This is a genomic window from Bradyrhizobium sp. CCGE-LA001, from assembly GCF_000296215.2.
Classification (GTDB): domain Bacteria; phylum Pseudomonadota; class Alphaproteobacteria; order Rhizobiales; family Xanthobacteraceae; genus Bradyrhizobium.
Genome location: NZ_CP013949.1, coordinates 2,216,369 through 2,331,711, shown reverse-complemented (window position 1 = coordinate 2,331,711; position 115,343 = coordinate 2,216,369). Strand labels below are relative to the sequence as shown.

The 115,343-nt window shown below is 63.0% G+C and carries 90 protein-coding genes, 1 tRNA gene and 2 pseudogenes (2 of these 93 running past the window's edge); 36 read left to right on the top strand and 57 right to left on the bottom strand.

The features are described from left to right. On the bottom strand, positions 1 to 23 hold the start of the coding sequence (gene rfbB / locus BCCGELA001_RS11000; RefSeq protein WP_060735292.1) for a dTDP-glucose 4,6-dehydratase. Its footprint begins 1,036 nt before the window's first position; the window shows 23 of its 1,059 coding nt (coding positions 1-23); it begins with the start codon at positions 21 to 23; the stop codon falls past the left edge of the window. 14 nt (positions 24 to 37) lie between these two features. Then, positions 38 to 595 carry a dTDP-4-dehydrorhamnose 3,5-epimerase gene (rfbC, locus tag BCCGELA001_RS10995; RefSeq protein WP_060735291.1) on the bottom strand — a complete coding sequence of 186 codons (558 nt, stop codon included), beginning with the start codon at positions 593 to 595 and terminating at the stop codon, positions 38 to 40. A gap of 344 nt (positions 596 to 939) precedes the next feature. Here rfbC and BCCGELA001_RS10990 point away from each other — a divergent pair, with 344 nt between their 5' ends. The 3 genes from BCCGELA001_RS10990 to BCCGELA001_RS10980 all read left to right on the top strand — a co-directional run bounded on the left by BCCGELA001_RS10990 (position 940) and on the right by BCCGELA001_RS10980 (position 6,909). Then, positions 940 to 3,276, top strand: coding sequence for an AAA family ATPase (locus BCCGELA001_RS10990; protein WP_060735290.1), 2,337 nt, complete (start codon positions 940 to 942; stop codon positions 3,274 to 3,276). A 72-nt stretch (positions 3,277 to 3,348) separates the two neighbouring features. Continuing rightward, positions 3,349 to 5,289, top strand: a complete 1,941-nt coding sequence (locus tag BCCGELA001_RS10985; protein ID WP_008557331.1) for a hypothetical protein — start codon at positions 3,349 to 3,351, stop codon at positions 5,287 to 5,289. 150 nt (positions 5,290 to 5,439) lie between these two features. Further along, positions 5,440 to 6,909 carry an exopolysaccharide biosynthesis polyprenyl glycosylphosphotransferase gene (locus BCCGELA001_RS10980; protein WP_060735289.1) on the top strand — a complete coding sequence of 490 codons (1,470 nt, stop codon included), beginning with the start codon at positions 5,440 to 5,442 and terminating at the stop codon, positions 6,907 to 6,909. A 72-nt stretch (positions 6,910 to 6,981) separates the two neighbouring features. Here BCCGELA001_RS10980 and BCCGELA001_RS10975 read toward each other — a convergent pair whose 3' ends face one another. Then, the gene (locus BCCGELA001_RS10975; RefSeq protein ID WP_060735288.1) at positions 6,982 to 7,350 is read right to left on the bottom strand and encodes an H-NS histone family protein; all 369 of its coding nucleotides are present in this window, start codon (positions 7,348 to 7,350) and stop codon (positions 6,982 to 6,984) included. Positions 7,351 to 8,038: 688 nt separating this feature from the next. On the opposite strand from BCCGELA001_RS10975, the gene BCCGELA001_RS10965 reads away from it, so the two are divergent. Further along, positions 8,039 to 8,416, top strand: a complete 378-nt coding sequence (locus BCCGELA001_RS10965; protein WP_060737597.1) for an H-NS histone family protein — start codon at positions 8,039 to 8,041, stop codon at positions 8,414 to 8,416. Positions 8,417 to 8,492: 76 nt separating this feature from the next. Here the strand turns inward: BCCGELA001_RS10965 and BCCGELA001_RS10960 are convergent, their stop codons facing one another. From BCCGELA001_RS10960 to BCCGELA001_RS39260, 6 genes are all read right to left on the bottom strand, one after another. Next, the gene (locus BCCGELA001_RS10960; RefSeq protein ID WP_236840853.1) at positions 8,493 to 9,485 is read right to left on the bottom strand and encodes a nucleotidyltransferase family protein; all 993 of its coding nucleotides are present in this window, start codon (positions 9,483 to 9,485) and stop codon (positions 8,493 to 8,495) included. Between the two features lie 61 nt (positions 9,486 to 9,546). Further along, the gene (locus BCCGELA001_RS10955) at positions 9,547 to 10,665 is read right to left on the bottom strand and encodes a PqqD family peptide modification chaperone (RefSeq protein ID WP_060737596.1); all 1,119 of its coding nucleotides are present in this window, start codon (positions 10,663 to 10,665) and stop codon (positions 9,547 to 9,549) included. Between the two features lie 198 nt (positions 10,666 to 10,863). After that, positions 10,864 to 11,106 (bottom strand): hypothetical protein, encoded by a 243-nt coding sequence (locus BCCGELA001_RS35875; protein WP_083543326.1) that lies wholly within the window; start codon positions 11,104 to 11,106, stop codon positions 10,864 to 10,866. A 1,723-nt stretch (positions 11,107 to 12,829) separates the two neighbouring features. Next, complete coding sequence (locus BCCGELA001_RS10945; protein WP_236840852.1) at positions 12,830 to 18,280, bottom strand: DUF4082 domain-containing protein; 5,451 nt, start codon at positions 18,278 to 18,280, stop codon at positions 12,830 to 12,832. A 585-nt stretch (positions 18,281 to 18,865) separates the two neighbouring features. Beyond that, a complete protein-coding gene (locus BCCGELA001_RS10940) occupies positions 18,866 to 20,095 on the bottom strand; it encodes a GTP-binding protein (protein ID WP_060735284.1) in 1,230 nt (409 codons plus the stop codon). 232 nt (positions 20,096 to 20,327) lie between these two features. Further along, the gene (locus BCCGELA001_RS39260) at positions 20,328 to 20,453 is read right to left on the bottom strand and encodes a hypothetical protein (protein ID WP_257721955.1); all 126 of its coding nucleotides are present in this window, start codon (positions 20,451 to 20,453) and stop codon (positions 20,328 to 20,330) included. A gap of 2,268 nt (positions 20,454 to 22,721) precedes the next feature. On the opposite strand from BCCGELA001_RS39260, the gene BCCGELA001_RS10935 reads away from it, so the two are divergent. Next, complete coding sequence (locus tag BCCGELA001_RS10935; protein WP_060735283.1) at positions 22,722 to 23,459, top strand: class I SAM-dependent methyltransferase; 738 nt, start codon at positions 22,722 to 22,724, stop codon at positions 23,457 to 23,459. A 397-nt stretch (positions 23,460 to 23,856) separates the two neighbouring features. Here BCCGELA001_RS10935 and BCCGELA001_RS35855 read toward each other — a convergent pair whose 3' ends face one another. The 4 genes from BCCGELA001_RS35855 to BCCGELA001_RS10915 all read right to left on the bottom strand — a co-directional run bounded on the left by BCCGELA001_RS35855 (position 23,857) and on the right by BCCGELA001_RS10915 (position 26,863). Continuing rightward, on the bottom strand, positions 23,857 to 23,931 hold the full coding sequence (locus BCCGELA001_RS35855; protein ID WP_442855177.1) for a hypothetical protein: 75 nt from the start codon (positions 23,929 to 23,931) through the stop codon (positions 23,857 to 23,859). Positions 23,932 to 24,118: 187 nt separating this feature from the next. Then, on the bottom strand, positions 24,119 to 24,928 hold the full coding sequence (locus tag BCCGELA001_RS10925) for an N-acyl homoserine lactonase family protein (protein WP_008557258.1): 810 nt from the start codon (positions 24,926 to 24,928) through the stop codon (positions 24,119 to 24,121). 11 nt (positions 24,929 to 24,939) lie between these two features. Beyond that, a complete protein-coding gene (locus BCCGELA001_RS10920) occupies positions 24,940 to 25,329 on the bottom strand; it encodes a carboxymuconolactone decarboxylase family protein (RefSeq protein WP_008557256.1) in 390 nt (129 codons plus the stop codon). A 49-nt stretch (positions 25,330 to 25,378) separates the two neighbouring features. Beyond that, positions 25,379 to 26,863 carry an MmgE/PrpD family protein gene (locus BCCGELA001_RS10915; RefSeq protein ID WP_236840851.1) on the bottom strand — a complete coding sequence of 495 codons (1,485 nt, stop codon included), beginning with the start codon at positions 26,861 to 26,863 and terminating at the stop codon, positions 25,379 to 25,381. An 89-nt stretch (positions 26,864 to 26,952) separates the two neighbouring features. Between BCCGELA001_RS10915 and BCCGELA001_RS10910 the strand changes: the two genes are divergently transcribed. The 12 genes from BCCGELA001_RS10910 (at position 26,953) to BCCGELA001_RS10855 (ending at position 38,997) form a co-directional block, all read left to right on the top strand. Beyond that, positions 26,953 to 27,846: an NAD(P)-dependent oxidoreductase gene (locus BCCGELA001_RS10910; protein WP_060735281.1), complete on the top strand. Its 894-nt coding sequence runs from the start codon at positions 26,953 to 26,955 to the stop codon at positions 27,844 to 27,846. A 24-nt stretch (positions 27,847 to 27,870) separates the two neighbouring features. Further along, positions 27,871 to 29,265, top strand: coding sequence for an MmgE/PrpD family protein (locus tag BCCGELA001_RS10905; RefSeq protein WP_008557245.1), 1,395 nt, complete (start codon positions 27,871 to 27,873; stop codon positions 29,263 to 29,265). 79 nt (positions 29,266 to 29,344) lie between these two features. Then, positions 29,345 to 30,280 carry a branched-chain amino acid ABC transporter permease gene (locus BCCGELA001_RS10900; protein ID WP_008557243.1) on the top strand — a complete coding sequence of 312 codons (936 nt, stop codon included), beginning with the start codon at positions 29,345 to 29,347 and terminating at the stop codon, positions 30,278 to 30,280. A 1-nt stretch (position 30,281) separates the two neighbouring features. After that, positions 30,282 to 32,054, top strand: coding sequence for a branched-chain amino acid ABC transporter ATP-binding protein/permease (locus tag BCCGELA001_RS10895; protein ID WP_060735280.1), 1,773 nt, complete (start codon positions 30,282 to 30,284; stop codon positions 32,052 to 32,054). Next, the gene (locus BCCGELA001_RS10890; protein ID WP_024341826.1) at positions 32,041 to 32,748 is read left to right on the top strand and encodes an ABC transporter ATP-binding protein; all 708 of its coding nucleotides are present in this window, start codon (positions 32,041 to 32,043) and stop codon (positions 32,746 to 32,748) included. The genes BCCGELA001_RS10895 and BCCGELA001_RS10890 overlap by 14 nt, the downstream gene beginning before the upstream one ends. 32 nt (positions 32,749 to 32,780) lie before the next feature. Beyond that, positions 32,781 to 34,013, top strand: a complete 1,233-nt coding sequence (locus BCCGELA001_RS10885) for an ABC transporter substrate-binding protein (RefSeq protein ID WP_008557231.1) — start codon at positions 32,781 to 32,783, stop codon at positions 34,011 to 34,013. A 33-nt stretch (positions 34,014 to 34,046) separates the two neighbouring features. Continuing rightward, positions 34,047 to 35,273, top strand: a complete 1,227-nt coding sequence (locus tag BCCGELA001_RS10880; protein WP_060735279.1) for an ABC transporter substrate-binding protein — start codon at positions 34,047 to 34,049, stop codon at positions 35,271 to 35,273. A gap of 52 nt (positions 35,274 to 35,325) precedes the next feature. Then, a complete protein-coding gene (locus BCCGELA001_RS10875; protein WP_008557226.1) occupies positions 35,326 to 35,706 on the top strand; it encodes a carboxymuconolactone decarboxylase family protein in 381 nt (126 codons plus the stop codon). A gap of 15 nt (positions 35,707 to 35,721) precedes the next feature. After that, the gene (locus BCCGELA001_RS10870; RefSeq protein ID WP_060735278.1) at positions 35,722 to 36,492 is read left to right on the top strand and encodes an SDR family oxidoreductase; all 771 of its coding nucleotides are present in this window, start codon (positions 35,722 to 35,724) and stop codon (positions 36,490 to 36,492) included. A gap of 24 nt (positions 36,493 to 36,516) precedes the next feature. Next, the gene (locus tag BCCGELA001_RS10865; RefSeq protein ID WP_008557213.1) at positions 36,517 to 37,257 is read left to right on the top strand and encodes an SDR family oxidoreductase; all 741 of its coding nucleotides are present in this window, start codon (positions 36,517 to 36,519) and stop codon (positions 37,255 to 37,257) included. 24 nt (positions 37,258 to 37,281) lie between these two features. Next, the gene (locus BCCGELA001_RS10860) at positions 37,282 to 37,998 is read left to right on the top strand and encodes a GntR family transcriptional regulator (RefSeq protein WP_060735277.1); all 717 of its coding nucleotides are present in this window, start codon (positions 37,282 to 37,284) and stop codon (positions 37,996 to 37,998) included. 24 nt (positions 37,999 to 38,022) lie between these two features. Beyond that, the gene (locus tag BCCGELA001_RS10855; protein WP_060735276.1) at positions 38,023 to 38,997 is read left to right on the top strand and encodes a tripartite tricarboxylate transporter substrate-binding protein; all 975 of its coding nucleotides are present in this window, start codon (positions 38,023 to 38,025) and stop codon (positions 38,995 to 38,997) included. 263 nt (positions 38,998 to 39,260) lie between these two features. Here BCCGELA001_RS10855 and BCCGELA001_RS10850 read toward each other — a convergent pair whose 3' ends face one another. The 6 genes from BCCGELA001_RS10850 to BCCGELA001_RS10825 form a co-directional block, all read right to left on the bottom strand. Beyond that, the gene (locus BCCGELA001_RS10850; protein ID WP_008557208.1) at positions 39,261 to 39,896 is read right to left on the bottom strand and encodes a pyridoxamine 5'-phosphate oxidase family protein; all 636 of its coding nucleotides are present in this window, start codon (positions 39,894 to 39,896) and stop codon (positions 39,261 to 39,263) included. Between the two features lie 91 nt (positions 39,897 to 39,987). Then, positions 39,988 to 41,280 carry an ArgE/DapE family deacylase gene (locus BCCGELA001_RS10845; RefSeq protein ID WP_008557206.1) on the bottom strand — a complete coding sequence of 431 codons (1,293 nt, stop codon included), beginning with the start codon at positions 41,278 to 41,280 and terminating at the stop codon, positions 39,988 to 39,990. After that, positions 41,277 to 42,965, bottom strand: a complete 1,689-nt coding sequence (locus BCCGELA001_RS10840; protein WP_008557205.1) for a dipeptide ABC transporter ATP-binding protein — start codon at positions 42,963 to 42,965, stop codon at positions 41,277 to 41,279. The genes BCCGELA001_RS10845 and BCCGELA001_RS10840 overlap by 4 nt, the downstream gene beginning before the upstream one ends. Beyond that, positions 42,962 to 43,795, bottom strand: a complete 834-nt coding sequence (locus tag BCCGELA001_RS10835) for an ABC transporter permease (RefSeq protein WP_060735275.1) — start codon at positions 43,793 to 43,795, stop codon at positions 42,962 to 42,964. The genes BCCGELA001_RS10840 and BCCGELA001_RS10835 overlap by 4 nt, the downstream gene beginning before the upstream one ends. Then, a complete protein-coding gene (locus BCCGELA001_RS10830) occupies positions 43,795 to 44,760 on the bottom strand; it encodes an ABC transporter permease (protein WP_063921098.1) in 966 nt (321 codons plus the stop codon). The genes BCCGELA001_RS10835 and BCCGELA001_RS10830 overlap by 1 nt, the downstream gene beginning before the upstream one ends. 32 nt (positions 44,761 to 44,792) lie before the next feature. Beyond that, positions 44,793 to 46,370 (bottom strand): ABC transporter substrate-binding protein, encoded by a 1,578-nt coding sequence (locus BCCGELA001_RS10825; protein WP_008557193.1) that lies wholly within the window; start codon positions 46,368 to 46,370, stop codon positions 44,793 to 44,795. A 197-nt stretch (positions 46,371 to 46,567) separates the two neighbouring features. On the opposite strand from BCCGELA001_RS10825, the gene BCCGELA001_RS10820 reads away from it, so the two are divergent. Continuing rightward, on the top strand, positions 46,568 to 47,428 hold the full coding sequence (locus BCCGELA001_RS10820) for an AraC family transcriptional regulator (RefSeq protein WP_060735273.1): 861 nt from the start codon (positions 46,568 to 46,570) through the stop codon (positions 47,426 to 47,428). A 120-nt stretch (positions 47,429 to 47,548) separates the two neighbouring features. On the opposite strand, the gene BCCGELA001_RS10815 is transcribed toward BCCGELA001_RS10820, so the two are convergent. The 4 genes from BCCGELA001_RS10815 to BCCGELA001_RS10800 all read right to left on the bottom strand — a co-directional run bounded on the left by BCCGELA001_RS10815 (position 47,549) and on the right by BCCGELA001_RS10800 (position 52,279). Further along, the gene (locus BCCGELA001_RS10815; RefSeq protein WP_008557179.1) at positions 47,549 to 48,781 is read right to left on the bottom strand and encodes an ABC transporter substrate-binding protein; all 1,233 of its coding nucleotides are present in this window, start codon (positions 48,779 to 48,781) and stop codon (positions 47,549 to 47,551) included. Positions 48,782 to 48,840: 59 nt separating this feature from the next. Beyond that, on the bottom strand, positions 48,841 to 49,515 hold the full coding sequence (locus BCCGELA001_RS10810) for an enoyl-CoA hydratase/isomerase family protein (RefSeq protein WP_236840848.1): 675 nt from the start codon (positions 49,513 to 49,515) through the stop codon (positions 48,841 to 48,843). 83 nt (positions 49,516 to 49,598) lie between these two features. Continuing rightward, positions 49,599 to 50,828 (bottom strand): CaiB/BaiF CoA transferase family protein, encoded by a 1,230-nt coding sequence (locus BCCGELA001_RS10805; protein WP_236840847.1) that lies wholly within the window; start codon positions 50,826 to 50,828, stop codon positions 49,599 to 49,601. 137 nt (positions 50,829 to 50,965) lie between these two features. Next, positions 50,966 to 52,279: a hydroxymethylglutaryl-CoA reductase, degradative gene (locus BCCGELA001_RS10800; protein ID WP_060737594.1), complete on the bottom strand. Its 1,314-nt coding sequence runs from the start codon at positions 52,277 to 52,279 to the stop codon at positions 50,966 to 50,968. Between the two features lie 131 nt (positions 52,280 to 52,410). On the opposite strand from BCCGELA001_RS10800, the gene BCCGELA001_RS10795 reads away from it, so the two are divergent. From BCCGELA001_RS10795 to BCCGELA001_RS10790, 3 genes are all read left to right on the top strand, one after another. Continuing rightward, positions 52,411 to 53,928 (top strand): aminotransferase-like domain-containing protein, encoded by a 1,518-nt coding sequence (locus BCCGELA001_RS10795; RefSeq protein ID WP_236840846.1) that lies wholly within the window; start codon positions 52,411 to 52,413, stop codon positions 53,926 to 53,928. Between the two features lie 187 nt (positions 53,929 to 54,115). Next, positions 54,116 to 54,397, top strand: a complete 282-nt coding sequence (locus tag BCCGELA001_RS36955) for a hypothetical protein (protein ID WP_144441249.1) — start codon at positions 54,116 to 54,118, stop codon at positions 54,395 to 54,397. A gap of 53 nt (positions 54,398 to 54,450) precedes the next feature. Continuing rightward, a complete protein-coding gene (locus BCCGELA001_RS10790; RefSeq protein WP_202815406.1) occupies positions 54,451 to 55,605 on the top strand; it encodes an ABC transporter substrate-binding protein in 1,155 nt (384 codons plus the stop codon). Between the two features lie 33 nt (positions 55,606 to 55,638). Here BCCGELA001_RS10790 and BCCGELA001_RS10785 read toward each other — a convergent pair whose 3' ends face one another. Together BCCGELA001_RS10785 and BCCGELA001_RS10780 are read right to left on the bottom strand one after the other, a co-directional pair. Beyond that, complete coding sequence (locus BCCGELA001_RS10785) at positions 55,639 to 57,372, bottom strand: AMP-binding protein (RefSeq protein ID WP_060735270.1); 1,734 nt, start codon at positions 57,370 to 57,372, stop codon at positions 55,639 to 55,641. Positions 57,373 to 57,397: 25 nt separating this feature from the next. After that, positions 57,398 to 60,730 carry an acetyl-CoA carboxylase family protein gene (locus tag BCCGELA001_RS10780; protein ID WP_236840845.1) on the bottom strand — a complete coding sequence of 1,111 codons (3,333 nt, stop codon included), beginning with the start codon at positions 60,728 to 60,730 and terminating at the stop codon, positions 57,398 to 57,400. Here BCCGELA001_RS10780 and BCCGELA001_RS10775 point away from each other — a divergent pair. The 3 genes from BCCGELA001_RS10775 to BCCGELA001_RS10765 all read left to right on the top strand — a co-directional run bounded on the left by BCCGELA001_RS10775 (position 60,620) and on the right by BCCGELA001_RS10765 (position 64,398). Beyond that, positions 60,620 to 61,339, top strand: coding sequence for a MarR family winged helix-turn-helix transcriptional regulator (locus tag BCCGELA001_RS10775; protein ID WP_236840844.1), 720 nt, complete (start codon positions 60,620 to 60,622; stop codon positions 61,337 to 61,339). The two genes, BCCGELA001_RS10780 and BCCGELA001_RS10775, sit on opposite strands and share 111 nt — an antisense overlap. A gap of 65 nt (positions 61,340 to 61,404) precedes the next feature. Next, positions 61,405 to 63,033, top strand: a complete 1,629-nt coding sequence (locus BCCGELA001_RS10770) for an AMP-binding protein (protein ID WP_008557138.1) — start codon at positions 61,405 to 61,407, stop codon at positions 63,031 to 63,033. Between the two features lie 204 nt (positions 63,034 to 63,237). Continuing rightward, positions 63,238 to 64,398: an acyl-CoA dehydrogenase family protein gene (locus BCCGELA001_RS10765; RefSeq protein ID WP_060735268.1), complete on the top strand. Its 1,161-nt coding sequence runs from the start codon at positions 63,238 to 63,240 to the stop codon at positions 64,396 to 64,398. A gap of 551 nt (positions 64,399 to 64,949) precedes the next feature. Here BCCGELA001_RS10765 and BCCGELA001_RS10760 read toward each other — a convergent pair. The 5 genes from BCCGELA001_RS10760 to BCCGELA001_RS10740 form a co-directional block, all read right to left on the bottom strand. Next, positions 64,950 to 65,025: transfer RNA gene (locus BCCGELA001_RS10760), tRNA-Lys, on the bottom strand. Positions 65,026 to 65,204: 179 nt separating this feature from the next. Then, complete coding sequence (locus BCCGELA001_RS10755; protein WP_060735267.1) at positions 65,205 to 65,813, bottom strand: Spy/CpxP family protein refolding chaperone; 609 nt, start codon at positions 65,811 to 65,813, stop codon at positions 65,205 to 65,207. 224 nt (positions 65,814 to 66,037) lie between these two features. Next, entirely contained in the window at positions 66,038 to 67,054 is a 1,017-nt protein-coding gene (locus BCCGELA001_RS10750) for a TRAP transporter substrate-binding protein (protein ID WP_008557122.1), read from the bottom strand. Between the two features lie 266 nt (positions 67,055 to 67,320). Then, on the bottom strand, positions 67,321 to 68,883 hold the full coding sequence (locus BCCGELA001_RS10745; protein ID WP_060735266.1) for a 2-isopropylmalate synthase: 1,563 nt from the start codon (positions 68,881 to 68,883) through the stop codon (positions 67,321 to 67,323). A 375-nt stretch (positions 68,884 to 69,258) separates the two neighbouring features. After that, positions 69,259 to 69,528 (bottom strand): hypothetical protein, encoded by a 270-nt coding sequence (locus tag BCCGELA001_RS10740; RefSeq protein WP_060735265.1) that lies wholly within the window; start codon positions 69,526 to 69,528, stop codon positions 69,259 to 69,261. 180 nt (positions 69,529 to 69,708) lie between these two features. Between BCCGELA001_RS10740 and BCCGELA001_RS10735 the strand changes: the two genes are divergently transcribed. The 4 genes from BCCGELA001_RS10735 to BCCGELA001_RS10720 all read left to right on the top strand — a co-directional run bounded on the left by BCCGELA001_RS10735 (position 69,709) and on the right by BCCGELA001_RS10720 (position 76,187). After that, a complete protein-coding gene (locus BCCGELA001_RS10735; RefSeq protein ID WP_008557105.1) occupies positions 69,709 to 70,944 on the top strand; it encodes an SMP-30/gluconolactonase/LRE family protein in 1,236 nt (411 codons plus the stop codon). 99 nt (positions 70,945 to 71,043) lie between these two features. Then, the gene (locus tag BCCGELA001_RS10730) at positions 71,044 to 72,144 is read left to right on the top strand and encodes an NAD(P)/FAD-dependent oxidoreductase (RefSeq protein WP_060735264.1); all 1,101 of its coding nucleotides are present in this window, start codon (positions 71,044 to 71,046) and stop codon (positions 72,142 to 72,144) included. A gap of 77 nt (positions 72,145 to 72,221) precedes the next feature. Next, the gene (gene uvrA / locus BCCGELA001_RS10725; protein ID WP_060735263.1) at positions 72,222 to 74,732 is read left to right on the top strand and encodes an excinuclease ABC subunit UvrA; all 2,511 of its coding nucleotides are present in this window, start codon (positions 72,222 to 72,224) and stop codon (positions 74,730 to 74,732) included. A gap of 144 nt (positions 74,733 to 74,876) precedes the next feature. After that, a complete protein-coding gene (locus BCCGELA001_RS10720) occupies positions 74,877 to 76,187 on the top strand; it encodes an ABC transporter substrate-binding protein (RefSeq protein WP_008557092.1) in 1,311 nt (436 codons plus the stop codon). Between the two features lie 65 nt (positions 76,188 to 76,252). On the opposite strand, the gene BCCGELA001_RS10715 is transcribed toward BCCGELA001_RS10720, so the two are convergent. The 8 genes from BCCGELA001_RS10715 to BCCGELA001_RS10680 form a co-directional block, all read right to left on the bottom strand. After that, a complete protein-coding gene (locus tag BCCGELA001_RS10715; RefSeq protein WP_060735262.1) occupies positions 76,253 to 77,422 on the bottom strand; it encodes a Gfo/Idh/MocA family oxidoreductase in 1,170 nt (389 codons plus the stop codon). A 106-nt stretch (positions 77,423 to 77,528) separates the two neighbouring features. Then, positions 77,529 to 78,374, bottom strand: a complete 846-nt coding sequence (locus BCCGELA001_RS10710; RefSeq protein ID WP_060735261.1) for a CmcJ/NvfI family oxidoreductase — start codon at positions 78,372 to 78,374, stop codon at positions 77,529 to 77,531. Positions 78,375 to 78,702: 328 nt separating this feature from the next. Continuing rightward, complete coding sequence (locus BCCGELA001_RS10705) at positions 78,703 to 79,641, bottom strand: ABC transporter substrate-binding protein (protein ID WP_060735260.1); 939 nt, start codon at positions 79,639 to 79,641, stop codon at positions 78,703 to 78,705. Further along, positions 79,638 to 80,738, bottom strand: a complete 1,101-nt coding sequence (locus tag BCCGELA001_RS10700) for an LLM class flavin-dependent oxidoreductase (protein ID WP_060735259.1) — start codon at positions 80,736 to 80,738, stop codon at positions 79,638 to 79,640. Before BCCGELA001_RS10700 ends, BCCGELA001_RS10705 begins: the two co-directional genes overlap by 4 nt. A gap of 30 nt (positions 80,739 to 80,768) precedes the next feature. Continuing rightward, positions 80,769 to 81,941: an acyl-CoA dehydrogenase family protein gene (locus tag BCCGELA001_RS10695; RefSeq protein ID WP_060735258.1), complete on the bottom strand. Its 1,173-nt coding sequence runs from the start codon at positions 81,939 to 81,941 to the stop codon at positions 80,769 to 80,771. After that, positions 81,935 to 82,726, bottom strand: coding sequence for an ABC transporter ATP-binding protein (locus tag BCCGELA001_RS10690; RefSeq protein WP_060735257.1), 792 nt, complete (start codon positions 82,724 to 82,726; stop codon positions 81,935 to 81,937). Before BCCGELA001_RS10690 ends, BCCGELA001_RS10695 begins: the two co-directional genes overlap by 7 nt. Then, positions 82,720 to 83,742 carry an ABC transporter permease gene (locus BCCGELA001_RS10685; protein ID WP_008557051.1) on the bottom strand — a complete coding sequence of 341 codons (1,023 nt, stop codon included), beginning with the start codon at positions 83,740 to 83,742 and terminating at the stop codon, positions 82,720 to 82,722. The genes BCCGELA001_RS10690 and BCCGELA001_RS10685 overlap by 7 nt, the downstream gene beginning before the upstream one ends. Then, positions 83,720 to 84,823 (bottom strand): ABC transporter substrate-binding protein, encoded by a 1,104-nt coding sequence (locus BCCGELA001_RS10680; protein ID WP_060737593.1) that lies wholly within the window; start codon positions 84,821 to 84,823, stop codon positions 83,720 to 83,722. Before BCCGELA001_RS10680 ends, BCCGELA001_RS10685 begins: the two co-directional genes overlap by 23 nt. Positions 84,824 to 85,238: 415 nt before the next feature. On the opposite strand from BCCGELA001_RS10680, the pseudogene BCCGELA001_RS10675 reads away from it, so the two are divergent. Further along, positions 85,239 to 86,276 (top strand): annotated as a pseudogene (locus tag BCCGELA001_RS10675) (ABC transporter substrate-binding protein). Between the two features lie 126 nt (positions 86,277 to 86,402). On the opposite strand, the gene BCCGELA001_RS10670 reads toward BCCGELA001_RS10675, so the two are convergent. After that, a complete protein-coding gene (locus tag BCCGELA001_RS10670) occupies positions 86,403 to 86,855 on the bottom strand; it encodes a hypothetical protein (protein ID WP_008557032.1) in 453 nt (150 codons plus the stop codon). 282 nt (positions 86,856 to 87,137) lie between these two features. On the opposite strand from BCCGELA001_RS10670, the gene glgC reads away from it, so the two are divergent. From glgC to BCCGELA001_RS10655, 3 genes are read left to right on the top strand one after another with little or no spacing between them, the layout of a single operon-like run. Beyond that, a complete protein-coding gene (gene glgC / locus BCCGELA001_RS10665) occupies positions 87,138 to 88,400 on the top strand; it encodes a glucose-1-phosphate adenylyltransferase (RefSeq protein WP_060737592.1) in 1,263 nt (420 codons plus the stop codon). Then, on the top strand, positions 88,397 to 89,851 hold the full coding sequence (gene glgA, locus BCCGELA001_RS10660) for a glycogen synthase GlgA (protein ID WP_060735256.1): 1,455 nt from the start codon (positions 88,397 to 88,399) through the stop codon (positions 89,849 to 89,851). Before glgC ends, glgA begins: the two co-directional genes overlap by 4 nt. A gap of 51 nt (positions 89,852 to 89,902) precedes the next feature. Beyond that, positions 89,903 to 90,163, top strand: a complete 261-nt coding sequence (locus BCCGELA001_RS10655) for a SemiSWEET transporter (RefSeq protein ID WP_008557016.1) — start codon at positions 89,903 to 89,905, stop codon at positions 90,161 to 90,163. A 212-nt stretch (positions 90,164 to 90,375) separates the two neighbouring features. Here BCCGELA001_RS10655 and BCCGELA001_RS10650 read toward each other — a convergent pair whose 3' ends face one another. Beyond that, a complete protein-coding gene (locus BCCGELA001_RS10650) occupies positions 90,376 to 91,170 on the bottom strand; it encodes a DODA-type extradiol aromatic ring-opening family dioxygenase (protein WP_060735255.1) in 795 nt (264 codons plus the stop codon). Positions 91,171 to 91,324: 154 nt separating this feature from the next. On the opposite strand from BCCGELA001_RS10650, the gene BCCGELA001_RS10645 reads away from it, so the two are divergent. Further along, complete coding sequence (locus tag BCCGELA001_RS10645) at positions 91,325 to 91,504, top strand: hypothetical protein (protein ID WP_060737591.1); 180 nt, start codon at positions 91,325 to 91,327, stop codon at positions 91,502 to 91,504. 7 nt (positions 91,505 to 91,511) lie between these two features. On the opposite strand, the gene BCCGELA001_RS10640 is transcribed toward BCCGELA001_RS10645, so the two are convergent. Beyond that, positions 91,512 to 92,966, bottom strand: a complete 1,455-nt coding sequence (locus BCCGELA001_RS10640) for a carboxylesterase/lipase family protein (protein WP_008557002.1) — start codon at positions 92,964 to 92,966, stop codon at positions 91,512 to 91,514. 68 nt (positions 92,967 to 93,034) lie between these two features. Continuing rightward, the gene (locus BCCGELA001_RS10635) at positions 93,035 to 93,283 is read right to left on the bottom strand and encodes a hypothetical protein (RefSeq protein ID WP_060735254.1); all 249 of its coding nucleotides are present in this window, start codon (positions 93,281 to 93,283) and stop codon (positions 93,035 to 93,037) included. 191 nt (positions 93,284 to 93,474) lie between these two features. On the opposite strand from BCCGELA001_RS10635, the gene BCCGELA001_RS10630 reads away from it, so the two are divergent. The 3 genes from BCCGELA001_RS10630 to BCCGELA001_RS38130 all read left to right on the top strand — a co-directional run bounded on the left by BCCGELA001_RS10630 (position 93,475) and on the right by BCCGELA001_RS38130 (position 96,948). Continuing rightward, on the top strand, positions 93,475 to 96,162 hold the full coding sequence (locus BCCGELA001_RS10630) for a flavin-containing monooxygenase (RefSeq protein WP_060735253.1): 2,688 nt from the start codon (positions 93,475 to 93,477) through the stop codon (positions 96,160 to 96,162). A gap of 124 nt (positions 96,163 to 96,286) precedes the next feature. Continuing rightward, complete coding sequence (locus tag BCCGELA001_RS10625; protein ID WP_008556977.1) at positions 96,287 to 96,559, top strand: hypothetical protein; 273 nt, start codon at positions 96,287 to 96,289, stop codon at positions 96,557 to 96,559. Positions 96,560 to 96,642: 83 nt separating this feature from the next. Then, positions 96,643 to 96,948: a hypothetical protein gene (locus BCCGELA001_RS38130; protein WP_008556975.1), complete on the top strand. Its 306-nt coding sequence runs from the start codon at positions 96,643 to 96,645 to the stop codon at positions 96,946 to 96,948. A 256-nt stretch (positions 96,949 to 97,204) separates the two neighbouring features. Here BCCGELA001_RS38130 and BCCGELA001_RS38285 read toward each other — a convergent pair whose 3' ends face one another. The 15 genes and pseudogenes from BCCGELA001_RS38285 to BCCGELA001_RS10550 all read right to left on the bottom strand — a co-directional run. Further along, positions 97,205 to 97,360 carry a hypothetical protein gene (locus BCCGELA001_RS38285; protein ID WP_008556973.1) on the bottom strand — a complete coding sequence of 52 codons (156 nt, stop codon included), beginning with the start codon at positions 97,358 to 97,360 and terminating at the stop codon, positions 97,205 to 97,207. 103 nt (positions 97,361 to 97,463) lie between these two features. Continuing rightward, complete coding sequence (locus BCCGELA001_RS10615; RefSeq protein ID WP_008556971.1) at positions 97,464 to 97,982, bottom strand: septal ring lytic transglycosylase RlpA family protein; 519 nt, start codon at positions 97,980 to 97,982, stop codon at positions 97,464 to 97,466. Between the two features lie 303 nt (positions 97,983 to 98,285). After that, positions 98,286 to 99,536 (bottom strand): DUF1501 domain-containing protein, encoded by a 1,251-nt coding sequence (locus BCCGELA001_RS10610; protein WP_060735252.1) that lies wholly within the window; start codon positions 99,534 to 99,536, stop codon positions 98,286 to 98,288. A 2-nt stretch (positions 99,537 to 99,538) separates the two neighbouring features. Continuing rightward, positions 99,539 to 101,005 (bottom strand): DUF1800 domain-containing protein, encoded by a 1,467-nt coding sequence (locus BCCGELA001_RS10605; RefSeq protein ID WP_060737590.1) that lies wholly within the window; start codon positions 101,003 to 101,005, stop codon positions 99,539 to 99,541. A 163-nt stretch (positions 101,006 to 101,168) separates the two neighbouring features. Continuing rightward, complete coding sequence (locus BCCGELA001_RS10600; protein WP_008556957.1) at positions 101,169 to 103,688, bottom strand: M56 family metallopeptidase; 2,520 nt, start codon at positions 103,686 to 103,688, stop codon at positions 101,169 to 101,171. Next, positions 103,685 to 104,077 carry a BlaI/MecI/CopY family transcriptional regulator gene (locus BCCGELA001_RS10595; protein ID WP_008556955.1) on the bottom strand — a complete coding sequence of 131 codons (393 nt, stop codon included), beginning with the start codon at positions 104,075 to 104,077 and terminating at the stop codon, positions 103,685 to 103,687. Before BCCGELA001_RS10595 ends, BCCGELA001_RS10600 begins: the two co-directional genes overlap by 4 nt. Positions 104,078 to 104,608: 531 nt before the next feature. Beyond that, the gene (locus tag BCCGELA001_RS10590) at positions 104,609 to 106,204 is read right to left on the bottom strand and encodes an NAD-dependent malic enzyme (protein WP_060735251.1); all 1,596 of its coding nucleotides are present in this window, start codon (positions 106,202 to 106,204) and stop codon (positions 104,609 to 104,611) included. 267 nt (positions 106,205 to 106,471) lie between these two features. Then, a complete protein-coding gene (locus tag BCCGELA001_RS10585; protein ID WP_060735250.1) occupies positions 106,472 to 108,805 on the bottom strand; it encodes a mechanosensitive ion channel domain-containing protein in 2,334 nt (777 codons plus the stop codon). Between the two features lie 732 nt (positions 108,806 to 109,537). Further along, positions 109,538 to 110,575 (bottom strand): patatin-like phospholipase family protein, encoded by a 1,038-nt coding sequence (locus BCCGELA001_RS10580; protein WP_008556930.1) that lies wholly within the window; start codon positions 110,573 to 110,575, stop codon positions 109,538 to 109,540. Continuing rightward, positions 110,572 to 111,498, bottom strand: a complete 927-nt coding sequence (locus BCCGELA001_RS10575; RefSeq protein WP_008556927.1) for a polyphosphate kinase 2 family protein — start codon at positions 111,496 to 111,498, stop codon at positions 110,572 to 110,574. The genes BCCGELA001_RS10580 and BCCGELA001_RS10575 overlap by 4 nt, the downstream gene beginning before the upstream one ends. Further along, positions 111,461 to 112,478 (bottom strand): annotated as a pseudogene (locus BCCGELA001_RS10570) (branched-chain amino acid ABC transporter permease); the annotation flags it as partial. The pseudogene BCCGELA001_RS10570 and the gene BCCGELA001_RS10575, both read right to left, overlap by 38 nt. Continuing rightward, the gene (locus tag BCCGELA001_RS10565) at positions 112,475 to 113,356 is read right to left on the bottom strand and encodes a branched-chain amino acid ABC transporter permease (protein ID WP_060735248.1); all 882 of its coding nucleotides are present in this window, start codon (positions 113,354 to 113,356) and stop codon (positions 112,475 to 112,477) included. The pseudogene BCCGELA001_RS10570 and the gene BCCGELA001_RS10565, both read right to left, overlap by 4 nt. A 6-nt stretch (positions 113,357 to 113,362) precedes the next feature. Next, the gene (locus BCCGELA001_RS10560; protein ID WP_008556914.1) at positions 113,363 to 114,067 is read right to left on the bottom strand and encodes an ABC transporter ATP-binding protein; all 705 of its coding nucleotides are present in this window, start codon (positions 114,065 to 114,067) and stop codon (positions 113,363 to 113,365) included. 3 nt (positions 114,068 to 114,070) lie between these two features. Further along, on the bottom strand, positions 114,071 to 114,838 hold the full coding sequence (locus BCCGELA001_RS10555) for an ABC transporter ATP-binding protein (protein WP_060735247.1): 768 nt from the start codon (positions 114,836 to 114,838) through the stop codon (positions 114,071 to 114,073). A gap of 15 nt (positions 114,839 to 114,853) precedes the next feature. After that, positions 114,854 to 115,343: the end of an ABC transporter substrate-binding protein gene (locus tag BCCGELA001_RS10550; protein ID WP_008556902.1), read on the bottom strand. The gene runs 815 nt beyond the window's last position; the window shows 490 of its 1,305 coding nt (coding positions 816-1,305); the start codon falls outside the window, past its right edge — the gene reads right to left on this strand; the stop codon is at positions 114,854 to 114,856.

The following is a 115,343-nucleotide window of genomic DNA, read 5'->3' as shown; positions in this document are numbered from 1 at the left end:
CCGCCCGTCACCAAGATACGCATTTACTCGCCCTCCATCAGTCGAACACGCAACCGAGCTGGCTCAGCGCAGGAAGGATCTGGTCCTTCGGCGACAACTGAGCCTCTGAGGTTGTCACGGGCCACTCAATCTCTAGCGCTGGATCGGCCCAATAGACGCCACCGTCATGGCTCGGGGCGTAGACCTGGTCGACCTTGTAGAGGACGACGGTATTGGACTGCAGCGTGCAAAAGCCATGCGCAAATCCCTTCGGAATGAAAACCTGCTCGCCGCTTTCACCATCCAATTGAATGGCGATGTGCTTGCCGAAACTCGGCGATGAACGCCGGAGATCCACCGCGACGTCGAGAATGGCGCCGCTCAACACCCGTATCAGCTTGGCCTGCGCGAAAGGCGGACGCTGAAAATGCAGGCCGCGTACCGTCCCGATGCGCTTCGAGCAGGACTGATTATCCTGAACAAAGTCATGGAGGATTCCCTTCTGCGCAAAGGTCGATCGCTGGAAAGTCTCAGAGAAGTAACCGCGGGCGTCGGAAAACCGATCCGGGCGAATTACTTTGACATCAGGGATCGCCAAGGATCGTGATTCCAGCATCGAGTACTCTCCTGCCCGTCCAAACACGAATTGGCTTCGATGCGGAGGCCATAATGCACGGAATTAATATTCCGCGCCTCCGGCTCACGCCCAGACGCTCTATTTAATTTGGGTTGTAACGGCCAATTATATTGTAAGTATCGGCAATATATCAACTTTAGCGACCCAAATTCACACGGATTGACCGCAACAAGATTTTTTTCTTGAGACTACTAATATATCATTTATTTAATTTGGCAATATGATTTTTATCAGATATATAATCGCCCGCCGGCTGCAGATCTCCTCGAATGAGCCCTGCGAGCGGACGGCCGCAACGACCCACCCGTCGAGACAGGTACGTGATGCTTCAGAACAACCTCAAAGACACGGACAGGCTACGATTGCCGGTGAACTTGACCCCATCCGGCCAGACCGACGGCGGGGGGATCACCGAGATCATCAATCTCGGTATCGGACTGTTGCGGCGTCAGTATCTGGTAATCCTTGTTACCGCTGCACTGGTCATTGCGATTAGCCTGCTTTATCTCCGACTGGCATCTCCGACCTACACGGCGCAGGTCCAGATCCTGTTAGCCAATCAGCGGGCCCAGTTTGTCCAGCAGCAGTCACTTCTCGCCGAGCCGCCTTTTGATCTCAATCAAATCGAGACGCAGATCCAGCTCGTGAGATCGAAGGCCACCGCTGCTGCGGTAATCGACCAGTTGAAGCTAACCAACGATCCTGACTTCAACGCGTCGGCGCCATCCCTACACTCGCTCTGGCAGCGAGTGCGATCATGGACCCGGACCGAATCGACGAAGGACGCGCCATCCGGTAGGCATGGCGAGCCATCGGACGACGTTATCGATGCATTCCTTAGTCGGCTTTCCGCGTCACGTGTCGGATACAGCAACGTCCTTGAAATCAGCTTCAATTCGAGTTCTTCAGGTCGAGCCGCCGAGATCGTCAATGCGATAGCCAACACCTACGTTGCCGATCAGCTCAATGCAAAGTTCGACGCCAATCGCCGGGCAACAAGCTGGCTGCAAGATAGGCTGCGGGATCTCGGAGACCAAGCCCTCGCCGCACAACGTGCTGTCGACGTCTACAAGAGTCAAAACAACATTGTCTCTCTGGACGGACGCCTCATCGACGAGCACCAGATCACGGAAATCAACAGTCGATTGGCCGTTGCGCGTGCCCAGACATCCGAAGCTACGGCTAAGCTGTCTCGTTACGAAACCCTCCTTGCTTCCTTCGATCCGAAGAAGCCGTCCTCGATGCTCGATCTGGACGCTATCGGAAGCGACGGGCTAAACAGCGCCATCATCACGGCGCTGCGCCAGCAATATCTCGAACTCACCCGACGTGAGGCAGAATTGACGGCAAGAGTTGGCCGCGATCACTTGGCGGTCGTCAATGTCCGGAACCGCGCGCGAGAGTTTCGCGTTTCCATTTTCGATGAAGTCAGGAGACTTGCTGAAGTCAGTCGAAGTGAATTCGAGCTTGCGAAGCAGCGCCAGGAAGAAATCGAAAAGCAGCTCGCGAAGGCCGTTGCTCAATCCCGTTCGGTCAACTCTGCCGAGCTGACGATCAAGGATCTTGAGAGCCGGGCAAAAGGCTTACGCAGCCTGTATGAGACCTTCCTGCAGCGTTACATGAGCTCCGCGCAGCAGGAGACATTTCCCATCTCGGAAACGCGGGTGCTTTTCCCCGCTTCGCCGCCATCTAGCAAGAGCAAGCCGAAATCACGATTGGTGCTGGCGCTCGGCATTTTTGGTGGTCTCGCACTCGGTATTGGCTTGGCGCTCCTCAGAGACCTCATGGACCGCGTCTTTCGTACCTCTTCACAAGTGGAGACCGTGCTGGAATTGCCTTGTCTTTCTATGGTCCCGTTCTTGCCGAGCCGCAAATCTCAGAAACCGGCAGTTCGACTCCAGAAAACCGAAGATGATGTTCAGCAACGCATAGTTTCAGCCCCCACCGCCATCCATCGGACCGTGGTTGGGATGCCACTTTCTCGATATACCGAGGCAATTCGTTCTATCAAGCTTGCCATCGACCACAATCCGGAGAAGATCTCCTCGCAGGTGATCGGTATTACCTCGGCCCTACCCAATGAGGGAAAGACCACAATTGCAGCCTCGCTCGCGCAATTGATCGGCCACGCCGGCAAGAAAGCCATCATCGTCGATTGCGACCTCAGGAATCCCTCATTGTCTTCCATCTTTGCGCCCAAGGCAGCCTGCGGAATTATCGAGGTCGCAAACGGGAGCCGATCGCTCGCCGATGCAATCTGGCGGGATCCGACGACCAATCTTGCATTTCTGCCCGCCGTGCGGCGAGGACCTCTGCTTCACACCAGCGAAATCCTCTGCGCCGAGGCGATAAGCAAGCTGTTCGACCGTTTGCGAACCCAATATGACTATATCATCGTCGACCTTCCTCCCCTAACTCCGTTAGTTGATGTCCGGGCCACCTCATCTCTCATAGATTGCTACATCCTTGTCGTTGAATGGGGTCGGACCAAAATCGATGTTGTGCAGCACGCACTGCACACGGCTCCCAACATCCAAGATTCACTGATCGGAGTTGTCCTCAGCAAAACAGATACTAAAGCAATGGCCCGATACGATGGTCATCGGAGCTACTACTATCATGATAGCCACTACATCCGTTATGGTCTTTCCGGCTCTTGAATCTGTCTCCAGCGGCCTGCACGTTCTCCGGCCAGCGGACAGCGGAGTGGCCGCACCACACGATGGTGTTTGATGATCATCCGGCTTGTCATGTTGGCCGAATTGGTGGCGATTGCCGCGGCGCTCGCAATGCCGGAAGACTTGCGAAGTTGGGTGATGGTAGCCTTCGTACTTGCGACGGCGTCGCTGATCGTGGCGATTTTTCTACCGGCCTCCTCGCTCGGGCTCGCCAAGCTGCTCCGGCCGGGCCTGGTCATTATTCTTGCGACTCCGGCGTTCTTGATGGCCCTGCAGGCAGTGCCCTTGCCAATCGGCACACTGGGAAATCCCATCTGGGCAACTGCATCGACGGCCTTGAACGAGCCCCTCGCCGAAATAATCACGGTCGATACTGGGGCGACCATGTTCTCGCTCGTGCAGTATTGCGCCGTCCTCGCCGCAGCCCTCGTCACTGCGGTCGTCGCGCTTGACCGGATTCGCGCAGCCCAAGTCCTATATCTTTTACTGTCGCTAACTACGATTGCTACGGCTCTGTGGTTCAGCAAGGAAACTAATGGCGCCGCTGGCCCCGATGGTGCGACCCTTGTGGTACTCGGCGTCTTGGTGTCTACCGCCTCGGCGATACGCGCGGTCGATCAGTTGCGGAGGCTCCGTCGACCAGAAACAATAGCGTCGGCCCCCTACCCCGCTCTGTTAGCCGCGATCATCACGATGACCGTCTGCATGGCCGCGCTGCTCATTCGAGGCAACTTGGCCTCCATCGTTGCCGCCCTCCTCGGATCGGGACTGTTGCTCTCGGTGTTCGCTATTCGCAGGTGGTTCTTGGGCGTGTGGGGCACCGCTGGCGTCATGGCCGCCGCCATGATCATCTTCATTTCCACTCTTACCCTCCTTCCGCTCAGAACGAACACTGATCCGACGATTGCGTTATCGACGAGCAGCCAGACTGCAACCGAGCGCATGCTGCAGGATGTCGGGCCGGCGGGATCCGGTGCAGGCGCTTCGACGGTCCTGCTGCCGATTTATCGGGACGCTGGGGCCAGCGCCTCGCGAGAGCGGCCAACCGCCGCCGCCACCGTCGTTATAGACATGGGGTGGGTTTTTCTTTGTACCGTCCTGATTGTTGTAATTCTAGGCGCAGGTGTTCTGATCTGGCGTTCTCTGTCGCGAGTTCATGATTACTCATATCCAGCCTTGGGGGCCGCAGCTGCAATTGCGCTGATGATCCTCGCCTTTGCCGACCATGGAGTTCTGGGTTTGGGTGCGTCGCTTTCGGCCGCCGTGCTTTTCGGACTTGCATTCGGTCAAAGCATTCCCGGCGCAGGGCGAGATTCCCTATCTTTGGAATCGAAGGGGGCGCCCGACCGAGTTGCAGATCCAGTTCCAGCTTCTTACCCCAAGTTCGCGTCAGCGCTTTTCGCCGCTTGGCCCCGGGTCACTCTGGTGGTGCTAGGGATCACGCTGATGATGCAGGCACTGTGGCTGGTCGTGCCTGAGTGGTATCTTGGTGGTCGACCCTCCTTATCGAAGATTGTGTCGACTGCAGCATGGCCGAACGGGATATCGAAACCGACTTCGATTGCGGGCGAGCAAGAGACGGCTCTTCCAGAACTTTCGAATACGCTTGCTCGCGCATTGCGCTCGTCGCCGCTCCGCGGAGACATTTGGCTCATGCTGGCGGCGTCCAAGCACAGTTCGCCCCAGCCTGGCACGGCAGCACTGCTCAAGATGTCATACTACACTGCACCGAACGATTTGGATCTGCTGCCGTTGCGCCTATCCGTCGCGCTCGCTACAGATGCTGTGGTACGGGAGCCGGAATTTCGCGACTTGATCAAGCGCGACGTGAATCTGGTCGTCACGCAGCGGCCAGCCCTCAGACCGGCGCTCGTGAGCGCGTACCGGTCAGCCTCGGCCGACGGCAAGACCTATCTTGAGAGCCTGATTTCCGAGCAGGATCCGTCATACCTCGACCAAGTGCGTGCGCGCCACTTCCGACAGGGCTCTCGGTAAAATCCAAGCGCCGGCGCCCCCTGGTTCGACGGACGATGGTGGACGGCGGCAAGACAGGCGGCCAAAATTAATTTGCCGAATCGCTATTTTTATCTTGATAATCTCAGTTAATTAATAATAAATTAAATATTAAATTGCAGGGCGCGCGCGATGAATTTCGTGAATCGACATTTCCCTGATCGTGAGATTGCCGATCGTGTCAGTCCAGGACTGCCAGCATCCCACCAGCACAAATGGCCCCTTCGTTATGACGCGGTCGAACACGTGGCCGTCTGTGTGGACATTGCGGCGATCCTGTTTGCTGGCGTCGTTTCTACATTTCTATTCCAAGCTCAGAATGGGCGAGCCGCCGCCGAGCTGAGTGACATGATTGGCCTGGCGCTGGCCAGCGCAGCTTGCCTCGTTTGCCTGCTGAAAACCCAAGGCCTTTATCGGCCAGTTGAGCTCCTCCTCCTCCGAAACCAGATACGCGCTGTCTGCATGGCCTGGGCGTCATTGCTGGTCTTCTTTTGGATCCTGCATGGCTTAGAGGTTCGCCCGGGGACCTCTCAGCAAGCGGCCCTGCTTTTCGGCGTCGTCGCCTTGGGCCTGCTTACAGCCGAACGGTGGGCGGTCAAGGTGCTGCTCGGAAAGGGCTTGAGCGGCAGAAAGTTCGCCAATACGAATATCGTCCTGATCACCGACCAACCACCGTCGAAGAACGTCGGGCTGTCAGAAACCCTCTCAATGCACGGGTATTGCATCAAGGGACGGTTCAGCTTGCCTCCGCTTGGCTTCGGTCCTGCCTCTCGAAAGCGGCTGAGAGCCCGTGTGATTGACTACATTCGCAATTGCCAGCTCGACCAGGTGGTGGTCGAAGCTGACCCGGAGCGATGGCCCGAACTGCGAGCCTTCGTTGCCGAGCTGCGAGTATTGCCATTCCCGATCATGTTCGTGCCCGTCGGCACGACATCCGAGTTGCTTCGGCATCCTACCCGGACGCTCGGAAGCGCCGTTTGCGTAGAACTCCAGCGTGGCCCCCTTACGCCGCTGGAATGCGGGACAAAGCGGATGATCGATCTTATTGGCGCGGGCCTCGCCTTAGCGATATTTGCCCCGTTGCTGGCGCTGGCGGCGGTCGCGATCAAACTGGATTCTCCCGGCCCGGTATTCTTCCGGCAGCAACGCTGCGGCTTCAACGGCCGGGTCTTCCTGATCCGTAAATTCCGGACCATGGATGTGCTCGAGGACGGGCCCGTGATCCTTCAGGCCAACCGCACGGATCGGCGCGTCACCCGCGTCGGCAAATGGTTGCGCCGGACAAGCTTCGATGAGCTGCCACAACTGCTGAATGTTCTCGACGGAAGCATGTCGTTGATCGGGCCGCGTCCTCACGCCTTGGCTCACGACGGAAAATTCGACAAGCTCGTACGGAACTACGCCCTTCGCCGCAGGGTCAGGCCGGGATTGACTGGATGGGCCCAGGTCCATGGCTGCCGCGGCCCGACGCCCACCGCGGCCATGGTCGAAATGCGGGTGCAATACGATCTCTGGTACATTGATAACTGGAGCCTGCGGCTCGATCTCGCGATCCTACTGCGAACCCCGGTAGAGGTGCTGAGGGCGCGCAATGCCTACTAGCGGCTCAGTTCTATTGGGCTGTGCCGCCGAGCTTATCCGAACCCATCCGCTCGAAGAGAGACCGCAATCCGGTCAGGCCCTCTGACGGAGCTTCGACCCCGCCTCCCCAATACGAAACTCCTCAATCCGCTTGCCGGACTTCATCGCAGCAACCAACCAACGCGGCCGCTTGCCACGCCCTGACCAGGTCTCGGAAGTCTGGGGGTTGCGATACTTCGGCAGCACGCGCGGATATTTGCGCCTTGGTTTGCCGGTCTGAGATAGGCCTGACGCACTTGAGTCTGCCAAAGAAGCTGCGCCGCCCCCGAGAGCGGCCAGGCGTTTCTCTAACTCATGCTTTTCTGCCTTGATCCGGTCGGACAAGATCCCACTGATCTCTTCATGCAGCGACCAAAGATCGTCAAGCGACATGGATTCTAATTCGAGTTTCTTTGCCGACATGATTCCACCGTATAGTTGTGCCCAACTGATAATGTTCCCGCCAACAATAATCAAGCCGGAGAGCTCAAAGGTTTACAAAAAAATACATGGAACCGTGCGGAAACCCGCGCCACATAACCGCGCCGCGCCGACTAATCAAGCCAGAAAATGAACGATTCGCACAATTAACTGCGAGACGGGGTTATATTGCACGCCTGAGGTGCAGCCAACCGTTCACGCGATCGCCCACGTTGACGGGTGACATTAGCCAGGTCTCGTGAATGGCCTTCCCCGCCGTCCCCTTGATACGCTGCGTGGCGAGCTGCGTTTCGCCCGTCGAGACACCCTTGTTATCGGTCGGCCGTCCCATATTTGCAAACGAGAGCGAATAACTTCGATATCCCGGAGCGCACGACGTCGGAGCTCAATTTGGGATCTCAAGACCTGGACATCCAAACATGCAGCCGAGGGAACGACAAACCGGCTGATCGAATCCTGAAGACGTTCGAGAGGATACTCAATCAAAACAATTCCTCCGCTACGCGCGCCTTGAGGCGCCTCGCCTTTTTTAAGGCATATAATAAAATAATCATCGTAATAACTATTAAATACAATATAATGATTTTTATTGCCGCGTCAATTTCGACACTGACGTAATTTGGAGGATGGTGGATGAATGACCAGTCCGTCGAGCGGTGACGAGAATGCCATGCGGAGGCAGGATCTCGAAGCCATGGGTTTTGAGGAACTTTGGCTCCTCCACGAGGAGCTCACGAAGATTCTCGCCGAAAAAATTACAGCCGAAAAGCGGGAACTCGAAAAACGCCTTGCGCAGCTGAACCAGCCGGACCAGTTCGGTGACTCTGAAAGCGCGGCGACCGAAACGGGGGCAGGCCAGCCCCAGCCGCGCCGCAAATATCCGAAGGTCTTGCCGAAATACTGTAACCCACTGCAGCCGACCGAGACCTGGTCCGGACGCGGTAAACAGCCTCGCTGGCTAGTTGCCGCCCTTCAATCCGGCCACACGCTGGATGAATTCAAAATCCGCGAGAACGGCGACTCGCCTGACCGGAATGCTGGTGGGTAAGAGCATTCCTAGCTCTGCGGCCACGGGGAAGACTCTCCTTCATCTCCAAGGTCGATGTCGCCGTCGTCGCCTATCCCTAGACCTTCCCCGCACGAACTGCGGCGGCCGCCTTCAGCAAAAAGTGCAAGGTGCCCGCTTTTGGGATGGACCACAGCCCGCGGCGCGCGCTCCGCGCGGAGCCAAGGGACGCGTCTCGCCGGTAGTTTCTGAGATCCAGAACGGACATCGCGAGGAGGGGCACGCGTGAGCTCGGAAAGCGCGCCTGCGTCAATTGGCGAACGAACTGCAGACGCGGAATCAGTCGGGAGCGCAGCGCATGCGGGATCTCGACCCCAAGCAGCTGCGCGAGGGCAACCAGCTGGGTTTCAACCGCATTCTTCATCAGTTCGCCCGAACTATAGGAGTTAAGCTCTTCCCAATCGAGACCTCCAACGGAACTGTTCAGATCGCGTAGTTCGACCAGATGCCGAAGGTCCAGGTCGCCGAGCCAATAGCCGTAGTCTTGAAACTGATCATGGATGATCAACATGAGCGCCCGGTACATGGGCGTCGGAATTCGCACACCCCCCCGCCCCAGCGCCGCAGGGACGCAATGGCTCAGCGCAGGGTCGCGGTAGAAGTGGGCAGGGCCTGGCGCCGCCTGCTGCAGATCGATGGTGCCAACATCCGTCGATCGGATCAGTTCGACGAACCATCTCCGGCTCTCTCGAGACGCCTGAACATGAATGCCGTAGCCAATTTCACGAAGAGCAGCGATCGCTGTTTCAGCTTCATCCGGCATGACCATGATATCCAGATCGGACATCAGCCGAACTCCTCGCCGCTCGTTAGGCGTGGCAGCCAGCGTCGCCGCCCCTTTAAGCAACACGGGCGTGACTCCGCGCCCATTCATCGCAACAACGGCTTCCTCCAATTGAACCGCCAACCGCTCGTTGCGATGAACATTTCGACGATAGATCTGACGGACATACTCGCAGAGGTCCTCAGGTAGCACCGATTCATATCGATCGACGAAGTCAATAAGCGCGGGCGTCGTCAGCGTCTGGTTCGCGAGCCCGATGACGGACATCCAGTCCACGTCGACAGGCGGTGCACCTCGCAGGCAATCACAAAGGCTTATCAGCGCCCTACTATGCTTTACCATCGCACAAATCCACCAACAGCTCCCGGGCCTCTACCGCTTCGCAATAGGTAAGCAGAAATGATCGCGCACCAGAAACAATCTCCTTCAACGCGAAAAAGCCGTTCGTCGACAGCCTTCCATCGGCGGCAAATGCACCCTCGATGAGCCGCTTCATCGAATCGAGTTGATCCAAGGCTGTCAGCTTCGGCGAACCGCTCGCGACCCTGTTCAAGAAAATGATCCAGCTAACGGAAAGACTCCCGCTGTACGCATTTGAAACCTGCAAATACCGCACCTGAACGCCATCGGCTCGGCGATGCGTGAGGCCGTCCCAATTGCTGCGCAATGCCGACAGCCGCTCCCACGATCCTTCCTTGAGGGTGAGAGCAAATGGGATTCCACAGGCAGTGCCGTCACCCTCGATCAGCACAATATCATCGCCGGAATACTGAAATTCCGCGTCCACCAACTGGAGTGTAAGTGTCGACTTGCCGGCTCCCGGTTCCCCGCATAACAGCAAGCCAGCCCCATTCTTCGCAAGAGACGCAGCATGGAGAGCGAAGACCGACCGATCACTTCGGATAAGCCGGTCGGTCAGGTGAGCTTTGATTGTAGGCGCAAGTGCCTCGCCTCCGCACCTTTGGAGGCCAGCGTCAGTTCCGCTGAAGAGCACATGATCATCCAGCATCATCGCCTCGACCGCAATATCGGCTTGGCGGCCCACGTTGTTGTCCGAAGCACAAAACGGCGAAACCATCCGCTGCAAGAGACCCCGGCTTTCAGCCCTCACACTGATACGATGCCGCCCTAACACTGCCGAGAAGGCGCAATTCGTCGATATTTGCCGATCAACGTCCAGCAACCCTCGATCGATCCAAGCGCTTATGGCCTGCCGCACGAACTGGCGAGCTACGGGCTCATCAATGTCCAGCGTGCCCAGTTCGTGACACACGGCTGCCAGAGACGCTCCTTGTGCCAATCTGCACCAGATAAAGCCGCCTACCTGGTCCAGCTGAAAGATCTTCTGCCCTGTCGCGCTGAACAGCACCGGCTGACCATCGAACAGCGCAAAGACTGCATCGATCGCCGGCTTAAGCACCACTTCCGCGGAGGATTTTTCCAGCACAAGTTCTACCAAATGAGCAATCGACCTCGCCCCTGCATCGAGTCAGCGGCGAGCAGATCTCGCCATACAATGCGCAGCATCGATCGAAAGAACAGCCAACTCAGCTTCGAAGTGTTTGGAAGGCGATCTAGGCTCAACGGTGAACGCCGGCACACATCGTTGCCGGCGCCCTCGTTCGAACGCAGATGCCGCACCCGATCAGATGGCCAGCCGATTGCTTTCACCCTTTTCAATTGGTGGGATATTCAACATATCTTCATCAGCATTTGGCCACGCAGCCACACGATGAGCATCGAGTAGATATCGATAGACTTCCCGAGTCGCACTCCGCTCTCTTAGAACGCGCTCTTTCTCGCCGATAATCGCAAGCTTCTCGCGCATTTTCGCCAATTGCTGCGCGGTGGACCTGGAGTTGCGCATCTTGTAAATTAATTGAGACATCGTTCCCTCCCAACCGAACGAACCCAGAAAAAATAGTTTACGTCATCCGCCAAAATTAACAACGAAAACCGATGATATAAAATGACAAAATTTTGCTCTTTTGACTGAACCAGCAGCATTCCATTCGATACAAAGAGGTGCTCGACGCTCGCTGTCGCAGCCGAAATTAATCCAACGGCCTCACAAAAATCGCCGATCTCAAAATAGAACAAGGCTTTATATACTTAATTCGCAAATTGAATTCTGATACGTGCAACGCGTCAGGCAAACCCGCACTCGTGACGCAGTTCATCTAGCAGTGAGCTATGTCCAGGAACGGTCATATGGGCATATTATGATCAAACTGCCCCAGACCGATCGCGTCATTCTCACCGGAAATGCGTGTGATCGTGAGACGTTTCTGCGAAGCGCGGTATTCTTCGGCAATACACGATGCCCGGTCTGTCGCGTCGATCACAACTGGTTCGCTCGCGAGGCCTGCATCGAGGATGCAGTTGCTCCGCCCTGCGAAGATGTTCAACGCGGCGCGGACTCGCTGACCACAGAAACATGTCGTGCACAGTTGGGAACCGATTGTCGGCAGCCTGCGAGCCCAAGCGGTCGGCTATAGATTGGGTGCCGCGCTCGTGAGTTTCTACCTCGGTCTCTCGCCCTGCCTCCCCAGCACGCCAGCTCACTTCCCCTGTGTGGGTCATCGGCGGCGCGAATGCGGATTGAAGGCCGGTGAGCCGAGACCCACCAGCCTTCGTCTACGAAGAACCAATGCGCAGCTAGGCCGAATGAGGATTGACGATGGTGTAGCCTTTGAGGGAGCGCGCATGGATTCTCGTTGCGCGCCCACCCGAGTTAGCGTCGTACGCCATCCAAATGTCACCGGCGACGTGGCGCTCCAGGACGAAGACGTGTCCACGCCGCGCGGCAACCATTCCCGGTGCCGGCGCGGAGCGGGGAAAGCGCAGCCAATTGGCCGCGAGATTCAGCTCGGGCACGATGCGACCGAACACTCGTATGGCCGCACCACACCCGCAGAATGATCGGGGGCATCCCGCCGGGCGACCACCGACGATTTTGGTTCCAGACGAGTCTAAGCCGCCGAGGGACATTCGAAAGCTGCGTGCGCCATGTCGCTCTGGATTCCGGGCTAGTGCGATGGCTCTCTGGGTATGCATCATCGAGTATGAAAAATCGCAAGGCATGCTCACGTTGCATTCAGGCGGGGGAGTGGCCCGTAGAGGGCGCGCCTCCGAGGAAATAGAGGCTGCCAACACGACAGCTGACGCAATTACTATTCGGCCGAACATGCAGGACTCCAAGTTTTGATGGGCCCTGCCCCGACGCAGAAAGCACGCTGCATTCTGTCGGAATTAAGTCATAAATCCCTCAAAACAAATATATCCGCGAAGTTGATTAAATCACTCTAGTCGTCTCTACCGGGCTTTTGATCATTGTCGCTATTGAAAATTGCGGCATCTTTCAATCTTCCACTATTGACGCATGCCGCCATTTTCTCGACTGGAAAGATCGACTTTGTCGTTTGGTCCAGCGCAGAAGAGGCCTAGCTGGCGGAGCGCGCGGGCGCGTTCTAGCCTTCTCCATCACTGGCGTCAGCGCAAATCATGCGCAGTTCGTCCCGCGCGCATCGCGAAGAATAGCGTTTGAGGCATCACGCGGAGTATAGCTTCTTCGAAGTTGCCGATATGAGTCTTCTCTCAGCCGCTGCCCGCTACGCAGTCAGTTGCGGACGGAACAAAACATCCACGCCGTAACTCGTTGAGTTGTAGGTATTGGTCGGGAAAAGGCTGTTTGATCCATATGCATACACCCCATTGCCCCCACTCGAGGCCGAGGATGGCGCAGTCAGCGGTCCGTTCGTGACCGCCGAGCTAAACAGGTTGGGATCGGCGGAGTAATTTCCTGACGTGTGATAGGATGCAACATACGTCGTCCCTGGCGTGAGGGTTACGGCCGTGGGGAAGTTGACTTGCTGCCAGCCGCTCGCCGTCTCATTGGTGAAGGTGGTTGTGGCCAGCAGGGTGCCGGTGCTGCTCCACAGATTGGCGGTATGAGTGCCGGTGTTCGACGGCCCCTTGTAGAAGCGAAGCCCAGTGACATCGCCGGCGCTCGACGCGCGGAATTTGACCCCTAGCTCCACCGAGTTCGAATCATTGACCGACACCACGCTCGGCGTCGGATTGTTGCTGAACAGACTTACTATGCTCGCAGATGGCGCGTTGACGTTCAATGAGGCGGACGCGCTTGCCGTCCCACCTCGACCGTCAGAGATTGCATAAGTGAACGACGCCGGTCCTGTGTATCCAGAGTTCGGCGTGAAAGTGACGCTGCTGGTCTGCGCGTTGTAGCTCGCGGTGCCGCCGGCGCTGTTGCTCACGCCCGTGATGGTCAGGGCATCGCCGTCGGGATCGGTGTCGTTGGCCAACAAGGCCGAAGCTGGGATCGAGATCGGAGAGTTCTGAGTAGTGCTGAACCCGGAGTCATTCGCCGCGACCGGCTGCCGGTTGACACCGCTCGCGGGACTATAAATCACGTCCACCCAGTAGTTGGTAGCTCCGAAGGTGCTGGTTGGGAACAGATTGCCGGTGCCGTAGGTGTAGACGCCATTGTTGCCGGCGGGGGCTGTGAGCTGACCATTGACGCGCGGGTTAGTAAAGTAGTTGCCCGTCGAGGTGTAGTGCCCATTGCTGTGGTAGCTTGCCACATAAGTCGTGCCGGCGGCGATCGAAACCGGATTATTGAAGATGACCGTCTGCCACCCACTGCTGGTTTCGTTCGTGAATGTCGCGGTCGCCAGCAACGTGCCTGTGCTGCTCCACAATGACCCCGTATGGGTGCCGGTGTCGCCCGCACCCTTGTAGTACTTGATGCCGTTGATGGTGCCGGCCGCGGATGACGTGAAACGCACCCCGAGATTGACCTGAGCCGCGTCAGGATCCGAGAGAATGGCCGGCGTGTCGGAACTTGAAAACAGGCTCACAGTTGGCGTGGTGACTGTCAAACTTGCCGTTGCAGTTGCGGTGCCGCCGCGACCATCCGAAATGGCATAGCTGAAGGATGCGGCGCCGGTATAGCCGGTGGTCGGCGTGAAGGTGACACGGTTGGTCTGGGCATTGAAGCTGACGGTGCCGTTGACACCAGCGCTCACACCCGTGATCGTCAGCTGGTCGCCATTCGGATCGGTGTCGTTCGCAAGCAGGGCAGACGCGGCAATAGTGAGAGCCGTGTCCCGCGTAGTGCTGTAGCCGCTATCGTTGTTAGCTACCGGCGGCTGGTTAGTTGCCGTATTTACAGTCAGGCTGACCGTTGCAGTTGCGGTTCCGCCCTGTCCGTCGGCGATGGCATAGCTGAAGGAAGCCGCACCGGTATAGCCGCTGCTCGGCGTGAAGGTGACCGTATTGGTCTGGCTGTTAAAGCTGGCCGAGCCGTTGACGGCGCCGCTCACGCCCGTGATCGTCAGCGTCCCGCCGTTCGGATCGGTGTCGTTGGCGAGCAGCGCCGCCCCTGCAATCGCAAGTGCCGTGTTCTGGGTGGTGGTGTAGCCGCTGTCGTTGTTGGCAACCGGCGGCTGGTTGCTGCCGCTGGACGGCGCGAACACAACATCGACCCAGTAGTTCGAAGCGTTATAGGTGTTTGTCGGAAAGATGCCGGACGTGCTGGTGCCGCCATAGGAATATACGCCGTTGCCACCGGCCGTCGTGGTCGAAAGCGCGGTCAAGGGACCGTTGGTGACAGCCGTAGTGAAGTAGTTGCCGGTTGCCACATAGGCGCCGGTGGTGTGATAGGAAGCAACATAGGTCGTGTTGGCAGCGATAGAAACTGGGGACGGCAGAGTAACGGTCTGCCAGCCGCTGGCCGACGTATTGGTGAAGGTGGCCGTAGCAAGGCGGGTGCCCGTTGACGTCCAAAGATCAAGAACGTCAGCGCCAGTGTCGCTGGCGCTGCGGTAGAATTTGAGAGCTGTAATCTGGCCGGCGACCGAGGACGTGAACTTCATCCCGACTTCAAGTTGCGATCCGTCGTTGAGGTTGGTCTGCGCTGGTGTATTTGACGCGCTGAAGAGGCTGAAGGGGCCCGCTCCGAGTGGTGCCACCGTGAGGCTGACATTGGCCGTAGCCGTGCCGCCACGCCCGTCTGAGATCGTGTAGCTGAAGCTGGCCGGTCCGGTATAGCCGGCGTTGGGCGTGAACGTGATGGTGTTGTTCTGCGGATTTGGCTGGGCATTGAGGGCGACCGTGCCGTTCGTCGCTGCGCTCACGCCGGTTACGGTCAGCAGATCTCCATCGGGATCACTGTCGTTAGCGATCAGCGACGCGGCCGTGATCGTCGCGGGCGCATTCTGTGTCACGGTTGCGGTATCGTTCGCAGCTACCGGCCCCGTATTGGTGGTGGAAGGGTTGAACATGACGTCAACCCAGAAATTGGTCGATTGGAACGTGCTGGTCGGGAATGCCCTGGTGCTGCTGTAGGTATAGACGCCATTACCATTGGCGAGGGCGGTCAGCGGACCACTTGTCACATTGCTCGTGAAGTAGTTCACGCTGGAGGAGTAGTGGCCCACATTCGTATGATAGGACGCGACATAGGTGGCGCCTACCGTTAGCGGAACCGGATTGGAGAAGGTCACACTTTGCCAACCGCCGACCGTTTCATTGGTGAAGGTGGCGGTTGCCAGCAAGGTGCCGGTGCTGGTCCAGAGCTCACCGGTGTGGACGCCTGTATCCTGGCTGCTCTTGTAGAAGCGAATTCCGCTTACGGTGCCGGGGGTCGACGTTTGGAACCTTACGCCGAGCTCGACGGCGCTTGCATCGGTGGTGTTGACTGTGGCGGGAGTTGCCGAGCCCGGAAAGAGCGAGACGTAGGACGGCCCGGTGACAGTCACCGTACGACCTGCCGAAGGCGCTTCCAGATTGATGCTGTCGTCTACCGCGCGTGATTTGATGGTGTAAGTCCCGGCAGCCTGCGGCGACCAGGTATAAGTCCACGTCTCGTCACCGATCGCGTTCTGCCAACTCAGTCCGCCATCGGTCGAAACTTCTACGCCGGCGATCACGCCGCCGCCGACATCCGCTGCCGTGCCTGAAATCGTGACTGTAGTCCCGACGCTGAAATTTGCCAGCGCGTTGATGGCGGACGTCGGGGCGGTCGAATCCGTCGAGGCGGTACCCGCGATCATCCCCGGCTGTAGCGTTCCTGGTTGAATCCCCATCTCGGCGAGCAGGTTGATCATCGCCTGTTGCACGCGCGGGTCGGTTGGCGTCGGCGCCAGATCGTGATTGTCACTCAGGCCCCACGACCAATAGACCGTTCCGGCGCCGAAGACCAATGCGCCGCTCGGAGCGCGGTAAAGCGTCAGGTTATGGGTCGAGACGCCGGGTCCGGTCGTGTTGCCGTAGTCAAGCAGATAGGTATTGACTGGAACGGTTGTCGAGGAGAGCCGGACCAGGCCGGCTGGATCGAATCCGTTGTCGGGCGCCTCGTCCCATTCATAGCCGAGATAATTCTTAGTCAGCGTGGCTGTTTGCCCGGGCTGAAGATTGGCAACGCTGGTGTTGCGCCAGAATCGCAGGTTGGCGTCATCATAGGGAATTGTGATCGACTCGAGGCCGCCGCCTTGGCCAACATCATCGACCTGGAACATCTGCCCGATCAGGGCATTTTCCGGGATTCCCCCGCCGACCGCCGGCGGGCTGAGGCGCGGATCACGGAACGTCCCGGTCCACTGATCGCTCGGATCAATCGAGGCTCCTGGTGACCAGGTCTCCTTATAGGAGATCAATGTGCGGTAGGCCGTGGCGTCGCTGCTGATGCTGTTGCCCCAGCGCGTCCGCCAATACATCTCATTGCCGCTCCAGAATGCGAGATTGACGCCGGCATCGCGGGCCGCCTGGACATTGGCGCGTTGCTGTCCTGACCAATATTCGTCGTGACCGACATCAAGGTAGAGCTGATGGTTGAGGAGGAGACTGCCGTAACGGTCTACATCAACTCCCGACATGTAGGAGACGTCGTAGCCATTCTGCTCCAGCCAATAGATCGCTGAATATTCGGCGCCGAACAAATAGTCCTGTGGACCGGCATAGGTCCCCACGTTACCGCGGGTGGCGATCGGCCGGTTGTAGCTCACAGCATAGGCGCGTCCCGCGCCTTGACCAGTCGCGGGACCGTTGCCGCCATAGAAATTGGCGCCGCCCCAGCCATTATAGGCTTGCCAGGTCGTGTCCGCCGTCTGGAAGACCACATCGCTGGTGCTGCTGTCGTCCCGAACGATGAAGGGGATATGATTGGCGCCGGCAGTTCCATCCTGGCGCACAAGCTTTGCGATATAAACGCCCGACACGGCATCGGCCGGAATATCCCAGGAGGCTGAGACGGACCAATTGCCGGCATCGACCAGACCGGTTGCCGCGTCGCGTAGCGGCGTAGGCTGATTTTGCACGCCCATGTGCTGGATGGTGGCGACCTTTCGCGCTCCCATGCCGCCATAGTAACCGAGGCGGTAGATGTCGATTCGGTAGTTTGACGAATTCGTGTTGATCTTGAAGTCGACCCGGTTGCCCCTATTGATGCTGATGTCGGTGGCAAAGCCCTCGATGTTCGAACTGCCCGCGCCAACGATATCCCATTCGCTTTGCGGGTTTCCCGCCTTCTGGTTCTCGAGAACAATTGGATTTGTAGAAGTCGCTGCGGCGGCGAGTAAGTTGGTCGACTCTGTCGCGGCGGCCTGCCGGCCGACTGGGGGCGCAACTGCGGTCGTCACCGAGCCGGACAGAATTCCGATTTGACCCAATGGTGTCCCGGTTCCGATCTCCCCTCCGCCTGGCAAGACGTTCCAGTTGGTAAGCGGCGCAACGTGCTGCAATGACATGTCGGCACTGCTGGAGGCTCCAATGATCCCAGCCTGCCCGGTCAGCACGAAATCCGCTCCGCCGGACACCTGAGTACCCTGCAACTGCCCGCTGTGGGCTGCACTTTGATCGAGCAATCGTGTCGGGGCGATGAAGTAGCCGCAACCACAAACCTGCGCGGCCGCCGGAATTGTCGACGATCCGACGATACTCGGCGCCAAGGCTGCCGAGGGGATCCGGCCAAGGATGACGACGGGGTTCGAAGTCGTTTGGTCGGCTGCCGCAGAGGTTGGCGTTCGCAATCCTGCGGTCACGCCTGCACATTCTGCATTCGAAGCCATGCTGGAGGAAGACAGCGCAGCGGTATCCGAGGCGCGTAGGACCGTTTCCAGCGGATTTCGCGCGGGGTGCGAGGACAGTCTCTCGTCCTCGACTCCTGGATCAGACGCCCAGATAGTTCTCCGGTGCGGAATCCGTGGCCAAGTCCGCAATCCGAGGGCTAACTGACTCAAGCCGGGCTTTTCGTACAAGGACCTCATGACATCCTCGCGGAAGATGGGGGAAATATGAACGCCGGATTCTGACGCCGGTCACCTAGCCGACTGCGTGCATGCGGAAGCGACATCTCCAATGCTCGCGAACGAGCAAATTTTTGACTGACAGGCGAGGCTCTGAACCAGGAGGCGAGCGCGAAGCCGCACTGCTCGATCTGCCTTTCGGCGGCCGTTGCACCATTGCTCGTAGCGGCTGCTATGGCCATGATTGCCAAACAATCCAATCGGGTGGAATTAAAAGAATATCTTAACCTATTAAATATTTAATATCAAGATTTTTCGTAATCACATGATCGCCATCGCGGAGCATCGATGCCATTTAAATGCAGGACGCCTGCTCGCCGCTCAGCTTACGTGATCAGGATACTGCCAAGGCGGAAAGGGATCGCTGAGATTGCGCCAGCTCTGGGGATCGAACCCATTCTCCGAATCGGCAAGGCAGGCATCCAGCGAGGCTCGAATGTACGCTTCGTCCATGCCTGAACCGATGAACACAAGCTCCTGGCGGCGATCACCCCATGTGCTGTCCCATTGGTCATCGAGCTGTTGTTGGACCTCGGGATGGCTTGGCCACGTCGACTTCGGGACCGTTGCCCACCAATATCCCATGGGCTCGCATCGGCGTTGCATCCCCGCGACGGAGAGGACACCCACCCAATCCGGACGGGTCGCAAGCCAGAAATGTCCTTTGGCGCGTATCACGCCCGGCCAAGGCTTATTGAGAAAGGACAACAGTCCGAGGGGATCGAACGGACGTCTTTCCGAGTAGACGAAACTTGATATGCCGTACTCCTCGGTTTCCGGAACATGGGAAGCGGGATTGTGCAACTCCTTGTTCCAGAGAGGATGAGTCGCAGCCTTCGCTTCATCGAAGAGGCCGGTGTTGAGGATTGTGCACAGAGGAACGTCACCGAAGTCGGCCTCGATTTGGCGCGCCCGTGGATTGAGCGCGGCAACGACCTTGCGAACCTCCGCACGCGTCGTCTCCGTGGCTTCTGACACCTTGTTGATCACCACCACGTCAGCAAATTCAATCTGCTCGACCAGAAGATCAACGAGCGTACGTCCATCGGAGGCATCGCGTAACTCGCCGTGGTCTCGTAGCAGATCGCGGCTGTTGTAGTTGGCGAGCAGGTTCAAGGCGTCCACGACGGTAACCATTGTGTCGAGCTTCGCAAGATCGGAGAGCGAGACACCGGCTTCGTCGCGAAAGGAGAAAGTTGCCGCGACAGGAAGAGGTTCAGCAATCCCGGTACCTTCGATCAGAAGGTAGTCGAAGCGTCGCTCTTCGGCCAATCGCCTGACCTCCAGCAGGAGATCGCCGCGCAGCGTGCAGCATATGCAACCATTGCTAAGTTGCACGAGCGCTTCGGTCGTATGCGACAGATTCGCGCCACCGTTACGAACCAGATCCGCGTCTATATTCAACTGACTCATGTCATTGACGATGACGGCAACTCGGAGACCTTCGCGATTCCTCAGCACGTGGTTGAGCAATGTCGTCTTCCCCGCACCCAAAAAACCACTGAGCACGGTGACTGGTAGCTGATTGGCGGCGCGTGCGGCCTCTTTCATGAGCCTCCCGGCTGGCTATGACTTGCGGACTGAACGACGTTGATGAAGGCAGGTACTGGTGCAGAAGCTCACATCGCAACTTTTGGACGTCTTTGGCTACGCCCACCCTGACCTGCCCCTCCCTCGCGAATATACAGCTGCGTTGCGCCCCATGTGCATGCGACGACGCCCCGCTCAATAGGGCGTGAACCAGCCGCATGGGGCAAAAACACACCGCCTCAACGATCTTCACTCACGGTCCTCTGCCCCACATCAGCGAGACGTAGAGGTGAACCGCGAACAAGAAAATAGCCGCGTACCCCACAAAGAACAGCATTTGAGGCACCGCGCGGAGAATAGCTTCTTTGATATTGCCCATAAGAGCCTCCAGGGACTACCGGTTTCCTGCCATCAGCTTGGAGGTCATACACTCTTGCCTTCGAGGCCGCTTTGCAGATCGCTATGCTCCTTAAGGAGTTCGCGAAGACGTTCTGCATTGCCAAGTTGTGTTTCCTGCCACTCAATTCGATCCTCTGCAGTCCACAAATAGGACTCGCGATCGAACCGAGCTTTCTCCTCTCTCTCGATTCTTAAGTATACTTCGATTTCACGTTCAACACTGTTCAATCGCGCCTGTAGATCGCCTCCCCGGCTCAGTGAGCACGCCTCGTTATTATCGGAAGCCCGTTTAAATCTGCTCGCCGAAGAAAGAGCTCGGGTGCATTCATTCTCCCGCCTTGTAAATGGCAAGGTCGGGGTGTGTTCGAAATACAGCCTGTTGAGTGTGGCAATGTGTTTGCCCCTCAATGAGTGCACCATCATGAAACGCACCTTCTCAACGAAGCGAAATAATCCAAAGTTTAAGCCATTCGAAAATATGGAATATATATCTTAAGCTATAGCCACCGGCTCGTTGCCGCGCCTCGGGCGCAGCACCGCAGCACGCTGGTGCCTCGGAGGTGGATTCCCTTGGACCCAGATTGCCAACCTATCAGCCAACGACCGTTCACGGCGAAGCCCACCAACCCTCCGGAAAGATCTCTAGCGGCTCCTGAGTTGCATTCTCCTGCGCTGGCGCATCAAGGGGCGATTCGGATTGTATTTCGAAACCTTGGACTTTGAAGACAAGTCCACCTGATGGCCGCCAGGTGACCGGCCCTTTTTGCAGAACGCACACAGCATGATGTCGATCTTTGCTCATGTTGCCCTATGGGTAATCGTTACTCTGTTGAGCAAAACATGGTCTTTCCTGGCACGTGACGGGGTATGCCACCGGCTGCCTTGAACCACTTCAACGGCAACCCGAGGAGATAGCCTCGCCTCTTCAACTCATCTTCGGTTCTATTCAATGCCTGGGCGATGGAACTCGACGATGCTCGAGAATTTACCAACCTTCGAAAAAGCTCATCTTCCCGGCTCGTCCAGCGATTAGCGGTCGTATTCATCTCGGGTCCTCATCACCTCCGGCACTCGGGATGCCTCCCCCGGCAGCGACACGATTATAACTATATTTCTGGAGATTTAAAATATTTAATTTCTTATAATTAACTTGCTAGAGGCATTGATCGATCGCCCGCAAACGCCGCTGTGCGTTAGATGATCATTTGCGAGCTCCTGCTCGGCATGCGCCGGTCGAGAACAGTCCCCTCGATGAGGCTAGCGGAGCGGCCCGGCCTTCTCTCCGTCTAGCCTTCAGCCGGGGCCGTCTCTAACGGGTGAGCACGTCGGGAGCATGTTGGCAGACTGAGCCGCGGCGGGGCTCCGCCGCGGGGCGCCCCCCTGCTTCATGTGCCTTAGTTGACCCGCAACTATCACAGATTGACCTGCATCTTCGCTACAACTCGGATCATTTCGCGTCATTGATGGGCTAGGCAATCGAACTACGCACGGAAGCCAACTGCGAGATTCTGCCCTCCCTTGCTGCCCTGGTCCAACCAGAAATACTTAGATTACATTGATTACGCAGCACACTAGATCGTTTGCAGCGTCCGCATGTATTGTCCCCTTGGCCAGAGATTCCGAACGGGCGCGGAGGTGGTATTGATGGCGAATGGCTATTTGCCACACCGATGCTCGGCGAAGCAGCCGAGCATGGACGTCCGAAGCCTCCCCCTTCGGATCTCACAATCGGCAAGCCGCCGATCACGCCCAATGCGGCAGACTTGCGCTTTGCATTCGTAAGCCGACGTTTATGAGTGCACGCTCTAGTTTGTAAGGCTCACAATCGTCCGAGACGGACTTCGGATCATGGCGCTGAGCTGAGCACAACGAGCGTCATTGTTATGTCTGCTGCCTGAGGGAAGACGGACGTCGCCCGACTGAAGGCTGCCCCCCGCTTTTGACCCCGAAGCGGACGCCAGCGGAATAGCAGGTATCTCCCTCCGTCCAGAGACAGCTAGGGCTAATGCTGATGTCCGACTTTAAGTCGCCCGGATACCGACTTCACGCGCTGTGCGTTGACCACCATTCGCGCGATGGTCCAAACTCTCAGAGAACGCTCGCTACTTGACGGTGTGGCATCGGTTCAAGGCTTGATCTACCTCAACAAGTCGTGGTCTCGCGCGCGGACAGCATCAGGCCGACTTTGACTGACGCGATTTTGTTCGAGTAGCAAGAGCGTGACTGTATCCATGTTGGAGATGTGGGAATGCTTGCAACTCTCAAGTACCAATTATGGCGACGCTTGCGCTCCGCATACTACGCTTTCGATCTATCCCGGATGCCTCTGGGCGACGCGCTTGGGCGCGCGGTCAGCGAGTGGGAGACTGCGCATGGGTTCGGCGACAGCCCGAAGGCGAAGTCCGTATGGGACGCGGAGTATCGCGGCGAGCGCTGGGCCTACATGGGTCAGGCGTCCGAACGCGCTCGGTACTGGACACTCATCGGTTACATGGACGCCTTTAGGCGCGGCGGTGAGTATCTAGACGTCGGCTGCGGCGACGGAGTGCTATTTGAGCTATTCAAGCCGCTTGATTATCAGCGTTATGTCGGAATTGACATATCCGATGTAGCGATCGAGAAGCTTTTCCACTACAACAACGATCGCACGAATTTCTTTCGGGCTGACGCGGACGTGCATGAGCCCGCCGACCGGTTCGATGTCATCGTCTTCAATGAATCTCTTTACTATTTGCGCGACCCTGTGCGCTCGCTTCATCGTTACGCCCGATCGCTCAAGCCGGGCGGCTGCATCATCGTATCGACCTACACGGCATCGCGGCGATCGTTAGCATTATTGCGAGAGGCGAAGCGAGCTTTCAAGGTGGTCGATGAGACCAGGACGGTTCAAAGGCGTCCGACTGGGGCGCGGGTTCTCCCTGGTTGGCAGCGATCTCAGGACCCTTCCTGGCTTTGTACAGTATTGAAGCAATCAGACGCGGCGTAAACTCTCGCAAGCTTCGCGCGGCCGCACGATCCGTCGGCCGCTGCCTCCCCCGAGCCTGCCCGGTGCACTTACTGACTGAACGCCGCAAAGCGGAGAGTGGCACAGTCAGAGTACTTGTTCTTGACTAACGAATGCCGCCTTTTGGCCCTGAGCTGAACAACTCGAGAGCCATTGCCATGTCTGCTGTCGGAGGAGGCCGGACGTAGTCCGACTGATGCGTTGACGACTGCTTTGGACCCATAGCTGAACAATGCCACGGTCATTATAATGTCGGCTATCAGCGAAAATGCGGAACATCCCTTGCGCGCTCGCGGCGTGTAACGGACGACACTTCGGCGCCATGATAGACGAAGCATCGGCCAGATCGGTGCCCGGCTTCGGCGCGAGGCAGAAGAAGCTACATTCCGCCCGAGACCACGATCGTCTCCCCAGTGATCCAGCGAGCCTCGTCCGAGGTCAGAAACAACGCCACTGGAGCGATCTCGTCCGGACGACCATGCTCTTTGAAGCCGGTGCGAACGTCGCCTTTCTCTTCGCCGAAATCCTTGACGACGAGACGTCCGTCGCGTCCTCGCGGTCAACGAAACGATGGTTTCCCGGAGCAGCGCTGGTGAAAATCGAAAATCGCTTCCTTAAATCTGACTTTACGGCGCGGCGCCCTACGTAGGAGCAGCACCAGACGGTGCGACATCGAGGCGAACAGCGACGCCCTTCAGCTCCGGTCCCGCGGCGGGATAAAGCTTCATGACCAGAGGATCATGACCTGGGACGATGTGGTCCGCATCCGGTGCCGCAGCGCGCAGCTTGTCGAACCCCACCAGCATGTCGCCGACATGAAACGCCGTCGTAAAGGGACGCTCGCTGGTCAGGTTTTCGTAGAAATGACTGACGTCGGAAGCGAGCACGACCGGACCGCGGCGCGTGTTGACCCGGACGAATTGAAGCCCGGCCGAATGTCCGCCGGCCGCATGGACCGTCAGCCCGGGAGCGATCGCGGCATCGCCATCGTAGAACAGCACCCGGCGCGCATAGTTCAGCCGCACGATGCCGCAGACGTCCTCCACCTCGAACGAATGCGACAGACGCGGATATTGCATGTACCGCCCGGTGGCATAGGCGAGTTCGCGCTCCTGGAGATGAAACCGCGCGTTCGGAAACCGGTCGAAATTGCCGGCATGGTCGTAGTGCAGATGCGTGAGAATCACATCCCCGACGTCGGCAGGGCCGATGTCGAACGCGGCCAGCGTCTCCACCGGACAGCGCAGGAATGTCCGCCTGCGCTGCTCCGCAATTTCGGCGTTGAACCCGGTATCGATGACGAAGGTGCGCCCACCTCCCCGCGCCAGCCACATGAAATAGTCCATCGGCATCGGCCCGTCATGCGGATCGCCGCCGATGAAGTGCTCGCTCCGCTGCGCGTCCCGCGTTGCGTAGCGGATGGCGAAGAGCTCGTACTCCGGGTCAGCCATGGCACTCTCGCTCAGGAGCCGGCAGCGTCGACCTCGTTAAAGGCCTCACGCGCATTGCGGAAGGCATCGATGCCGGCGGGCACGCCGCAATAGACGGCGACCTGGAGCAGGATCTCCTTGATCTCCTCCTTGGTCAGGCCATTTTTCAGCGCACCCTTGACGTGAAGCTTCAGCTCGTGCGGCCGGTTCAGCGCACCGAGCATCGCCAGATTGACGATCGAGCGCGTGCGCCGGTCGACGCCGGGCCGGGTCCACAGCGCGCCCCAGCAGAACTCCGTGGACCACTCCGCCATCGTGCGCGTGAACTCGTCCGCACCGGCGATCGACTTGTTGACGTAGTCCTCACCGAGCACCTCTTTGCGCACCTTGAGGCCTTTTTCGAACAGTTCGGTCTTGCTCATGATCGTCCCTTTCAGGTCTTGAGAGATTCGAGTTGGCGATTGTCCAGCGCTATCGCGGCGGTCGCAGCGATTCCAGGAGCTCGGCGATGTCATCCACCGTGTCGAGCCGCCGGACCGCGTTGATGACGCGGTCCGCACTCCAGTCGCTTTGTCCGGTCCGCACGCCCTCGCGCAGCTTGGCTTCCAGATCGCGGTCTGCGAGCGGGGCGGCCAGGCTGCCGCGCGGCGAGACGACAGTCTCGGTGATGACTTCACCGGACGACAGCCGCACGGCGACCCGCGCGGCGCCATCGGGCATCTGGTCATCGCGCTCCGCCCTAACCTTCTGCCGCAGCTGCGCGATATCGGGCCGGACCACCGTCTCGCTGGCAAATTCAGCGACCCCGGCCCTGCCGAGCAGCAAGCCAGATGCCACACAATGATGGATACTGACGCGCGCATCGCGCGCGTTGTTGACCGGACGATCGCCGCGGGCAAGCAGCAGCGCCGAGCCTTCGACGGTCACGGCGTCAATCTGGTCGAGCCTCCGGCCGATCTGCTCCCGCAGTTTCAGACAGGCATCGATGACCGAATGGAAGACGATGCCGGCAGGATAAGGCTTGTACGTATTCTTGGCGATCTCCCAGATCTTGCCGAGGCCATCCAGCAGGCGAGCAACATCCGGCTCATCACCCATGGTACGGGCCCAGCCGAGCGGACCTTCAATGGCGCGCGGGGCCGCCTCATAACCCTGCTTCGCCAGCAATGCAGCGAACAATCCGTTGCGCGCTGCGTTGCCCACGCTGACATTCTTGGCGGCGCTCGGCAGGTTCTCGACATTGCCCGCAGACTGGCTTGCGGCGAGGCCGATGGCGTTGGCAATCCCCTCCGCGGGCAGGCCAAGTAGTTTTGCACAAGCCGCCGCGGCACCAAAAATGCCGCAGGTCGAGGTGATGTGCCAGCCGCGCGCATAGTGGCGCGGCGAGACGGCATTGCCGATCCGGCACTCGATGTCCACTCCGAGGATGAACGCTGTCAGCACCTCGCGGCCCGACAGCCTGCGCGTCTCCGCAAGCGCCAGCACGGGCGCTGCGACCGGTGCCGCCGGATGGATGATCGTCTCGGGATGCGTATCGTCGAAATCGAGCAGATTGGCCGAGACGGCGTTCAGGAACGATGCGCACATCGCGTCCATTTGCTGTGAATGACCGATGACCGTTGCAGTCGCCGCGCCGCTGAACGGCGACAAGGTTCGCATCGCAGCCATCACTACCGGATCGCGCGCCGAGCCGAGGGCCGTTGCGAAGAAGTTGAGGATCGAGCGCCGCGCCTCAAGGCTCTGCGCTTCCACGTCCCTCCATGACGCGGACGCGACGAAATCGGCGAGGATCTTGCTCACGCTTGGAATTTGGTGTTGCGGCACGCGGGTCGCTTCCTCGTTTTCTCGGACCTTATGCCGATCCGCGGCAAACTGTCGACCCCAAATGTTATGCTTGACAGCTTGTCTGACAATCATAACAATCCGGCCGCTGGCGCGGGATCCCCGGCGCCGCAACGACGGCGGTCGTCCAGGCCGTCCGGCCAAGGCAACGACAAGATCAAGACGGCGCGCCCATCAGGGGACCGCGCGACAGGGAGTGAACGATGGCGGGAGAAACGCTCGGCGTGATCGGAACGGGCCGCATGGGCGGCCCCATGGCGGGGCGATTGATGGACGCGGGCTATTCGCTCGTCATCTACGACACGCAAAGCGACGCAACTCAGCCGCTGGTCAAGCGCGGCGCTCTCCTCGGCCAGTCGCCGGCGGACGTCGCCTCCCGCGCCGACATCGTGCTCGCAAGCCTGCCGACGCCTGATATCGTCAAGGCGGTGACGCTCGGCCAGGATGGCATCAGCAGCGGCAACCGCGCGAAGATCGTGGTCGACCTCTCGACCTCGGGTCCTGGCGCGGCCAAGTTCGTCGCGGAAGGTTTGAAAGCCAAAGGCATGACGCTGGTCGATGCGCCCGTCAGCGGCGGCATCAAGGGCGCAGTCAACGGCACCCTTGCCGTGATGGTGTCATGCCCGCAGCCGACCTACGAGACCGTGCAGCCGATCCTAAAGAACTTCGGCAAGCTGTTCTATACCGGCGACAAGCCCGGTGTGGCGCAGACGGCCAAGCTCGCCAACAACCTGATGGCGGCGGCGGCGCTGGTGATCACGTCGGAAGCCGTCGCCATGGGCGTCAAGGGCGGCGTCAACGCCAAGGTGTTGATCGACATCATCAATGCCAGCAGCGGCCGCAACAGCGCTTCCGAAGACAAATTTCCCCGCTCGGTGCTGCCCGGCACGTTCGATTTCGGCTTCACCACCGGCCTTTCCTACAAGGACGTCCGTCTCTGCGTAGACGAGGCCGAGGCTATGGGCGTGCCAATGGTCTGCGGCGCTGTCGTGCGGCAGATGCTGGCGATCACCAACGCCAAATACGGCGCGTCATCCGATTTCACCTCGATCGCCAAGGTGCTCGAGGAGTGGGCCGGGGTCGAGATGCGCGGCTGAGCGCTAGAGGGAGAACAACTTGCGATGACGAACGGCTTGACCGGATCCGGCAAGGTATCGCTCGCGCGCCTGATGGCGCGTAGCGCACTTGCTGTTGACCTCGGTGATTTCGAGCCCCAAGTCGTTGCTAAGGCCAAGCTCTGTCTGCTGGACTTCCTCTCCTGCGCCTTCGAGGCAGGTCAGCATCCCTGGAGCCGCCAGGCGGTTCGAATCGCCCACGACGGCGGCTGCGCAACCATCATCGGGACCTCGCAACTCTCCTCGCCGGCCGACGCGGCGTTCGCCAATGCCGTAATGGGCCACGGTCTCGTGCGGGAAGACATGCACGCCGCCAGTATCGCGCACCACGGCGTCGTGATCTGGCCGACATTGCTCGCGCTGTCCGAACAGGCGCCGCTGCACGGCGCGAAGCTGCTCGCAGCCGCCATCATCGGCTATGAAACCGGCGCGCGGATCGGCCGCGCGTTGCTGACTTCCGGTCTCGCTCGCCTCTATCGTCCGACCGGACTCGTGGCCCCGTTGGGCGCGGCGCTCGCCGGAAGCTTTGCGCTCGGCCTGTCCGAGGACGCAGCGACCAGCGCCGTCGCGATCGCTGCCAACACGTCCAGCGGGCTGAACGAGTGGCCGCATGCCGGCGGCTCCGACATGTATTTCCATCCGGGCTTTGCCGCCAGCAACGCGATCAAGGCGATCGGGCTGGCCGCAGCCGGCGCCTTTGGCTCCGAAACCATCCTCGAAGGCGAGGCCGGTCTGTTTGCCGCCTATCGCCGCCAGGCTGCGCCCGACAGCATCGCGATCTTCCCTGGCGGCGAGTGCGAGATCATGGCGGTCTACAACAAGCCGGTCCCGGCCTGCAATTTCGCGCAGACCGCCGCCCAGGCCGCGCTCCGCGTCTCACACGAGCTCGCCGGCACCGATGAGATCGACCGCGTCGTCATTCGCGCTCCCGATGCTGCGGTTCGCTATCCCGGCTGCGATTCCATGGGGCCCTACCGCAATGCGCTCCAGGCCAAGATGAGCATTCCCTTCAGCGTCGCGGCGACGCTGGCGCGGGGTGAGATTGAGGAAGAGAACTACGCCGAGCTCGGCAATGCCGACATCATCCGCCTGGTTTCGGTCACGGACCTCGAGGTCGATGCCGGCTACACCGCCGCCTTCCCCGCCAAGCAGGGTGCGGAGGTGACCGTCCATCTGCGCGACGGCCGCACGGTTCGGCACGCTTTGCCCGACGTCATTGCCGCAACGCCTTCAGATATTCGCGCGCGCTTCTGCGCTGCCGCCAGCCGCATTCTCGGCGATGACCGCGCGCACCGGCTCGAGCAACTCATCGAGAGCAGCGAACGGCTCGGCAATGCCGGCGACATCGCAGCGCAATGCCGCCTGGATACGGCGGAACGGGTTTTACGATCGGCATCATAAGAAGTGCCGGAGAGTACGGGGGAAACATGGTCGATTTCGAGACCCGCTTAGGTTCGTCAGCCGCGCGGAGGCGAAGCTGATGGAAGGATTTCTGCAAGCGCTCGCCGCGGGCCTTCTGATCGGCGCCGTCTACGGCCTGATGTGTGTCGGGCTCGGCCTGATCTTCGGCGTCATGCGCGTCATCAACTTCGCCCATGGCGATTTCATGATGCTCGGCATGTACACCGCCTTCTATCTATTCACCGCCGCCGGCGTTCAATCGTTCTTTGGCAATGCCGTCGGACCGTTCGTCGCTATCCTGCTGGCCGGCCCCGTGCTCGCTGTATTCGGCTACTTCGTCCACCGGGCACTGATCTCGCACGTCTCCGGGACGCGCACCGCCTCGCTGGAAGGCGAAGGCCACTACGCGCAGCTCATCCTCACGCTCGGTATCGCGCTGATCCTCCAGAACGGCGGCCTCCTCGTGTTCGGCTCGGTGCTCGCCTCGATCCGCACACCGCTGTCGAGCTCGGCCTGGGAGCTCGGTCCCTTCTTCGACATGAGCATCTTCCTCAACAAGGCGCGCAGCATCGACATGATCGTTTCGCTGATCATGATGATCCTGCTCTCGCTGCTGATCACGCGGACGCGGATCGGAAAGTCGCTCCGGGCGGCTGCCGACAATCCGACCGCCGCGACCTATATGGGTATCGACGTCGACCGGGCGCACCGCACTGCCTTCGCGCTCGGCTGCGGCATCACGGCGATCGCCGGCGGCCTGCTTGCCACCAACTATCCGTTCCACCCGTTCGTCGGCCTCGAATACGTCATCGTCATGTATGCGGGGGTCGTGCTCGGCGGCATGGGCAGCATCATCGGCGCGTTCTGGGGCGGCATGACCATCGGCCTCGTGCAGCAGATGTCGACGCTGATCCTGCCGACCCAGTTGCAGAACGCCGCAATCTTCGCCGTCTTCCTCCTCATCATCTTCTTCCGTCCGCAAGGCTTCTTCGGGCGGATGGTGGAGAGGACGTGACATGCTCCGGATGCGCTCCTTTCTGCCTCCCCTGCTCTTCACCCTCGCCTACGCTGCGCTCTCGCTCGGCGTCACCAACTCCTATTACCAGCTGATCCTGACGCTGGTGCCGGTGTGGGCGGTGTTCGGCCTGTCCTGGAACCTGCTCAGCGGCTACACCGGATTGATCTCCTTCGGCCACGCCGCGTTCTTCGGTATCGGCGCCTATGCGACCGCGCTCGGCCAGATCTACTTCGACATCTCCCCCTGGCTGCTGATCCCTGTCGCCGCGGTGCTCGGCGGCATCGCCGGGCTGTTGATCGGGTTTCCGACCTTCCGCCTCCAGGGCCATTACTTCGCCCTGGCGATGCTCGCCTACCCGCTCGCCATCCTCTACGTGTTCGAGTGGCTCGGCTTCCAGGAGGTGACGCTTCCGATCAAGCGCAATGCGCCGATCGCCTACATGCAGTTCTCCGACCCGCACATCTACACGCTGCTGGGGCTCGCGATCATGCTGGCGACCATCGTGCTGACGCAAGTGATCGAGCGTTCCCGCTTCGGCATGGCGCTGCTCGCGATCAAGCAGAACGAGGCCGCGGCCGAGGCGGCCGGCATCAACACGCTCGCGTGGAAGCTGCGCGCGATCACGCTGAGCGGCGCCATCGCCGCAGCGATCGGCGGTTTCTACGCCCAGGTGCTGCTGGTCGTGACGCCGCAATCGGTGTTCGGCATGCTGGTGTCGGCCCAGGCACTGACCGTCGCCATGTTCGGCGGCGTCGGCACAGTCTGGGGCCCGGTGATCGGCTCGGTGATCCTGATTCCGCTCGCCGAGGTCCTGCATGCCGAGGCCGGCGACCGCTTCCCCGGCATCCAGGGCGTCATCTTCGGCTTCGCCATCGTTTGCGTCATCCTGCTGGCGCCGGAGGGCCTGTTCTGGAAGCTGCGCGATCTGTTGCGCAAGCGGATGGCGCCGAAGTCGGCTGCGGCTGACGTCCCCGAAACAGCGATCGCCAACGTCACCGCGCTGAAGCCCGCTTCGCGGCAGCGTGCGGCCACCGGCGAGGTCATGCTCGAGGTCAAGAACCTCTCGCGTTCGTTCGGCGGTCTCAAGGCGGTGCAGAATGTCAGCTTCAAGCTGCACCAGAACGAGATCCTCGGCATCATTGGGCCCAATGGCGCCGGCAAGACGACGCTGTTTAATCTCCTCAACGGCTTCCTGAAGCCGAGCGAGGGCGAAGTCTTGATCGGCGGTCGCAACATGTCCGGTCAACGGCCGCACGTGATCTGCGAGGCCGGCATTGGCCGCACCTTCCAGGTGATGCGGCCGTTCCTGCGCATGTCGATCCTCGACAATGTCGTGGTCGGCGCCTATGTGCGGGCGCGGTCCGACGAGGAGGCACGCAAGCTCGCTGCCGACGCGGTCGCCCGCGTCGGTCTCTCTGCGGTTGCCGACCGCGTGGCCGGCGAGCTTTCGACGAAGGAGCTGCGGCTGATGGAGCTGGCCCGCGCGATTGCCGGCCAGCCGCGCATCCTGCTGCTCGACGAGACGCTCGCGGGCCTCGGCCACGGCGAGGCCGACGAGGTCGTCGCAGTAATCCAGCAGCTCGCGCGCGACGGCACGACCATCGCGATCATCGAGCACACGATGCAGGCGATGGTCCGCCTGGTCGACAGGTTTGTCGTGCTCGACCACGGCGCCGTCATCACGGAAGGCCTGCCGGAAGTGGTAACGCGCGACAATCGCGTGATCGAGGCCTATCTCGGCAAGAAATGGGTGGGCCATGCTGCGAATTGAGGGATTGAGCGCGGGCTATTCCGCCAAACCCGTCCTGAACGACATCTCAATCAATGTCGGCGCCGGCGAGTTTGTCGCGATCGTCGGGCCAAACGGCGCCGGCAAGACCACGCTTTTCAAGACGATCTCCGGCATCGTCAAGCCGAGCGGCGGGGCCATCACCTTCGACGGCGTCGATCTGCTCGCCGTGCCGCCGCCGCAGCGCCCCCATCTCGGCATCGCCCACGTTCCCGAGGGCCGACAGGTCTTCCCGTCTCTCACCGTGATGGAGAACCTGGAAATGGGCGCGATGACCGAGAGCGGCCGGCGCGACTGGCAGAGCAACATCGAGCGTATCTTCGAGTGGCTGCCGGTGCTGAAGGAACGCCGCAACCAGTTCGCGGGCACGATGTCCGGTGGCCAGCAGCAGATGCTCGCGATCGGCCGCGGCCTCGCCTCCTCGCCGAAGCTGTTGATGCTCGACGAGCCCTCGATGGGCCTGGCGCCTTCGACCGCCGACTTCATCTTCGAGCGCCTGATCGAGATCCGCCGTCAATCCGGCCTGACCATGCTGCTGGTTGAGCAGCGCGTCGCCGAAGCGCTGGAATCGGCGGATCATGGCTACGTCCTCGAAGCCGGGCGCGTCGTGCTCGAGGGCAACAACGACACGCTGCGCGCCGACGATCGCGTGCGCAAGGCCTATCTTGGCATGTGACGACAAGAACAAATGACTAGGGAGAGAAAACAATGAAAAAGACATCGAAGGGACTCACGCGCCGAACCGTGCTGTCCGGCGCTGCCGCCGTGGGGCTTGCCGGCGTTGCACGCGCGCAGACACCGGCCGAGATCAAGGTCGGGCTGATCGTGCCGCTGTCGGGCATCTATACCCGCCCCGGTCAGGTGATGAAGATGGGCGCCGAGATGGGCATCGAGCACATCAATGCGCAGGGCGGCATCAAGGCGCTCGGCGGCGCCAAGCTGAAACTGGTCGTGATCGACTGCGGCGACACCACCGAGAAGGCCAAGAACGCGGCGCAGCGCATGGTGGCGCAGGAGCCAGACCTGGTCGCCGCGACCGGCTCCTACCTGTCGTCCTTCACGCTTGCGGTCACCGAGGTGACCGAGCGTGCCGAGCTGCCGGTGCTGACGCTGTCCTATTCGGACCTTCTGACCGATCGCGGCTTCAAATACATCTTCCAGACCGCCGCGACCGCAAGCCGCCAGTCCGAGCTCGGCCTGCCGACTCTGATGAAGCTCGCCGAGAACGCCTCCGGCAAAAAGCCGAAGACCGTCGCGATGCTGATGGACAACACCGCGACTTCGGTTGCCACCGCGAAGGCGCTGAAGGAAAGACTGTTCGCGCAGGAAGGCCTCCAGCTCGCCGTGGAGGAGGTCTGGACCCCGCCGCTGTCGGATGCGACGCCGCTGATCCAGAAGGTTCGCTCGGCTAAGCCAGATCTGCTGTTGTTCATGCCGAACGCGGTGTCGGACGCCAAGCTCGGGCTGGAGAAGATCAGCGAGTTCGGCCTCGGCCAGGGCAAGATCCCGACCGTGTCCTTCAGCATCACTATCGCCGAGCCGGACATGCTCCAGAGCGTCAGCCCGGAGACCGTGCAGGGCATCATGACCATCGTCGCCAATTGGGGCTCGAAGGGCCACGAGGCGCTGATCGCCGAGCTCAAGGCCAAATACAAGGAGCCTTGGATGACGCAGAACGTCATCTCGACCTACGGCGACATGTGGCTGATGAAGGAAGCCCTGGAAAAGGCCGGCAAGGCCGACCGCAATGCGGTCGCGCAGGCCTTCCGCACCATGGATGCCGGCCCGTCGAAATATTATCCGGGCGGCCAGCTCAAGTTCGACGAGAAGGGCCGCAGGATCGGCGCCGGCGTCGTCATCGTGCAATGGCAATCGGGCGTGCCGGTCACCGTCTATCCGCCCGAACTCGCGCAGGCACAGCCGTTCTGGCCGAAGAAATAGCATCGCGCAATTTTTCAGGGAGGAGGATTTGTCATGAGTAAATTCACGCTAAGTCGACGAACGCTGCTTGCCGGCGCGTCCAGCACGCTGATCGCATCTCGCGCCTGGGCCCAGCAACCTGCGGAAGTGAGGGTCGGCCTCCTAGTGCCGATCTCCGGCATGTACGCCCGCCCGGGTACGGTGATGCGTCACGGCGCCGAGATGGCGGTCGAACACATCAACGCGCAAGGTGGCATCAAGGCGCTTGGCGGCGCCAAGCTGAAGCTCGTGGTGCTCGATTCCGGCGACTCCACCGAGAAGGCCAAGAACGCGGCCCAGCGCATGGTCGCGCAGGAGAGCGATCTGGTCGCTGCCAGCGGCGCCTATCTGTCGTCGTTCACGCTCGCGGTGACCGAGGTCACCGAGCGCGCCAACCTGCCCGTCCTCACCCTCTCCTACTCTGACCTGATCACCGATCGCGGCTTCAAATACGTGTTCCAGACCTCGGCGACGGCAGGCTCGCAGGCCCGTCAGGCCTTGCCGCAGATTATCAAGCTGGCGGAAACGGCGTCGGGCAAACGGCCGAAGACGGTCGCGATCCTCACCGACAACACGGCCGCGTCGATCGCCTCGGCGAAATCGATGCGCGAGGGCCTGCTGGCCGAGAACCAGCTGCAGCTGATCGTCGACGAGACATTCACGCCCCCGCTGGCGGATGCGACATCGCTGGTGCAGAAGATTCGCTCGGCGAAACCCGATCTGCTCTTCTTCCTGCCGACTGTTATCTCCGATGCCAAGCTCCTGCTCGAGAAGATGAACGAGTTCGGTCTCGGCCAAGGCAAGATTCCGACGATCTCATTCGGCATCGCCATCGCCGAGCCGGACATGCTGCAGACCGTGAGCCCCGAACTGCTCCAGGGGGTCCTGACCTGCGTTGCGAGCTGGGGCGCCAAGGGCCACGAGGCGCTGATCGCGGAATTGAAGACGCGCTACAAGGAGCCGTGGATGACGCAGAACGCGATCTCCACCTATGGCGACATGTGGGTGATCAAGGACGCGCTGGAGAAGGCCGGCAAGGCCGACCGGGTCGCCGTCGGCGAAGCCCTGCGCACGATGGATGCAGGCCCTTCGAAGTATTACCCGCTCGGCGAGATCAAATTCGACGAGAAGGGCCGCCGCGTCGGCGCCGGGATGACCATCGTGCAGTGGCAATCCGGCGTACCGGTGACGGTGTTCCCGCCCGAGCTCGCGCTGGCAAAGCCGTTCTGGCCCAAGAGCTAAGGTGAGAGCTGAGCTGAGAGCTGAACCGCCCCAAAGAGAAACGGAGAACAGAATGGACAAGGCGACCTACGACCGCGGTCTCGAAATCCGCAAAAGCGTGCTCGGCAACGAGTTCGTCGACAAGGCGATCGCATCCGCGGACGACTTCAACCGGCCCATGCAGGATCTCACCACGGAGTATTGCTGGGGCTACGTCTGGGGGCGCGAAGGCCTAACGCGGAAGACTCGCAGCTTCCTCAATCTTGCGATGCTCTGCGCGCTCAACCGACCGCACGAGCTGAAGACCCACGTCCGCGGCGCGCTCGCCAACGGCGCAACCCGCGAGGAGATCCGCGAGGTCTTCATGCAGGTCGCGATCTATTGCGGTGTGCCGGCCGGCGTGGACGCGTTCCGGAACGCGAAGGAAGTCTTCGCCGAGCTCGATAAGAAGTGACGGAGCGCGGCTGCGATGAAGGACAAATGGGCGCTCGTGACCGGTGCGACGGCAGGCCTTGGCCTCGCCGTGGCCGAGGGCTTGGCCGGCACGGGGGCGAATATTGTCCTTCATGATCTCGTTGCGCCGAAGCAGGCCGCGGACGATCTCCGCACCCGCTTCGGCGTCGAGGTCATCCCCGCCGCGGCCGACCTGGCCCGGCGCGACGCCATCGAGACCATGATGGCCGACCTGCTCGACCGCTGCGGCGCCATCGATATTCTCGTCAACAACGCGGTTGTCAGGCATTTCTCGGCCATCGAACAGTTTCCACCCGATCGCTGGGATCAGGCGCTCGCCGTGAACTTGTCAGCGCCGTTCCACCTGATCCGCCTTGCCTTGCCTGCCATGAAGCAGCGTGGCTGGGGCCGGATCATCAACATGGGCTCGATCTATTCGAGCCGCGCGGTCGAGGACCGCATCGATTACGTCACCACCAAGACGGCGATTCTCGGCTTGACCCGCGCGGTGGCCATCGAAACCGCCCGCAGCGGCATCACCTGCAACACTCTGTGCCCCGGCACGCTGCCGACGCCGGCAATCCTGAACAAGATCGCGACGATGGCAACGAACAGCGGTCGCGAGGTCGACGACGTCACCCGCGAGTATCTCGGCGAGCGCCAGCCGACGCAGCGCTTCGTCGGAATGGACGCCGTCGCGGCCATGGTCGTCTTTCTCTGTGGTCCCGCCGCGAACGATATCACCGGAGCCAGCCTGCCGATCGACGGCGGCTGGTCGGTCGCATGACAACAATTGGAGTGGAGTGCTGCGATGACTGAACAATCGGGCCAGACCGTCGTCCTGACCGGCGCTGCCGGCGGCATGGGGCGGGCCATCACCAAGGCGCTGCTGGACAGCGGCCGCCGCGTCGTGCTGGTCGATCGCGACGCCGAGGCGCTGCAGGAGCTCGCCGCCCCGTGCGGCAACAAGGTGTTTCCGATCCAGCTGGACGTCAGCGATCCCAAGGCCGTGGATGGTCTGCCGGATGCCATTCCCGGTCATTTCAAACCGGTCGATGTCCTCATCAACAATGCCGGACACGACATCGGCGGCCGGACGCGCTTCGACGCCGGGTCTGCCGACGATTGGTCCAACATCATCCAGACCAACCTGATCGGGCTGATGCGCATCACGCGCGCTATTCTGCCGGATATGGTCCAGCGCAACGCCGGCCATATCGTCAACATCAGCTCGATCAACGCCGTCCGGATCGTGCCTGATATGGCGGCCTACAGCACCAGCAAGGCCGGCGTGCACATGTTCACCGAGACCCTCAGGGGTGAGCTTGCCGAAACCGCGATTCGGGTCACCGAGCTTCAGCCCGGCCTCACCCGGACCAACATCATTCTGACCCGCTACCGCGGCGACAAGCAGAAGGAAAAGGACTATTTCGACCAGTTCAGAATGGCGCTCGAGCCGGCCGATATTGCCCGCTCGATCGTGTTCGCCCTGGACCAGCCCGCCCATGTTCAAATTGCCGAAATGATGATTCTGCCTGTAAACCGGTACTAACTTTTCCCGAACCAGGGTCTGGACATGGAAAGACGTAGCGATTTGCAGTCGACACTCCGCATCGAGGACGTCCCGACCGTCCGGGCGATGGTGGCGCAAAAGCTGCGCGAGGCGATCATGTCCGGGACGCTGAAGCCGGGCCAGCGTCTGGTCGAACGTGAGCTCTGCGAGATGATGGGCGTCAGCCGGCCCTCGATCCGGGAAGCGCTGCGCGCGCTGGAGGCCGACGGGCTGGTCAATACCGTCCCCCATCGCGGCCCCGTGGTTTCCACGATCAGCCTCGAGGAGGCCCGGCAGCTCTATGCGGCACGCGCGGTGCTCGAAGGCTTCGCCGGCCGCGAATGCGCGAGGCTTCACGATCCGGACGTGGCTCGCCGGATCGGGGAGGCCCTGACGCGACTGAAGGCGGCCGCGGCCAAGCAGGACCTCGTCGGCTGCCTCGAAGCCAAGACCGAGTTTTACGCCGCGCTCATCGGCGGCTGCCGCAACGCCTTCATCGAACGCGCGCTGAAGCCGCTGCACGACCGCATCCAGCTGCTGCGGATCACCTCGATGTCGCAACCGAAGCGGATCAACAAGAGCTTGCGCGAGGTCACCGCCATCTGGCGCGCAATCCAGAGCGGCGATGCGGACCTCGCCGAGCGCTGCTGCGTGGACCATATCAATGCGGCTGCGGTGGCCGCGCTCGACATGATCGAAAAATCGTCGGCGGCCAAGGAGGCGGCGCCGTCCGACGACTAGAAAAATGCCGCCAGGGAGTGTTCGATGCCGTATCTCGTACGATCGCTGATCCTGCTTGTCTTGCTAACTCCCTGCGGGGCGGCTATCGCGGACGACTACCCCTCCCGTCCGGTCACTTTGATCGTGCCCTTCTCTGCCGGCGGCCCCGGCGACGTGATCGCACGGATCCTCGGCAGCGCCATGAGCGCCACGCTGAAACAGTCCATCGTGATCGAGAATGTGGTCGGCGCCGGCGGCACGCTCGGCACCAACCGCGTCGCCAAGGCGGCCCCTGATGGCTACACGCTTCTGCTGATGCATGTCGGCCAGGCCACGGCCCCTGCCCTCTACGCCAAGCTGCCGTTTGATCCCCTCGGTGACTTCGCTCCGATCGGACTCGTCACCGACGTGCCGATGATCCTGGTAGCGCGGCCGAACTTTCCGGCCAAGGATCTCAGCGATCTGGTTACGACCGTTCGCAATGCCGGTGACAAGATCACCTTCGGCAATGTCGGTCTCGGCTCGGCCTCACAGCTCTGCGGCCTGATGTTCATGAGCACCACCGACACCAAGCTGACGCCGATCTATTACAAGGGCGGCGGACCTGCGTTGAACGACGTGATCGCCGGCCACATCGACGTCTATTGCGATCCCGCCACTGGCCCGACCCCTTACATTCAATCGAACACGATCAAGGGCTACGCGATCACCAGCAAGAAGCGGGTTGCGACTCTCCCGGACGTGCCGACCTCCGCCGAGGCCGGCGTTCCGGCATTCGACGTGACGACCTGGTACGGTCTCTACGCGCCGCGCGGCACACCAAAGCCCGTGGTCGGCCAACTCGTCAGCGCGTTGCAGACGGCGCTGAAGGATCCCGCGCTGGTCAGCCGCTTTGCCGAACTCAGCATGTCGCCGGTCGAACCCGAGCGCGCGACGCCGGAGGCACTCCAAGCCTTTCTGGAGGCGGAGACTGCCAAATGGGGAAAGATCATCAAGGCGGCGGGAATTTCGCCGCAATGAGCCGGGTGAGCGTGTCGGCGCTATCAATCACACAGTAGCTCGAGAAGCCGCTGAGCGGTCGACTGACCATAAAGTTCATCGATCCACGCAGAATGACCGCTTCCGACAGGATCGACAATCATTCCAGGGGTAGTCACGCGGCGCCCCACAATGAGGGGCGATTCTCTTCCTTCACACCACCGCGACGTACGCCTTGATTTCGCCGGCCAGTTGTCCGCAGCAGTGTCGGTAGCCCCTCGGCATGGCAATGCCGAACCTGTCGTTTAGTAGAGCCTCGTACGATACCCTTCTTCCAGCGTCTTCTCGGCAACTTCTGTCTCGATGGCGGCAGTCTGCTCGGCGATGATCCGGCCGAGTGTCGGGAAGCTGGTGCGCTCAACCTGTGCCGCCGGGCTCCACAGATTCGAGCGCATGAGCGCCTTGCCGCAGTGGAAGTAGGTCTCCTCGACATGGATCTTAAGCCCGATGATCGGGACGACGTTCTGCATCGCGAGCGGCGCCAACAGCTCGGCATCCTGCGAGATCTCCGCCCGGCCGTTGACGCGCAGGGTCTCGTTGATTCCGGGCACCATGAAGATCAGGCCGATGCCGGGCGAGGCAATGATGTTGCCAAACGTGTCCACGCGGTTATTGCCGCGCCGGTCGGGAATCAGCAGCGTCTTGTCGTCGAGCACGGCGACGAAGCCCGGCGCGTCGCCGCGAGGGCTTGCATCGGCGTGGCCATTGCCGTCGCTCGTCGCGAGGACGAGGAAGGGAGACAGCGCGATGAAATCACGGCAGAACTTGTCTAGATGATGGAGAACCTTCTTCTCGGCGATCAGGTTCACCTGCCCGAAATGCGCGCGCAGATCCTCTTGGGACCTGATTGGCGGCCTGCCGCCTGCACCCTGGTTGTCCATTGCGAACCTCCCTGTTTGGCGAGCTTGCCTAAATTCTGCTCGAGCATGATCTTCGGAGGGATGCTGCACACCTTCCCCGATCATGCTCTGGCTATTTCGCCTCGATTCCGCACCAGCTCGCGACGAACAGCGCGAGCGTCTTGGTGACCCTCTTCACCGACGCAAGATCGACGCGCTCGTTGAAGCCATGTGCGCCCTCCATTTTCGCACCGAAGCAGAATGCCGGAACTCCGAAATCGAGGCCATAGAATCGTGCGTCGGTCAGCGCGGTGGACGAAAAATCAGTGAGCTTGCGACCAAATACATGCTCGTAGATTGGAGACAGAACGGCTTCGCTCTCCCGGATCTCGGTTGCTTCATAGCCCGGCGACAGGAACCCGGACCAGACGATCTCCGGCGGGTTGTTGGCAAGGAAAGGATGCGAGCGCGCCGCCTTGCTGACAAAATCCACGATCTCGGCCTGAGCGTCGGCAATCTTCCAACCGGGCAGAACGCCGATGCGGCAATCAACGTCACACCAGGCGGGAACGCTGGAGGCCCAGTCCCCGCCCTTGATGATGCCGGGATTGAAGTTGAGCGGGTGATCGACCGACTTGAAGGAAGGGTGCGTCTTGGCGCGCTCGTTCCATTCGGCTTCGAGACCTTCGAGCTTCTGGATCAGATGAATGGCAGCCTTGATCGCATTCGATCCGGTGCCGGCGCGTGCGACATGGACGGGTATTCCCCGCACTTTCAGTCGGAACCAGATCACGCCGACCTGGGCACGCATCAGCTTTTCGTCGGTTGGCTCGGGCAGGATGCAGGCATCGGCGCGGTAGCCGCGCTGAAGGGTTGAAAGCGCCCCGAGGCCGGTGCTTTCCTCTTCGATTACCGACTGGAGGTGAATGCGACCCTTGGGCCTGTAGCCCGCCGCCTTGATCGCATCGAGAGCGTAGAGTGCCGAGATGGTGCCTGACTTCATGTCGCCGGCGCCGCGGCCATATAGCCAGCCGTCTTCGACCACGGGCGCAAACGGCGGCCGCTCCCACATGTCAAGAGGACCTGCCGGCACGACGTCGCAATGGCCCTGTAGAATCAGGGAACGGCCCTCCTCCTTCGCCGGCCGGTAAGTGCCGACGACGGAGCGCGCACGCGAGAAATCGGTCTCAACGGGTCCGTAACCCGGCAGTGTCTTGAGATCGTCCTGATTGATGACCCAATCGTCGACCTCATAGCCGCGATCGCGCAGCAGCTTTGCGAACATGTCCTGACAAGGCGCTTCGGCGGCACGGGTACTCGGAATCGCGGTGAACGCGATTGTGGTGTCGATCTGCTTGTCGAAGGCGGCATCCACGGCGGCCTCGATGCGTTCGCGCGCCGCGGCTGGAAGGGAAACGTCGGTCATGAACTCATCCTTGCTGTCGGAATATCGCCGGTCGCGCTGGCGAAACCCGGCTGGTTGAAGAACTTGCGGCCCGGGATTGCATCCAGCAGGTCGCGGGTATAGGCCGCTTGAGGCGCGGTGAAGACGTCGGCAGTTGCCCCCTCCTCCACGATGCGGCCCTTCTGGAGCACGATGACGCGGTCGGCGATCTCGGCGGCGATGCGCAAATCGTGTGTGATGAAGACCATGGCGAGCTTCATCTCTTGTCGCAGTTCGGCAAGCAGCGCCAACACCTGCGCCTGCACGGAGACGTCGAGGGCCGATACAGCCTCGTCGGCAATCAGCACGCGCGGCCTCAACGCCAATGCCCGAGCGATGCATATGCGCTGGCGTTGGCCGCCGGAGAATTCGTGAGGGTAGCGATCGGCGGCAACGGCGTTGAGGCCGACTCGCATGAGCAGCTTCTCGGCCTGCCGCATGGCTTCAGCGCGCGACGTGCCAAAGGCCATTGGGCCGCGGGCGATTGCGTCGCCGATCCTCTGTCGCGGATCGAGGCTGGCGAAGGGATCTTGGAACACGATCTGAAGCTGCTTGCGCGCCTGGCGGAGCGCCTCGCCACGAAGCTGGCGCAGATCCTGACCGTTGAACCGAATGACTCCGTCGTCAGGCTCGGTCAGCCGCAGGATCATTCGGCCGAGGGTGGACTTGCCCGAACCCGACTCGCCGACCACGGCGAGCGTCTCGCCTTGATGGAGCGTCAACGAAATGCCGTCGGCCGCGACGACCTCGCGTGGTGGCTGAAGGAAACCGCGCTTGACCCGGAACGTCTTCTGAAGCCCGATCACCTCAAGCAGAGGCTCCGGATGAACGGCCTTCCGGCTGATTTGGTCGAGGCGAGCCTTCGGCACCGCGTCGATCAATTCTCGCGTATAGTCGGCCGTAGGATGGCTCAGAACTTCCTCGACCGTCCCCTGCTCCACCACCTTGCCATGACGCAGCACCACAACACGATCTGCGACGTCGGCGACGACGCCGAAATCATGGGTGATGAGCAGCACGCCCATACCGCGGTCGCGCCTAAGTTCGTCGATCAGACCCAGGATCTGACGCTGGGTTGTGACGTCGAGCGCAGTGGTCGGCTCGTCCGCGATCAGCAGCGCCGGCCGGTTGGCCATCGCCATCGCGATCATAACCCGCTGGCGCTGGCCGCCGGACAGCTCGAAGGGATAGCTCTTTTCAAGCAGCCTTGGATTGGGCAGTCCCACCTGCGTCAGAAGCTGCTGCACGCGCTCGTATACGTCGTTTGCTGACGGCGTCGGCTTCTGATGCGTGAGGATCATCTCCTCGATCTGCTTGCCGACGCGCTTGAGCGGGTTCAATGAGGACAGCGGCTCTTGAAAGATCATCGCAGCGTCGCCGCCGCGCAGGCGACGCAGCGCCTGCCGATCCAGCTCGACCGGGTTCTGTCCTGCAACTGTCACCGTGCCTGAGGCGAAGGTGACTCTCGTTGGCAGCAGCGACAACAGCGCATGCGCGATCATCGACTTGCCCGAACCGGACTCGCCGACGAGGCAGACGATCTCGTTCGGTCTCACCTCGAACGAAACATTCTCGACTGCGAAGGGACGATCGCCGCCCTCGGGGAGCGCGATCGAGAGATCCTGCACCGAGAGCGCGGGAGCCATGGCTTGCACGGTGCCCCTCATGACCGGCGCCTCGAAACACGGGGATTGAGGACATCGGAGAGGCCTTCGCCGAACAGGTTGATTGCGAGCACCGTGATGAGGATGGCAAGCCCGGGAAACACGCTCATCCACCAGGCATTGCGAATGACGGTGCGCCCCGCACCGATCATGAACCCCCAGGACATCAGGTTCGGGTCGCCAAGGCCCATGAACGACAGCGCGCTCTCCAACAAGATGGCGGTGGCGACCGTCAGCGACGTCACGACCAGAATCGGCGAGATCGCATTGGGCAGGATATGCCCGAGCACGATGCGCAGGGTGCCCTCGCCCTGGCAGAGCGCCGCCTCGACGAATTCGCGTTTGCGCAGGCGCAGGAATTCTGCACGCGTGAGGCGCGCCAGCGGGGGCCAGCTCACCGCACCGATGGTCAGGATGATCGTGAGCAGAGACGGGTTGAAGGTCGCAACGAGGAGAATGGCCAGCACAAAGGCGGGGATGGTCTGGAAAAGCTCGGTCATCCGCATCAGGACAAGATCAACCTTGCCGCCGAAATAGCCGGAGATCGCGCCGATCGTGACGCCAATCACCATGGCGGCCATCGCCGAGGCGATGCCGATCACGAGGGACACGCGCGCACCATAGGCAACACCCGCCGCGACATCGCGGCCGAGCGTATCGCCGCCGAGCAGAAGTCCGTCCTCCCCGGGCGGCGTGAAGGGCGCACTCACCATCTCCCAGGGCGAGACCGGAAAGACGATCGGAGCGACGACCGCGACGATCACGACTATGAGCAGCACGACGAGACCGACCATGCCGGAGGGATGGCGCAGGAAGGAACGGACCGCATCCATCACGCCGCTCCCGTGGTCATGCGAGGATCGATCAGCTTGTAGATCAGATCGGTCAGGAGATTGAGCACGATGACGACGATCGACAGGATCAGGAAGATGCCGAGCAGCACAGGATAGTCGCGCTGCAGCAGGGCATCGAAGGTGAGCCGCCCGAGCCCCGGCCAGGCGAACACGGTCTCGATGACAACGGCGCCGCCGACCAGCGCGCCCGCTTGCATGCCGGCGACGGTGACGACGGGCACCAGCGCGTTGCGCAGCATGTGGCCGACGACGATGCTGGGTCCGGACAGGCCCTTGGCGCGCGCGGTCTTGATGAAGTCCTGCTGGGCGACCTCGATGATCGAGGACCGCATCAGACGAGCGTAGATGGCCAGGTAGATCGCCGCCAGCGAGGTTACCGGCATGATCATATGCTTGGCGACATCGAGCGCACGCTCGACCGGCGAGAGCTTGACGTTGATAGTCTCGTAACCGAACGGCGGCAACCAGCCGAGCGTTACCGAGAAGACGAGGACCAGCATCAGCCCGAGCCAGAATACCGGCGTTGCATAGAGCACCAGCGACAGCACGGTGAAGACCGTGTCGAGCACTGTGCCTGCCGCAAGCCCCGCCAGTGCACCGAGCGTCGTACCGATCAGGAGCGCCAGACAGAATGCGGTGACTGTCAGCAGCAACGTCGCCGGCAACCGTTCGAGAACGAGATCGACCACCGGGCGACGTTGCCGGTAGGAGTAGCCGAGATCAAGCGTGAGCACGCGGCCAAGATAGCTCGCGAGCTGCACGGCGTACGGCTTGTCGAGACCGTATTCCCTACGCAGGTCCTCCAGCAATTTCGGATCGGATGCGCCCGACTGCCCGGCCATGACCTGGGCGGGATCACCGGGGGCAGCCCGCACCAGAACGAAGTTGAAGGTGGCGATGAGGAGAATGACGACGATGAGCTGGGCGATCCGATTCAGCGCCATCAGCCCAATCGTCGCTGCGCTGCCGAGGCGTATCACGATTTGTAGACCGCTCCGAAGGTCTCATGCGACCCGATGCCGGTCGATACGATGTTCTTGAACGCCTTGTCGTAGATGATCGGATATTCGAGTTCGAGCGTCCAGGCGACCGGCACGTCTTCGACCAATATCTGCTGGACCTTGGAATACAGTTCCTGGCGCTTGGCCTCGTCGAGCGTGACCGCAGCTTCGTCGAACAGCTTGTCCACCTCGGGATTAGAGTAGCCCTGCGTATTCGAGAACAGAATGCCCTTCTTGATGTTCGACGACACGTAAGTGCGAGAGACACCGAGTGCAGGGTCGCCAAGCTGATAGAGCAGGTTTTGGGTCATCTCATAGTCCCAATTGCCCACCTTCTCGGCCCAGCCCGCCATGTCGGTGCCGACAAGGACGAGATCAATGCCGACACGGGCAAAGCTCTGGCGGAAGAATTCGCCGGCGCGCTGGTAAGATTCACCGTAGGGCGGCACGACGTATTTGATCTCAGCACGCTTGCCGCTGGCATCGGGCTTCAGCCCCATCTCGTCGAGCAGCGCCTTGGCCTTATCGATCGAATAATCGTACCGCTTGACCTTGCCGTCATAGAACTTCGTCTTGGACGAGATCGGGCCGGTCGCAACCTTGGCGTTGCCGAAATAGACGCGCTTGGCGAGCGCGTCACGATCGATCAGGTGCATCACCGCCTGGCGGAACCGCTTGTCGTTCATCGGCGCGATACGGTTGTTCATCTCGAGCCACTGGTGCGGCGCGAAATATTCATAGCCCTTGGTGGTGACTTCGAGGTTCTTCTGCGCCTTGAAGCGCTGCACGTCGAAGAACTCGATGTCTGTCCATTGCACGAGTTGCACCGTGCCGTTCTCAAGCGCCAGAGCGCGCGAGGCCGAGTCCGGAATGATCCGATAGATGATCTCGTCGAGATAGGGCTGGTCCTTCAGATAATAGCCCTCGTGCCGCACCAGATGGACGTGCGAGCCGCGCACCCATTCCTTCAGCTTGAACGGGCCAGTGCCGATTGCCTTGTCGTTCAGCGGATTCTTGCGGAAATCGGTGCCTTCATAGATGTGCTTGGGTACGATTGGCGCCGACGTGCAGTCGAAGCAGCCGAGGAACGGCGCGAAGGGCTGCTTCAACTTGAACACGACGGTGAGCGGATCCGGCGCTTCGGCGGAGGCGACGCGGGCGAAGTTCTGCCGCGCGCGCGGATGGGTCTCGGTCAGCACCTTCATGCAGCTGAACACGACGTCTTCGGACGTCATGGGCTTGCCGTCGTGGAAGGTGATATTAGGAAACAGCTTGAACGTATAGGTCAGGCCATCAGGCGAAATCTCCCAGGACTGCGCCATGCCGGGCATTGGCTTGAGATCGGCGCCGTATTTGAGCAGGCTCTCGTAGATCTTGCCGCCTAGCGTCAGCGTCGGCTGCTGCTGGTTGAAGGCGGTCACTAGCAGTGGCGGCTCGGGTTGGATGATGGTGTTGAGCGTTCCACCGCGGGCCCGGCCGGCTGCGCGGGTGATGCCGAACGGAATGGCGGCACCAGCGGCCAACATCGCCTGGGTGAATTCGCGTCTGTTCATCGAGCTCTCCGTGTCGCATATCGACTGACCAAGCCTCGCATTCAGTTCGGACGAATATCGCGGGCGGCGCATTGTTGCCAAACCCGCTGTCCCGCGCTACCTGATGGAGGACAATAATCATCGCGACCGGGCCATATCTGGCCTGGAAGATGCATAAGAGCCTTGCGAAAAGGACCTTATCAGGGAGTTCACGACACGTGAAAGTCGTAGCGCGGCGAGATGTCACTGGCGAATTGCGCGCCTGCAATAAACAGGCGGGCCCGACAGCAGCAGCAAACTATGCAGGACATCTTCAGACGATCGCGCGCCCGGTCGCCGCGATGACCGCAACCTATCCGAACGAGAGCACCAGCACGCGGCATTCGCACCGACGTGACCAGTTCATCCTGCAGATCGCGGGCGTCACGGCCATGATGACCGAACGTGGTCATTTCGTGGTCCCACCCGGGCATGGTCTATGGATTCCGGCCGGCGTCGTACATCAGTCGCGGGCCTGGGGTGAAGTCGAGGCCCAGACGATCTATGTCACGCCTGATCGCCGGCGAGAGACGTCGGAGACATGCCGCCTGATTCGCGCATCCTCGCTGGTTGAAGCCTTGATGGACGAGGCGGTGCGGATGCCGCAGACCTACGACCAGGATGGACGCGACGGCAAACTGCTCGAGCTTCTGCTTACCGAGATCGCAGGCATGCCGGAGGTGACGCTGCACGTGGAGGTGCCTCCGGATCCCCGGCTGGCGGAGATCTGCAAGGCCGTGCTCGGCGACCCCTCCTCCGACCTCACTCTCGACGATTGGGCCGACAAATGCAGCCTCAGCCGGCGGACGCTGACACGGCTGTTCCGGCGCGAGACGGGCCAGAGCTTCTCGGTCTGGCGCCAGCGTGTACGGCTTCTGGAAGCCTTGGCTCGCCTGGGCGCGGGCGAACCCGTGACGTGCGTGGCACTTGACGTCGGTTATGACAGCCCGAGCGCGTTCGCCGCCATGTTCAAGCGTGAGCTGGGCGCGGCGCCGCGGCACTATCTCCGTTGGACCGATCAGGAAGTCGTGCTGCGCTAGGCCGCCGGCTTCTCGCAGGAATGCGCGCACCAGTCGCCCGGCACGCGCACTCCATCATCCAACGCTGTCCGCCGATCATAAGGCCGGATGGACAGCTCCGGTCCTCCAGTCACCTCAGCTCTATTTTTTGATCAGCGGGCACCGCGACAGCGCTAGGGGCTGGAAAGCTTGATCTGCCGGGATTGTGGCGAGCAGCTTGTAGTAGTCCCATGCCGCTTTGGACTCTTCCGGCTTCTTGACCTCGAACAGATACATATCGTGGACCATGCGGCCGTCCTCGCGAATCTTGCCGTTTTTGTAGAAGACGTCGTTGATGGGCAGTTCCCGCATCTTCTGCATGACGTCCTCGGTCCGGTCGGTGCCCGCGGCCTGGACCGCCTTGAGGTAATGCAGAACCGATGAATAAGTCCCGGTCTGAAGCATATTCGGCATCGCGTTCATGGTAGCGTAGAAGCGCTTCGACCATTTGCGCGTATCATCGTTCATGTCCCAATAGGACGCTTCGGTGATCGTTAGCCCCTTTGCTTCCTTCAGGCCGAGACCGTGAACGTCGTTGATGAAGCCGGCCAGCGCGGCGAGCTTCTGGCCGCCCGAGGTCAGACCGAACTCGGCAGCTTGCTTGATCGAGTTGATGGTATCGCCGCCTGCATTCGCGAGCGCGACCACCTTCGCCTTGGAGCCTTGTGCGGTCAGCAAGACAGAGGCGAAGTCTGCCGTTCCGACCGGATGCTTCGTGCTGCCCAGCACCTTGCCGCCCAAGGTCGTGACGACTTCGCCCGTGTCCTTTTCAAGGCCCTGGCCGAAGGCATAGTCCGCCGTCACGAAGTACCAGCTGTCAAAGCCCTGGCCGACGAGCGCCTTGCCCGTGCTGTTGGCAATCGCGAAGGTGTCGTAGGCCCAATGGACGACATAGGGCCCGCAGACTTCGTTCGTGATCCGGGTTGAGCCGGGTGAGCTCAGTGTGACGATCTTTTTCTTCTCTTTGGCAATCTCGAGGACAGCCAAGGCGGGCGAGGAGGATGCGACATCGAGGATTGCGTCGACCTTCTCGGTATCGAACCATTTGCGAGCGGCGTTAGCGGCAATGTCGGGCTTATTCTGGTGATCCGCCGAAACGATCTCGATCGGCATGCCCAGCACCTTGCCGCCAAATTCCTCGACTGCCATCTGTGCGGCAGTCACGGCACCCTTGCCGGTAATGTCGGCATAGACCCCCGACATGTCCTCGATCAGCCCGATGCGGACAACGCCATCTGAAATCTTCTCGCTCTGTGCCACCGCGGGAGCCGCGCATAACAACAGACTGGCCGCCGCGCTCGCCAAATAATGCAGACAGAATTTCGATTGTGCCATCCCCTACCCCTTTCAATGTAGTCTTCTTGTTGCCATGGCCGGTGAGCGGCCGCGCGGTGTCACTTGTTGCCCGCCCTGCTCGCGAACGCGGCAAGGCCTCTTTTGGCATCTTCGCTGGTGAAGGTACGCTGACCAAGCGCGGCCTCGATGCGGAATGCCTCGGTCAGCGGCAAGTCCTGTAACGTCAGCGCCGCCTCTTTGATGGTCTGGATCGCGACGGGGCTCAGCGCGGCGATTTTTGCCGCGAGCTCGTAGGCCAGCGGCTCGACCTTTTCGGCGTCGACCACGTGGTTGATGACGCCCCTGGCGAGCATGTCGTCCGCCGAGAACCGCTGCGCCGTCAGCATGATCTCCATCGCATGCGCGTACCCGATCTGCCTGACGAGTCGCACCAGCGTGCCGCCAGCCGGGACGAAACCGTGTTTGGGCTCAGGCAGCTGAAACACCGCCCCGCGCGCTGCGATGCGTATGTCCGTTGCCAGCATGATCTCGAAGCCTCCGCCCATGCACATGCCGCGGATGGCGCTCACGACCGGCTTGAAGAAGCCGGGAACCTTGATGTGCGCCGGATCCCACTCTGAGATATCGAAGCGATCGGACGCAAGCGCAGGGATGGATTCCGTGAGATCGGCGCCAACGCAGAACGCCCGATCGCCAGCACCGGTCAGCACCACCGCGCGAATGTCGTCGTCATCCTTGATTTCGACGAACGCGCGGCCGAGATCGTCATACATGGCAAGTGTCAGCGCGTTGAGCTTGTCCGGCCGATTGATCCTGACGGTGGCGACGTGGCCGTCTCGGGTGAAATCGATGGACATCAAATCGCTCCCGAAGCCTTGAGACGCACGAGCTCGTCAGGCGTCACGTTCGCCAGGCGTGCGAGAATCTCGGCATTATGCTCCCCGGGCAAGGGCGCCTTGTCGAACGACGTTGGCTCCCCTCCAGACAGCTTGATCGGCTGGCCGAACATGCCGATCAGCTTCCCCGCCACGGGAACGTTGACGATCATGTTGCGCGCGGCGATGTGAGGGTCTTCGACCACCTCGGCGATGGTCTTGATCGCGCTGAGCGGGATCTTGTCGCCCGCCATCTCCTCGAGCTCGGCCTTGGTGTACCGGCTGAACCAGCGTTCCAGCAGCGGCTTCACCTTGGTCTCGGCGACGGTCCGATCGAACCGCTTCTCCATCGTGTCAATGTCCGGATCGCTCGCACGTTCGGGCTCGCCGAACAGCGTGCAGGTGATCGCCCAGAACTTGTCGGTGTAGCCGCCAAAGAAGACATAGCCGTCCTTGCAGGGAAACTGCCCATAGGGCCGCACGAACGGATGATCGTTGCCGAGTGGCGAAGCCACGTCCTTTTCCGCGGTATAGCGGACCACCGCATTCTCGGTCAGCGTCAGGACCGAATCCTGCTGCGAGACGTCGACGACCTGACCGTTGCCCGAGGTCTCGGCCTCGCGGAGCGCCGCGAGTGTTCCAATGGCTGCATACAGCGAAGCGGCGAGATCACCGATGATGGTCCCGACGCGGACCGGAGGCATGTCGGCATAGCCGTTCATCGACCACAATCCACCAGCCGCCTGCCCGGTATTGTCATAAGCGGGTTTGGATGAGTTTGGACCGGTGCGCCCAAAGCCGCTGATGGCGGTGTAGATAAGTCTCGGGTTTTCCGCGCGCAGCACATCATAGCCGAGGCCCAGCTTATCCATGGTGCCGGGACGGAAATTCTCGATCAGGACATCGGCTTTGCGCACCAGTCTTTTCAACAGCGCCTTGCCGTCATCGGACTTGAGATTGAGCGTGATCCCCTGCTTGTTGCGGTTGAACTGCGTGAAGAACGCGCTGAGTTGCTCATCGCCGACAAAGGGCGGAAACGTCCTGGCGTAATCCGGGTCGCCAGGATGCTCGACCTTGATCACGGTGGCGCCGAGGTCGGCCAACAGCATCGCGCAGAACGGGCCTGCGACGACGCGCGTGACGTCGAGAACCACGACGTTCTTCAGAGGGCCGCTGCGCGCGGCGAGGCCGCTCGTGTTTTCTTTGTTCAAGTCATCCTCCCAGCCTCCGCGAACGGCCACCGGCATGGGGCGCGATCTCGCTTAGAGGGCGTGAGCAGCGAAGATACATTTTCGAGCCCACAGGTCGAGGCGACGAAATGCCTGCACGTCATGCAGGCATTGCCACCTCACGAACGCAACTTTTCCAAAACCTCCCTGGCGCGATCGACGCGCACGTCGTGATCGGCGGCGAGCGCCGCCGCGACCTTCTCGATCTCATCGCCCTCGGCCCCTGCAACGATCGCGATGTTCCTGGCGTGGAGCGCCATGTGCCCTTTCTGGATACCCTCGGTCGCAAGCGCGCGGAGCGCGCCCATGTTCTGGGCGAGCCCGACCGCGACGGTGACCTCCGCCAGTTCCTGTGCACTCTGCACGTTCAGGATCTTCAGCGCAGCGCGCGCGGCGGGATGTGTCTTGGTGGCGCCGCCGACGAGCCCGAGCGCCATCGGCATTTCCAGCGTGCCGACGAGGTTGCCCTTGTTATCGATTTCCCAGTTGGAGAGCGACGTATAGCGGCCGGAGCGTGAAGCCCAAACATGGGCGCCCGCCTCGATCGCACGCCAGTCGTTGCCGGTGGCCACGACGACCGGATCGACACCGTTCATGATGCCCTTATTGTGGGTCGCGGCACGGTAGGGGTCGACAATCGCGAAGGCGCACGCCTCGACGATGCCGCGCGCGACGCGCTCGCCGCTGTATTCATCTGTGTTCAGCGCCTCCGGCGTCACCGATACCATGGCGCGGGCGATGCGTAGATCCGCATAGTTCGAAAGGATGCGCAGGCGCACCGTGCCGCCGGTAATCCGCTCGACGATCGGCGCGACCGTCTCTGCCATCGTATTGACTGTGTTGGCACCCATCGCATCGCGAACGTCGACGATGAGATGCACGGCGAGCATCGGGCCGACCGGCGTCTCCTCGAAGATGTGAACCTCGATGTCGCGGCAGCCGCCGCCGAGCGAGATCAGCACCTTGTCCCTGGCGTTGGCAGCCTCGATGATGCCCGAGCGCTCCTTCAGTACCCGCGCGCGGGCGCCGTGGACATCGGTCACGCCGAGCACCTGCACCTGTGCGCGCATGATCGGACCGGTGCTGGAGGTGTGGAAGCCGCCGCATTTGCGGGCAATGCGCGCCATGTAGGAGGCGGCGGCGACGACCGAGGGCTCCTCGATGGCCATCGGAACCAGATAGTCGCGGCCGTTCACCGTGAAGTTTGTTGCGATGCCGACAGGCAGTTCGAAGGTGCCGATGACGTTCTCTATCATGCCATTGGCGAGTTCGACCGGCAGCGTGCCGGCGCTAAATGCCTTGCTCTCGACTTCGCCAAGTGACGTCGCCTCGGTCACGCGCCCCAGCCGCTGCGCGGGCGAGAGGTTGCGAAGGTTCTCCAATCGCGAGTTGATCTGCCTGGGCCGCTTGCCCACCTCGGGTCCTCCGGCCATCGCCGCGCCTCCCAACAAGAGTTCTAGGTTGGCACGACGTTAGGCAGCATCGCATTGCGGTCAAAAGAGACAATTTCAAGATACTGTCCGCAACTGTACCCTTCAGGCCATGCCAACGACTTCCACTCCGGGTGCCCTCCGGCAAGCATTCCGGCCCGGACTTCCTCATTGAATCGTCGGGCAGCATCTGGTTACTGTCTCCTCATGGGTACACCGCCGAGCGACCGTCAGATACTGTACCCATCTGGAGACATTGCGTGGCGCGAGCGCCGAATGAACGCGACCGCGGAGCGACCCTCGCCGGCGGATTGGCCAATCGGCTACGGGCGCAGATCCTATCCGGAGCGTTGCCCGAAGGGGCCCGCCTGCCCTCGATCAGAAAGGCGGCCGCAGGATTCAAGGTTTCCAAGAATACGGTCGTTGAAGCTTATGATCGACTGGTGCTCGATCGGCTCATCACCGCCAAAGCGGGATCAGGCTTCGTCATAACCTATCGCGGCGACGACGGCGGAAGACCAAAGCACGTCTCGGAAGCCGTCGATATCGCTTCGCTGCTGAACGCGCAGCTCTCGCAGAACTTCGAGATCCGGGTCGGCGATGGGCGGCCGCCCGCATCGTGGACCGAGCACTCCGAGATCAAGCGCTATCTCGGCAGCAACGGGCGGATGCTGCCGGCTGACGCCGATGCCTATGGATCAGCGCTCGGTTTCCTTCCGCTCAGACAGCAGATCGCATCACGTCTGCAGGCGCAGCAGGTTTCCGTCAAGGACGATGGACTGCTGCTGACCTTCGGCGCAAACCATGCGCTGGACCTCGTGATCCGAGCGATGCTGTCACGAGGCGATACCGTGCTGGTCGACGAGCCCGGCTATTATCCGCTGTTCGCAAAACTCACATTGGCGCAGGTCCGGATCGTCGGCGTCCGCCGGACGCCGGAGGGACCCGATGTCGACGACCTCACGGCCAAGATACAAACCGAGCGCCCGAAGCTGTTCTTCACGCAGTCGATCGGTCACAATCCGACCGGCGGCTCGATCACCCTGCCTGCGGCACATGCAGTGCTCAACGCGGCCGCGCGATCGAACCTCGTGATCGTCGAAGACGATCCGTTTGCCGACCTCCCCCTCGGCACGGTCAACCGGCTGGCCACGCTCGACCAACTCGACAATGTCATATCCATCGGGACTTTCTCGAAAACACTATCGGCGAGCCTTAGGTCCGGTTTCATAGCAGCCCGCAGCGATCGCATTGCGACGCTCGCGGAGCTCAAGATGCTGACCACGGTCAACAGCTCGGGCCATGTCGAACGCCTGCTCCACCGCCTGCTCGCAGAAGGCCACTACGACCGGCATCTAAAGAGACTCGGGCAACGGACCGAAGCGGCGGCGAGCCGGGTTCAGGCCGATCTGATGCGGACAGGCCATCGGATCTTTTCAAGTGCCAAGGCTGGCTACTACGTCTATCTGCTGCTCCCGGAAGGCGTGGACGACATGAAACTTGCGCGCGACGGCGCGAAGGAAAGCATCTTCATCGCGCCCGGAAGCTTGTTCTGCCTGGACAAGAACAGCTCACTCGCCAGAGCCATCCGGATCAACATCGCACGAGCCGACAACCCGAAGTTCTACGAATTTCTGCTGCGCCAATTGTAAACTGGAAGCAGAGCCGTTTTCTTCCCATCTCCATCCGCACGGCATGTGGAACGAGATAGGGAGCCTTCCTGGCATTTCGGTGAGCCACACCCTAGGAAACGCGCAAGACTGAGGAGCGGGCAGTGGACGTCGAGCGCTCAGCCCGAAGCCTGGGCTCGCTTGGCGGAGGTCGCTTCCCGATTGCTCGATGTCTCACATCCAGAACAGCGACCGTGTTAACTTCGTTGACGGCGCCACCCTCCTGCGCGGCGATCTGCTCGACCACTCCGTCAGCGCGTCTGCTGGCTTTAACGCAGGGCGCGCGTTGCATTCAAGTCACCGATTGCAGCCTGCGACAATCGATCCGACGCTATCAAATACCGTCAAGGGATTCCGTCTCCGCATTCATGTAAAGATATTGACATATATGGACCTCCGTGAAACCTTGGACCTCAACATCGGTTCAAAAACATCGGGAGGAAGAAAATGACGTGGACGAGATCATCACTCGCATCAGTTGCGCTGATGGCGACCCTCGCATGCATGAGCGCTGCTTCGGCCCAAGACAAGCCCGTCAAGATCGGCATTTTGAACGATCAGGCCTCGGTCTATTCCGCCATCACCGGACCGGGATCGGTCGCGGCCGCTCGCCTCGCAATTGAAGACATGGGCGGCACCCTGCTCGGCAAGCCGATCGAGATAGTCTCCGCTGACCACGGACACAAGCCGGATGTCGGCTCGGTCATCGCCCGGCGCTGGTTCGACACCGAAGGCGTGGATGCGATCTTCGACATCTACAGCTCCGGCGTGGCGCTCGCCGTGCAGGGCATCGCAGAGCAGAAGAACAAGCTGCTGGTCGTCTCCATGGCGTCGAGCCGCGACATCAGCGGTAAGTCCTGCTCGCCTAACGGCATGCAGTGGGCCAATGACGGATACGAAGTCGCTAACCTCACGATCAAGGGTGCCTCCGACGGCAAGCCGACGTCCTGGTTCTTCCTGACGGTTGACTACGCGGCCGGTCACTCGATCGAGCGCGACTCCCAGAAGATGATCGAGAAAAGTGGCGGCAAGTTCGTCGGCGCGGTGCGCTTCCCGCTCAACACGCCGGATTTCAGCTCGTTCCTGCTGCAGGCGCAGAACTCGGGCGCCAAGAACATCGGTTTCATCGGCGGCGGCGCCGACATGACCAACGCGATCAAGCAGACCGCCGAGTTCGGCATCGAACGCACCGGCCAGCGCTTCGTGCCGTTCTCGCTGACGACGGTCGATATCGACGCGCTCGGCAACGAGGCGACGCAGGGCATGCCGCTGGTCCTGAGCTATTATTGGGACGAGAACGACCAGACCAAGGCTTTCGCCGCGCGCTTCAAGAAGGCTTTCGGCAAGATGCCGAGCGATCCGCAGGCCAACGTCTACAGCGCGGTCCTGCACTATCTGAAGTCGGTGAAGGCGGCCGGGACGACGGATACGACGGCGGTGCTGACGAAGATGAAGGAGACGCCGGTCGAGGATCTCTTCACCTCGGGCGCCCGTATCCGCGAGGACGGACGCCTGATGCGCGACGTCTACTATGCCGAAGCGAAGAAGCCGGGAACGATGAGCGGCGCCACCGACCTGATCACGCTTGTCAAGAAGATGCCGGGATCGGAAGCCTTCATCCCGGTCAGCGAAAGCGAATGCAAGGCGTTCAAGAAGTAACGCCGTCAAGAAATTTTTAACCTGACAACTCGCTCAGCCATAAAGCTGAGCGAGTTCTTCCTTTTTGACCTTGCCGGTCGCCGTCATCGGCAACGTGTCGACGATCCGGATCTCCGGGATCTTGTAGACCGCAAGGCGCTCCCGGCAGAAGGCAGCAAGCACCTCGGCAGTCGTCGTGCCCTTGCGCTCCGGCAACACGGTAACGAAGGCGACCGGCACCTGCCCGCGAGTGTCGTCCACCCGCCCGATCACACCGCTCCCTGTCACGTCCGGATGCTGGCCGAGGGCGGCCTCGATCTCCGACGGAAAGACGCTCATGCCCTTCACCTTCAGCATCTCCTTGCGCCGGCCGAGGAAATGGATAGTGCCTTGCTCCGAGATCATTCCGATATCGCCGGTCCGCAGCCAGCCGTTGACGAGGCCTTCGGCCGTTGCATCCGGCTTGTTCCAATAGCCCTTCAAGAGCGAGGGCGTACGTACGCACAACTCGCCCTCCTCGCCGAGCGGCAGCAGCCTGTCCGATCCGAATTCCATAATCTTGAAATCGGTCTGCGGCACCGGAATGCCGCAGAAGATCTGACGCTGCTTGAGATCGCGATCGTCATCCTGCCAGCCGCGATTGAAGGCGTCGTAGGAATGCGTCTCCGTCATCCCCCAGGCCGCTTCGCGCAGGGTCGTGCCCGTGAGCTTGCGCCAGCCATCGCGGAAGACCGGATTGAGCTTCTTGACGAACGACGCCACCATCACTTCCCGCAGCGAGCTGAGGTCAAAGTCGCGCGCATCGGTTCGGCTCATGATCTCGACCGCATTGTCCACGACCATGTTCGAGATCGTCGCGCGATAGCGCTGCACGGCATACATGTAGGCCTGCGCATCCCAGCGGGCCATCAACACGCAGGTCGCGCCCGTCACCATCGGCAGGATGATGCCGAGGTCCTCGCCCGCCATCCAGAAGATCGGCCAGAAATTGATGACCACGTCTTCGGAAGTGACCGTCATCGAAACGGACCCCATGACGGCGCCCGTAAACAGCATGTCGAACTGCGAATGAACGCAGCCCTTCGGCATGCCGGTGGTGCCGCCCGTGTAATTCAGGGCCGCGATATCGTCGATGCCGACATCCACTTGCGGCGGCGCGGCGGTCTCCTTTGCGAGCGCGCCCATGAGGTCGATCGAATTGGCGATCGCAACCCGCGGCGCCGTCAGTGCGGGCGGCAGCGGCCCTTCCGGCTCGGCACCCAGCGCATCGCCAAAGCTGGTGACGACCAAATGCTCGACGCCACACTCTTGCCGGACCTCCTCGACGAGAGCGGCAAGCTGATCGTGCGCGACCACGATGCGCGCCTGCGTATCGTTGATCTCGTAGGCCAGCTCGGGCCGGGTGAACATCGGGTTCACCGGCACGTGGACACAGCCGGCCTTCAGGATGCCGAAGAAGCAAACGTAGAACTGCGGGCAGTTCGGCAGGAACACCGCAACCCGGTCGCCCTTGCGCGCGCCGAGACGGTTCAGGAGAGCGGCAAAGCGGTCGCTGAGGCGGTCGAGTTCGGCGTAGCTCATGGCCCGGCCGTAGAACAGCACTGCCGCCTTGTCCGGCTGCCGCCGCGCCCATTCGCGAAGGTAGTGCGTCAACGGCCGGCGCCCGAGAGGAAACACCGGCTCCTTGGGAACGCCGCTCGGCCAGACCGCAGCCTGCAGGCTGCGAACGTGAGCCAGATAGGCTTCTTCGCTGCGGAGGTAGCGTGTGTCGGATTCGCTTTTTGTCATTGTTTCCTCCCTTGCTCGCCCGTGTTCACCACAGATCGACGCGCGTCGTTCGTCTCTCGCTGAAGCGGCCCGGCTGCATCGACGCCTTGAGCCCGCGGACAATCCAGCGCCGGGTCGCGCAGGGATCGATGACATCGTCGACCTCAAGGAAGGTCGCGCCGCTGAGCGCCTTGTTGTCCTCGTAGGACTTGGCGACCATCTGGTCGAACCAGGCTTTTCTTGCAGCCGGATCCTCGATTGCAGCGAGCTCCTTCCGATAGGCGAGCTTCACCGCGCCTTCGAGCCCCATGGCGCCGAACTCGGCGCTGGGCCATGCCACCATGAAGAACGACATCTGGCTCGATCCACCGGCCATCGCCAGCGCCCCGAGCCCGTAGGCCTTGCGCAGCACGACGGTGAAGTACGGCACCGTTGCCCGGGATGCTGCCACGAAGACGCGCGAGACGTGCCGCACCTGGGCGGTCTTCTCGACCTCCGGCCCCACCATCATGCCCGGCGTGTCGCAGAGCGACACGATGGGAATGCCAAACCCGTCGCATAGCTGAATGAATCGCGCCGCCTTGTCACCGCCGTCGGCATCGATCGCACCGCCCAAGTGACGTGAATCGTTTGCGATCAGGCCAACCGGGGTGCCCTCGATGCGGGCGAACGCCGTGATCATGCCGCGCCCGAAGGATGGGCGCAGTTCGAGCACGGAGCCTGCATCCGCAAGCGTCTCGATGATCGGCCGGACGTCGTAGGCGCGCAGCCGGTTTTCTGGCACGGCGTGGCGCAACAGGCGCTGGTCAGCGCATGACCAGTCACCGGTCCGCCCCTGGAAATAGCCGAGATACTTCTTGGCAGCGGCAACGCCCTCCGCCTCGTCCTCGACCAGCACGTCGATCACGCCGTTCGGCGCCTGGACGTCGACGGGGCCGATGTCCTCGGGGCGAAACACACCGAGACCGCCCCCCTCGATCATCGCCGGGCCACCCATGCCGATATTCGAGGTACGGTCGGCGATGATGACGTCGCAGCTGCCGAGCAGCGCGGCATTGCCCGCAAAACAACGCCCTGAAACCACGCCCACCAGTGGCACCTTGCCGTTGATACCGCCGAGCTTCGTGAACGTCGTGGTCTCGAGTCCGGCGGGCGTCGGCCATTCGTCGCCGGGCCGGCCACCGCCACCTTCCGCAAACAACACGACGGGAAGCGACCATCGGTCAGCGAGCGTCAGCAGCCGATCCTTCTTCTTGTGATTGACGACGCCCTGCGTGCCCGCGAACACCGTGTAGTCGTAGGCCATGACCGCGCAGCGCGACTGCTCGTCACCGAAAAGCTCGCCATTGACAGCGCCAACGCCGGTGATCAAGCCGTCGGCAGGACTCATGCGGCGCAGCTCCTCCAGCGAGCGACGCTGGCGCTGCGCGGCGAGCGCGAGGCCGCCATATTCGATGAACGAGTCGGGATCGCAGAGGTCGGCGATGTTCTCGCGCGCGGTGCGCTGGTTGGTCTTGCGGCGACGTGCGACAGCATCCGGCCGTCCCTCGTCGAGCCGCTCCGCGCGGCGCGCGAGCGCTTCGGCGAGATCACCGCGAATGTGATCGAGATCGATCGCCTCGGCCGTCTCGACACCGGCAGCGTCGTCGTCCGATGGGACGATGTGCAGCAATGGCTCGGCCTCGAAAATCGTGTCACCAGGCGAGGCGAGAATGTCTTCGACCACGCCCGCGGCCGGCGCCACGATGACATGCTCCATCTTCATGGACTCGATCGCGAACACCTGCTGTCCCGCGCGCACCCGGTCACCCCGAGCCACATTGCAGGCGACGATCGTGCCCTGCAGCGGCGCCGGCACAGCGACGAGTCCCTCGGGAACATGCGCTACCTGCGGTCCGCGCGCCGCAGCCGGTTGCAATGGTGGAATGGCGACCTTCGCATCGAACACGCCGAGCGGATCGACGTCGCGGACATCCCTCGCCCGCCTGGCCGGCAGGTCGTCCCGGTTTGCAAAGCTGGCGGCGGCCGCAAGAATACTTTCGAGGTGCTGCTCCAGGAATTTCGTCGAGACGCGGTCGGCCAGAAAGTCCTGGTTTGTAGCGAGGGCCCTCAGCACGGGAATGTTGGTCTCAAGGCCGTCGATGCGAAAATCCTCCAGCGCCCGCCGGCCGCGCCGGATGGCGTCGTCCATGCCCTCCGGCGAATAGGCAATGACCTTCGCGAGAAGGGAATCATAGCGGGGGCTCGTGCGATAGCCGACATATCCGAACGTATCGACGCGGATTCCCGGGCCGCTCGGCAAGGTGAAGCCGGTCACGACGCCGCCGGTCGGCCGCGAGCCGCCATCGGCCGTCATCTTCTCCATGTTGACGCGGAACTGGATCGCGCCGCCGCGCGCAACAGGCGCGCTGCCGAGACCTATGTCGCGCAGCCGCAGGCCAGAGGCGACCCGGATCTGCGTCTTGACGAGGTCGATCCCGTAAATCTCCTCGGTCACCGTGTGCTCCACCTGGAGGCGCGGATTGGCTTCGATGAAGACGAAACTGCCGCCCTCCGCAGGCATCAGAAACTCGAAGGTCCCCAAGCCCCGATACGCCGCGCTGCCGGCCATGCGCACCGAGGCGTCGCAAATCGCCTCACGGACTTTGGGCGCGAGGCTCCGGCACGGCGCCATCTCGACCACCTTCTGGTGACGCCGCTGAATGGTGCAGTCGCGCTCGCCGAAGTGGACGACGCTGTGCCCGTCGCCGACGATCTGCACTTCGATATGGCGCGCGTTCGGCAAATAGCGCTCGACATAGAGTGCATCGGCGCCAAATGCTGCCTGCGCCTCGGAGCGGCAACGCTCCCAGGCGGCGGGAAGGTCGGCAGCCGTCGACACCACGCGCATGCCACGGCCCCCGCCCCCGGCGACCGCCTTGATCATGATCGCGCCCCCGCTGCCGAGCTTGTCGAGGTAGGCCGCCGCTTCGGCTTCCGAAACCGGTCCGGCCGATCCCTCGAGCACGGGCACGTCGGCCTTGCGCGCATGCCGCCGCGCCTCCGCCTTGTTTCCGAACAGCTCGAGCGTCTCCGCGGCCGGACCAATGAAGGTCATGCCGGCGGCCGCTACGGCGCGCGCGAAGTCCGGATTCTCTGACAGAAATCCGTAGCCGGGATGCACCGCATCGCAACCGGTCTGCCGCGCCGCCTCGACCATCGCCGCGATATCGAGATAGGCTGCGGTCCCTACGCCGGGCAATTCCCGCGTCTCGCTGCCAGTCCGCGCATGGGCGGAACCAGCATCATCAGCAGGAAACACGGTGACGACCGGGATATCGAGCTCAAACGCCGCGCGCGCGATGCGCAGCGCGATTTCTCCGCGATTCGCGATGAGCATCTTACCAAATGGCATGTCGATCCTTCCCAGCTCCGGGTCTACACCTGGGGCCGAAGGCTATGGACAACCAAATATTATGTCAATATCATTACACATCTCAGGGGGAATGCGCGAATGCCGTCGGTAACCAGGACCGGGCCAAAGAATAGCCGAGAGCAGCCGGCCGGCAATTCCGCGCGTGACCACCTCAACAACAAGCTCTTCTTCAGGCTGTTTCAAGCCGCCAACATCTACGAGACCCAGGCGGTGCGGGTTCTGAATTTCTCGGCCGTGACTGGCGCAACGCTGGGCGCGCTATACCGCGATCCCAAGGGCATGCTGTTCTCGGAACTCTACACCTATCTCGGCGTGAGCCGCCAGAATCTCGACGCCGTGCTGAAGGGCCTGGAAAAGAAGGGCCTCGTGGAGCGCGTCGAGGCCGAGGACGATCGCCGCAAGCGGATGGTGAGCCTGACACCCGCCGGCATCGAGGCGTGGCGAGATTTGCACGAACGCTCGCTGGAATTCTTCCGGCAAGGGACCAACGGCGTGTCGGCCGCGGAAATCACCGGTTGCTTCGAAACGCTGTCCCGCATCGCGCGAGGGCTGCGCGCCATCGAGCCGGACTGAGATTTGGATCGCCCAGCGCGCCATATGGGTACCGGGCCGCGACACGAATAAGCAGGGAGGTTTCAATGACGAGCCACAAGGTTCCCGCCGCCGAGGATTGCGTCCTGCGGTACCTGCTCGAACGTTGGGGACGCGAGACGCCGGATCAGGTCTATGCGACCTTCGACGACGGCAGCCAGCTGAAATATCGCGATCTCCTGCATTTGGCGCGACGGACCGGCAACGCGCTGCAATCGCTGGGCGTGAAGCAGGGAGACACCGTCCTCGTTTGGCTGCCGAATGGTCCTGACTGCCTGCGCGCCTGGTTCGGCATCAACATGATCGGCGCCGTCTACGTGCCGATCAATACCGCCTATCGCGGTGGCATTCTCCAGCATGTCGTCACCAACGCGGGAGCGGCGGTCGCGATCGTCCACGCCAGCCTGCTGCCGCGGCTCGGCGACATCGACAGGCGCGAGTTGCGCAAGATCGTCGTGATCGGCGGCGAACCGGCCCCGGTCGAGGGGATCGAGGCTCTCCCGGCGAGCGCGCTCGACTCGGCATCCTCGGATGCCCCAATGACCGAGCGCCCGATCGAACCGTGGGACACTCAGTCGATCATCTATACGTCCGGCACGACCGGCCCTTCGAAGGGCGTGCTGTCGTCCTATGCGCATCTCTATGCCATGGGACGGGGCATCTCGGCGGACAGGGACGGCATTCCTTATCTCGACGCCAGCGACACTTTCATGGTGAACCTCCCCCTCTTCCACGTCGGCGGCACGGCGCCGAGCTACGCCATGCTGATCAATGGCGGCTCGATCGCCATGGTCGATCGCTTCGACACCGCTACATTCTGGTCCACGGTCGCGAAGACCAACACCACGATGGTAATCCTGCTCGGCGTCATGGCGAGCTTCCTGATGAAGCGGACCGACAGCGGCGAGGAGAAGGGCAGCCCGCTCAAGAACGTCACGGTCATTCCGCTCAGCGAGGAAGGTATCGCCTTCGGCAAGCGCTACGGCATCACGACCCACACGCTCTTCAACATGTCGGAGGTCTCCTGCCCGCTGGCAGCCGAGCCGAATCCGACCGTTGCGGCAGCCTGCGGCAAGCCGCGGGCCGGCATCGAGGTTCGCCTCGTCGATGCCCATGACTGCGAGGTCGCGCCGGGCGAAATCGGCGAATTGATCATTCGATCCGACGCGCCCTGGGCCATGAATCATGGTTACAACAAGGCCCCCGAGGCGACTGCGCTTGCCTGGCGGAATGGCTGGTTTCACACCGGCGACGCTTTCCGCGTCGATCGCGATGGAAACTATTTCTTCGTCGACCGGTTCAAGGATGCCATCCGTCGGCGCGGCGAAAACATTTCCTCGTTCGAGGTCGAGCTCGAAGTGGCCGCACACCCTGCGATCCGGGAGGCTGCGGTCGTCTCCGTCCCGAGCGAACATGGCGAAGATGATGTCCTCGTCGCGGTCTCCCTCGCCGAGGGACAGGCGCTCGATCCAGCGGAGCTCATCCACTTTCTCAAGCCGCGAATGGCCCACTTCATGGTGCCCCGCTACGTCCGCGTCCTGGGAGACCTGCCGAAGACGCCGACTAACAAGGTAGAAAAGTATTTGCTGCGCAGAGACGGAGTCACGCCGGACACCTTCGACCGTGATGCAGCCGGCATTGTGATCAAGAGCGAGCCGATGCGAACGCGTGGTTGAGGAGACCGCGCAATGTCGCGTCCGCAACGAGGCCGGCTAACCGCCAGCTATTGCTCCTCTCACATCCTCTTGTCTATATGATCAAGTCCAGTCACCGCATTCAATAGGGGCACTCGCTTTAATGCGCTGTGATAGAGCACGGACGACCGAAAGCCCGCCACCAAGATTCCGCCCCAGCGGAAGTCGACCGAAGTATCCGTTCCAATGCCTGACCGAGTCGAAATCATTGCCGCGAAGATCGAGGCCTTCATCCGCACTGACGTGATCCCCTACGAAAAGGATCCGCGAACGGGTCCTCACGGCCCAAGTGACGAACTGGTGCAGGAACTGCGCGCCAAGGCACGCAAGGCTGGCGTGTTGACGCCCCACATTCTGCCGGATGGATCACATCTCACACAAGTCGAGACGGCCAAGGCGCTGATCAAATCTGGGCTCTCCCCACTCGGACCGCTGGCGTGCAACACCATGGCGCCCGATGAAGGCAACATGTACCTGCTCGGCAAGGTCGGAAGCGCCGAGCAGAAGGCGCGCTTCCTGGAACCCTTAGTGTCGGGCAAAGCGCGTTCGGCGTTCTTTATGACCGAGCCGGCGGATGAAGGCGGTGCAGGATCGGACCCATCGATGATGCAGACCACGTGCAGGCTGGATGGCAATCACTGGGTCATCAACGGACGAAAGAAGTTCATTACCGGAGCTGAAGGCGCCCAGGTCGGCATCATCATGGCGAAATCGACCGACGGCGCATGCATGTTTCTCGTCGACCTCCCCAACCCCGCGATCCGCACGATGCGGGTGCTGGATACGATCGATAGTTCGATGCCCGGCGGACACGCCGAGATCGAGATAGAGAATCTTCGCGTATCCGCCGACCAGATGCTCGGTGCGTCCGGGGATGGCTTCAAATATGCGCAGATCCGCCTCAGCCCCGCACGTTTGTCGCATTGTATGCGTTGGCTGGGTCTGGCAATCCGCGCCAACGAGATCGCCACCGACTACGCCTGCCGCCGCTACGCGTTCGGAAAACCGCTGGTCGACCACGAAGGCGTCGGTTTCATGCTGGCGGAGAATCTCATTGACCTCAAACAATCGGAATTGATGATCGACTGGTGCGCAGCAGTGCTCGACACCGGCTCGCTCGGGACGGCCGAGAGTTCGATGGCGAAGGTGGCCGTGTCAGAAGCCTTGATGCGGGTCGCCGATCGATGTGTCCAGGTTATGGGCGGTACCGGCGTTTCGACCGAAACGATCGTCGAGCAGGCTTTCCGCGAGATCCGCGCCTTCCGTATCTATGATGGTCCAACCGAAGTCCACAAATGGTCGCTGGCCAAAAGGATCAAGCGCGACTGGAACGCCCAACAACATTGAGTGGCGTGTGTCGCGTGAGCCGCAAGACCGAGCCGTTGGCGATGGGTGTCTTGGGAACGGCACAGGAAGGCGAATTCACGCCAAAGTCGCAGCTCTGGCCGACCGCCGCGGGCGTGGTGAATTCAATATCTGGCGCGGCTCGTTCGCTGAGACACCCCGCAAGGCCGAGCATGCCTGGACGACGCTTGCGCGCGTCACGTCGTTCGAAGGACCGTGGCATCATCGCGACCCATGTGAACGCGGCGGCCGCCTCTAGTGGCGGACCGCAAAGATGATCTGGACTGCCGGCATCGACGGCCTGACGTTTCATGATCTGCGCGGCACGGCGGTGGTTCGCCTTATCGAAGGCGCCAGCGTGCCGTAGATCGCCGCCATTACCGGTCACTCGTTGAAGGACGGCGAGGCAATTCTCGACGCGCACTATCTCGGTCGTGACATTCAGCTTGCAGAAGCTGCGGTGCTGAAGCTCGAAACGAGAACAAAACCGTAAACGGTGGTGTAAACGGCGCCACTCTTGGCGCTCGTTAAAACCGCTAAGGTCTTGATTTAGATGGTGGGCGCACCAGGGCTCGAACCTGGGACCCGCTGATTAAGAGTCAGCTGCTCTACCAACTGAGCTATGCGCCCGAAAGGCGGTCAATGCCTTGCGAGGCCGGTCGTTTAGCAAAGCGATCCGGGTCTGGCAAGCGATGGGACGGAAGTTTTCCAAGGCTTCGTTCATAAGTCGGGAGAAGCGAAAAACCGCTGGATTCCAGCGGCTTCGCCAAGGTTAATGCCGGCGTAACCCCCGCCGAAACCGCCCCCGCTCAGAGCCGGCCCTCGCGGTCCCGGTCCGGGCCGCTGTCGCGGTCAAAGCGGTCGCGGTGGAAATGGTCCATGCCGCGCTCCATCATGCGGTCCATGCCGCGTTCCATGAAATGGCGGCGCGGACCGTCCTCGCCGCCGCCGAACGGGCCGCGGTGGCGGGTCAGCACGGCGAGCCGCCGCTTCTGACCCTCGTCCAGCGTCTTGTAGAGCGGGTCGGCGGCATCGGCGATCTTCTTCAGGGCCGCGGAGGTGGCGCCCATGTCCTCGGCGCGCTGGCGCAGGCGGGCGATCGGATCCTCTGGCTTGCCGGCATCCCGCGACGTATCACCTGGACCGGCATTCATCCGCGCATTGGCGCGGTCGATGCGCAGCTTGGCGAAATCGCGCACGGCAGCCTCGACCGGCGGCCACAGCTTCTCCTGGTCGGCGTTGAGCTTCAGCCCGGCATGGACGGCGGCGATCCGCGCGTCGACGAAGGCGGCGCGATCTTCCGGGTTCATGCGGATGTGGCGGACGTGCTCCATCCACGGGCGATGATATTGAGCATAGACCGCGCCTGAGCCGGCGATGCTGAGCACGGCGATGGCTGCGATGGTGAACTTCCTCATACAGACCTCCTCTGGAAGGGTCCCTGAGGATGAGCGCGCAGCGGCTGACGCGCAACTTACAACTTGGACAGGGAGCGCGTTGTTACGAAGATGTAACTGCCGTGAACGCCTGTTCAGATGCACACTGAAATGATTTGCAACAAGAAGGGCTTCCGTGCCGGCACGGAAGCCCTCTGTTCATGCATATTCTATCCGTGCACGACGTCAGCTGGTTCGTCGTGCTCTCAGTTGGTGGTGCTCTTGGCTTCCTTCTGGAACTCGTCGATCAGCGACTGGCCGACGCGGCTCGCGGCGTCCTTGTAGACCGGCTCCATCGCCTTGCGCAGCGCCTCGTCCTGCTCCGGCGCGAGCTTGATGATCTCGCTCTTGCCGCTCTTCTTGATCTCGGCGAGCGCGTCGTCGTTCTCCCTTTGCGATTGCGCGTTGTTGAAGTCGGTCGCCTCCTTCATCGCCTTGGAGAGCTGGTCGCGGATGTCGGCCGGCAGATCGTCCCAGAACTTCTTGTTCACGATCACGACGTAGCCGATGTAGCCGTGATTGGTCTCGGTGATGTACTTCTGCACCTCGTGCATCTTCTGGGTATAGATGTTCGACCATGTGTTCTCCTGGCCATCGACCACGCCGGTCTGGAGTGCCTGGTAGACTTCCGAGAACGCCATCACCTGCGGCAGGGCGCTGAGCGCCTTGAACTGGGCCTGAATCACCCGCGAGGACTGGATACGGAATTTCACGCCCTGATAGTCGGCCGGGGTCACCAGCTTCTTGTTGGCGCTCATCTGCTTGAAGCCGTTATCCCAATAGGCAAGTCCGGTGATGCCCTTGGCGTCCAGGAGCTTGAGCAGCTTGGTGCCGAGCGGGCCCTCCGTCACCTTCCGCAGCGTCTTCAGGTCCGGAAGGATATAGGGCAGGTCGAACACCTCGAACTCGCGGATGCCGAGCGGGCCGAATTTCGAGTTGGACGGCGCCAGCATCTGCACGCTGCCGAGCTGCAGCGCCTCGAGCTCTTCCTTGTCCTTGTAGAGCGTCGAGTTCGGGTAGACCTCGACCTTGACCTTGCCGCCGGTGTACTTCTCGGCGAGCTCCTTGAACTTCTCCGCCCCTTTGCCTTTCGGCGTGTCGGTGGCGACGACGTGGCTGAACTTGATGATGATCGGTGATTGCGCCGACGCCGGGCCGGCAAGGCCAAAATTCATACCAAGTGCCAGGACCGCGATGGACGCGGCAATCGCGAAGCTGCGCATAGTCTCTCCCTATCGTTATTCTCTTGGGCTGCCCAAAGCGGGCGTCTGTCCAAAGCCGGGAGCATCAATAGCGGCTCGCGCATTGAGCCGCTATTGGCCCTTCGCAGGGCAGCTATTCTCGGTGCATGCCGCGCGCACCGCTGTGCACCCTCTCCCGCTTGCGGGAGAGGGTGTCTCCGCGATGGGACAATCCCCCAGAGGAGAGAACCCTCACCCGCCGCCTTCGGGCGTCGGCCTCTCCCGCAAGCGGGAGAGGCAAAGCAGCCTCAGCTCGCCGCGGCCGTCGTCACCGTGTCGCGCTGACGCTTCATGACGATCTTGTTGAGCGCCCCGAGATAGGCCTTGGCCGAGGCCACCAGCGTATCCGGGTCGGCTGCACGCGCCGTCATCGAGCGGCCGTCATGGGACAGCCGCACCGAGACTTCGGCCTGCGCGTCGGTGCCTTCGGTCACCGCGTGCACCTGGTACAGCTCGAGCTTGGCCTCGTGCGGCACCAGCCGCTTGATGCAGTTGAACACGGCATCGACCGGACCGTTGCCCTCGGCCTCCTCGATCTTGATCTGGCCGTCGACGTCCAGCTTCATGGTCGCGCGCTGCGGGCCGTGGGTGCCGGCGATCACCGTCAGCGAGGTCAGCTTGATGCGGTCGTGCGAGGCCGCCATCTCCTCGTCGACCAGCGCCTCGATGTCCTCGTCGTAGATGTCCTTCTTGCGGTCGGCCAGCGCCTTCATCCGCGTGAACGCGTCTTCCAGCTGGTTCGGGCCGAGCTTGTAGCCCATCTCCTCCAGCTTGTGCACGAAGGCGTGGCGACCGGAATGCTTGCCGAGCACCAGCGAGGACTGCTTCAGGCCGACCATCTCGGGCCGCATGATCTCGTAAGTGGAGGCATCCTTCAGCACGCCGTCCTGGTGGATGCCGCTCTCATGGGCGAAGGCGTTCCGGCCGACGATGGCCTTGTTGTACTGGACGGGGAACGAGGTCGCCGCCGACACCACCTTCGAGGCGCGGGTGAGCTGCGTGGTGTCGATCTTGTTCCAATAGGGGAATTTGTCGTTGCGCACGTTGATCGCCATCACGATCTCTTCGAGCGCGGCGTTGCCGGCGCGCTCGCCGATGCCGTTGATGGTGCACTCGACCTGGCGCGCGCCGCCGACGATGCCGGCCAGCGAGTTCGCCACGGCCATGCCGAGGTCGTTATGGCAGTGCACGGAGAACACGGCCTTGTCCGAGTTCGGCACGCGCTCGATCAGCGTCTTCATGAAGTGGGTGTATTCTTCCGGCACCGTGTAGCCGACGGTGTCGGGGATGTTCACCGTGGTCGCACCGGCCTTGATCACGGCCTCGACGATCCGGCACAGGAAGTCCATCTCGCTGCGGGTGCCGTCTTCCGCCGACCATTCGACGTCGTCGATCTGGTTGCGGGCGCGCGCGACCATGGCGACCGAGGTCTCGATCACCTGCTCCGGGGTCTTGTTCAGCTTCACCCGCATATGCAACGGCGAGGTCGCGATCACGGTGTGGACGCGGCCGCGCTTGGCGAATTTCACGGCTTCAGCACAGCGATCAATGTCGGCGGGATGCGCGCGGGACAGGCCGGCAATGACGGCGTTCTTGGAGCGGCGCGCGATCTCGCTGACCGCCTGGAAGTCGCCCTCGGAGGTGATCGGGAAGCCGGCCTCGATCACGTCGACGCCCATATCGTCCAAGAGCTCGGCGACCTCCAGCTTCTCCTCGAAGGTCATGGTGGCGCCGGGGCACTGCTCGCCGTCGCGCAGCGTGGTGTCGAAAATGATGACGCGGTCCTTGTCGGACTTGTTCACGGTGGCCATTCGCAAATTTCCTTTTGAGCTTTGCGCCGTTCACTGGTCTGGGCGCTTGAGGTGTCCGGTGATCTCGACCAACCCCTGAGCGCCCAGGCGCGTGGCGCCCAGCCGGCCCTCAGGGGCAGCTAAGAAGAAGCCCGCCAAGAAGGAGGGTGGGCAGCGCGGCCGGGATCGCGGCGGCGGCCGGAGCCACCTCCCCCGAAATCCCATCGATTTGGCCGCGAATCAGCATTGCCGGACCCTTCTGAGCCACAAATCCTCGGCCAAAACCGTTGACGGTTGGTTGCCGGACAGCTCAGTGCGGACCGTTTCTAGACGAGAAACGCCCGCAACTGCAACGCCAAAAGATGGTCAGGGGAGCTGACCCAGTGCTGTGAGCGGCTATCCCGTGCCGGTGCGGCGGGCGCGGGCCCTGCTCTCCCAGCGGTTCAGCATCTGGCCGAGCTCGCCCGTAGTGCCGGGTGCGGCGGCGCTGGGCTTCGATATCTCGTTGGTGTTGGCCGGCGTGTTGGCGGAAAGCCAATCCGGCTCCGCGTATTCGCGCCAGCGGCGTGCCTCTGCCCGCCTCTTGCGGGAGACATGGTCACGCGTGAAATAGCCGGCCGCAAAAGTGATGCCGAGCAGGATGATCAGGACGACAATTTGCACAATGAGCTCCGGCTTTATTCCCCGTCAGCGCCCATCTCCAAACGCATTCGAAGGTGACGAAATTGCGGCCCGTGATCGCGCAGCAGTTTCGATTCCACCCCTCGCAACCATCATCGGACCGGACTAACCTTTCGCGCGGCTCGACCGGATCAACCGGTCAGCGAACATGATCGGGAGGACGCGATGACACGCCAAGAGGCTCGTGACGGAGGCCAGCGTGACCGGGATGCTGCGCTTTCACGACGAACACTTGTCCAGGGGCTTGCAATCAGTGCAGCCAGCATAGCCGGAGCCGGCGCCGCACTGGCCCAGACCGGGCCCGCCGCACCGCCGACGACGATCACCACGCCGCCGCGCGATTTTGGGCCCAACGGCGCGCCGACGACGTATTTCTGGGATCCTGATATCATCGCGGTCGATCCGTCCTTCAACGATCTCGCGCAGCCCAACACCGCGATCAAGCGTCTCTACACCGGATTGCTCTGGGCCGAAGGTCCGGCGTGGAGCGCGCAGGGCCGCTATCTCCTGTGGAGCGACATTCCCAACAACCGGCAGATGCGCTGGACCGAGGACGACGGCCGCGTCAGCGTGTTCCGCACGCCCTCAAACAATTCCAACGGCAACTCATTCGACTTCCAGGGTCGCCAGCTCTCCTGCGAGCACCTGACGCGTCGGGTGACGCGCTACGAGCATGACGGCACCGCGACCGTGCTCGCCGACTCCTATCAGGGCAAGAAGCTGAACTCGCCGAACGACATCGCAGCGCATCCCGACGGCAGCTATTGGTTCACCGATCCGCCCTATGGCGGCCAGCTCTACGAAGGCGAGCCCGACGTAGCAGGCGGTCCGAGCAATGCGGCCGGCAAGCTCAATCCGCGGATCGGCCAGCCGGCCGGCTTCGTACCGGGCAAGCGCGAGTTGCCGACCAATTGCTATCGCATCGATCCCACCGGCCGCATCGATCTCGTCGTCACCGAGGACCAGGTGCCCGACCCGAACGGGCTGTGCTTCTCGCCGGACTACAAGAAGCTCTACGTCGCCTCGACCGGCAAGGGCCCGGGCGACACCGGCCCCGGCGGCAAGGGCGAGATCTTCGTGTTCGACGTCGGCAGCGACAACAAGCTCTCGAATCATAGGAGGTTCAGCGATTGCGTGATCGATGGCGTGAAGTGCGGACCGGATGGGCTGCGCTGCGACGTCAACGGCAATCTCTGGGCTTCCAGCAATGCCGGCCGCGCGGTAGGCTACAGCGGCGTGACCGTGTGGTCACCGGAAGGCAAGCTACTCGGCCGCATCCGGCTCCCTGAAGTCTGCGGCAACGTCTGCTTCGGCGGCCCCAAGCGAAATCGCTTGTTCATGGCGGCGAGCCAGTCGCTCTACGCTGTGTATACCGCAACGCAGGGCGCCGGGCCGGGCTGAGCGAGGCGATCAGGATCACCAAGCGGCGCCGGCCTGCCTCGCCGGCGCCGAATTTTTTGGCTAGTCCTTTCGCCACAAGTTGGATGTCCGGGAGAGACCATGCGCGTTGTGATCTGCGGCGGCGGTGTCGTCGGGGCCTGCATTGCTTGGTTTCTCCAGCGCCGCGGCATCGACGTCATCGTCGTCGAGAGCACGGAGGTGGCCGCGGCTGCGTCGGGCAAGGCCGGCGGCTTCCTCGCGCGCGACTGGTGCGCCGGCACGCCGCTCGACGCGCTGGCGCGGCGCAGCTTCGACCTTCACGCGCAACTGGCCGGGGAGATCGCCGGCGATTGGGGCCATCGCCCCATGACGGCCTATAGCGGTTTCGTTGTCCCCGATGGCGATGCACGCCGCAATCGCCCGTGCTCGCTCGACTGGCTCGCCGATGGCGTCGTCATCGCCCAGCGCATCGGCACGCACGAGACGACTGCGATCGTCCATCCCCGCAAGTTCACCTCCGCCATGATGGACGCCGCGCTCGCGCAAGGCGCGCAGCTCCGTCGCGGGCGCATCACGGCGATCGCGCGCGAGACCGACGGCGTGGCGGTGAAAGGCGTCGAGACCGATGCGAATTTCATTGCAGCGGACGCCGTCGTCGTCGCAATGGGCCCCTGGTCGCTGCTCGCCGCGCAATGGATGAGCCTGCCCGCCGTCTATGGCCAGCGCAGCCCAAGCGTCGTGTACGACACCGGCACGGATGTGCCGGCCGATGCGCTGTTCCTCGAATACGAGGATGACGGCCGCACCGTGTCGATCGAAGTTTTTCCACGGGCCGACGGCAGCACGCATATCACCGCGCTCTCCGACATCGCGCCACTGCCGCTCGATCCCGCTTCCGTGACACCCGACCAAGGCGCGATCGCGCGCCTGCAAGCGATGAGCGAACGGCTGTCGCCGCTGTTCAGGCCCGAGAGGATCATCGCACGCCAAGCCTGCTTCCGCCCGGTGACGGAGGACGGCCTGCCGCTGATCGGCAAGGTGCCGCTGAGCGAGGGTCTCTATGTCGCAACCGGGCACAATGTCTGGGGCATCCTCAACGCGCCCGCGACCGGCGAGGCGCTCGCGCAGCTGATCGTCGATGGCACTGCGCAGATCGACCTCTCGTCATTCGACCCCGCCCGGCTCCGTCCGCTCGATCCGTCGCTGTTGCACACGCGCTGACCCGGTGCTGCCCGCTGCATCTTGGGACCCATCCTGCGATCCTGCCGTTACCTCCCATGGGAGACTGGAGGAGCCAGATGGACGACCGAGCGAAACAATCTCACAACCTGATGCAGGACGACGGCTTCGTCCGGGTGCGGGGCGCGCGCGAGCACAACCTCAAAAACGTCGATGTTCGCATTCCCCGCAACACGCTGGTTGTCTTCACGGGCGTGTCGGGCTCGGGCAAATCCTCGCTCGCCTTCGGGACGATCTACGCCGAAGCGCAGCGGCGCTATCTGGAGTCGGTGTCGCCCTACGCGCGGCGCCTGTTCCACCAGATGCAAATCCCTGAGGTCGACGACATCGAGGGCCTGCCGCCGGCCGTGGCGCTCCAGCAGCAGCGCGGCGCACCGACGACGCGGTCCTCGGTCGGCAGCGTGACGACCATCTCGAACCTGCTCAGGATGCTCTATTCCCGCGCCGGCGATTATCCGCGGGGACAGCCGATGCTCTATGCGGAGGCGTTCTCCCCGAACACGCCGGAGGGAGCCTGCCCGACCTGTCACGGCATCGGCAGGATGCTCGACGTCACCGAGAAGTCGATGGTGCCCGACGACACCAAGACGATCCGCGAACGCGCCGTCGCGGCCTGGCCGAGCGCCTGGCAGGGCCAGAACCTCCGCGACATCCTCACGACGCTCGGCTACGACGTCGACAAGCCCTGGCGCGAGCTTCCAAAGAAGGACCGCGACTGGATCCTGTTCACGGAGGAGCAGCCGACCGTTCCTGTTTATGCCGGTTACGACGTCGCAGAGGTCAAACGCGCCCTGCGGCGCAAGGAGGAGCCGAGCTACCAGGGCACGTTCACCGGCGCCAAGCGCTATGTAATGCAGACCTACGCCAAGTCCGAGAGCGCGATGATGAAGCGCCGCGTCGCGCAATTCATGATCACGCGGGACTGTCCGACCTGCCATGGCACGCGGCTGAAGCCCGAAGCACTCAAGGTCAAATTCGCCGGCCTCAACATTGCCGAGATGTCGCACCTGCCGCTCAAGGAACTGCAGGAGCTGATCAAGCCATATGCAAGAAGCTCGGCCGACAGGTCGGAGAAGGCCGTCGTCGCGCGGCGCATCTGCGAGGATCTGTCGGCGCGGCTCGCCGTCCTGCTCGACCTTGGCCTCGGCTACCTCGCTTGCGAGCGCAGCACGCCGACGCTATCGCCGGGCGAGCTGCAACGGCTGCGCCTTGCGACCCAGGTCCGCTCGAACCTGTTCGGCGTCGTCTACGTGCTCGACGAGCCGTCCGCGGGCCTGCATCCCGCCGACACTGAGGCACTGCTGCGGGCGCTCGACCGGTTGAAGCACGCCGGCAATTCGATCTTCGTCGTCGAGCACGAGATCGAGGTGATCAGGCATGCCGACTGGCTGGTGGATGTCGGACCTGAAGCCGGGGAGAACGGCGGACGCATTCTCTATAGCGGTCCCCCAGAGGGGCTGAGCCAGGTCGAGCAATCGCGGACCGCCACCTATCTCTCACACCCGCGACGGCCGCTGCCGACGATCCGCCGCGAGCCCAAGGGGCATCTCAAGATCAGGGGTGTGACCCGCAACAACCTTCGCGGCCTCGACGTCGACATTCCGCTCGGTGTCATCGCCAGCGTGACCGGCGTGTCCGGGTCCGGCAAGTCGAGCCTGATCAGCCAGTTCCTGGTGGACACCGTGGCCGCGCATCTCGGCCACACGCTTGCCGCCGATTCCGATGACGACAGCCTGACTCCCACGGTCGCGACATTGGGCGGCAAGATTGCTGCGGGCCTCGATCAGATCGATCGCCTCGTCGTGGTCGATCAAAGACCGATCGGCCGCACGCCGCGCTCCAACCTTGCGACCTATACCGGCCTGTTCGACCATGTGCGGAAGCTGTTCGCGGCGGCGCCGCAGGCAAAATCCCGCCGCTACGATGCCGGACGGTTCTCGTTCAACGTCGCCAAAGGCCGATGTGCGACCTGCGAGGGCGAAGGCTTCGTCTGCGTCGAGCTTCTGTTCCTGCCCAGCGTCTATGCGCCGTGCCCGACCTGCAAGGGGGCGCGCTACAACGACAAGACGCTGGAAGTGAAGATCCGCGGCAAATCCATCGCGGACGTCCTGGCGATGCGCGTCGACGAGGCCTTCGAGTTCTTCCACGACGACCCGGCGCTGCACCGCTCGCTCTCGGTCGTCCGCGAAGTTGGCCTCGGCTATATCCGGCTCGGGCAGTCCGCGACCGAATTGTCCGGCGGCGAAGCCCAACGCATCAAGCTGGCGACCGAGCTGATGCGGCCGCAGCGCGGCCACACCCTCTATGTCCTGGACGAACCGACCACCGGGCTGCATCCCAGGGACGTCGAGCGGTTGATCGCTCAGCTCGACCGGATCGTGGATTCGGACAACAGCGTGATCGTGGTCGAGCACGACATGGACGTGATCTCCCACAGCGACTGGATCATTGATCTCGGCCCCGGCGCCGGCGACGAGGGCGGTCGCATTGTCGCCGCGGGTAAGCCGGAGCAGGTTGCCCGAACCGGCGGGAAGACGGCGCGTTATCTGGCCCACCGCTTGAAGCAGTGAGCGCCTGCGTCACCCCTTATCTCGCAGTTGCGTTCGCCGACGAGGCTGACGCCCCCGCGACTTTCGCGATGTTGACTTTCCGCCGTCCCCCTCTCCATACTTCGCAAAAAGCAAGATCATATGACGGTTCAGAGGGAGGATAGGATGCCGACTTCACGCAGGCAGCTGCTGAAGACCTCGGCGGCTGCCGCCGCCGCACTCAGCCTCGATTGGACACGCGCCCAGGCGCAAGCCGAGAATTTACGCATCGGCGTCATCTACGATCTGACCGGCCCGTTCGCCGCCGGCGGCTCGGTCGCCTCCTCGATCGGCGCGCAGATCGCCATCGATCTCGTCAACGAGAAAGGCGGGATCGGCGGCAAGACCAAGATCGTGCCTGTTGCCGCCGACTCCCAGAGCAAGCCCGATGTCGCGATCAACGAGGCCGAGCGGCTGATCAACCAGGAAAAGGTCGACATCCTCAACGGCGTCTATGCGAGCTCGCACGCCGTGCCGCTCGCCGCCAAGGTGGAGCAGCAGAAGAAGATCCTCTGGATCACGACCGCGGTCTCGACCGCCGTGTTCAAGGACAAGAACCTGCAATACGTCTTCCGGGCGCAGATTCATTCCGACCAGTACGGACAGGCCTTCGCAAGCTTTATCAATGAACATGCCAAAGCAAAGCTCGGCATGGACCCGAAGGAGGTCAAGGTCGCGTTGATCCACGAGGACGGCCCTTACGGCGTCGGCGTTGCCTCCGCCGACGAGGCCTATGCCAAGGAGGCTGGCATCCCGGTGGTGCTGCGCGAAGGATATTCCGCCTCGGCGCCCGATCTCTCGGTGCTGGTCACGAAGATCAAGCGGGCCAAGGCCGACGTGATCTCGCATGCCGGCTACAACCCCGACATCACCCTGTTCCTGCGCCAGGCGCGCGAGAGTGGCCTGCGTTTCAAGATGCTGTTCGGCGCCGGCGCCGGTTACAGCCAGCTCGACAAGCTGCGCGCCACCTTCGGTGCCGACATCGACAATTTCTGCAACATCGATCCCGTGCCGGCGCAATTGCTCGATCCCGCCAAACTCGCGCCCGGCATGGGCGACCTGATCAACGCGATGGTCACGCGCTACAAGGCCAAGACCGGCGCCACCGACGTGCCGCCGCACTGCTCGATGGGCTTCAATCAGACCTGGATACTGCTGAACAACGTGCTGCCTGTCGCCAAGGAGAAGTACGGCGGCTTCGAGCCCGAGGCCATCCGCAAGGCCGCGCTCGACGTCGACATTCCCGCCGGTGGCACCATCCAGGGCTATGGCGTGAAATTCTACCCGCCCGGCACGCCGCTCTCCGGCCAGAACGAACGCTCGACCCCCGTGGTGATGCAGAACGCCGGCGAGCACATCTCGGTGGTGTGGCCGAGCAACATTCGCACGCGGGATCCGGTGTTCCCGCTGCCAAAGGGATCGACCTACGGGGCGTAGAAGGGCGGCGCACGGCGACGATGCTCCTACCCTCCCCTGCGCTCCAGGGGAGGGTAGGAGAGCCCCTACAACACCACCCGTCGCCCCTCCTCCGCCGCCCAATAGCCGGCGTAGTTCACCTTGATGGTCTCATAGGCCAGCGCGAGGTCCGACAGCGGCTGGCGGCCGGTTGCCACGCATTCCATGAAGTCCTGGATCTCCTGCAAGTAGCCGCGCGTCCATTCCTCTTCGAGACAGACATATTGCCAGCCAGTCTTCCGATCGACCTTCTCGGTGATGTAGACGCTCGCCAGCTTTTCCTCGCTGGTCTGGTAGCTCATCAGATGCGTGTTCGGGGTGATGTTGGCGAACAGCGAGCCGCCGCTCGTATAGGTCTCGATCAGATTGCGTACTCCCCCCATGATCATGTCACCGGAGAACACGGTCGCCTTGGTCGCGTCGGAGAAGGTGGCGGTGAGCGTGCCCCAATCCTCGACGTCGACCGGGTTGGCCTTGATGTAAGTCCGCTCTTCTGGCTTCAGCCCCGCGGTAATGTTGCCGACATCGCAGGTGACGCTGGCGACGCGGATGATTTCGCCGCGCGCGTTGGCTTCGACCTGTTTCAGATACAGCACGGCCGAGAGCGGATGACAGCCCATGCGAATCAGCGAGCCGCCGCCGGTCATGGCCCATTGTGCGGCATGCGCCGCGTGCGAGCCGGAATGGCTCTCTTCGCCCTTCATGAACAGGACCTTGTCCTTGGTCGCCTTGAGGATCTCGGCGGTCTTGGTCACCGCGGGCGCGTAGATCCAGTCCTCGGCATACATGAAGAGCTTTCCGGTACGCTCGATCGCGGCGCGCGTCGCATCCATCTCCTCCAGCACGCGCTCATACATCAGCGCCTTCGGCACATGCTTGCCGATCGGCTGCGCATCGCCCTCGCGGCCGAAATAGCCGGCAAAGGGCTTTTCGCAGATGACGTGCTTGCCGGCCTGCATGGCACTGATGATCATCCCGGCATGGAGATTGGGCGGCGTGCAGATGTCCACGACATCTATCTCGCCGTCCGCGATCAGGTCGGCAAAACTGCGATAGACGCGCGGGATGCCGTGGCGGGCGGCGAAGTCGACGACATGGTCGCCGCGCGCGGCCACCGCCGCGACCTCGACGTCCACGCCATAGACGCGCCGGAACGCATACATATGCAGCTCCGACACGAAGCCGCAGCCGACGAGTCCCACCCTGATTTTGGCCATAGTCCCTCATCCCTGTTTGGGCGGCACTATAGCGCGCTGACGATCCTAATCCACCGGGACCCGGGAGCACCGCCGGGACGAGGCCCGGCAGTGCCATCACCCCTCGTTACTGCTTGTGGAACACCAGAGTGCGCACCTCGATGCTTTCGCGCGGCGCGGCATCCAGCGGCGTCGTCGGATCGACGAAGGCCGTATGCGGCCCGAACCGGGTGCGGCCGTCGGTTGCGGAATCGTAGCATTTCAGCAGTAGCGCCTCTTCCGGGGTCATCTCGGGAAAATAGAACCAGCCATGGTTCGGATTGTACTTCACTGAATAGGTTTCGCCGCGGCGATTGGGATAGATCAGATCGGAGGCGACGAGATCATCAGGCGCGACCGTCGTGCCATCGGCCATCGCCAGCGGTGAATCGCGCAAGGGACCCCGGATCGGCCGCCACAAATTGATCACCTGCACCCGGCCCTTCAGCAACTCGTCGGCTTCGTCAGGCAGATGCTCGCGCACGCGGTTGGCACCGGAGATTGCGGTCTGGTCGACATGGACGCGCGTCGCGGGCTGGCGCGGGCCGCCATCACGGATGTCGGCGGCACCTTCGACGCGCTTGCGCACGGTGTGGTCGAAGATGACGACGCGGTCGGCCTGCAGCGTCGCCCGCAGGAACGCCTCGACGGCGGGATAATAGACCGCCCTCACCTCCGCGTCGTCATAGAAGTCCTTCACTCGTGTCGGATGGCGCACCAGCGCAAAGCCTTCGCGGTCGAGCGAGAAATTCTGCGCGATCAACCGCGCGTCGAAGATCGGCACCTGATGCGGCTCGGCCAACGCCGTGCTCTTCGGCTCGCCCGGCGGCGGATCGAACGCATAGGTGCGCGGCTTGCCTGTGACAGGCGCGAGATAGTTGAGTTCGGCGGTGACGAAGGGAAGCGACTCGATTTTTGTTTCTTGCAGGCCCATGGCCGGTCTCCCGATGTGGTCGTCGGATTGATTTTTGCTGGGATGCGGCGCGCCGCAAGGGAGGTGGTGCAAATAGCAATGCGGGTGTTGTCGGGAGCGGGGAACGAAGAAAGAAAGCGCCGAGGAATGCGCGCATTATGGAAGCGCTGTTCTCCATCTCACGAGGGCTTGAGAGGCTTGTGAGATCTCGTGCCCCGGACGCAGCGCATCACGCAGTGGTGCGCTGCTGAGCCGGGGCCCATCTCACCGCGAGCACACTGCGCAGCATGGGTCCCGGCTCTGCGGAGCAGCGTTTCACGCTGCGCCGCGTCCGGGACACGAAACAGCGCTACAACCCCGCCTTCGCAATCGCATCCGTGAACGTGCGATCCACGATCTCGGCCGCATCTAACTTCTGCTTGATCAGTCCCCAGCGGAAATAGAGATCGATCGTGCTTTGCTCGTCAGCGACCACGCCGTGGTCGATCGGCGCGATGCGGATCTTGGCGCGCGACAGCCAGTTCTGCGGCACTGATGTCGGGATGTTCATCAGCCGGCCCCAGGTCGCAGCATAGCTGTCGATATTGCTCAGCGACCACGCCCGCGCCGCGGTGAGGCGGCGGATGAAGTCCGTCAGCTCCGCGCGCTTGTCCCTGATCGCGTCGGGCCGCGCGACCTGGAAGCTCAGCCCCGGCGTCAGGCCTTCCGAGGTGATGATGCGACGCGATTTGAACAGCACCTCTTCCTGGCTGACATAGGGCTCCCAGGTCGACCACGCATCGACGGATCCTTGCGTGTAGGCGATCTTGGCATCCGAGGGCGCCAGGTAGGCAATTTGCACGTCGCTCGCAGCCCAGCCGTTCTTCTCGAGCGCGGCGAGGATGAGCTGATGGCCGATCGAACCGCGACCGGTTGCGATCTTTTTGCCCCGTAGATCGGCAAAGCTCTTGATCGGCGAACTCTCCGGCACGAGGATTGCGAGGCCCTCGCGGGTCTGCCGGATCGCGGCGATCGCCTTGACCGGAGCACCGGAGGCGGCGGCGAAGGTGAAGGGCGCGTCGCCGACGAGCCCGGTCTCGATCGCGCCGGCGCTGAGCGCCTCCAGCAAGGGAGCGGCCGCCGGAAATTCCTTCCACTCGATCTTGTAGGGAACGTCCTTGAGCACGCCGGCGACTTCCATCACGGCCTGCGCATTGCCCTTCTGGTCGCCTACCCGCAGGGTGGTTTGCGCTGTTGCGAGCTCGAACGAGCCGAACAGCAGCGCGCCGGCCAGCATGAGGCGGATCATTCCGCGGCCTCGCCGCGCACGGCCTGACGCTTGGCGACGAGTTCCCGCGTCAGCGGAATCAGCTCGCGGCCATATTCGATCGCGTCGATCAGCGGATCGAAGCCGCGGATCAGGAAGTGGCTGATGCCGAGGTCGTAATAGTCGCCGAAGACTTCGGCGACCTGCTCGGGCGTGCCGACCAAAGCGGTGGTGTTGCTGTTGGCGCCGGTGAGCTTGGCGATCTCGGTCCACAGCCGCTTGTCGATGCGGCTGCCCTGGTCGGCGAGTGCAAGAAGGCGCCGCGCACCGGCGGTAGCGTGACCGTCGGCGGGCTTGCGATAGCCGGTCTTGTCCTGAAGCGCGGTAGCGCGCGCCAGAATCTCTTCCGCCTTCTCCCAGGCTTGCTTCTCGGTCGGCGCAATGATCGGCCGCACCGACAGGCTGAAGCGCGGCGTCGGCCGCCCCTGCCGGACCGCTGCGTTATGGACGCGCGAGGTGACGTCGCGCACCTGCGCATAGGATTCGCCCCACAGCGCGAAGGTGTCGGCATGCTTGCCGGCGACATCGATCGCCGCATCCGAGGCCCCGCCGAAATAGACGCGAATGCCTTCTGGACGATACGGCTTCACCTGCGAGAACGCGTTCTCGACCTGGTAGTACTTGCCCCTGTAGGTGAACGGCTTGTCGCTGGTCCATTCCAGCTTGAGCACGTCGAGGAATTCGGAGGTGCGGGCGTAACGCTCGTCCTTGTCGTCGAGCGTGTTGCCGTCCTGCCGGAGCTCCGTGGCGTTGCCGCCGGTGATGACATGCAGAGCGACCCTGCCGCGCGAGAACTGGTCGAGGACGGCGAGCTGCCGGGCCAGCAGCGTCGGCGCGGTGAAGCCGGGCCGCTGCGCGATCAGCACGTTGAGACGTTCAGTGTGATTTAGGACGTGCTGGGCCACCTGGAGAGCGTCGGGCAAGGTCGAATGAAACGCCAGCAGCGCACGATCGAAGCCCGCATTCTCGTGCGCCTTCGCCACCGCCTCGATGTGGGTGGGATCGAGGACCGGACCTTCGCGGACCACAGTTTCGGACGAATTGTTGTTGCTGATGAAGCCGATGAACTCGATCGACATGATCGTCTCCCTGATTGTTTTCCGAATAGGCTAGAGGCCCAATGCGGCGCGGCCGAGGCCGATGCGCGTGGAATCGTCCTGCGGCGTGTGCACGCGCCCGCACAACACGTCGCGATAGTGCCGCTCCAGCGGATTGGTGCGGGACAGGCCGTGATTGCCGGTGAGCGACAGCGCGTCCTCGACCACGGCGACGGCATTGTTCGTCACGGTGAGCTTGATGACGTTGGACTCGCTTCCCGAGAGCTGAACACCGTCATCGAAATCACGCGCAAACGTGTCGATCAGTCGCGCATTGACCGCAAGCCGCGCCTCGATGCCGCCGAGGATCTCCTGTGCCCGCGGCAGGCTCGCCAGCGGCGCGCCGAGGCTGGCGGGAACGCGCTGCTTCAGGAAGGTGATCAGCCAGTCGCGGGCGGCGCGGGCGACGCCGTCATAGATCGCGGCAACGAAGAGCGTGTGGACGCTCGCCTGCGTGACGTCGAGCGCGCGCCACTCGGCGGGCTTGCGCACATCGACCTCTGCGTCGAGCGGGATCACGACGTCGTCGAAGATCACGTCGTGGCTGCCGCTGGCGCGCAGGCCGTGATGGTCCCAGGTCTCGACGATGCGCGTGCCCGGTAGGCCCGCCGGGACCAGGAACTGGCCGACGCGCGGCTCGACCTCGTCGGTCCGCGCCCAGACCAGGTACCATTTCAGGATCGGCGAGCCCGTCGAATAGATCTTGTGGCCGGTGAGCCGCCAGCCGGTGTCGGTGCGCCGCGCGATCGTCGCCGGCAGGCCGCCGCGGGCGGGGGAGCCGAGCTCGGGCTCGACCCGCAGCGCGTTGACCAGCGCGAGGCCCTCGACGCTTTCGCGCGCCAGCTTGCGCGACAGTTTCGCCGGCCAAGTCGGGCTGCGTGCCATCACCAGATGATTGATGTAGTGCATCGACAGCACCAGCGCGGTCGACGGGTCAGCCTTGCCGATGATACCGAGGACGCGCGCGGTGTATCGCGCGCCGGCGCCGGCCCCGCCATGCGCCGCGGCAACCGTCAGCGAGAGCAGTCCTGCTTCGGACAGCTCGCGGAAGTTCTCGAAGGGAAAGCTGCCAGTGCGGTCGTGCTCGGCCGCGCGCGCGGCGAAGCCTTCGGCAAGCACTTCGGCGCGGGCGATGTAGTCGGGCTCGCTGTGGGCCGCGCGGCCCTTGGCTACAGGCGTTACCATGTGGCATCCAGTCCCAAGAGGCCGAGGATCTGGCGGCGCAGATCGGCGAGATATGGATCGCCGCGATGCCGCGGATAAGGCCGATCGACACGGATGTCGGCCTTGACCCGCGCTGGACGGTCGCTGAACACGATGACGCGGTTGGCGAGCACCAGGGCCTCTTCAGCATCATGGGTCACCAATAACGTGGTGAAGCCCTTGCGCTGCCAGAGCGCAACGAGCTCGGCCTGCATGGTGATGCGGGTGAGCGAGTCGAGCTTGCCGAGCGGCTCGTCGAGGATCAGGATCTTGGGATCATTGACCAGCGCCCGGGCCAGCGCGACGCGCTGCGCCATGCCGCCGGAGAGCTGGTGCGGATAAGCGTTGCGGAACGACGCCAGCCCGACGAGATCGAGCGCAGCATCGACGCGGTGACGCTGGCTCTTCAAAATGCCCTGGGCCTCGAGGCCCAGGGCGACGTTGTCCCAGACCGACCGCCAGGGAAACAGGGTCGGATCCTGGAACACGACGACGCGCGAGGGATGCGGGCTTCGGATGCGATCCTCGTTCTCCCGCAACCTTCCCGCCTTGGGCTTGTCGAGCCCGGCGACCAGCCGCAACAGGGTCGACTTGCCGCAGCCTGAGGGGCCAAGCAGCGCGACAAACTCGCCCGGCTCGACCGAGATGCTGACGTCGCTGAGCACCGGCAGCTCGGCGCCGTCGATGTCAAAGGCGTGGCTGACCTGCTCGATATCGAGCGCGGCGCCAGCGGCAGGATGCGTGACCGCTTCGGCCAGAGCTACCATTTCACAGTCCCCTTCTGCCAGACCAGGAGGCGATCGCGGATCGAGAACAGCAGCGTGATCGCGCCGGAGCAGAGCAGCGACATCACGATCAGCGCCGCATACATGTTGGCGTAGGCGGCCCAGCCCTGCGCCCATTGCAGGTACCAGCCGAGGCCGGCCTTGACGCCGATCATCTCGGCGACGACTAGCACGGCGAACGACGACCCCAGCCCCATGAACAGGCCGACGAAGACGTGCGGCAGCGCTGCGGGGATCGCGACCTTCAACACCAGGAAGGAGGGCTTGGCGCCCAGCGTGCGCGCGACGTCGTAATAGGCGTTGCTGACGCTCGCAACGCCCGACCAAGTCAGCACGGTGACGGGGAAGCCCGTCGCCAGCGCGATCAGGAAGGTCGAGGCGCTCCAGCTCGACGGGAACGTGAAGAAGGCGATCGGCAGCCAGGCGGTTGCCGGCAGCGGGCCGATGAAGCGCAGCACCGGATGCACCCAATAGCCGACCCCGCGCGACCAACCGATCGAGACACCGGTGAGGAAGCCGACCGTAGCGCCGATCAGATATCCGCCGAGCTGGAGTTTGACCGAGGCGAAGACGCTATCGAGCAGCTTCGGCAGATCGTCGGTATAGACCTCGATGATCGCCTGCGGCGGCGGAAAGAACGGCAGCGGCAGCCAGGCGAATTTCGCGGTCGCGACCTCCCACACCGTCAGGAACGCGCCGAGCGCGACGAGCCAGGGCGCGCGGCTGTGCACGGCTCGACCGGCAGAGCCGAGATAATCGGCCCCGATGGTACCGAACAGCGCGATGGCGGCGATGATGAAGGCAGCAATGCCGAGCGAATGCGTGCGCGACCAGTCGCCGACATCCTGCCACCACAGGCAGGACAGGCCGAAGGCGATCCACGCGATGCTGGCGAGCACGCCGACGCCGGATTCCCGGATCCAGCTTGCCAGCAGCGGTGCGCGCGAGACGCGCGGCGCGCCGGAGGCAAGCCCGTCAGACAGCGAATACGTCGACATAGATGCGCTCCGCGAATTTGGCCGTGTCGGTGCTTTGCTTGAACACTTGCACGCTCTTGAGATCGTCGGCATAGGCCTTCAATTCGCGCTTGAGCACGTCGCCGACTGGATGATGATGGTGGGTGTGGTAGCGCACCATGCCTTCGATATCGGCGAGCGTCGCCGCCTTCGGCGCGTAGGGCTGGAACGATTTTGCCGCCACCGTCGCATTCTGCGCCGTGAACATCGCAGCATCGAGCAGCGCCTGCGTGATGGCGCGGGCGACCTGCGGCTCCTCGCGCACCAGGCTGCCGCGCAGGCCGAGGATGCAGCAGCTCTTCTCGCGATACTCGCCGTCGAGATTGGAGGCGACTTCCTTGTATTGGGTGTCCTTGAGCCAGAGATAGGCCAGCGGATCGGACGACAGGAACGCCTGCACCTCGCCCTTCTCGACGGCGACGTTGAGCAGGTTGCCGGGATAGGCACGCCAGTCGACGTCCTTCACGGGGTCAATGCCGAGCTTGGCCAGCTGAATCGAGAAGAAGTTCTTGTCGGGCCCGGCGAGATCGCCGACCGCAACGACCTTGCCCTTGAGATCGGCGAGCTTGGCGACGCTGGAATCGGTGCGCGACAGCACGCGCATGCAGCCACCATGGGTGCCCGCGGCGATCTTGACGTCAAACCCCTGCTCCAGCGGCTTCAGCCAGCGCAGCGCCATGCCGAGGCCGGCATCGCTCTTGCCCGTCGCGATCGCCTCGAGCAGCTGGTCGGTCGAGCCGGAATAGTTGACGAGCTCGACGTCGAGATTGTGCTTCTGGAAGAAGCCGTGCTCGATCGCGACCGGCACCGGCGCGAGGCAGACTGCGCCCGCATTCCACGACAGTTTCAGATTGCGCGGCGCGCCGGTGAGCGCGGGCGCGTTCGATGCCGTCCGGCACAGCGGAAACTCCGAGAAATCGACGCCGGCCGTAATCCCGCCCGGCGCGAAGGCCTGCGCTGCACCGAACGCGCCAAGCGGCGCGGCGAAGGCTGCAGCCAGGCCCGCCTGAAGCAGATGGCGCCGGTCGAGCTTCGATCCGCCGCGCTCGTCATTGTTGTTCATCGGTCCCCGCTCCTGCGCTGGCACGGCTCCGCCGTTGGCGCGACGCGTGGCGTTGCGCATGTTCCGTGCGGAGCTGCGTTGAGAGAATGTCGTTCTGCGGCGCTTCACGCGCCGCGTTGATGCGATGCGCAAATCATGCGGCGCAGTCGCCTCATCGTCAATGAAATGGAATTTCGAATGTTGCGCGAAGCGAGGTCATTCTCTCCATCGCCGCACGCGGGAACGATGAAGGATTTTCGCGAATGCAGTTGCCAACGCCGAGCGAAGCGGGGCACGCATCTGCATCATTCCTGTGCAGCTCTCCGTCGCAAGCATGCCGTCTTCTCACGCGCGGCCGTTCGATGAAACGTCCTTGCCTGAGGCGTGCGCAATACGAACGGCCATTTCATTGACGGCGCATCGCGCGCTCATAGACTTGATTATCTCGCTGCATCGTCGCTCACGCGTCGTGAGCAAAGCAACAAGACAGGCCACATGCGCATCAACTCCCGTCATCATCCCATCACCCGCCGGTTCGCAGTATCGCTGTTCGCCGCCGCAATTACCTTGTCGACGGCCGCCGCGACCTTCGCCGCCGAAACCGTCGTGCTGCGCGTCGGGGACCAGAAGGGCGGCAACCGCTCGCTGCTCGAGATCTCCGGCTATGCGAAAGACCTGCCCTAAGATCGAATGGTCGGAATTCCCTGCGGCCGCGCCGATCCTTGAAGCGCTCAACGCCGGTGCGCTCGACGTCGGCTATACCGGCGACCTCTCGTTCCTCTCGGTCTACGCGGCTGGCGCGCCGATCAAGGCGATCGGCGGCACGCGGTCGGACGCGAAGACACAGGCCATCCTGGTGCGCCAGGACTCGCCGATCAAATCGGCCGCCGACCTCAAGGGCAAACGGCTCGCCGGCACGCGCGGCGGCTGGGGCCAGTTCCTGATCGACGCCACGCTGGAGAAGGCGGAGATCAAGCTCGAGGATGCGACCTTCGCGCCGCTCGGCCCGATCGACGCCAAGATCGCGCTGCTCGCCGGCTCGATCGATGCATGGGCGGTGTGGGAGCCCTACGTGTCGTTCGCAACGCTGAAGGACAAGGCCCGCGTCATCGCCAACGGCGAAGGCCTGACGCCAACCATCACCTTCATCGTCGCCTCCGACAACGCCATCGCCACCAAACGCGCGGCGGTGCACGATCTGGTACAGCGCTTGAACAAGGCGCGGCTGTGGTCGCTGGATCACCTTCCCGAATACGCCAGGAACACGGCTGAACTGACCAAGCTGCCGGAGGATGTGCTGCTGTCTGCCTACACGGCGCAACGCACCAGCCCGATCGTCATCGACGAGAACGTGGTGAAGGAGGTGCAGGCGGCCTCCGACCGCTCGACGCGCTACGGCATCCTGCCGAAAAAGCTCGACGTGAGCAAAGCCGTCGACCGCAGCTTCACCGCCGCGGCCTCCGGATCGAATTAAGCGGAGGCGGCGAGATGCGTGGGCTTGATCTCAAGGCCGGCCCGCTGCATCTCGCCGCGATCGTGCTCATGCATCTCGCATGCATGAGCCTGATCGTGTGGCTCTCGCTCTAGCCGCGCGAAGCCCTTACCAATAGCCGCGATAAGGCCGGTAATACGACCGATAGTAGCCGTAGCGCGGACCGTAATATGGGCGATAGGCGCGATAGCCGTAGTAGCGCGGACGCGCGTAGTAGCCACCATACCCGTAGCTCGGCCCGTAACCATAGTAGGCCGGCGCATAACCATAGCCGTAGCCGGGATATCCATAGCCGCCGTAATACGGGCGGCCATAGCCATAACCATATCCGTACGGTGCGCCGGCGGCGATGGCACCGCCGATGATCGCGCCGGCGGCGAGACCGCCGATACCCCATCCCCAGCCGCCGCCGCGCCAATGCACCTGCGTGACATCGTTGCCGGCCGCAGCCTTCATCGTCGCGACATTGGTCGGCAGCGGGGCTGCCGTCGCCTCCTGAACTCCGCCGGCGACGACCGCGCCGGCCAGCGCACAGGCAATTGCCGTTCTCCAGATCCTCATCGTCCTACTCCCTGTCTGACGTTTCGCTTGGAAAAGGATCGCAACACCATGATCGGGCATCTCGGCGCCAAGTCAAAGCCGGAATTTGCGTGCGGCGCACAAGCCGCGCCCACGGCGCGCTGCTGGATCGCCAAGACCAAAGCATTAAGCTTCCCATGCTCGCAACCAACAACCTACTTCCCGATTGACTATGCATACCATTACTATCGGTTCCAATGGGCGCGGGACCGCGGGGCATTTCGCGACAAAAAGCCCCGATATGCCAGAGCTTGGGAGGATCACATGAGTGCCGTCGGTAATGAGCCGCTTGCCCGTCAGGCGCTGGCGTTCGTCCTGGCCGGGGGGCGCGGCAGCCGGCTTCTGGAGCTGACCGACCGGCGCGCCAAGCCCGCCGTCTATTTCGGCGGAAAATCCCGCATCATCGATTTCGCGCTCTCGAACGCCGTGAACTCCGGCATCCGCCGAATCGCGGTCGCGACCCAGTACAAGGCGCACAGCCTGATCCGGCACCTTCAGATGGGCTGGAACTTCTTCCGTCCGGAGCGCAACGAGAGTTTTGACATTCTCCCCGCCAGCCAGCGCGTGTCCGAGAACATGTGGTATGTCGGCACGGCGGACGCGGTCTACCAGAACATCGACATCATCGAGTCTCATGCTTGCCGGTTCATCGTCGTGCTGGCCGGGGATCACATCTACAAGATGGACTATGAGGTGATGCTGCGCGAGCATGTCGAGAGCGGCGCCGATGTCACGGTCGGCTGCCTCGAGATGCCACGAGCGGAATCTTCCGGCTTCGGCATCATGCATATCGACGAGAAAGGCTGGATCCAGTCGTTTCTGGAGAAGCCGAAAGACCCGCCGCCGATGCCTGGCAAGCCGGACGTCTCGCTCGCCAGCATGGGCATCTACGTGTTCAACGCGAAATTCCTGTTCGACCAGCTCAAGCGCGACGCCGAGGATCCGGACTCCAATCACGATTTCGGCAAGGACATCATTCCCTACCTCGTCAAGAACGGCCGCGCCTTTGCGCACCAGTTCTCGACCTCCTGCGTGCGCTCCAGCGCCCACAACGGCGCCTATTGGCGCGACGTCGGCACCGTCGATGCCTATTGGTCGGCCAATATCGACCTCACCGACGTCGTGCCGGAGCTCGATTTGTTCGACCGCGCATGGCCGATCTGGTCCTATGCGGAGATCACGCCGCCGGCCAAATTCGTCCATGACGAGGAGAGCCGGCGCGGCCAGGCCGTCAGCTCGCTGGTCTCGGGCGGCTGCATCATCTCGGGCGCGTCGCTGCGCCGCTCGCTGCTGTTCACCGGCGTGCGCATCAACTCCTACGCCAATGTCGAGAACGCCGTGATCATGCCGTATGTGAACGTCGGGCGCGGTGCTCGCTTGAAGAACGTCGTGATTGACCGCGGCGTCGAGATTCCGGAAGGCCTCGTCGTCGGCGAAGATCCCGAGTTCGACGCCAAGCGATTCCGCACCACCGAGCAGGGCATCTCGCTGATCACGCAGCCGATGATCGACGGGCTCAATAAATGACGCCTGTTCGCGTCCTCGCGGTCGCTTCTGAAGTCTATCCTATCATCAAGACCGGCGGGCTCGCGGATGTCGCCGGCGCGCTGCCGGTTGCGCTAAAGGCACACGGTGTCGAGATGCGCACTCTCATGCCGGGCTATCCCGACGTGACGCGGATGCTCGCAGGCGCGCAGGAGATCCGGCGCTGGCCGGACTATTTCGGCGGGCCGGGCCGGCTGCTTGCTGGCTCTTATGACAGCCTCGACCTGTTCGTGCTCGACGTGCCGCATCTCTATGCGCGTCCCGGCAACCCCTACGTCACCAGTGAGGGCCTTGACTGGCCGGACAACGGCGTGCGCTTCGCCGCGCTGTCACGTGTCGCCGCCGATATCGGTCATGGCCTGGTTCCGGCCTTCGTGCCCGACATCGTTCATGCCCACGACTGGCAGGCGGGGCTCGCGCCGGCCTATCTGCATTACGACAACCGTCCGAGGCCCGGCACCGTGATGACCATTCACAACATGGCCTATCAGGGCAAATTCGCGCCTGAGCTGATCGGCGCGATCGGCCTGCCCTGGCATTCCTTCAACGTCAACGAGCTCGAATATTTCGGCGGCATCAGCTTCCTGAAGGCCGGCCTGCAATTTGCCGATCGCATCACCACGGTGTCGCCGACCTACGCGCGGGAGATCCAGAGCGACGAAGGCGGCATGGGGTTCGGCGGCCTCTTGCGCGGACGCGCCGGCGTGCTCAGCGGCATCCTCAACGGCATCGATATCGAGGTGTGGAATCCGCAAACCGATCCGCACATTGCCTACCGTTTCGACGTGAAGGATCTGACGTTTCGGGCGGCGAACAAGGCGGTGCTTCAGCAGCAGTTCAATCTCGATTCCTCCGACGAGGCGCCATTGCTCGGCGTCATCAGCCGCCTGTCATGGCAGAAGGGGCTCGATCTCCTGCTCCAGGCCATTCCGACCATCTTGCGCGAAGGCATGCAGCTCGCGCTGCTCGGCAGCGGCGACCGCGATCTCCAGGATGCCTACCAGGCCGCCGCGCGCGCCAATCCCGGCCGCATCGGCGTCGTGATCGGCTACGACGAGATTTTGGCGCATCTGATCCAGGCCGGGTCGGACGCGCTCATCGTGCCGTCGCGCTTCGAGCCGTGCGGACTGACTCAGCTCTGCGCGCTACGCTATGGCGCGGTCCCAATCGTCTCGCGCGTCGGCGGCCTCGAGGACACCATCGTCGATATCGGCGAGGCCGACGCGTCCGGCCGCGATGCCACCGGCTTCAAGTTCGGCCCCGTCACAGCCGACGCTCTCGCCGGCAGCCTGCGCAAGGCCAACACCGCCTTCCACGACAAGGTGACCTGGCGCCGACTGCAACGAAGCGGCCTTGCGACCGACGTCTCCTGGCGTAACCGCGCCGGCGACTATGCTGCGCTCTACCGCGACCTCATGGCGGCCCGAGCGTAGAGCGTTCGGCTCGAAGCATGGCCCTCGTCGAATCCATGCTATAGAGCCGGCATGGACCCCTTCGTCATCAAGCTGATCGGCTTTGCCGCCGCCACCTGCACCACGGTGGCCTACGCGCCGCAGGCCATCAAGGTATGGAAGACCCGCTCCACGGGCGACATCTCGCTCGGCATGTTCCTGGTCATGGTGCTCGGACTTGCGCTCTGGCTGATCTACGGCCTGCTCTCCGGCGACGCTCCGCTCGTCGCCGCCAACGCCATCACCATGGTGCTCGCCGGCGGCATTTTGTTCATGAAGCTGAAATACGGCTGAGCTTCGTGCGACCTGAGCGCGCGCCTCGTCCTTCGAGACGACCGCTTCGCGGTCTCCTCAGGATGAGGCTATGCAGCATCGGTGCTCGTTGAAACTAGTGCCGCACACTCGATCCTCATCCTGAGGGCCCGCCAAGGGCGGGCGTCTCGAAGGATGGCCGCAGACGAAATTGCTCCCATATGCGATTGCCTGCCCCAAGCAGAGCGACGAAATCATCCGAACACATACGACGCCATCGCTACGTTCGAGACCTCGTCGACGAAGACGCGCTTGCCGGTGTCGCTGCCGGCGGCGCCGGCTGCGACCATCAGCGGCAACAGATGATCCTCGCGCGGATGCGCAAGGCGCGCGCTGGGGGCATTCTCCCAATCGACCAGCATCGCATTGCGGCGCGCCGCATCCGGATTGCCGATGGCCTCGTTCAGATAGGCCTCGAAGTCATACGAGACCGGCTTGGACTCCGGCCGGTTGAAGCCGCGCATGTTGTGGTAGGTCAGCCCGCTGCCGACGATCAGGATTCCTTCGTCGCGCAAGCGTGCGATCGCCTGCCCGACCTTGATATGCTCGGCCGCGTCATAGCTCGATTTCAGCGACAGCAGCACGATCGGCATGTCCGCATTCGGATACATCAGGCCAAGCGGCACGAAGGTGCCGTGGTCGAAGCCCTGGTTGGGATCCTCCCGGCAATCGACGCCGGCACGCGCGAGCAGCGCCTTCACTTGCGCGGCGAGCTCCGGCTGGCCCGGCGCCGGATATTTGAGATGGTAGGTATGCTCGGGGAAACCGTAATAGTCGTACACCATCGGCGGTTGCGCCGAGGTCGACACGGTGAAGTCGTCGGCCTCCCAATGGCCGGTGATGACCAGCACGGCCTTCGGTCTCGCCGGCAACAGCTGCGGCAGCCGGGCGAACTCCGCGGCGGTCTTCGCATATTGCACCCGTCGATCCTCCATGAACGGCCAAGGGCCGCCGCCATGCGACAGGAACAAGGTCGGAAATCGCGTCATGGGCTGGTGTCTCGTCGGCAACAGGCGCGTGCGAGCTGCCCGCGCGACCGGCGGCGAGCATAGGCCAAGCCGTATGGTTAGCAAGCCGTTAACGATTTGCCTTCCAAAATCCCCGGACATGGCCGAAGCAGTCGGCCAGATGACGAGGACGAAGATGAGGAAGTTTGCGCTGGGGGACGTCGTCAACAGTGACAAGGGCCGCCGCGGCGTCGTGCGCGCCGCCTTCAAGTCACGGGAAGGCCTGCAGTTCTATGCCGTCGAGAAGGACGGCGCGATGGACTATCTGGAGGAAAGTCGGCTAAGCCCCGCGCCGCGCGTCGAACTCGCGGCTTAAATCCAACTCATTTCCTGCTCTCACCTGCCAGCCGATCGAGACGCTCCACCAAGGGGTCGTCTCCGCTCGCGATGCCGTCATTCGTGACGAGCAGCAGGCGATCGCGGTCTGCGGCTGCGTCCCAATGGGGGAGACCCGGACCATTGGGATTGCCGCTTCTCGCGAAATTGATCCAATAGCCGCGCATGCGGCTCGCGACCTCGCGGTCGCGCCGCGACAGGATGCCGGCACCGGGGACGCCTTCGACGCCGAAGATGAACTGCAACTCGCGTCCATGCCCGGGATCGGTATTTGCCCGCTTCGCCTCGGGCACATAGCCGAAGCGATAGCGAAAGGTCGGCGCGCCGGTGGCGGCATGAAGACGAGCCAGCAATCGGACCGGTTCGGCGAATACCTTGTCGGTATAGAACCTGGCCTTCAGTTCCGAGGGGTTCGAAAGGTCGGGATAGAGTTCGCGCAGACCGTCTATTCCGCTGTCCTGGGCTTCTGATTCACCGCCGAAACGCGTCTCGTCGTCATTCGAGCCGATGATGAGAGGGATGCGGCTTTCGTATCGCGCGGTGAATCCCGTAACGATCTCCTCAGTCACCAGGCTCCCATCCACGACCGGGCCAAAGGCACGCGTGAATTTCGCCAGGGTGCGATCTTGAGCAGCCAGCAGCTTCGCCGGCGGGACGTCCCGCAAGTCCGAGTCGGACACGAACTCTGCGGCGAACTGCGCACTCACGAGCTCGGCCTCCCGCCGTGACTGCAGAGCGGCGCGGCCGGGCAGCGATTGCAAAATGGCTTTCTGGAATAGACCGCGAGCTTGCCCGCACAGCATCAGCAGTGCGATCGACGTCGCGCCTGCACCGTTGCCGAATAGTGTGACATTGTTGGGATCGCCACCGAACGCCGCGATGTTGTCGTGCACCCAACGCAGTGCCGCGATCTGATCCATCAGGCCGTAATTGCCGGAGCCGTCATCCGGCCGCGCCGGATGCGTGAGCCAGCCGAGCACGCCGAGGCGATAATTCACGGTGACGACGATGAGGCCTGCCTGCGCCAGCCGGGCGCCGTCGAACAGCGGATCGTTCGCGGTGCCGCTCACGAAGCCGCCGCCATGGATGAACACCATCACCGGCAGCGGACCGTCGACCCCGAAGGGGCGAAACACGTTCAGCGTGAGGCAATCCTCGCGCGCGGCAGGCAGCGATGACTGAAGGCACGGCGCGCCGTAATCATAGGCGGTGTGCATCTCCGAACTCTCATCCGTCGGCTGCGGCGCGCGCCAGCGCAGCGCGCCGATCGGCGGCGCGGCATAAGCAAGTCCTTTGAAGGAGGCCACCTCGCCTTCGACGGCGCCGAGCATCTGTCCTTCGCGCGTCAACGCGAATGGAAATTGTCCGACCGGCTGGGCCGTGGCCAAGCCGGCGCAACATAGCACCATGGAAGCCGCAACAAGCGCGAGCACGGAGCGCATCTTCGAAGCATCTCGATGCAACGGTTCCGGCAGGTTACGTCCGCAGCCGTGAGCGAGGCAAGCGCGACCTAACCGCCCTTGGCGAGTAGCTCCGCCAGCGCCCGGCGCGCGGTGATGCCGAGTTCGCCGAGCGTGGAGTGTCCCGCCTGTGCGGCCTCGATCAGGCGCTCGGCGATGAACCTGCGGCTGTCGTGATCGCCGCCATGCGGCAGTTGCCGGCACGTCTCCTCCAGGACGACGTCCATGTTCGCTTTGGTTCGCTCATTCAACTCTGGCATGACGCTCGGGGGATACGCGTGGCTTGTAGCCGCAAGCATACACAGACGGATCAGGCATGATTAGCCCGGATAAGCACGGCCATTGTGCATCGCGATGCGTGTAGCACCGCAAAGATTCACTCGGCCATGATGCCGCCGCAAACGACCACCGAGGATTGCACTTGCTGTGAAGACAAGCTGAACCTGCAGCGATAGCCTGCCGGCAAAACAAAACATACGGGAGGAATGCCATGCCTGACGCGATGGTTGCCACACGTGCCTCCAACGAGCGCGGAACGGCCCAAGAGGTCGACGTCGCCGTGGTCGGTGCCGGATTTGCCGGCCTCTATCTCCTGCATCGCCTCCGCAAGGCCGGCTTTAAGGCAGTTGCCCTGGATGAGGCCGGCGATGTCGGCGGCACCTGGTACTGGAACCGCTATCCCGGCGCCCGCTGCGACATCCAAACCATCGATTACAGCTACACCTTCGATCCCGAACTCGAGACCGCCTGGACCTGGTCGGAGAAATACGCCACCCAGCCCGAGATCCTGCGCTATCTCGGCTTCGTCGCCGACCGCTATGACCTCCGGCGCGACATCCGCTTCAAGACCAAGGTCACCGAAGCCAGATGGGACGAGGGCGCCGAGCGCTGGCTCATCACCACCGACAACGGCGCGCCGGTCTCCTGCCGTCACTACATCATCGCGACCGGCTGCCTGTCGGCACCGAAGCCGCCGGAGATCGACGGCGTCAAGGATTTCAAGGGGGAGGTCTATTTCACCGGACGCTGGCCGCATGACGGCGTCAACCTTAAGGGCAAACGCGTCGCCGTGATCGGCACGGGCTCCTCGGCCGTCCAGTCGATCCCGCTGATCGCCGAGCAGGCCGCGCATCTGACCGTGTTCCAGCGCACGCCGAATTTCGCGCTGCCCGCGCATAACGGCCCGGCGCCGTCGGACCGCATGAGCCTGCTGCAAAGCGACCGTGCGGCCTATCGCGAGCAGGCGCGCCAGTCGATGGCCGGCGTGCCTTACCCGCAGCAGACGGTCGTGAGCTGGCAATTGAGCGACGCCGAGCGTCGCGAGCGGTTCGAACGCGCCTGGGCCGCCGGCGACCTCGTCCACATCCTGACGCAGCTCTGGGCCGACCAGGCCGTCGATGTCGACGGCAACAAGATCGTCCAGGACCTGATCCGCGAGAAGATCCGCGCGGCCGTCAGAGATCCCGAGACCGCTGCGGCGCTGATGCCGGATGATCATCCGTTCGGCGCAAAACGTCCCTGCCTCGATACCAATTACTACGCGACCTACAACCGGCCGAACGTCACGCTGGTCAATCTGCGCCAAGAGCCGATCAAGGCGATCACGGCGAGCGGCATCTCCACGAACGGCCGCAGCTTCGATCTCGACGTCATCGTGTTCGCGACCGGCTTCGACGCCATGACCGGCGCGATCCGTGCCGTGCATCCGATCGCGGGGCGCGGCGGCAAGTCGCTCTCCGACGTCTGGGCGCAGGGGCCGCAGACCTATCTCGGCCTCACCGTCGAGGGGTTCCCGAACTTCTTCATGATCACCGGGCCCGGCAGCCCGTCGGTGCTGTCGAACATGGCGGTGTCGATCGAGCAGCATGTCGACTGGGTGGTCGATCGCCTTGCCACGCTGCGCGATGCCGGCTTCACCACGATGGAGCCGACCGAGACGGCGCAGGCGGGCTGGGGCCGGCACATGGCCGACTGCGCGATGCTGACGCTGCACCGGCTCGCCAACACCTGGTACACGGGCGCCAACGTGCCCGGCAAGGTGCAGGGCCTGATGCCCTATACCGGAGGCGTCGGCCCCTATCGCAGCATCTGCGACGAGGTGGTGAGCCGTGGCATGCTCGGCTTCAAGCTCACCGGCCCCAATGGCGCTACGCAATCCAATGACGGCGAGGTGGTGCGCCTCCAGCCCGACGTGCGGCTGGTGCTGAACCTGCTGGCATCGCTGAACCTGCCGCCGATCGAGTCGATGGGCGCGCTCGGCGCCCGCGCCTTCGTCAACGAGTTCAACAAGGGCCGCCCCGCGGGCCGGCCGATCGGCGAGATCGTCGACGGCACCCTGCCCATTGCCGACGGCGCGCTGCCTTACCGCGTCTACAAGCCGGCAACGCCGGGGCCGCATCCGGTCGTGGTCTATTTCCACGGCGGCGGCTGGGTGCTCGGCGACGAGCAGTCGGACGAGCCGTTCTGCCGCGACATGGTGCGGCGGACCGGCATGATCTTCGTCAGCGTCGGCTATCGCCATGCGCCGGAGCATCGTTTCCCCACCGCGGCCGAGGACGGCTATGCGGCAACGCGCTGGATCGCCGAACACGCCGCCGAGCTCGGCGGCAAGCCAGGCCCGGTGCTGGTCGCCGGCTGGAGCGCCGGCGGCAACATCGCCGCCGTCACCTGCCAGCTCGCGCGCGACCGCGGCGGTCCCGCCATCGCCGGCCAGCTTCTGGTCTGCCCGGTCACCGACTGCACCTTCGATCGGCCCTCTTACGAGGAGAATGCGACCGCGTACTTCCTGACACGCGGGCTGATGTACTGGTTCTGGGATCTCTATTGCTCGCCGGCCGACCGCACCGATCCGCGCGTCTCGCCGCTCCGCGGCAAGGTCGCCGGCCTGCCGCCGGCCTTCGTCGTCACCTGCGAGTTCGATCCGCTGCGCGACGAAGGCGTCGCCTATGCCGAGGCGATGGAAGCCGCCGGTGTCCAGGTCGAGCAGCTCAAGGCGCGCGGCCATTTCCACTCGTCCTTCGCGATGGTGGACGTGGTGATCACGGGCGCGCCGGGCCGGCTGCAGATGGCCGGAGCCTTGCGGCGCTTCGCCGGGCTGCCGCCGGAGCTCAGCCGCGGCGATGAGAGCAACCAGGGCCATGCCAGCCCGGGCCACAGGATCGCAGCCGCCGCCAGCTGAAGGCGCAAGTGGCCGGGAACCTTTTCCCGGCCACCGCGTTGAGGGCGTGGCATTGAGATGCAGCGACAGGCGTAAGCCCCGGTGCGCAAGTCCGCGTACTGGGGTTCTTGCGTGAGGCGGGACGATGGGAGACGTGGCTGGGGATTCAAAGGTCGATTTCGGCGCGCTTGCAACGCTGCATAAATGGCCGTCGCTGGCCAATCAGCGCCAGCCCGACCGGGAGCCTTACCAGGTCATCGAAGGCACGCTCGACGATTGCATCTCGGCGTTTATGGCCAAGCCGGCGGCAACCCGGCACCTCTACGAAATCCGCACCAAAGCGCAGCCACCGCTCGTCACCGAGATCCTCTCACCCGAGCATGTCCTCGAGCTCTCGCGTTTGAGGGAATTTCTCTGAGCGCTTCACAAGCCTGTGCGTAGGAACCTTCTTCTGGTTTTTCCCGTTGTCGGAGATCGGAAGCCAAGACGCGAGCGCCTCACATGCTTGAAGCTGGCCTGCCCTCTCCGGTCGTGCCCTATGGCGCAGACCAGACCCTGTTCGTGGTGATCGATCGCCTCGATCGATCGACCGAGATTCGCATCGAGCGCAGCGATCTCGAAGCCACCATCGGCGAGCTCGTCGCCGGCTGCTTCAACGATCCCGTCAAGGTGATCTCGTTCAACACGCTCGAGCACTGGATGAAGGACATCTCGACCGATGTCGCCGGCGAGATCAAGGCGCGCTGCGATATCGACGGCGTGACGCTGCCCGACTATCTCAGCGACTTCGTCGAGAGCCACAGCTAAGCACGTTACGCCCAGCTGCAACGGCAACAAAAAAGCGCCGCTTCTGCGGCGCTTTTCGTGTGGCCGACCTTAATTACCGCCAGAACAACGCCAGCAGCAGAACGATCGGCAGTGGAATTCCAAGCATCCAAAGCAAAGCACCTCGTCCAAGACCCATGATGTCCTCCTCTTGTATCGCCGGGATGACGCCCGAGAGAAAGGGAAGTTCCGCACCTCGCAGCGGGGCGAAATGCAACTAGGGCATGGAACGCAGAAGTTATGCGCTGCGGCGCTTGCCGGCGATGACCTCGATCTCGCGGCGGCGCTCGCCTGCGAAGGTCAGGAGCTTTTCGATCGTCAGCGTATCCGTGATCCGTTTGGCCAGCCGCTCGGCACGCGCGGCCTGATCTTCGAGATACTGGATCGTGGTCAAACGCCGCCTCCCCCGAAAGCCCCAAAATTGTTGGAGAGCCATGGTGCTTGAGAAGCCGCTAACAGCCGGTTAAGCGGCGCAATGTCGATCTCGCTGAAACGACCTACTGCACGACGTCGAGCCGGACATTGGTGATGCCCTTGTCGACCATGCCGAGCGCCTCGGCCGCGGACGGCGACACGTCGACCACGCGCCCACGAATATAAGGCCCGCGATCATTGACCCTGACGGTGACGAAGCGGCCCGAGGAGGTGTCGGTGACGCGCAGCTTGGTGCCGAATGGCAGGGTGGGATGCGCGGCGGTCAGCTCGTTCTTGTCGAACTTCTCGCCGCTCGCGGTCTGCGTATCCGAATAGAAGCTGGCAACGCCGTGCGAGGCCGTCTGCTTTGCCTGACCAACGGGGACACGCGCCCGGCTGATCGGGCGCGGATGCAGCGCGGCCACCTTCTGCGGACGCTCCACCGCGGCCTGCCGGCCGGTACCTGCGAGATCGGCCTTCTGGCGGCCGACCGGCGATTGCGCACAGGCGGCGAGCGAGGCGGCGCCGGCGATGGCGAGCAGCAGCCGGCACGAAGTTGCGAAGGAAATCCGGGCAGTTTCGGCACGTGCAATGCGAGACATGGTACGCCCTCCGAACAGCCGGATTTTCGGTGGGCAATGAGGGCAGAACCTTGTCGGAACAAAAGCAGGCGTGCGGCCGCCGCCGTTTCGCGCCAGCTGTGACGATTCCACCACAGTCGCTGTCCTGAATCAGGACAGGCTCGCAAGATGAGCCGGACGGCAGTGTCAGTTGGTCGTACTGGCCGCGGACGGAGCAACGCCCTCCAGGAGCCGCATCAGTTCACGCCAATAGAGCCTTCGCCAATTCGTCTGCAACCTGGCGAGGAAATCGAGCTCTCGTTGCGTCAGCGTGCACATCGCGCGTCAGACCACGAGGCCGCCCATCGCCTTGACGTCGGCGCTACCGGGGAAGACCGTCTCAGCCAGCAACTTTTCCTCGACACGCAGGTGATCCCGCAGCAGCCCCTTCAGCACGGAGCGCAGATCGGTGGTCGGCTTGAGATCGCGATCCTCGAGCAGTTGCGCCGGCTTCAGTCCCGGCCAGTCCGCAATCACGCGGCCGCCGGCGAGTCCGCCGCCGATCAGGAACGCCACCGTGCCGGTGCCGTGATCGGTGCCTTGCGTGCCGTTGATGCGCGCAGTGCGGCCGAACTCGGTGACGACGGCGACCACCGTCTCGGCCCATGCCGCGGCCATATTGGTCTCGATCGCGGCGAAGGCACCGTCGAGCGCGCCGAGCAGGTTGTAGAGCTGCCCCGAGGCCGCGCCTTCGGCGATATGCGTGTCCCAGCCGACGAAGCCCATGGCGCCGACGCGCGGGCCGTCGGGCCTGGCGAGATAGCGCGCGGCCGTGCCGGCGGCGTCGGCGAAGTAGGCGCGCACCCGTGCGATGCCCGGGGGCGCCAGCGTCGGGTCATCCGACATCGCTTCACCCGCGCCCGGCGTGCCGCCGAGTGAAGCAAGCTTCATGCGCGCCTGCAGCACGGTGGCAAGCTTCGGATCGGTGTGTTGATAGAGGTCGAGCAGGCGGCTCTGCGTGTCCTCGCTGGCCGGCAGCAGCTTCTGCGGCACCCATGTCATGACGGGCGCCGAGCCGCGCACCACCAGCGGCGTCACCGAGCCGATGCCGAGTGCGAGGCTGCCGCGCGGATCCACGCGCCCGCCCGATTCCAGCGCGGCCAGCGCACGGTTGAGCCATCCCGACGCGGTCATTCCGGGTTTCGATATGCCGCTTTCGAGCACGTCCTGGCCGTCGAAATGCGAACGCTCGCGATAAGGCGTCGCGGCGGCATGGACGATCGCGGCCTTGCCGCTCTTGTAGAGACGATGCAGGTTCGGCATCGTCGGATTGAGCGCGAAAAAGGAATCGAGCGGCAGCGCCGGCGGCCTGCCGTCCAGCACCAGCGCACGATCGCCGCGCAAGGCGATCCAGTCGGGATCGCCGACGGGTGCGACCGCACCCAGTCCGTCGAGCGCGCCGCGCAGGACGATGACGAGCAGGCGCGGATCGCGTCCCTCGGCGCGGGCGATCCGTGGCATCTGGCTCCATGCGAACAGCGCACCGGAACCGACCAGAAGCTCGCGCCGCGTAGGCAGGTGATCGACGACGCCCATGCTCACCTCCTCTGAAAATCCGCCGACATGAACAAGAGCGCCAGCGCCTGCTGCCGGCTCTCGGCGCGGCCGACCGCCTGCTTCACCTCGCTCGCGACCTGCGATGCGCAGACATCCTCGATGATGGCTTGCGGATCGGCCTTGCCACTGATGCGCTCGGCAAGATTGTTGGCGAGGTCGAGCCGGCGGCCGACGCCGTCGATCCAGCTCACTTCATCATCCGGATAGCCCTTCGGCGCCGGCGGACGCCACAGCGCCTCGCCGAGCAGCTCCTGGCCGGCGGTGTAGCGGACGGGATCGACCACCGTGACGCCCGCTGCGCGCGCCATGCCAATGACCCATTCGCCGGGCCGCTTGAGCTTCGACGGCGGCCCCCGCCAGGCATCGTCCGACGACACCATCGCGATAGCAACCTGCTTGAGATCGCCCTCGGTTTCGCGAAAGGTCTTCGCCATCTGCGCGACCAGCGCGGGCGGCGGCTCGTCGGCGACGAAATGGCGAGCGAGCTTGGTCGCGACATGGATCGCGGTCGCCGGATGCGCGGCGAGATCGCGCAGCACGGCGCGGCCCTGCTCGACGTCGTCCTGCTCGTAGCGCTTGCCGAGCACGGTCTGCCCGCCCGGCTCGTGCAGACGCGGATTGAAAATGAACTCGCCGCCATGCTGGGGATCGGCGCCCGGCGGCACCAGCGTCCAGCCGGTCATGACGTTTGCGAAGCTGATGACGTCGTCCTGCGTGTAACCGGTGCGCACGCCGAGCGTATGCAGCTCCATGATCTCGCGCGCGATGTTTTCGTTGAGACCGCGGTTGCGGTTGATGCCGGCGGTCGAATTGGCGCCCATCGATTCCACATTGTCGAAATAGAACAGCATGGCCGGATGGCCCTCGACGGCGAGCAGGAGATCGGCGAAACGGCCGAGCGCGTTGGCACGCACGGCTTCGCGCTCATAGGCCCCGGACATGCTCTGGATTTTGTTGGCCGAGACGCAGAAATGGTTGGACCAGAACCACACCAGCCGCTCGGCAAAGCCGATGTCGGCGGCAAGCGCAGCTTCCGTGCGCAGCTTGGCTTCCTGCAAGTAGATCGGACGGCCAGGATCGGGAACGGCGTCGGCCGCCTGTTTCGCCGCCATCTCGGCGGCGTCCTTCTGCTGACCCTGCGCCTGTCCCTGCGTCGCCGCTTGGCGCGTAACCTCCGATGCAGCGGACGCCGACGCCATCTGCTTCTTCGCCTGCTGCTGCGCCTGCTTCGCGTGTGCCGTCCGCCGCGCATTGGCGTCGGCGACCGTGCGATAGGCCTTTGCACTGGAAGAGAGGTTCGCGGCGGCAGACAACAGCAGCGGCCGCTCGAGCTCGGCAATCAAAGCGCCGCGGGGGTCGGCGCCGATCGCGGCAACCGATCCCGGCCGGGGCCCCATCCCGAAGCGATGAAGCGCCAAAACGGCCTTTGCCTTTACAGAATCGCTCATGGCGGATGCCCAATTCTTCGAGCCTGCCAGCAACGCGGCATACAGCTACGAAATGTAATGCTACATTATGTAGCATTACGGGCGTGAGGCGGCAAGCGGATAATGGCCGCGCCGGCGGTCAAGACATCGGGAGCCGCCGCGCTCCCGACACGCGATGAAATTTTCAGAAGTTCGGCCCGAGCGCGATCTTGGTGATCGTGCCGTTCCTGACACCGATGCGCCATTCCGCCGAACCGTTGGCGAACTGGGCGATATAGATGTCGCTGTCGAGCGCCGTGACGCCGCGGAACGAGACCGCGCGCAACGCGCCGAGCCGCGCCAAGATCGCCTGATCGAACGGCAGCTGCTGGCGCGTGATGTCGGCGACTTCCGACGTCATGTGCTCATAGTCCGGCTGTCCCTTGCCGACGCCCTCGATGTAACGGCGCAGCATCTCCTCGCCACTGGCGATCGGAACGGCACGGCGCGCGGCCCGTCCCGGTCTTGCGCCGAGGCTCGTCGCCTCGACATTGTGAAAACGCGTCTGCCGGCCCGGCACCAGGATCTCGAGACATCGCCCCGATTTGTCGGCAATCACCCAGGGGCTGTTCACGGTCGTCGTGGCGGTCCAGCTCATGTTGGGCCTGACCACGCTCTGCGCCTTGCGACTGCCGTCGGCATCGAGATTGAACACCTGGATGTCGTCGCCCAGCTCGTTGTAGAGCATGATCCGGATCGGCGAGGTGCCGGCGTGGCCACGCACATTTGCCTCCTCGGGGCATCGCACGATGCCGCCGAGTTCGTCATTGCCGTCGGCCCGGAAGATCACGTCGCCGACCTTGCCGTCGGGCTCGAGCAGCAGGCGGAATTCCGCCGTACCGTTCTCGAACTTGGCGCCGTAGATGTCGTAGCCGCCGGGGCCGACGCCACGGAAGAAGATCGACTCGAGGGCGCCGAGCGCCACGAACGTTGCCTGCGTCTCGTTGAGCTGGCGATGGATCTTCGCAGCCAGCGGCGCACTCATGCGATCGTAATTCGGCGTGCCGTGCCGCAGATCCTCGATCCCGCGCAGGATCATCTCCTTGCCGCCGGAAACCGGAACCTGCTCGCGGAAACGATCCGGGACTTCCGCGACGCGGCGCGCGAAGTCGGCCTCGATCGCCTGCGCCACCGCCGCGTCGATCCGCGGCGCGAGGCGCGCACCGGAGATCGCGTTCTGGACCAGCACGCGCGAGACCTTGGCCTGCTCGTCGCGCAGGAAGATCAGGAGGTTGTCGCCACGGATCGAGAAGACATCGGCGCCCTCGGCGAGAAGCGCCGCCGGGCCCCGCACGGTTTCCTCCACCTGGAGCCGGTCACCGTCGCGGCGCACGGTCAGCACGCGGTTCGGCGCGGCCCTGTACCAGCCGACATATTGATCGAGCGCTGCAGGATCGGCGGCCGACGCAGGCATCTCTGCGACACGGACCGCGCGGATGTCGCGACCGTTCATGCGCAGCGTCAGCTCGGAGGAGCGGCGCTCCGCTTCGAGCGGAAACGTGATCTCGCCGGACGAGGCCGGGTAGGACGCGATGCCGTCGCTCCCAACCGCCAGGCGCAATTTGCGCTGCCCGGTCAGCTGGCCATAGAGCTCGTCGCCTTCGCGGAAGATCGCGAACACCGACGCCGGACCCATGGCATAGAAATTGACGATGGGGCGGTAATGCTGGGCCGGCACCTCGCCGAGCTCGGCGGTAACAGGCGCGAGTTCGGGTGTGCGATAGGCGATCATGCCGGTGGATACGATCACGGCGGGGACGATCGCGGCGCCGATCGTCAGTCGCTTGCGCCAGCCGACCGGGACGGGCATCGCGGTGGCCGCGATGATGCGCTCGACGCGGGCGCGCACGGTCGAGGCCCGCGCCATCGCAAGCTCGACCGGCCGCGGCTTCACGGTGCTGGCAAAGTCGAGCAGAATTTCCGCATAGGACAGCCGGTCATCGATCATCTCGATCGCCCGGGCATCGCTGATGATCTCGGCGAGTTCGGCGAGGCGCGCAAGCTGCCACCACGAGAACGGGCTGAACCAGAACACCGCGCGATTGAGCGAGGCCAGCAGCAGCACGTAGAAATCGCGGTTGGCGACATGCGCCCCCTCATGCGCGAGCACGGCGTTGCGCTTTCGCGCGTCCCATCCGGCGAATTGCGGCGGCACCAGAATGGTCGAGCCGAAGGTGACGGGACCGCCGACGTCGCGACTGACCCGCACGTCGGCAGCGATCGGCGGCGCGCCCTTCATCGGCGTCGCCGCCCGTGCCATGCGCCAGGTCAGGCAGAGCCCGATCATCAGCCGCAGCAGCAGGCAAGCCGCGACGACGGCATAGACGATGGTGGCGACCAGCCACCAATTGATCGAAGGGCCGTTGCTGGCGGGCGGCGCAATCGCCGCACCGGGTGCGACCGGCAGCGCGGGCTGCGGCATCTCCAGCATCGAGACGTCGGCCGGCAGAACATCGGCAGGCGCCGGCATGGGCAGAGGCGGCCGGGTGATCGTCAGCGTCGGCCAGTGCATCACGAAGGGCATCGCCAGCGATGCCAGCAGCACGACCACCCACGCCGTCATCTGAACGTGCGGATTGCGCACGCGACACAGGATGAGACCGAACCAGACGACGCCTCCCAGCACAAAGGAGCGTAGCGCCGCCTCCGCCAGAGTTGCGATCATTCTTTCTTCACTCCCCTCGCCTTCTTCGCCTTGGCCACCTGGTCGGCCAGTGTTCGCAATTGCTGCTGGTCGAGCATCTTGTTGTCCACCATGCCGACGAGGACTTCCTCGATCGAGCCGTTGCAGAACCAGTCGACGATGCGCTGCACCGCCTTGGCCGCCACGCGCGCGCGCGGTTCGGCGGCCTGGTAGACATAGGTGCGGCCGTCCACGGTGTGGGTGGCATAGCCCTTTTCTTCCAGCCGGCGCAGCACGGTGCGGACCGTCGACTCTTTCAGGCGCCGCGACAATCGCTCGCGCACCACTTCGGCCGTGACAGGACCATGGGCCCAAACCAATTGCATGACCTCGCGCTCGAGATCTCCCAGTTCGGGCAAACGATCGTCCATGGCAGTTCCTTGCGCTGAGTTTTCTTGTAATGCTACAGATTGTCGCATATATGGGCGCGCGGGACAACGGCGTTTCCACCGGAAATAGTGTCGCGCGCTGACCTGACACCAGCCTGACACCTGACGAGCCGGACGGACTTCGGACCCGATTGGCGGTGTACCTCGCCCCTCACCCGGATCGCGGGCGGTCCGAGCTCTCCCCGCCGAAGAGCGGGAGTGGTTAAGGGAGCACGCTCGCTCCCTCTCCTCATTCTTACCAGGGCAATCGCATATGGCATTTTGCGCGACCTGAGCGCGCGCCCCGTCCTTCGAGACGACCGCTTCGCGATCTCCTCAGGATGAGGCTAAGCAGCGTCGGTGCGCGTTGAAACGACGGCCGCACACGCATATCCTCATCCTGAGGGCCCGCCAACGGCGGGCGTCTCGAAGGATGGCAACAGGCGAAATCGCTCCCATATGCGATTGCCCTGCCGCTCTTACGGGGAGAGGGAGCGGTGAGGCGCTCCACGCGTTCAACTCGAATTGTAAGCCTCAGTACTTCGGCTCGTACATCAGCGACTGTACCAGGGCCTTCACGTCATTGGGCGCGGGGCCATCGGCGAGGCCGCGCTGATAGGCGACGTCCGCCACGGCGGCGGCGATGCGGACCGAAACCTCGCGGATGCGCGGCAGCGCTGGATAGAGGCTGCCTTGCGCGAGGTCGTCCTTGCCGACGCAGTCGGCGAGCGTGTGCGCCGCCGCCATGAACATCTCGTCGGTCACGAGGCGCGAGCAGCTGGCGATGACGCCGAGGCCGACACCGGGGAAGATGTAGGAGTTGTTGCCCTGACGCGGCACGAAGGTGCGGCCGTTGAGCTTCACCGGGTCATACGGGCTGCCGCAGGCGAACAGCGCGCGGCCTTCGGTATAGCGATAGGCATCCTCCGCCGAGCATTCCGCCTTCGAGGTCGGGTTGGAGAGCGCGAACACGATCGGCTGCTCGTTGAGCTCGGCCATCGTCTTGAGCACCTCGGGCGTGAAGGCGCCGCCGACCGCGGCGACGCCGATGATCGCCGTCGGCTTCAGCGTCTTGATCGCGGTGAGGAAATCTGCGATCGGCGCCTGGTCGGCATGCGCATAGCGGAGCTTGTGGCCGGAGAGGCCGTCACGGCCGCCGACGACGAGGCCGCGGGAATCCACCAGCCAGTTGCGGCGAAGCGCTTCCGCCTCGGATGCGCCCTCCGCCATCATGGCGGAGACGACCAGGTCGGCGATGCCGGTCGCCGCCTCGCCCGCGCCGAGGAAGAGAATGCGCTGGTCCCTGAGCTTGCCGCCGGAGATGCGCAAAGCCGAGAACAGGCCGGCCAGCGCCACCGCCGCGGTGCCCTGGATGTCGTCGTTGAAGACACAGGCTTCATCGCGATATTTATGCAGCAGCTTGAACGCCGAATGGTTGGCGAAATCCTCGAACTGGATCAGCACGCCGGGAAAGGTCTTGCGCGCCGCCTGCATGAACTCGTCGACGAAGCCGTCATAGGCTTCGCCCGTCAGTCGCCGCTCGCGCAGGCCGAGATAATAGGGATCGTTCAGAAGCTCTTCATTGTTGGTGCCGACGTCGAGCACGATGGGCAGGCAGTGCTCGGGATGCACGCCGGCGCAGGCCGAATAGAGCGAGAGCTTGCCGACCGGAATCCCCATGCCGTTGGCGCCGAGATCGCCGAGACCCAGGATGCGCTCGCCGTCGGTGACGACGATCAGCCTCGCCTGATAAGGCCAGTTCTTCAGGATCTCCGCGATCTGGCCGCGATCGCGCGAGGAGATGAACATGCCGCGCGGCCGCTGGAAGATCAGCCCGTATTTCTGGCAGGCGAGCCCCACGGTCGGCGTGTAGATGATCGGCTGGATCTCGTCGATATTCTCGACCACGACGCGGAAGAACAGCGCCTCGTTGCGGTCATGCAGCGCGTTCAGCGCGACGTATTTTTCCAGATCCGTCGGCAACGTGCGCAGATTGGTGAGGACGCGCTGGGCCTGCGTCTCCATCGTCAGCACGCAAGGCGGCAACAGGCCGCGCAGACCCAGCGCCTCGCGCTCGGATTCCGTGAAGGCGGTGCCCTTGTTGAGCAAGGGATCGCGCAGCAGCGTCATGCCATGCGATTGATCGGATGATGTCGGCTGGGCAGCGACCCGGGCAGGTCTATTCACGAATTCCCCCAAAAGTCTCTTATTGAACCGCAGGCATTGTCGGCCAGCGCTCCCCAGAGATCAAGGACGTTGGGACTCGTGCATCGATTGTGATCTCGCACCGCAGCGAGACTGTGTGGGGACACCGTCGGTCAAGCGCTCAGCGCGGCAAAGCAGAGAGCAAGAGCGCTTGCTCTCCCCTCGACATTCCGGGGCGGGTGTGGCGAGCCGCTATCCGGCCGCCCGCCGCGGCGTCAGATTGGCCGCGCTGTCGGACGGTGGCACGACATGCATCAGGATCGTCTGCGTCGCGGATGCGACCTGGATCCCGTTCTGCTGGAAGCGCTGCTTCATGCGGCGGTTGAATTCGCGCTGGACCGGCCAGCGGCCGGCCTCGGTGCAGCGGATCTGGCCGACGATCGACACCATCGCGCCATCGACCTTGTCGACGCCCCAGAGCTCGAGATCGCCGCGAATCAACGCGCGGAAATCCGGCTCGCTGCGCATCTCGTCGACGATGCCCTTGAGGATCTGGCCGGCGCGATCGGTGTCTTCCTTGTAGGCGACGTTGACGCTGACCGAGGCATTGCCGGCGCCGCGGCTGGCATTGGTGATGGTCGTGACCGCGCTGAACGGCACGATGTGCACGGCGCCATCACCGGCACGCAGGCGGATGGTGCGGATCGAGACGTTCTCCACCACGCCCGACAATCCCGAAACGCTGACATTGTCGCCGACCTGCACCGTGTTCTCGAGCAGCAGGAACAGGCCCGTGATGAGGTCCTGCACCAGCTTCTGCGATCCGAAGCCGATGGCGATGCCGACGATGCCGGCACCCGCGAGCAGCGGAGCGACATTGACGCCGATCTCGCTCAGCGCGGTGAGGCCGACAACGGTCCCTATTAGGCAGAGCAGCGCCGTGCGTAGCATCGGCTGGAACGTGCGCAGGCGCGCGGCGCGGGCATAGTGGCCGTCCCGCGATAGCGTATTGATCTGGCGGTCCAGCAGCGCGTTGCTGGCCTCCCAGATCGCGGCTGCGATGGCCACGGCGAGGCCGATCGTCACCACGGCCGAGATCAGCCGGCTGCCGATCTGACCGCCATAGAACCAGACGATGGCGTCCACGCCCCAGACTTCGAGAACGGCCACGAATCCGATGAAGGCGATCACGCCCGATACGATCTTGCGCAGCATCGGCAGATAGCGGTTGGCCCGGATCTCGAGGCCGGGAAAGCGCTGGAGGATCTCCGGCTTGATGCGGAAGCCGCGGTCGATGAGGCTCAGCGTCAGCATGATGGCGACACGCGTGATCAACGCCACCACGGCCGTGCCGACGAAATATTGCAAGAGCAGCGAATAGCCGTTGCGGATGTTGAGCGCCCACACCGCCCACAGCGCGAGATCGAGCGCAATGGCCGGATAGTGCCAGCCGCCGGCGATGCGATTGCGCAGGCGGGCCGCGATCCCCTGCCGCTCAGCCGGCGCGCGGATCGCTTCGGCGACCTGGCGGCGGCATTGCAGGATGATGACGACGACGAAGAGATGCACGACCAGCATTACCATGCGCAGCAACGCGGCATAGCCGGCGCGGTGCAAGCCGAGCAGCAAGGCTACATTGGCAAAGGCGATGCCGGAGACGCCGACGCCGACGATGCGGCGCGCCCAGATCTCGACATAGGCGGCGGTCTCGGCCCTGACAGGAAACACGCCGAACGGTCCCGCCAGCGCCCGGACCGCGCAAATCAGGCCGCGCGAGAACGCGTAGGCGTTGACGACCGCGAGGATCACGAGGCGAACGGTGGTGGGCTGGCCGATCTCCGTGCCGAGGAGCGCGGTGGCGACGCCGACGAAGACGACCACCGGCAGCAGCTCGAGCACGAAGCGTCCCAGCACGAAGGGCAGCCGCGACAGGACCTGCCAGACGCGCGCAAGGCTGTGACGGCGCTTGTTCAGCTCGGGGGCCGGAGTGACGTCGGCAACCGATGACGGCGGGTCAATTGTGGGCAGCACCTGTGCCGGCAGGCGCGCCGTCTGCGGCACGCGTCCCTCGAGGAATACGACCGGGCGGCGGATCAGGCGGAAGATCACCCACTCGGCCGCAAGGGCGCAACCGAGCACCAGCGCCAGCTTCCAGGCGATCTCGATCAGGAGATTGTAGGCGGCGGGATCATTCGCGGTGCGCAGGAACCAGTAATAAAACGCCGGAAAATGCGTAAGCGTCCGGGCCATGCTGGCGATCTCGCCCGATATCTCCTGAATCTCCTCCGATACCGTGAGCAGGAGTTGCGCGCCGAGGCCGTCGGCCGCCAGCGGAATCGGCGATTTCTGCCCGGGCGCGGTCGCTGCCGGCTGCTGCGGGCCGGATACATTCGCGATTGCCCGCAGCGTATCGATCATCTGCGCGCGTTTCTTGTCGTCCTGGAGCGTGTCGAGCGCTCGCCTGGCCTCGTCAGGCGACAGCGCGGCCGCGCTGCTCGCAGCCGGCGTTTCGGCGCGGGCACCGGAGAGGGATGAGATCGCGAGGAAGAGAGCGGCGAGGAGCGCCGGGACAAGCTTATGCGACACGCGGATTCCCTGAAAAAAATGAATGCACCCGCGGTGTCGTGGCCGTCACCGCCGAAGCACATGCGTCATGTCGGATTGGCGCTATTCGCCCCGAGCCTGTGTCGGAAGTTGGCCTTCGCGGCGACATTCTCTTGGCATTTGCCGCAATGCAGGATCGGGGGAACCGTGGCGGGCCCATGAAGAGAACCGCGCTTGAGCGCGTGCCCGGAATCACGACGAGGAGGAAAGCTCAGTGAGAAGGAGTTCGAGGCTACGGACTCCACCAACGTGTCAGGTTCGTCGAAGGGCGCATGTCAAAAATACAGCGCCGGGAAGGTAGGGGCTTTGCCTCACTGATGCAGCCCTCTAAACCTTAACCCGGCGTGCCGTTCGCGGTTTCCGCCGCTATGCGATAGTCCGAACGAGCTCCATCGCAATCAACGCGGCTGGATTTGCGGAGGTGGTGTCATAGACCTCCCCTTGCTCATGAGGTGGACGTTGCGCGTCGCTTGTTGGCGACCACCGTGATGCTCCTCCCGCGACACAAAACTGTCAAGCAAGATCAATGACGTGAAAGATCACATTTCAATGTGCCGGTTCCCGGAATGGCATGGTGACATCATGCTCCTGTTTTGCCCGACGCGTCAATTCGATTTCGTAAAATCCGCAATCATGTGATGCCACCGGCAAGCCATTGATTCCGCTACGCCCGTCTACTGTGCATGGGGTTGTTTTCGCAGTTTGGTCTGCGGCCTAGAGAAACATGTCGGCGAGGTCGACCGTCGAGGACTTACCGACCGAGTCGAAGTTGCGCTCCAGCCAACTTCGCGCCGCCGCGCGGCCCTCGTCGCGCAGGCGGCACAACAGGCTCCATTCGGGATGGAATTGAGTGGCGGTGCCGAGCTGCGACATCAGCTGGTCGTTGCCGATCCAATGCATGTACATGCGGCTGTGCCTGTTGCTGTCGAGCTCGCCATCGTCGATCAGCCGCGTGGCGAAGGCGATCGCGCGCATCTCGCGCATCAGCGACGAATTGAAGCTGATCTCGTTGATGCGATGGAGGACGTCGGCCGCGCTGGTCGGCAGTTCGTCGCGCCGAATCGCCGTGACCTGCACGATGAGGACGTCGTGACTGCCCTTGCGGTAGATCAGCGGATAGATCGCGGGATTGCCGAGATAGCCGCCGTCCCAAAAATGCTCGCCGTCGATCTCGACGGCCTGGAAATAGGGCGGCAGGCAGGCCGAGGCCAGCACGGTCTCCGCGGTGAGATGCGGGCTCTGGAACACCTTGATCTTGCCGGTGCGGACGTTGGTGGCGTTGAGAAACAGCGCCGGCGCATCAGGCGAGGAATTGAGCCGGTCGAAATCGACCACGCGCTGCAACAGCGCGCGTAGCGGATTGAAGTGGAAGGGGTTGAGCAAATTCGGCGGAACGGTATGCGTCAGCGTGTGGATGAAGGCATGAACCGGATGATATTCCGGCGGCAGCTTCAGCGCCTGGATCCACTGGTTGAGCGGCGAGAGCAGATCGTACGCCATGTCCATGCGCGACACTTCGTACCAGAACGCGTGCAGGTCCTGCCGCGCCGCCTCCGCGCCTCCCCTCGCCATGCCGGAGGCCATCGCCACCGCGTTCATCGCGCCGGCGCTGGTGGCGCTGACCGCCTCGATCGCGAGCCGGCCGTCCTCGAGCACCTGGTCGAGCACGCCCCAGACGAAGGCGCCATGCGCGCCGCCGCCCTGGAGCGCGAAGCTGACGTTCTTCCGGTTTGCAGGCCCGCTTTCCGTCACCTTCGCTTCCTGCCTGGCTTGCCTTCCTTCTCAAGCGCCTTGCGCACAGCGTCGAACTCCTGAGCCGAGGCTTTGTCCGCGCGCGGAAAGCGCAGGTCCAGCTTTTCCAGCGCGGCATTGATCACCGAGCCGATCACGACGCGCGCGAACCATTTGTGGTCGGCGGGGACGACATACCAAGGCGCGTGAGGCGTCGAGGTGTGGCGCACGATGTCCTGATAGACCGCCTGGTAGCGCGGCCACAGCGCGCGCTCCTTGATGTCGTCCATCGAGAACTTCCACTGCTTGGCCGGCTCCTCCAGCCGGTCGAGGAAGCGCTGGCGCTGCTCTTCCTTGGAGATGTTGAGGATGAATTTCAGCACCACCGTGCCGTTGCGGCAGAGATAACGCTCCCAGGCGGCAATATCCTCGAACCGCTCCTTCCAGATGTCCTTGGTTACGAGTCTCGGCGGCAGCTTCTGCTTGGCGAGGATCTCCGGATGCACGCGCGTCACCAGGCATTCCTCGTAGTGCGAGCGGTTGAAGATGCCGATATGGCCGCGCTCGGGCAGCGCGACGGCGTGGCGCCAGAGGAAGTCGTGGTCGAGCTCCTTGCTGCTCGGCGCCTTGAAGGGATGGACCTCGCAGCCCTGCGGATTGATGCCCTCGAAGATCGCCTTGATCGCACTGTCCTTACCGCCGGCGTCCATGGCCTGGAGCACGATCAGCAGCGACCAGCGGTCCTGGGCGTAGAGCTTCTCCTGAAATTCGACGAGGCGCTTCTTGTTCGCCTCGAGGATCTCCTGCGCCTTCTCCTTGTCGAGATCGCCCTTCTCGTCGGTCTTGTGATCCCTCAGGTGAAACTTGCCGGAGCCGTCGTAACGGAACGGGGTGATGTAGCGGTCGAGTTGTTGGGCGGTCGATCTGGACGGCTTCTTGCTCATGAGTTCGGGGATACCTTGCGTTGCGGCTTCAATCGGTCGAGCACGCTACCAAGGATGCCCTTGGGAAGGAATATGATGAAAAGCACGAGCAATACGCCGTAGACGAGGTTGTCCCAGCCGACCGCCTTGGTGCCGAAGCCGATGCGCAGGGTCTCCGCGAGCATAATGGTGATGATGGCGCCTATGGTCGGGCCGAGCGACACGAACAGGCCGCCGACGATCGCCGCGAACACCATCTGCAGCGACACCGCGATGCCGCTGACGGTGTCGGGCGTGATGAACATCTGATACTGGCAGTAGATTGCGCCGGCGAGCGCCGTCATCACCGCGCTGAGCAGCGTGATCTTCAGCTTCTCCGCGGTGACGTCGACGCCGGCCGCAGCGGCGGCGTCCTCGTCCTCCGAGATCGCCTCCAGCGCATAGCGCGCCATGCTGCGATCGACCCAGTGCCAGACCACGATGCCGAACAGCCAGACCGCGAGCGCGATCAGGTACCACGTCGTCTTGTCGTCGAATTGCAACGCCACCAGCCTGTTGCCGGACGCGCGGTTCGGCGTGTAGCCGAGCGAGCCGCCGGTGTAGTCGCGGGTCGCGGTGATGACCTGGAGCACGATGCCGGACAGCGCCAGCGTCACCAGCACGAAATAATGCCCGGTGATGCGGAAGCGGAAGCAGGGATAGCCGACGATCAGCGCCAGCGCGCCGGCCGCGACCATGCTGACGGGAATGCCGATCCAGGGCGACAGGCCGAGATGATTCCACAGAAGCGCGGTGACATAAGCGCCGATGCCCATGAAGCCGCCATGCCCGAGCGAGACGAGGCCGAACCGCCCCATCATCGACCATGACGTGTAGGCGAACGACCAGATCAGGATCAGCACGAGGATGTGCAGATGATAGGGATCGCGATAGACAAAGGGCAGCGCCACCAGCGCCGCCAATCCGATCCCCCACGCCGCAAGCCGCCCCTGCCCCATCATCGGCGCCTCGCCAAAAGGCCCGCGGGCCGGATGAACATCATGACGATGAAGAACGCGAAGGCGAGCACGTAGCCCCATTCGAGGTCGGAGAACAGGCCGCCGAGCGAGATGATCTCGGCGAACACGAAGGCGGCGATGAAGCCGCCGATGAAATTGCCGAGGCCGCCGAGCACGCAGATCAGGAAGGTGATCGGCCCGAAGGAAAGTCCGACGAAGGGATGCACGTCATATTGCAGCACCAACAGGCACGCGGCGAGCCCGGCCAGGGCGCCGCCGAGCGCCGAGGTGATCAGATAGATCCGCCTGGTGTCGACGCCCATCAGCGCCATGATCTGCCGGTCCTGCGAGATGGCGCGGATCGCGGTGCCGGTGAAAGTCCGCGTCATGAAGAGATAGACGCAGACCATGCCGACCAGCGCGGCCACGAACGACAGCAGCCGCGCATAGCTGAAATTCATGTCGCCGAAGGCGAGCACCGGCAGGCGGATGCCGAGATTGCGGAAGTCGATGCCGAAGGCGACGGTGGCAAAGCTCTGCAGCACGAACAGCACGCCGCCGGTCGCGAGCAGCTGGTTGATCGGCGGCGCAGTGAGCAGCGGCGCGATCACCAGGTAATGCAGGGCCGCACCGAGGAGAGCGACCAGCACCACGGTGAGCGGCGCGGCGACGAAATAGCTGACGCCGTAATACTGCACCATGAAGTACATGCCGTACATGCCGATCATCACGAGCTCGGCGTAACAGATCCAGGTCACGTCGATGACGCCGAAGATCAGGTTGAGGCCGAGCGCCAGCAGTGCCAGAACGCCGCCGAGCAGGATGCCGTTGATCACGGCCTCCAGCAAATAGATGTCGAAGACGTCCAGAAATGCCTGCATGCCCCCTCACACCCCGAGATATGCTTCCTTGACCGTGTCGCTCGCCAGCATCTCGGCCGAGGTGCCGGATGCCCTGATCGTGCCCGCCTCGATCAGATAGGCGCGGTCGACCACTTTCAGCACCTGCTGCACGTTCTGCTCGACGATCAGCACCGTCAGGCCGCTGGCGCGGATGCGCTTCACCAGCTCGAACACCTGCTGCACCACGACGGGCGCGAGGCCCGCCGAGGGCTCGTCCAGCAGCAGCAGCTTCGGATTGGACATCATCGCGCGGCCGATCGCGCACATCTGCTGCTCACCGCCGGACATGGTGCCGGCCATCTGGTGTCGCCGCTCCTTCAGGCGTGGGAACAGGTCGAACACGACCTCGAGCCGCTCGGCATAGTGCCCGCGCGCCTCCTTCATGAAGGCGCCCATCTTGAGATTGTCGTCGACCGTGAGCTGCGGAAACAGCCGGCGGTTCTCCGGCACATGGGCAATGCCGAGGCTGACGATCTTGTGCGAAGGCGTCGCCACGAGGTCGACGCCCTCCATCTTGATCGCGCCGCGCGAGGGCCGGATCAGGCCGGAGATGACGCGCATCAGGGTGGTCTTGCCGGCGCCGTTTGGGCCGATGACGCCGACGGCCTCGCCGGCCTTGACGTCAAGGTTGACGCCGAATAGCGCCTGGAATGTGCCATAGCCGGCATTGACGCCGCGGAGCTCCAGCATCGGCTAGCCTCCTGCCCGGCGCCGCGCTTCGGCGGCCGCGGCCTGCGTGGTCTCGGCATCGGTGCCGAGATAGACCTCGATGACGCGCGGATCGCCCGCAACTGCGCTCGGCAGGCCTTCCGAGATCTTCTCCCCGTGATCGAGCACCATGACGCGATCGACGACGCGCATCAGCACGCCCATGATGTGCTCGACCCAGATGATGGTGATGCCGAGCTCGTCGCGGATGTTGCGCAGCATGTCCGCGGCCTGGTCCATCTCGGCCTCGTCGAGACCGCCCAGGCTCTCGTCGGCGAGCAGCAGCTGCGGCGCGGTGGCGAGCGCTTTCGCAAGTTCGAGCTTCTTCAGGCCGGCGGCCCCCAAGCCATCGACGCTGGCATGGCGGTCGGTCGGCAGGCCGACCATCGCCAGCGACCGTTCGGCCGCTTCCTCGGCCTTGACGCGGCTGTGCCGGCCTTGCCCGTAGAAGCCGGCGAGCGCGACGTTTTCGAAGATGGTGAGGCGGCGGAAGGGACGCGGGATCTGGAAGGTGCGCCCGATGCCGCGGTTGATGATCCGGTGCGGCGGCAGGCCCGCGATCTCGTGCCCGCTGAACAGGATAGATCCGGAGTTCGGCGCCAGCGTGCCCGAGAGCATGTTGAAGATCGTGCTCTTGCCCGATCCGTTGGGTCCGATCAGGCCGAGGATCTCGCCCTGGTCGACCCGGAACGAGACGTTATTGACGGCCGTGAAGCCGCCAAACCGCTTCACCAGTCCGCTGACTTCCAACACCGCAGCCCCCCGCCGCTACTGGTTGCTGTAGGTGGTGCCTTTCGGCAGCGGCAGCACCGCCTCGCGCTGCGCCTGGCTCTTGGGCCACACCACGGAGGATTTGTCGTCGATGTACTGGATCACGACCGGGAACGAGCGCTCGTTCTGTCCGGCCATCGGCGTGCCCTCGCCATAGAACTTCACGCCGAAGCCTAGCATGGTGCCGCCTTCGGGGATGTCGGTGTCGAGCGCCGCCTTGCGCAGCGCCTCGGGGTCGACACCGCCATACTTCTTGATTGCGCGCGGCAGGACGTCGGACATGAAGACGTAGGTGTTGGAGGCGCCGATGCCGACATGGGCGGAGCGGATGGCAACGCCCGGCCTGACCTTGTCGAACTCGTCGCCGACCATCTTGATCACGGGCGGGAGCTTCGGATCCATGGTCTTCTGGTTGGCGAGCCAGATCGAGATCGGATCGGCGTTGAAGATGTAGGTGGCGTCCGCGCCCATGCCCTCCTTCAGCTTC

What these genes read in the sequence shown, in the direction of transcription:
- BCCGELA001_RS10940 (WP_060735284.1), bottom strand. Translation starts at nt 20,095, where the DNA reads ATGAAAGAGGCCGCACGCGCCGCCAATCAGCTACCAGTCACCGTGCTC.
- BCCGELA001_RS10965 (WP_060737597.1), top strand. Translation starts at nt 8,039, where the DNA reads ATGCGGAGGCAGGATCTCGAAGCCATGGGTTTTGAGGAACTTTGGCTC.
- BCCGELA001_RS10715 (WP_060735262.1), bottom strand. Translation starts at nt 77,422, where the DNA reads ATGGCCAAAATCAGGGTGGGACTCGTCGGCTGCGGCTTCGTGTCGGAG.
- BCCGELA001_RS10730 (WP_060735264.1), top strand. Translation starts at nt 71,044, where the DNA reads ATGCGCGTTGTGATCTGCGGCGGCGGTGTCGTCGGGGCCTGCATTGCT.
- BCCGELA001_RS10745 (WP_060735266.1), bottom strand. Translation starts at nt 68,883, where the DNA reads ATGGCCACCGTGAACAAGTCCGACAAGGACCGCGTCATCATTTTCGAC.
- BCCGELA001_RS10810 (WP_236840848.1), bottom strand. Translation starts at nt 49,515, where the DNA reads ATGTATGACGATCTCGGCCGCGCGTTCGTCGAAATCAAGGATGACGAC.
- BCCGELA001_RS10765 (WP_060735268.1), top strand. Translation starts at nt 63,238, where the DNA reads ATGCCTGACCGAGTCGAAATCATTGCCGCGAAGATCGAGGCCTTCATC.
- BCCGELA001_RS10590 (WP_060735251.1), bottom strand. Translation starts at nt 106,204, where the DNA reads ATGACGCTGCTGCGCGATCCCTTGCTCAACAAGGGCACCGCCTTCACG.
- BCCGELA001_RS10840 (WP_008557205.1), bottom strand. Translation starts at nt 42,965, where the DNA reads ATGAGGGGCACCGTGCAAGCCATGGCTCCCGCGCTCTCGGTGCAGGAT.
- BCCGELA001_RS10735 (WP_008557105.1), top strand. Translation starts at nt 69,709, where the DNA reads ATGACACGCCAAGAGGCTCGTGACGGAGGCCAGCGTGACCGGGATGCT.
- BCCGELA001_RS10885 (WP_008557231.1), top strand. Translation starts at nt 32,781, where the DNA reads ATGAAAAAGACATCGAAGGGACTCACGCGCCGAACCGTGCTGTCCGGC.
- rfbC (WP_060735291.1), bottom strand. Translation starts at nt 595, where the DNA reads ATGCTGGAATCACGATCCTTGGCGATCCCTGATGTCAAAGTAATTCGC.
- BCCGELA001_RS10865 (WP_008557213.1), top strand. Translation starts at nt 36,517, where the DNA reads ATGACTGAACAATCGGGCCAGACCGTCGTCCTGACCGGCGCTGCCGGC.
- BCCGELA001_RS10975 (WP_060735288.1), bottom strand. Translation starts at nt 7,350, where the DNA reads ATGTCGGCAAAGAAACTCGAATTAGAATCCATGTCGCTTGACGATCTT.
- BCCGELA001_RS10920 (WP_008557256.1), bottom strand. Translation starts at nt 25,329, where the DNA reads ATGAGCAAGACCGAACTGTTCGAAAAAGGCCTCAAGGTGCGCAAAGAG.
- BCCGELA001_RS10925 (WP_008557258.1), bottom strand. Translation starts at nt 24,928, where the DNA reads ATGGCTGACCCGGAGTACGAGCTCTTCGCCATCCGCTACGCAACGCGG.
- BCCGELA001_RS10630 (WP_060735253.1), top strand. Translation starts at nt 93,475, where the DNA reads ATGCCTGACGCGATGGTTGCCACACGTGCCTCCAACGAGCGCGGAACG.
- BCCGELA001_RS10575 (WP_008556927.1), bottom strand. Translation starts at nt 111,498, where the DNA reads ATGAGCAAGAAGCCGTCCAGATCGACCGCCCAACAACTCGACCGCTAC.
- BCCGELA001_RS10855 (WP_060735276.1), top strand. Translation starts at nt 38,023, where the DNA reads ATGCCGTATCTCGTACGATCGCTGATCCTGCTTGTCTTGCTAACTCCC.
- BCCGELA001_RS10785 (WP_060735270.1), bottom strand. Translation starts at nt 57,372, where the DNA reads ATGACAAAAAGCGAATCCGACACACGCTACCTCCGCAGCGAAGAAGCC.
- BCCGELA001_RS10625 (WP_008556977.1), top strand. Translation starts at nt 96,287, where the DNA reads ATGGGAGACGTGGCTGGGGATTCAAAGGTCGATTTCGGCGCGCTTGCA.
- BCCGELA001_RS10875 (WP_008557226.1), top strand. Translation starts at nt 35,326, where the DNA reads ATGGACAAGGCGACCTACGACCGCGGTCTCGAAATCCGCAAAAGCGTG.
- BCCGELA001_RS35875 (WP_083543326.1), bottom strand. Translation starts at nt 11,106, where the DNA reads ATGTCTCAATTAATTTACAAGATGCGCAACTCCAGGTCCACCGCGCAG.
- BCCGELA001_RS10615 (WP_008556971.1), bottom strand. Translation starts at nt 97,982, where the DNA reads ATGTCTCGCATTGCACGTGCCGAAACTGCCCGGATTTCCTTCGCAACT.
- BCCGELA001_RS10890 (WP_024341826.1), top strand. Translation starts at nt 32,041, where the DNA reads ATGCTGCGAATTGAGGGATTGAGCGCGGGCTATTCCGCCAAACCCGTC.
- BCCGELA001_RS10880 (WP_060735279.1), top strand. Translation starts at nt 34,047, where the DNA reads ATGAGTAAATTCACGCTAAGTCGACGAACGCTGCTTGCCGGCGCGTCC.
- BCCGELA001_RS10985 (WP_008557331.1), top strand. Translation starts at nt 3,349, where the DNA reads ATGATCATCCGGCTTGTCATGTTGGCCGAATTGGTGGCGATTGCCGCG.
- BCCGELA001_RS10895 (WP_060735280.1), top strand. Translation starts at nt 30,282, where the DNA reads ATGCTCCGGATGCGCTCCTTTCTGCCTCCCCTGCTCTTCACCCTCGCC.
- BCCGELA001_RS10610 (WP_060735252.1), bottom strand. Translation starts at nt 99,536, where the DNA reads ATGGGCGTCGTCGATCACCTGCCTACGCGGCGCGAGCTTCTGGTCGGT.
- BCCGELA001_RS10870 (WP_060735278.1), top strand. Translation starts at nt 35,722, where the DNA reads ATGAAGGACAAATGGGCGCTCGTGACCGGTGCGACGGCAGGCCTTGGC.
- BCCGELA001_RS10860 (WP_060735277.1), top strand. Translation starts at nt 37,282, where the DNA reads ATGGAAAGACGTAGCGATTTGCAGTCGACACTCCGCATCGAGGACGTC.
- BCCGELA001_RS36955 (WP_144441249.1), top strand. Translation starts at nt 54,116, where the DNA reads ATGTCTCACATCCAGAACAGCGACCGTGTTAACTTCGTTGACGGCGCC.
- BCCGELA001_RS10835 (WP_060735275.1), bottom strand. Translation starts at nt 43,795, where the DNA reads ATGGATGCGGTCCGTTCCTTCCTGCGCCATCCCTCCGGCATGGTCGGT.
- BCCGELA001_RS10650 (WP_060735255.1), bottom strand. Translation starts at nt 91,170, where the DNA reads ATGACGCGATTTCCGACCTTGTTCCTGTCGCATGGCGGCGGCCCTTGG.
- BCCGELA001_RS10780 (WP_236840845.1), bottom strand. Translation starts at nt 60,730, where the DNA reads ATGCTCATCGCGAATCGCGGAGAAATCGCGCTGCGCATCGCGCGCGCG.
- BCCGELA001_RS10635 (WP_060735254.1), bottom strand. Translation starts at nt 93,283, where the DNA reads ATGCTTGCGGCTACAAGCCACGCGTATCCCCCGAGCGTCATGCCAGAG.
- BCCGELA001_RS10910 (WP_060735281.1), top strand. Translation starts at nt 26,953, where the DNA reads ATGGCGGGAGAAACGCTCGGCGTGATCGGAACGGGCCGCATGGGCGGC.
- BCCGELA001_RS10980 (WP_060735289.1), top strand. Translation starts at nt 5,440, where the DNA reads ATGAATTTCGTGAATCGACATTTCCCTGATCGTGAGATTGCCGATCGT.
- BCCGELA001_RS10685 (WP_008557051.1), bottom strand. Translation starts at nt 83,742, where the DNA reads ATGTCGACGTATTCGCTGTCTGACGGGCTTGCCTCCGGCGCGCCGCGC.
- BCCGELA001_RS10700 (WP_060735259.1), bottom strand. Translation starts at nt 80,738, where the DNA reads ATGTCGATCGAGTTCATCGGCTTCATCAGCAACAACAATTCGTCCGAA.
- BCCGELA001_RS10705 (WP_060735260.1), bottom strand. Translation starts at nt 79,641, where the DNA reads ATGATCCGCCTCATGCTGGCCGGCGCGCTGCTGTTCGGCTCGTTCGAG.
- BCCGELA001_RS10990 (WP_060735290.1), top strand. Translation starts at nt 940, where the DNA reads ATGCTTCAGAACAACCTCAAAGACACGGACAGGCTACGATTGCCGGTG.
- BCCGELA001_RS10565 (WP_060735248.1), bottom strand. Translation starts at nt 113,356, where the DNA reads ATGCAGGCATTTCTGGACGTCTTCGACATCTATTTGCTGGAGGCCGTG.
- BCCGELA001_RS10595 (WP_008556955.1), bottom strand. Translation starts at nt 104,077, where the DNA reads ATGGACGATCGTTTGCCCGAACTGGGAGATCTCGAGCGCGAGGTCATG.
- BCCGELA001_RS38130 (WP_008556975.1), top strand. Translation starts at nt 96,643, where the DNA reads ATGCTTGAAGCTGGCCTGCCCTCTCCGGTCGTGCCCTATGGCGCAGAC.
- BCCGELA001_RS10755 (WP_060735267.1), bottom strand. Translation starts at nt 65,813, where the DNA reads ATGAGGAAGTTCACCATCGCAGCCATCGCCGTGCTCAGCATCGCCGGC.
- BCCGELA001_RS10845 (WP_008557206.1), bottom strand. Translation starts at nt 41,280, where the DNA reads ATGACCGACGTTTCCCTTCCAGCCGCGGCGCGCGAACGCATCGAGGCC.
- BCCGELA001_RS10815 (WP_008557179.1), bottom strand. Translation starts at nt 48,781, where the DNA reads ATGGCACAATCGAAATTCTGTCTGCATTATTTGGCGAGCGCGGCGGCC.
- BCCGELA001_RS10690 (WP_060735257.1), bottom strand. Translation starts at nt 82,726, where the DNA reads ATGGTAGCTCTGGCCGAAGCGGTCACGCATCCTGCCGCTGGCGCCGCG.
- BCCGELA001_RS10825 (WP_008557193.1), bottom strand. Translation starts at nt 46,370, where the DNA reads ATGAACAGACGCGAATTCACCCAGGCGATGTTGGCCGCTGGTGCCGCC.
- BCCGELA001_RS10900 (WP_008557243.1), top strand. Translation starts at nt 29,345, where the DNA reads ATGGAAGGATTTCTGCAAGCGCTCGCCGCGGGCCTTCTGATCGGCGCC.
- BCCGELA001_RS10770 (WP_008557138.1), top strand. Translation starts at nt 61,405, where the DNA reads ATGACGAGCCACAAGGTTCCCGCCGCCGAGGATTGCGTCCTGCGGTAC.
- BCCGELA001_RS10655 (WP_008557016.1), top strand. Translation starts at nt 89,903, where the DNA reads ATGGACCCCTTCGTCATCAAGCTGATCGGCTTTGCCGCCGCCACCTGC.
- uvrA (WP_060735263.1), top strand. Translation starts at nt 72,222, where the DNA reads ATGGACGACCGAGCGAAACAATCTCACAACCTGATGCAGGACGACGGC.
- BCCGELA001_RS10640 (WP_008557002.1), bottom strand. Translation starts at nt 92,966, where the DNA reads ATGCGCTCCGTGCTCGCGCTTGTTGCGGCTTCCATGGTGCTATGTTGC.
- BCCGELA001_RS10800 (WP_060737594.1), bottom strand. Translation starts at nt 52,279, where the DNA reads ATGGCCGGAGGACCCGAGGTGGGCAAGCGGCCCAGGCAGATCAACTCG.
- BCCGELA001_RS10680 (WP_060737593.1), bottom strand. Translation starts at nt 84,823, where the DNA reads ATGAACAACAATGACGAGCGCGGCGGATCGAAGCTCGACCGGCGCCAT.
- BCCGELA001_RS10600 (WP_008556957.1), bottom strand. Translation starts at nt 103,688, where the DNA reads ATGATCGCAACTCTGGCGGAGGCGGCGCTACGCTCCTTTGTGCTGGGA.
- BCCGELA001_RS10560 (WP_008556914.1), bottom strand. Translation starts at nt 114,067, where the DNA reads ATGCTGGAGCTCCGCGGCGTCAATGCCGGCTATGGCACATTCCAGGCG.
- glgC (WP_060737592.1), top strand. Translation starts at nt 87,138, where the DNA reads ATGAGTGCCGTCGGTAATGAGCCGCTTGCCCGTCAGGCGCTGGCGTTC.
- BCCGELA001_RS10775 (WP_236840844.1), top strand. Translation starts at nt 60,620, where the DNA reads ATGGGCGGAACCAGCATCATCAGCAGGAAACACGGTGACGACCGGGAT.
- BCCGELA001_RS10670 (WP_008557032.1), bottom strand. Translation starts at nt 86,855, where the DNA reads ATGAGGATCTGGAGAACGGCAATTGCCTGTGCGCTGGCCGGCGCGGTC.
- BCCGELA001_RS10645 (WP_060737591.1), top strand. Translation starts at nt 91,325, where the DNA reads ATGAGGAAGTTTGCGCTGGGGGACGTCGTCAACAGTGACAAGGGCCGC.
- BCCGELA001_RS10935 (WP_060735283.1), top strand. Translation starts at nt 22,722, where the DNA reads ATGCTTGCAACTCTCAAGTACCAATTATGGCGACGCTTGCGCTCCGCA.
- BCCGELA001_RS10720 (WP_008557092.1), top strand. Translation starts at nt 74,877, where the DNA reads ATGCCGACTTCACGCAGGCAGCTGCTGAAGACCTCGGCGGCTGCCGCC.
- BCCGELA001_RS10960 (WP_236840853.1), bottom strand. Translation starts at nt 9,485, where the DNA reads ATGTCCGTCATCGGGCTCGCGAACCAGACGCTGACGACGCCCGCGCTT.
- BCCGELA001_RS10605 (WP_060737590.1), bottom strand. Translation starts at nt 101,005, where the DNA reads ATGAGCGATTCTGTAAAGGCAAAGGCCGTTTTGGCGCTTCATCGCTTC.
- BCCGELA001_RS39260 (WP_257721955.1), bottom strand. Translation starts at nt 20,453, where the DNA reads ATGGGCAATATCAAAGAAGCTATTCTCCGCGCGGTGCCTCAAATGCTG.
- BCCGELA001_RS10710 (WP_060735261.1), bottom strand. Translation starts at nt 78,374, where the DNA reads ATGGGCCTGCAAGAAACAAAAATCGAGTCGCTTCCCTTCGTCACCGCC.
- BCCGELA001_RS10830 (WP_063921098.1), bottom strand. Translation starts at nt 44,760, where the DNA reads ATGGCGCTGAATCGGATCGCCCAGCTCATCGTCGTCATTCTCCTCATC.
- BCCGELA001_RS10695 (WP_060735258.1), bottom strand. Translation starts at nt 81,941, where the DNA reads ATGGTAACGCCTGTAGCCAAGGGCCGCGCGGCCCACAGCGAGCCCGAC.
- BCCGELA001_RS10850 (WP_008557208.1), bottom strand. Translation starts at nt 39,896, where the DNA reads ATGGACAACCAGGGTGCAGGCGGCAGGCCGCCAATCAGGTCCCAAGAG.
- glgA (WP_060735256.1), top strand. Translation starts at nt 88,397, where the DNA reads ATGACGCCTGTTCGCGTCCTCGCGGTCGCTTCTGAAGTCTATCCTATC.
- BCCGELA001_RS10790 (WP_202815406.1), top strand. Translation starts at nt 54,451, where the DNA reads ATGAGCGCTGCTTCGGCCCAAGACAAGCCCGTCAAGATCGGCATTTTG.
- BCCGELA001_RS10905 (WP_008557245.1), top strand. Translation starts at nt 27,871, where the DNA reads ATGACGAACGGCTTGACCGGATCCGGCAAGGTATCGCTCGCGCGCCTG.
- BCCGELA001_RS10750 (WP_008557122.1), bottom strand. Translation starts at nt 67,054, where the DNA reads ATGCGCAGCTTCGCGATTGCCGCGTCCATCGCGGTCCTGGCACTTGGT.